Annotated in this window: 113 protein-coding genes, 1 tRNA gene, 1 pseudogene and 1 riboswitch (2 of these 116 running past the window's edge); of the genes and pseudogenes, 64 read left to right on the forward strand and 51 right to left on the reverse strand. The window is 57.7% G+C overall.

Annotated features, from left to right (window positions below):
- From PKC29_03405 to PKC29_03440, 8 genes are all read right to left on the reverse strand, one after another.
- Positions 1–242, reverse strand: partial view of a cation diffusion facilitator family transporter gene (locus tag PKC29_03405; GenBank protein HML94459.1) — the start only. 682 nt of this gene lie to the left of the window's left edge; 242 of the gene's 924 nt are visible here — the first part of the coding sequence; its start codon is at positions 240–242; its stop codon lies off the left edge, out of view.
- A 44-nt stretch (positions 243–286) separates the two neighbouring features.
- Positions 287–592, reverse strand: coding sequence for a hypothetical protein (locus PKC29_03410; GenBank protein HML94460.1), 306 nt, complete (start codon positions 590–592; stop codon positions 287–289).
- Between the two features lie 77 nt (positions 593–669).
- Positions 670–1032: a hypothetical protein gene (locus PKC29_03415; GenBank protein ID HML94461.1), complete on the reverse strand. Its 363-nt coding sequence runs from the start codon at positions 1030–1032 to the stop codon at positions 670–672.
- 23 nt (positions 1033–1055) lie between these two features.
- Complete coding sequence (locus PKC29_03420; protein HML94462.1) at positions 1056–2978, reverse strand: response regulator; 1923 nt, start codon at positions 2976–2978, stop codon at positions 1056–1058.
- On the reverse strand, positions 2971–5499 hold the full coding sequence (locus tag PKC29_03425) for an ATP-binding protein (protein ID HML94463.1): 2529 nt from the start codon (positions 5497–5499) through the stop codon (positions 2971–2973). Before PKC29_03425 ends, PKC29_03420 begins: the two co-directional genes overlap by 8 nt.
- Entirely contained in the window at positions 5499–8288 is a 2790-nt protein-coding gene (locus tag PKC29_03430; protein HML94464.1) for an aminotransferase class I/II-fold pyridoxal phosphate-dependent enzyme, read from the reverse strand. The genes PKC29_03425 and PKC29_03430 overlap by 1 nt, the downstream gene beginning before the upstream one ends.
- Before the next feature lie 116 nt (positions 8289–8404).
- Positions 8405–8501, reverse strand: a riboswitch (cyclic di-GMP riboswitch).
- 266 nt (positions 8502–8767) lie between these two features.
- Positions 8768–9838 (reverse strand): chorismate synthase, encoded by a 1071-nt coding sequence (aroC, locus tag PKC29_03435; protein HML94465.1) that lies wholly within the window; start codon positions 9836–9838, stop codon positions 8768–8770.
- A 105-nt stretch (positions 9839–9943) separates the two neighbouring features.
- Entirely contained in the window at positions 9944–10927 is a 984-nt protein-coding gene (locus PKC29_03440; GenBank protein ID HML94466.1) for an SDR family NAD(P)-dependent oxidoreductase, read from the reverse strand.
- A gap of 165 nt (positions 10928–11092) precedes the next feature.
- Here PKC29_03440 and PKC29_03445 point away from each other — a divergent pair, with 165 nt between their 5' ends.
- The gene (locus tag PKC29_03445) at positions 11093–11731 is read left to right on the forward strand and encodes a hypothetical protein (GenBank protein ID HML94467.1); all 639 of its coding nucleotides are present in this window, start codon (positions 11093–11095) and stop codon (positions 11729–11731) included.
- Between the two features lie 89 nt (positions 11732–11820).
- Here the strand turns inward: PKC29_03445 and dnaB are convergent, their stop codons facing one another.
- Genes dnaB through nuoE form a run of 4 tightly spaced genes read right to left on the reverse strand, consistent with a single transcriptional unit; the run spans position 11821 to position 15798 of the window.
- Positions 11821–13179 carry a replicative DNA helicase gene (gene dnaB / locus PKC29_03450; protein ID HML94468.1) on the reverse strand — a complete coding sequence of 453 codons (1359 nt, stop codon included), beginning with the start codon at positions 13177–13179 and terminating at the stop codon, positions 11821–11823.
- Positions 13180–13235: 56 nt separating this feature from the next.
- Positions 13236–13913 (reverse strand): metallophosphoesterase family protein, encoded by a 678-nt coding sequence (locus tag PKC29_03455; GenBank protein HML94469.1) that lies wholly within the window; start codon positions 13911–13913, stop codon positions 13236–13238.
- 25 nt (positions 13914–13938) lie between these two features.
- Positions 13939–15273, reverse strand: a complete 1335-nt coding sequence (locus tag PKC29_03460) for a glycerate kinase (protein HML94470.1) — start codon at positions 15271–15273, stop codon at positions 13939–13941.
- A gap of 51 nt (positions 15274–15324) precedes the next feature.
- The gene (nuoE, locus tag PKC29_03465; protein HML94471.1) at positions 15325–15798 is read right to left on the reverse strand and encodes an NADH-quinone oxidoreductase subunit NuoE; all 474 of its coding nucleotides are present in this window, start codon (positions 15796–15798) and stop codon (positions 15325–15327) included.
- A gap of 169 nt (positions 15799–15967) precedes the next feature.
- Between nuoE and PKC29_03470 the strand changes: the two genes are divergently transcribed.
- The 6 genes from PKC29_03470 to PKC29_03495 all read left to right on the forward strand — a co-directional run bounded on the left by PKC29_03470 (position 15968) and on the right by PKC29_03495 (position 21925).
- The gene (locus PKC29_03470; GenBank protein HML94472.1) at positions 15968–16432 is read left to right on the forward strand and encodes a TerB family tellurite resistance protein; all 465 of its coding nucleotides are present in this window, start codon (positions 15968–15970) and stop codon (positions 16430–16432) included.
- Between the two features lie 125 nt (positions 16433–16557).
- The gene (locus PKC29_03475) at positions 16558–17856 is read left to right on the forward strand and encodes an acetyl-CoA C-acyltransferase (GenBank protein HML94473.1); all 1299 of its coding nucleotides are present in this window, start codon (positions 16558–16560) and stop codon (positions 17854–17856) included.
- Positions 17853–20036, forward strand: coding sequence for an enoyl-CoA hydratase-related protein (locus PKC29_03480; protein ID HML94474.1), 2184 nt, complete (start codon positions 17853–17855; stop codon positions 20034–20036). Before PKC29_03475 ends, PKC29_03480 begins: the two co-directional genes overlap by 4 nt.
- 100 nt (positions 20037–20136) lie before the next feature.
- Complete coding sequence (locus PKC29_03485) at positions 20137–20976, forward strand: vitamin K epoxide reductase family protein (GenBank protein HML94475.1); 840 nt, start codon at positions 20137–20139, stop codon at positions 20974–20976.
- Positions 20977–21115: 139 nt separating this feature from the next.
- Positions 21116–21409, forward strand: a complete 294-nt coding sequence (locus tag PKC29_03490; GenBank protein HML94476.1) for a hypothetical protein — start codon at positions 21116–21118, stop codon at positions 21407–21409.
- 24 nt (positions 21410–21433) lie between these two features.
- Positions 21434–21925: a hypothetical protein gene (locus PKC29_03495; GenBank protein ID HML94477.1), complete on the forward strand. Its 492-nt coding sequence runs from the start codon at positions 21434–21436 to the stop codon at positions 21923–21925.
- Positions 21926–21954: 29 nt separating this feature from the next.
- Here PKC29_03495 and PKC29_03500 read toward each other — a convergent pair whose 3' ends face one another.
- The gene (locus PKC29_03500) at positions 21955–22647 is read right to left on the reverse strand and encodes a gamma-glutamyl-gamma-aminobutyrate hydrolase family protein (protein ID HML94478.1); all 693 of its coding nucleotides are present in this window, start codon (positions 22645–22647) and stop codon (positions 21955–21957) included.
- A 175-nt stretch (positions 22648–22822) separates the two neighbouring features.
- Here PKC29_03500 and PKC29_03505 point away from each other — a divergent pair, with 175 nt between their 5' ends.
- Genes PKC29_03505 through PKC29_03515 form a run of 3 tightly spaced genes read left to right on the forward strand, consistent with a single transcriptional unit; the run spans position 22823 to position 25772 of the window.
- Positions 22823–23302 carry a hypothetical protein gene (locus tag PKC29_03505; GenBank protein HML94479.1) on the forward strand — a complete coding sequence of 160 codons (480 nt, stop codon included), beginning with the start codon at positions 22823–22825 and terminating at the stop codon, positions 23300–23302.
- 30 nt (positions 23303–23332) lie between these two features.
- Positions 23333–23683: a hypothetical protein gene (locus PKC29_03510; protein ID HML94480.1), complete on the forward strand. Its 351-nt coding sequence runs from the start codon at positions 23333–23335 to the stop codon at positions 23681–23683.
- A gap of 37 nt (positions 23684–23720) precedes the next feature.
- Complete coding sequence (locus tag PKC29_03515; GenBank protein ID HML94481.1) at positions 23721–25772, forward strand: ATP-binding cassette domain-containing protein; 2052 nt, start codon at positions 23721–23723, stop codon at positions 25770–25772.
- Between the two features lie 51 nt (positions 25773–25823).
- Here the strand turns inward: PKC29_03515 and htpX are convergent, their stop codons facing one another.
- Positions 25824–26693 (reverse strand): zinc metalloprotease HtpX, encoded by an 870-nt coding sequence (gene htpX, locus PKC29_03520; GenBank protein HML94482.1) that lies wholly within the window; start codon positions 26691–26693, stop codon positions 25824–25826.
- A gap of 181 nt (positions 26694–26874) precedes the next feature.
- On the opposite strand from htpX, the gene PKC29_03525 reads away from it, so the two are divergent.
- From PKC29_03525 to PKC29_03550, 6 genes are all read left to right on the forward strand, one after another.
- The gene (locus PKC29_03525) at positions 26875–27156 is read left to right on the forward strand and encodes a hypothetical protein (protein ID HML94483.1); all 282 of its coding nucleotides are present in this window, start codon (positions 26875–26877) and stop codon (positions 27154–27156) included.
- 5 nt (positions 27157–27161) lie between these two features.
- Positions 27162–27452: a hypothetical protein gene (locus PKC29_03530; GenBank protein HML94484.1), complete on the forward strand. Its 291-nt coding sequence runs from the start codon at positions 27162–27164 to the stop codon at positions 27450–27452.
- 118 nt (positions 27453–27570) lie between these two features.
- Positions 27571–28440: a phosphoribosylaminoimidazolesuccinocarboxamide synthase gene (locus PKC29_03535; protein HML94485.1), complete on the forward strand. Its 870-nt coding sequence runs from the start codon at positions 27571–27573 to the stop codon at positions 28438–28440.
- A 46-nt stretch (positions 28441–28486) separates the two neighbouring features.
- Positions 28487–29302, forward strand: coding sequence for an SDR family oxidoreductase (locus tag PKC29_03540; protein ID HML94486.1), 816 nt, complete (start codon positions 28487–28489; stop codon positions 29300–29302).
- A 287-nt stretch (positions 29303–29589) separates the two neighbouring features.
- A complete protein-coding gene (locus PKC29_03545; GenBank protein HML94487.1) occupies positions 29590–30561 on the forward strand; it encodes a PhoH family protein in 972 nt (323 codons plus the stop codon).
- 53 nt (positions 30562–30614) lie between these two features.
- A complete protein-coding gene (locus tag PKC29_03550; protein ID HML94488.1) occupies positions 30615–31067 on the forward strand; it encodes a hypothetical protein in 453 nt (150 codons plus the stop codon).
- Positions 31068–31099: 32 nt separating this feature from the next.
- Here the strand turns inward: PKC29_03550 and PKC29_03555 are convergent, their stop codons facing one another.
- From PKC29_03555 to serA, 3 genes are read right to left on the reverse strand one after another with little or no spacing between them, the layout of a single operon-like run.
- Positions 31100–32389, reverse strand: a complete 1290-nt coding sequence (locus tag PKC29_03555) for an adenylosuccinate synthase (GenBank protein ID HML94489.1) — start codon at positions 32387–32389, stop codon at positions 31100–31102.
- Between the two features lie 2 nt (positions 32390–32391).
- Positions 32392–33639, reverse strand: a complete 1248-nt coding sequence (gene hisZ / locus PKC29_03560) for an ATP phosphoribosyltransferase regulatory subunit (GenBank protein ID HML94490.1) — start codon at positions 33637–33639, stop codon at positions 32392–32394.
- Entirely contained in the window at positions 33640–35226 is a 1587-nt protein-coding gene (serA, locus tag PKC29_03565; protein ID HML94491.1) for a phosphoglycerate dehydrogenase, read from the reverse strand.
- Positions 35227–35434: 208 nt separating this feature from the next.
- Here serA and tatC point away from each other — a divergent pair, with 208 nt between their 5' ends.
- From tatC to PKC29_03635, 14 genes are all read left to right on the forward strand, one after another.
- On the forward strand, positions 35435–36235 hold the full coding sequence (gene tatC, locus PKC29_03570) for a twin-arginine translocase subunit TatC (protein HML94492.1): 801 nt from the start codon (positions 35435–35437) through the stop codon (positions 36233–36235).
- 150 nt (positions 36236–36385) lie between these two features.
- On the forward strand, positions 36386–38104 hold the full coding sequence (locus PKC29_03575; protein ID HML94493.1) for an AMP-binding protein: 1719 nt from the start codon (positions 36386–36388) through the stop codon (positions 38102–38104).
- Positions 38105–38288: 184 nt separating this feature from the next.
- Complete coding sequence (locus PKC29_03580; protein HML94494.1) at positions 38289–38564, forward strand: hypothetical protein; 276 nt, start codon at positions 38289–38291, stop codon at positions 38562–38564.
- 231 nt (positions 38565–38795) lie between these two features.
- Positions 38796–39764: a DUF1152 domain-containing protein gene (locus tag PKC29_03585; protein HML94495.1), complete on the forward strand. Its 969-nt coding sequence runs from the start codon at positions 38796–38798 to the stop codon at positions 39762–39764.
- Between the two features lie 171 nt (positions 39765–39935).
- Positions 39936–40343 carry a hypothetical protein gene (locus PKC29_03590; GenBank protein ID HML94496.1) on the forward strand — a complete coding sequence of 136 codons (408 nt, stop codon included), beginning with the start codon at positions 39936–39938 and terminating at the stop codon, positions 40341–40343.
- 48 nt (positions 40344–40391) lie between these two features.
- Positions 40392–40907: an ATP synthase F0 subunit B gene (locus PKC29_03595; protein HML94497.1), complete on the forward strand. Its 516-nt coding sequence runs from the start codon at positions 40392–40394 to the stop codon at positions 40905–40907.
- Positions 40904–41461, forward strand: a complete 558-nt coding sequence (locus PKC29_03600; protein HML94498.1) for an ATP synthase F0 subunit B — start codon at positions 40904–40906, stop codon at positions 41459–41461. The genes PKC29_03595 and PKC29_03600 overlap by 4 nt, the downstream gene beginning before the upstream one ends.
- On the forward strand, positions 41440–41982 hold the full coding sequence (atpH, locus tag PKC29_03605) for an ATP synthase F1 subunit delta (GenBank protein ID HML94499.1): 543 nt from the start codon (positions 41440–41442) through the stop codon (positions 41980–41982). The genes PKC29_03600 and atpH overlap by 22 nt, the downstream gene beginning before the upstream one ends.
- 32 nt (positions 41983–42014) lie before the next feature.
- Positions 42015–43529: a F0F1 ATP synthase subunit alpha gene (atpA, locus tag PKC29_03610; GenBank protein ID HML94500.1), complete on the forward strand. Its 1515-nt coding sequence runs from the start codon at positions 42015–42017 to the stop codon at positions 43527–43529.
- Between the two features lie 18 nt (positions 43530–43547).
- A complete protein-coding gene (gene atpG / locus PKC29_03615) occupies positions 43548–44432 on the forward strand; it encodes an ATP synthase F1 subunit gamma (protein ID HML94501.1) in 885 nt (294 codons plus the stop codon).
- A gap of 28 nt (positions 44433–44460) precedes the next feature.
- Positions 44461–45861 (forward strand): F0F1 ATP synthase subunit beta, encoded by a 1401-nt coding sequence (gene atpD / locus PKC29_03620; protein ID HML94502.1) that lies wholly within the window; start codon positions 44461–44463, stop codon positions 45859–45861.
- 102 nt (positions 45862–45963) lie between these two features.
- The gene (gene atpC, locus PKC29_03625) at positions 45964–46215 is read left to right on the forward strand and encodes an ATP synthase F1 subunit epsilon (GenBank protein ID HML94503.1); all 252 of its coding nucleotides are present in this window, start codon (positions 45964–45966) and stop codon (positions 46213–46215) included.
- A gap of 147 nt (positions 46216–46362) precedes the next feature.
- Positions 46363–47160, forward strand: a complete 798-nt coding sequence (locus PKC29_03630) for an enoyl-CoA hydratase (GenBank protein ID HML94504.1) — start codon at positions 46363–46365, stop codon at positions 47158–47160.
- Between the two features lie 157 nt (positions 47161–47317).
- Positions 47318–48400: a hypothetical protein gene (locus PKC29_03635; protein HML94505.1), complete on the forward strand. Its 1083-nt coding sequence runs from the start codon at positions 47318–47320 to the stop codon at positions 48398–48400.
- 184 nt (positions 48401–48584) lie between these two features.
- Here PKC29_03635 and rplS read toward each other — a convergent pair.
- The 8 genes and pseudogenes from rplS to PKC29_03675 all read right to left on the reverse strand — a co-directional run bounded on the left by rplS (position 48585) and on the right by PKC29_03675 (position 54911).
- Positions 48585–48917, reverse strand: a pseudogene (rplS, locus tag PKC29_03640) (50S ribosomal protein L19).
- Between the two features lie 15 nt (positions 48918–48932).
- Entirely contained in the window at positions 48933–50237 is a 1305-nt protein-coding gene (trmD, locus tag PKC29_03645) for a tRNA (guanosine(37)-N1)-methyltransferase TrmD (GenBank protein ID HML94506.1), read from the reverse strand.
- A 28-nt stretch (positions 50238–50265) separates the two neighbouring features.
- Positions 50266–50781 (reverse strand): ribosome maturation factor RimM, encoded by a 516-nt coding sequence (gene rimM / locus PKC29_03650; protein HML94507.1) that lies wholly within the window; start codon positions 50779–50781, stop codon positions 50266–50268.
- Between the two features lie 20 nt (positions 50782–50801).
- Positions 50802–51041 carry a KH domain-containing protein gene (locus PKC29_03655; GenBank protein ID HML94508.1) on the reverse strand — a complete coding sequence of 80 codons (240 nt, stop codon included), beginning with the start codon at positions 51039–51041 and terminating at the stop codon, positions 50802–50804.
- An 85-nt stretch (positions 51042–51126) separates the two neighbouring features.
- The gene (rpsP, locus tag PKC29_03660; GenBank protein HML94509.1) at positions 51127–51366 is read right to left on the reverse strand and encodes a 30S ribosomal protein S16; all 240 of its coding nucleotides are present in this window, start codon (positions 51364–51366) and stop codon (positions 51127–51129) included.
- Positions 51367–51411: 45 nt separating this feature from the next.
- The gene (ffh, locus tag PKC29_03665) at positions 51412–52746 is read right to left on the reverse strand and encodes a signal recognition particle protein (protein HML94510.1); all 1335 of its coding nucleotides are present in this window, start codon (positions 52744–52746) and stop codon (positions 51412–51414) included.
- A 223-nt stretch (positions 52747–52969) separates the two neighbouring features.
- On the reverse strand, positions 52970–54157 hold the full coding sequence (locus PKC29_03670) for a PQQ-dependent sugar dehydrogenase (protein HML94511.1): 1188 nt from the start codon (positions 54155–54157) through the stop codon (positions 52970–52972).
- Positions 54158–54191: 34 nt separating this feature from the next.
- The gene (locus PKC29_03675; protein ID HML94512.1) at positions 54192–54911 is read right to left on the reverse strand and encodes a metal-dependent hydrolase; all 720 of its coding nucleotides are present in this window, start codon (positions 54909–54911) and stop codon (positions 54192–54194) included.
- 87 nt (positions 54912–54998) lie between these two features.
- Between PKC29_03675 and PKC29_03680 the strand changes: the two genes are divergently transcribed.
- From PKC29_03680 to serS, 3 genes are read left to right on the forward strand one after another with little or no spacing between them, the layout of a single operon-like run.
- Positions 54999–55436: an archease gene (locus PKC29_03680; protein HML94513.1), complete on the forward strand. Its 438-nt coding sequence runs from the start codon at positions 54999–55001 to the stop codon at positions 55434–55436.
- Positions 55437–55473: 37 nt separating this feature from the next.
- The gene (locus tag PKC29_03685; protein ID HML94514.1) at positions 55474–56907 is read left to right on the forward strand and encodes an RtcB family protein; all 1434 of its coding nucleotides are present in this window, start codon (positions 55474–55476) and stop codon (positions 56905–56907) included.
- 6 nt (positions 56908–56913) lie between these two features.
- Complete coding sequence (serS, locus tag PKC29_03690; GenBank protein HML94515.1) at positions 56914–58194, forward strand: serine--tRNA ligase; 1281 nt, start codon at positions 56914–56916, stop codon at positions 58192–58194.
- A 70-nt stretch (positions 58195–58264) separates the two neighbouring features.
- On the opposite strand, the gene PKC29_03695 is transcribed toward serS, so the two are convergent.
- The 6 genes from PKC29_03695 to rpsB all read right to left on the reverse strand — a co-directional run bounded on the left by PKC29_03695 (position 58265) and on the right by rpsB (position 63686).
- Positions 58265–60148 carry a PAS domain S-box protein gene (locus PKC29_03695; protein ID HML94516.1) on the reverse strand — a complete coding sequence of 628 codons (1884 nt, stop codon included), beginning with the start codon at positions 60146–60148 and terminating at the stop codon, positions 58265–58267.
- Between the two features lie 181 nt (positions 60149–60329).
- Positions 60330–60575 carry a hypothetical protein gene (locus PKC29_03700; GenBank protein HML94517.1) on the reverse strand — a complete coding sequence of 82 codons (246 nt, stop codon included), beginning with the start codon at positions 60573–60575 and terminating at the stop codon, positions 60330–60332.
- A gap of 129 nt (positions 60576–60704) precedes the next feature.
- Positions 60705–61259: a ribosome recycling factor gene (frr, locus tag PKC29_03705; GenBank protein ID HML94518.1), complete on the reverse strand. Its 555-nt coding sequence runs from the start codon at positions 61257–61259 to the stop codon at positions 60705–60707.
- Between the two features lie 10 nt (positions 61260–61269).
- On the reverse strand, positions 61270–62016 hold the full coding sequence (pyrH, locus tag PKC29_03710) for a UMP kinase (GenBank protein ID HML94519.1): 747 nt from the start codon (positions 62014–62016) through the stop codon (positions 61270–61272).
- A 12-nt stretch (positions 62017–62028) separates the two neighbouring features.
- On the reverse strand, positions 62029–62634 hold the full coding sequence (gene tsf, locus PKC29_03715) for a translation elongation factor Ts (protein HML94520.1): 606 nt from the start codon (positions 62632–62634) through the stop codon (positions 62029–62031).
- 74 nt (positions 62635–62708) lie between these two features.
- The gene (gene rpsB / locus PKC29_03720) at positions 62709–63686 is read right to left on the reverse strand and encodes a 30S ribosomal protein S2 (GenBank protein HML94521.1); all 978 of its coding nucleotides are present in this window, start codon (positions 63684–63686) and stop codon (positions 62709–62711) included.
- A gap of 125 nt (positions 63687–63811) precedes the next feature.
- On the opposite strand from rpsB, the gene PKC29_03725 reads away from it, so the two are divergent.
- From PKC29_03725 to PKC29_03810, 18 genes are all read left to right on the forward strand, one after another.
- Positions 63812–64741, forward strand: coding sequence for a diacylglycerol kinase family lipid kinase (locus tag PKC29_03725; protein HML94522.1), 930 nt, complete (start codon positions 63812–63814; stop codon positions 64739–64741).
- Between the two features lie 69 nt (positions 64742–64810).
- Entirely contained in the window at positions 64811–65533 is a 723-nt protein-coding gene (locus PKC29_03730; protein HML94523.1) for a lysophospholipid acyltransferase family protein, read from the forward strand.
- A 241-nt stretch (positions 65534–65774) separates the two neighbouring features.
- Positions 65775–67463, forward strand: a complete 1689-nt coding sequence (locus PKC29_03735) for a non-ribosomal peptide synthase (protein HML94524.1) — start codon at positions 65775–65777, stop codon at positions 67461–67463.
- A gap of 111 nt (positions 67464–67574) precedes the next feature.
- A complete protein-coding gene (locus tag PKC29_03740; protein HML94525.1) occupies positions 67575–68162 on the forward strand; it encodes a histidine phosphatase family protein in 588 nt (195 codons plus the stop codon).
- A gap of 180 nt (positions 68163–68342) precedes the next feature.
- Complete coding sequence (locus PKC29_03745; protein HML94526.1) at positions 68343–69539, forward strand: carboxylate--amine ligase; 1197 nt, start codon at positions 68343–68345, stop codon at positions 69537–69539.
- A gap of 240 nt (positions 69540–69779) precedes the next feature.
- Positions 69780–70139, forward strand: coding sequence for a hypothetical protein (locus PKC29_03750; GenBank protein ID HML94527.1), 360 nt, complete (start codon positions 69780–69782; stop codon positions 70137–70139).
- Positions 70140–70209: 70 nt separating this feature from the next.
- Entirely contained in the window at positions 70210–70494 is a 285-nt protein-coding gene (locus PKC29_03755; GenBank protein HML94528.1) for a hypothetical protein, read from the forward strand.
- Between the two features lie 153 nt (positions 70495–70647).
- Complete coding sequence (locus tag PKC29_03760; GenBank protein HML94529.1) at positions 70648–71325, forward strand: IPTL-CTERM sorting domain-containing protein; 678 nt, start codon at positions 70648–70650, stop codon at positions 71323–71325.
- Positions 71326–71568: 243 nt separating this feature from the next.
- Positions 71569–72153: a sigma-70 family RNA polymerase sigma factor gene (locus tag PKC29_03765; GenBank protein HML94530.1), complete on the forward strand. Its 585-nt coding sequence runs from the start codon at positions 71569–71571 to the stop codon at positions 72151–72153.
- Entirely contained in the window at positions 72150–72863 is a 714-nt protein-coding gene (locus PKC29_03770; GenBank protein HML94531.1) for a zf-HC2 domain-containing protein, read from the forward strand. The genes PKC29_03765 and PKC29_03770 overlap by 4 nt, the downstream gene beginning before the upstream one ends.
- A 50-nt stretch (positions 72864–72913) precedes the next feature.
- Positions 72914–74524: a S8 family serine peptidase gene (locus PKC29_03775; protein HML94532.1), complete on the forward strand. Its 1611-nt coding sequence runs from the start codon at positions 72914–72916 to the stop codon at positions 74522–74524.
- A gap of 167 nt (positions 74525–74691) precedes the next feature.
- Entirely contained in the window at positions 74692–77709 is a 3018-nt protein-coding gene (locus PKC29_03780; GenBank protein HML94533.1) for a hypothetical protein, read from the forward strand.
- Positions 77710–77867: 158 nt separating this feature from the next.
- Complete coding sequence (locus PKC29_03785) at positions 77868–78419, forward strand: hypothetical protein (GenBank protein HML94534.1); 552 nt, start codon at positions 77868–77870, stop codon at positions 78417–78419.
- 169 nt (positions 78420–78588) lie between these two features.
- Complete coding sequence (locus tag PKC29_03790; GenBank protein ID HML94535.1) at positions 78589–78864, forward strand: hypothetical protein; 276 nt, start codon at positions 78589–78591, stop codon at positions 78862–78864.
- A 204-nt stretch (positions 78865–79068) separates the two neighbouring features.
- Positions 79069–79881, forward strand: coding sequence for a hypothetical protein (locus tag PKC29_03795; GenBank protein ID HML94536.1), 813 nt, complete (start codon positions 79069–79071; stop codon positions 79879–79881).
- Positions 79882–80095: 214 nt separating this feature from the next.
- Positions 80096–81346, forward strand: coding sequence for a right-handed parallel beta-helix repeat-containing protein (locus PKC29_03800; GenBank protein ID HML94537.1), 1251 nt, complete (start codon positions 80096–80098; stop codon positions 81344–81346).
- 226 nt (positions 81347–81572) lie between these two features.
- Positions 81573–82886, forward strand: a complete 1314-nt coding sequence (locus PKC29_03805) for a tetratricopeptide repeat protein (protein ID HML94538.1) — start codon at positions 81573–81575, stop codon at positions 82884–82886.
- Positions 82887–82895: 9 nt separating this feature from the next.
- A complete protein-coding gene (locus PKC29_03810; protein ID HML94539.1) occupies positions 82896–83468 on the forward strand; it encodes a hypothetical protein in 573 nt (190 codons plus the stop codon).
- A gap of 57 nt (positions 83469–83525) precedes the next feature.
- Here PKC29_03810 and PKC29_03815 read toward each other — a convergent pair whose 3' ends face one another.
- From PKC29_03815 to PKC29_03845, 7 genes are all read right to left on the reverse strand, one after another.
- Positions 83526–83987 (reverse strand): hypothetical protein, encoded by a 462-nt coding sequence (locus PKC29_03815; protein ID HML94540.1) that lies wholly within the window; start codon positions 83985–83987, stop codon positions 83526–83528.
- 117 nt (positions 83988–84104) lie between these two features.
- Entirely contained in the window at positions 84105–84875 is a 771-nt protein-coding gene (locus PKC29_03820; protein ID HML94541.1) for an SDR family oxidoreductase, read from the reverse strand.
- A 174-nt stretch (positions 84876–85049) separates the two neighbouring features.
- Complete coding sequence (locus PKC29_03825; GenBank protein HML94542.1) at positions 85050–85907, reverse strand: alpha/beta hydrolase; 858 nt, start codon at positions 85905–85907, stop codon at positions 85050–85052.
- Positions 85908–85956: 49 nt separating this feature from the next.
- Entirely contained in the window at positions 85957–86685 is a 729-nt protein-coding gene (locus PKC29_03830) for an RNA polymerase sigma factor (protein ID HML94543.1), read from the reverse strand.
- 160 nt (positions 86686–86845) lie between these two features.
- Positions 86846–87193, reverse strand: coding sequence for a hypothetical protein (locus PKC29_03835; protein HML94544.1), 348 nt, complete (start codon positions 87191–87193; stop codon positions 86846–86848).
- Positions 87194–87346: 153 nt separating this feature from the next.
- Entirely contained in the window at positions 87347–88087 is a 741-nt protein-coding gene (locus PKC29_03840; protein ID HML94545.1) for an SDR family oxidoreductase, read from the reverse strand.
- 97 nt (positions 88088–88184) lie between these two features.
- Positions 88185–88883 (reverse strand): sigma-70 family RNA polymerase sigma factor, encoded by a 699-nt coding sequence (locus PKC29_03845; GenBank protein HML94546.1) that lies wholly within the window; start codon positions 88881–88883, stop codon positions 88185–88187.
- Positions 88884–89147: 264 nt separating this feature from the next.
- On the opposite strand from PKC29_03845, the gene PKC29_03850 reads away from it, so the two are divergent.
- The gene (locus PKC29_03850; protein HML94547.1) at positions 89148–91106 is read left to right on the forward strand and encodes a sigma 54-interacting transcriptional regulator; all 1959 of its coding nucleotides are present in this window, start codon (positions 89148–89150) and stop codon (positions 91104–91106) included.
- Here the strand turns inward: PKC29_03850 and PKC29_03855 are convergent.
- Positions 91032–91958: a tetratricopeptide repeat protein gene (locus PKC29_03855; GenBank protein HML94548.1), complete on the reverse strand. Its 927-nt coding sequence runs from the start codon at positions 91956–91958 to the stop codon at positions 91032–91034. The two genes, PKC29_03850 and PKC29_03855, sit on opposite strands and share 75 nt — an antisense overlap.
- A gap of 406 nt (positions 91959–92364) precedes the next feature.
- Here PKC29_03855 and PKC29_03860 point away from each other — a divergent pair.
- From PKC29_03860 to PKC29_03875, 4 genes are all read left to right on the forward strand, one after another.
- Positions 92365–92450: transfer RNA gene (locus PKC29_03860), tRNA-Ser, on the forward strand.
- A 595-nt stretch (positions 92451–93045) separates the two neighbouring features.
- On the forward strand, positions 93046–93645 hold the full coding sequence (locus PKC29_03865; protein ID HML94549.1) for a DNA starvation/stationary phase protection protein: 600 nt from the start codon (positions 93046–93048) through the stop codon (positions 93643–93645).
- A gap of 23 nt (positions 93646–93668) precedes the next feature.
- On the forward strand, positions 93669–94562 hold the full coding sequence (locus tag PKC29_03870) for an oxidoreductase (protein HML94550.1): 894 nt from the start codon (positions 93669–93671) through the stop codon (positions 94560–94562).
- On the forward strand, positions 94552–95346 hold the full coding sequence (locus PKC29_03875; GenBank protein HML94551.1) for an SDR family oxidoreductase: 795 nt from the start codon (positions 94552–94554) through the stop codon (positions 95344–95346). The genes PKC29_03870 and PKC29_03875 overlap by 11 nt, the downstream gene beginning before the upstream one ends.
- Positions 95347–95594: 248 nt before the next feature.
- On the opposite strand, the gene PKC29_03880 is transcribed toward PKC29_03875, so the two are convergent.
- Together PKC29_03880 and PKC29_03885 are read right to left on the reverse strand one after the other, a co-directional pair.
- Positions 95595–96656: an NAD(P)-dependent alcohol dehydrogenase gene (locus tag PKC29_03880; protein HML94552.1), complete on the reverse strand. Its 1062-nt coding sequence runs from the start codon at positions 96654–96656 to the stop codon at positions 95595–95597.
- 388 nt (positions 96657–97044) lie between these two features.
- A complete protein-coding gene (locus PKC29_03885; GenBank protein HML94553.1) occupies positions 97045–97554 on the reverse strand; it encodes a carbonic anhydrase in 510 nt (169 codons plus the stop codon).
- Between the two features lie 280 nt (positions 97555–97834).
- Between PKC29_03885 and rsmI the strand changes: the two genes are divergently transcribed.
- Entirely contained in the window at positions 97835–98674 is an 840-nt protein-coding gene (gene rsmI, locus PKC29_03890; protein ID HML94554.1) for a 16S rRNA (cytidine(1402)-2'-O)-methyltransferase, read from the forward strand.
- Between the two features lie 54 nt (positions 98675–98728).
- On the opposite strand, the gene PKC29_03895 is transcribed toward rsmI, so the two are convergent.
- From PKC29_03895 to gshB, 4 genes are read right to left on the reverse strand one after another with little or no spacing between them, the layout of a single operon-like run.
- Positions 98729–98911 (reverse strand): hypothetical protein, encoded by a 183-nt coding sequence (locus PKC29_03895; GenBank protein HML94555.1) that lies wholly within the window; start codon positions 98909–98911, stop codon positions 98729–98731.
- 53 nt (positions 98912–98964) lie between these two features.
- Positions 98965–100425 (reverse strand): Asp-tRNA(Asn)/Glu-tRNA(Gln) amidotransferase subunit GatA, encoded by a 1461-nt coding sequence (gatA, locus tag PKC29_03900; protein HML94556.1) that lies wholly within the window; start codon positions 100423–100425, stop codon positions 98965–98967.
- A gap of 13 nt (positions 100426–100438) precedes the next feature.
- Positions 100439–100729: an Asp-tRNA(Asn)/Glu-tRNA(Gln) amidotransferase subunit GatC gene (gene gatC, locus PKC29_03905; protein HML94557.1), complete on the reverse strand. Its 291-nt coding sequence runs from the start codon at positions 100727–100729 to the stop codon at positions 100439–100441.
- A gap of 20 nt (positions 100730–100749) precedes the next feature.
- Positions 100750–101709 (reverse strand): glutathione synthase, encoded by a 960-nt coding sequence (gene gshB, locus PKC29_03910; protein HML94558.1) that lies wholly within the window; start codon positions 101707–101709, stop codon positions 100750–100752.
- Positions 101710–101860: 151 nt separating this feature from the next.
- Between gshB and PKC29_03915 the strand changes: the two genes are divergently transcribed.
- The 5 genes from PKC29_03915 to PKC29_03935 all read left to right on the forward strand — a co-directional run bounded on the left by PKC29_03915 (position 101861) and on the right by PKC29_03935 (position 107293).
- Positions 101861–102112, forward strand: a complete 252-nt coding sequence (locus tag PKC29_03915; protein HML94559.1) for a hypothetical protein — start codon at positions 101861–101863, stop codon at positions 102110–102112.
- Positions 102099–102800 carry a deoxyribonuclease V gene (gene nfi, locus PKC29_03920; protein HML94560.1) on the forward strand — a complete coding sequence of 234 codons (702 nt, stop codon included), beginning with the start codon at positions 102099–102101 and terminating at the stop codon, positions 102798–102800. Before PKC29_03915 ends, nfi begins: the two co-directional genes overlap by 14 nt.
- 3 nt (positions 102801–102803) lie before the next feature.
- Positions 102804–103280 (forward strand): dual specificity protein phosphatase family protein, encoded by a 477-nt coding sequence (locus tag PKC29_03925; GenBank protein HML94561.1) that lies wholly within the window; start codon positions 102804–102806, stop codon positions 103278–103280.
- A gap of 109 nt (positions 103281–103389) precedes the next feature.
- Positions 103390–105519, forward strand: a complete 2130-nt coding sequence (locus PKC29_03930) for an indolepyruvate ferredoxin oxidoreductase subunit alpha (protein HML94562.1) — start codon at positions 103390–103392, stop codon at positions 105517–105519.
- A 145-nt stretch (positions 105520–105664) separates the two neighbouring features.
- Positions 105665–107293, forward strand: coding sequence for an indolepyruvate oxidoreductase subunit beta family protein (locus tag PKC29_03935; GenBank protein HML94563.1), 1629 nt, complete (start codon positions 105665–105667; stop codon positions 107291–107293).
- 78 nt (positions 107294–107371) lie between these two features.
- Here PKC29_03935 and carA read toward each other — a convergent pair whose 3' ends face one another.
- Both carA and PKC29_03945 read right to left on the reverse strand, forming a co-directional pair.
- The gene (carA, locus tag PKC29_03940) at positions 107372–108496 is read right to left on the reverse strand and encodes a glutamine-hydrolyzing carbamoyl-phosphate synthase small subunit (GenBank protein ID HML94564.1); all 1125 of its coding nucleotides are present in this window, start codon (positions 108494–108496) and stop codon (positions 107372–107374) included.
- A gap of 168 nt (positions 108497–108664) precedes the next feature.
- The gene (locus tag PKC29_03945) at positions 108665–109669 is read right to left on the reverse strand and encodes a hypothetical protein (GenBank protein HML94565.1); all 1005 of its coding nucleotides are present in this window, start codon (positions 109667–109669) and stop codon (positions 108665–108667) included.
- A 364-nt stretch (positions 109670–110033) separates the two neighbouring features.
- Between PKC29_03945 and PKC29_03950 the strand changes: the two genes are divergently transcribed.
- Positions 110034–111158: a response regulator gene (locus PKC29_03950; protein HML94566.1), complete on the forward strand. Its 1125-nt coding sequence runs from the start codon at positions 110034–110036 to the stop codon at positions 111156–111158.
- Positions 111159–111178: 20 nt separating this feature from the next.
- Here PKC29_03950 and gatB read toward each other — a convergent pair whose 3' ends face one another.
- Positions 111179–112606 carry an Asp-tRNA(Asn)/Glu-tRNA(Gln) amidotransferase subunit GatB gene (gatB, locus tag PKC29_03955; protein HML94567.1) on the reverse strand — a complete coding sequence of 476 codons (1428 nt, stop codon included), beginning with the start codon at positions 112604–112606 and terminating at the stop codon, positions 111179–111181.
- A 69-nt stretch (positions 112607–112675) separates the two neighbouring features.
- Here gatB and PKC29_03960 point away from each other — a divergent pair, with 69 nt between their 5' ends.
- Positions 112676–113341: a PIG-L family deacetylase gene (locus tag PKC29_03960; GenBank protein ID HML94568.1), complete on the forward strand. Its 666-nt coding sequence runs from the start codon at positions 112676–112678 to the stop codon at positions 113339–113341.
- A gap of 9 nt (positions 113342–113350) precedes the next feature.
- Here the strand turns inward: PKC29_03960 and PKC29_03965 are convergent, their stop codons facing one another.
- The 3 genes in view from PKC29_03965 to PKC29_03975 are tightly spaced (at most 29 nt apart) and all read right to left on the reverse strand, a layout consistent with a single transcriptional unit that may run on beyond the window.
- Positions 113351–114427 carry a calcium/sodium antiporter gene (locus PKC29_03965; GenBank protein HML94569.1) on the reverse strand — a complete coding sequence of 359 codons (1077 nt, stop codon included), beginning with the start codon at positions 114425–114427 and terminating at the stop codon, positions 113351–113353.
- Positions 114424–115074 (reverse strand): hypothetical protein, encoded by a 651-nt coding sequence (locus PKC29_03970; GenBank protein ID HML94570.1) that lies wholly within the window; start codon positions 115072–115074, stop codon positions 114424–114426. The genes PKC29_03965 and PKC29_03970 overlap by 4 nt, the downstream gene beginning before the upstream one ends.
- Before the next feature lie 29 nt (positions 115075–115103).
- A protein-coding gene (locus tag PKC29_03975; GenBank protein HML94571.1) for a DUF4396 domain-containing protein crosses the window boundary here: on the reverse strand, positions 115104–115343 show its 3' portion. The gene runs 612 nt beyond the window's last position; the window shows 240 of its 852 coding nt (coding positions 613–852); the start codon falls outside the window, past its right edge; its stop codon occupies positions 115104–115106.

Below are 115343 nucleotides of genomic sequence, written 5' to 3' on the forward strand. Positions count from 1 at the left end.
AATCCGAACGTCTTCCGGGCGGTCGGGGGGCGCGACGTGAACCATACGGCCAGAAAGGCTATTACGAGCGCGACTACGTCCGTCAGCATGTGCCCGGCGTCTGACAGCAGGGCAAGGCTCCCCGTATAGTAGCCGGCCGCGGCCTCTATGAACATGAACACCCCGGTGAAGAGGAGCACGATTAAAAGCGCTTTTTTCTGCGAGCCGCCGCCTATGTCGTGTGAATGGCCGTGATCGTCCATCTGAATTAATGGTACATAAACCCGTTAAACGGTCAAAACGGCCGTCAGCCGGCGGCGGACGCCGCCTCGCCGGGGAAGTGCCTTGCCGCCATCGGGTCCGAGTCGAGCTCGGAGGCGAGGTAGCCTATCTGGTACTGGTCGCCGGGATAGAAGTAAAGGCGCGTCCCTTCGGGGGTTATGAAGTAGAGGCCGTCCTTGTATGTCCCGTCCGGAAGCTCGACTTCGTAGACAGGCACTGTTACGGCCCCGGAGCCGATGTTTACGAGCCGCCTTTCGTCCCTCAGCTTCCTTAATCCGCCGGCCAGGTTCCATATGCTGGGGAAGAGTTGTCCCTTGACGATAAGCTTCATTTCGAATTTCTCCGGGTTCCTCTGATGATGGGGGTAAAGAGATTATACCCCGGGCTCGGGGTTTGAAAAGCGCCCCGCTACGACTCGGTTATCTTTACTTCCGTTATCATCCCGACGCAGGTCATTATCATGTCGAGCCGCTTGCTTCTTTCGTGGACGTATCTCGTTACCAGTGCGCCCCCGCAGCGGGCGCACTTCGCGCCCTCGCCGCTGCCGTTCTCGTCCCTTGCGCCGCATTCCGAGCAGAAAAGGTCCTTCTCATCGTACCAGGCCAGGTGGGAATAGATAAGCTCGTTGAGGCCCCTCTTGCCGAGCGACCCCGACCATTCGGCGAGGTCGTCCGTTATGGACGCCCTTTTTTTCTCGGGGACCTCTCCGAAGTCGCCCGAGTATATCTCGTCGTCGTTTACGAATATGGTGAATCTGTAATTTCGGGTCATGGAGCTATTATACCGCACGCAGCTTACCTGCTCGCGGCTTCGGCCCCGAGTACCCTGCTAACGGCGTTTTGTATCTGATCGACGGAGAAGGGCTTTTTGATAATGTTGTAAGAGCCCTCGTCCGAGAGCTCGTCAGGGAGCTGCTCCTCGGGCCTCGCGCTTATTATCACGACGTTCGCGTTCCGGTCTATGGCCTTTATTTCCCTGAGGAGCTCGAGCCCGTCCTTGCTCGGCATGGAGAAATCCAGGAACATTATGTCGAAGTGGTTCTCTTTCAGGAGGTCGAGGGCTTCCTCGCCGCTCCCCGCCGTGATGACGTTGTGCCCGGTGCTGGTGAGGCATTCCTTCACTATGTCCCTTATGAATTCCTCGTCGTCGACTATGAGGACGTTCCCCTTCCGCCTGAGCTCTATCACCCTCCCGCCCGGGTTTTTTCCCGGCGCGGCCTCGGACTGCTCGGATGCCTTCGGCGCGGACTGCACGTTGGGGAGGTATATGGTAAACGTCGTGCCCTTGTTTACCTCGCTCGACACCTCTATCCGTCCGCCGTGTCTTTCGATGATGGCATATATGACGGAGAGGCCGAGCCCGGTCCCGTCCCTGGGGCCTTCGCCCGTCTTGGTCGTGAAGAAGGGCTCGAATATCCTCGAAAGATTCTCCGGGGATATGCCGACGCCCGTGTCCGAAAAATCGATTCTCACGAAGTCGTCTGCGAGCTTCGTGCTTATGGCTATGGCGCCGCCGTTGGGCATTGCGTGCTTGGAATTTATGGCGAGGTTTAAAAATACCTGCTGCAGCTCGCCCAGGTTGAGCCTTATCGGAGGGACGTTCTCGTAGCTCCGGAGTATTCGTATCCCCTCCGTGTCGAACGTATGCTCGACGAGTCCGAGGGCGTCGTCTATGACGTTCTCTATTTGCGATACCTGGAACTTCTCGCCTTTCTGCCTCGAGAATGAAAGCAGCTTGTTCACTATTTCGACGGCCCTGTCGGAGGCCTTTTCTATGATGTGGAGGTCTTTCTTTATGCTTTCGAGGTCGTTCCTCGTAAGGGCGAGGCTCGTGTAGCCGATTATCCCGGAGAGAATGTTGTTGAACTCGTGCGCGACGCCGGCCGCGAGCTGTCCCACGCCGGACATCTTCGCCGAATGTATGAGCTGGGCTTCGAGCTTCTTTTTCTCGGTAATGTCCTCCGTCGCGGCGATGACCCCGAATATCTCGCCCGATTCGAAGTCGCGGAGCGGCGAGAGGGAGACTTCGAGGAACTTGCCTTCGTACTTTATTTCGTGCTTCGTGGAGTAGGAGGTGTCGCTCAGTATCTTGGGGATTATCGTCTCGAAATTTATGCCCTGAAAGAGCCAGCTCAGCTTCTCGCCCCTGCATTCCTTTCCGAATATCTCGGCGGTCTTGGGATTGGAGCTCACGATGACGAGGTCACGGTCCGTCGTTATGATGCTCTCTATCGTGCTGTTGAGTGTGTTTTCGAGCTCCCTGTTCCTTTCCCTGACCTTCTTCTCGAGATTCGTGTTGAGTTCCTTCAGGTCTTTAAGGAGCCGCGTGTTTTCCTTGTAGAGCTCGTACCTGTCCGCGGCGTGCTCGATCACGCTCTTTAGCTTTCCGTAATCGAGTGGCTTGATCAGGTAGTCGAACGCCCCGTTCTGGACGGCCTCGACGGCCGTCTCGAGCGATGCGAACCCGGTCATCAGAATTACGGGTATGTTCGGGTCCTTGTTTTTTATCTCCTCCAGGAGATCTATACCGCTCTTGAGCGGCATTTTGATGTCGGAAAGCACGACGTCGAACCGGGTGGTTTTCAGAAGCTCCGCCGCTTTTTCGCAGTTGTTGGCGACAAGGACGTCGTACCCCTCCTTGGTCAAAATGTCGGAGATGATTTTCAAAATGAGCTGCTCGTCGTCTACGACAAGAACCCTTTTCAGATTCTCAGCCATTCGCCTCTCCTACCTTAATATTAAGATTATTTGCGGGAAGTTCAATCGTGAATACCGTGCCCTTGTCTTTCTCCGAGCTCACTATAATCCGGCCGGAATGCTTCTCGATTATCTTGTACGCTATCGAAAGGCCGAGCCCGGTTCCCATGTCTTTTTTCGTAAAAAATGGATCGAAAATGCGCAATATATCCTCATTGGCTATGCCGACGCCGGTGTCCTCGAAGCTTATGCATACGTTCCGGGACGGCGTCGGGCCCGAATCCGAGTACCCGAGCGACGTCTCGACTACGAGACTGCCGCCCTTCGGCATCGCCTGTATCGCATTCAATATGATGTTTATGAAAACCTGCCAGAGCTGGTTCGGGTCCGCCATTATAAGCGGGATTCCCGGATCGAGCTTCGTCGAGAGCTTTACGTCGTTGTCCGAGAGCTGCTTCCTTACGAGGATGACCACGTTTTCGAGAACTGCGTTTACGTCCACTTTCTCGAAATAGGGCGGCTCCGCCTTCGAGAACTTGAGAAGGCTGTCGATGAGCCTGTTCGTCCTGTCTATCTCCTGCTTGATGTAGTCGAGGTACTCCCCGACCGTCTCGGAGTTTTCCTCGTTGACCATGTAGGTCGAAAGGTAGTAGCGCGCGCCCTCTATTATGTTGAGCGGGTTTCTTATTTCGTGGGCCACGCCGGCCGCGAGCTGGCCAATCGCGGACATCTTCTCCGCGTGTACGAGCTGGGTCTGCATATCCTTGAGCTCGACGTTCGTCCTTTCGAGCTTCTTGGCGTAATCCTCGACGAGCTTGAACGCGAGCGCGTTTTCTATGGCTATGGCGCTCTGGTTCGCGAGTATTCTGAGCAGGTTCACGTCGCGGGACGTGTAGGAGAGCCTCGATTTCTTTTCGCCGAGGACTATAAAGCCTATGAGCTGCCTCTTGAAGAAAACGGGCACGAAGAGAGACGCCGTGAACCTGTCGAACTCGTCCAGGAGCTCCTCGGAATCCTGCCTGTACCTGTCGTCCGAGATGAGGTCTTCCCTGAAAAGCTCCTTTTTCTGCTGGTTGAGCTCGCGGACGAGGGCGCTGTCCTCTCCTATCGGCCCGGCCGCCCCGGCGGGGATGTCGCTCCCGTCCTTGACGTATGCTTCGTATGCGCCGGTGTCCTGGTTGTATATGTAGACGAGGACGGGCGAGGCGAACATCGTGCTCTCGATTATGGAGATTATCTTGTCTACGATCTTGTCCAGGCTGAGGAGCGAGGTCATCGCGTAGCTGACCTCTTCGACGGTGCGCTTGTAGTCGTATTTCTTTCTGAAGAACGTGAGGTCCACGAAGTCCTGTATGCGGTTCTTGAGCGGGTTCAGCGCTATTACCAGAAAGGCGCTCAGGACGACGAAGAAGGCGGGGTTGCGCCAGCCGCCGTACCGTGCGAAAACGACGTTGAACGCGAATATCGTAAGGGCCGACATCGCGACGACGGCCCCGGTGAGGAGGCCGTACGTGAGAGCCTTCTCCAGTATGACGTCTATGTCGAAGAGCTTGTGCTTAACTATGGCGTACGCTATCGACAGCGGGAATATAACGACCGGAAGCGCCATAAGGTTGTACGGCATGTCTACGTTAAAGACCGTAACGCCGGCCGCAGCCGCGGCGGGCACGAGGAGGCCGAATATACATCCGAGCAGGATTATCTGGGCCCTCTGTTTCGCGAGGGCCGAGGCCGGGTGGCGATAGGTCATAAGCGAAGAGGCCGGGAATATGAACGTGCTCAGGACGACGTACATCCACGTCGCCGTGTTTATGTATTTCCAGACGTCGTATGAATGGAAGAATATGAACTGCAGTATGAAGAGCATCGCCGAGATGAACAGGAACACCAGCGATACGATATTCTGAGCCGACGCCTTTATGCGGGTATCCGACGGGAATATGAACATGAGGTGTATGCCCGCCACGGGGCTGAAGACCCAGGCAAAGAAGATAAGCTGCTCCAGGATGTGAGACGCCTGCGCGTCGAAGGAGCCCGTGAACCAAACGCATATGGCGGCGCAAAAGAGGAAGAACGCCCTGCTCTCGCGGGCATTGGGCTTTGTCCTGAGAACGATGGCCCCTATTATGAAGAACACCGCTCCCATGAGGAATATAACGCCGAACATCTGTATGAAGTCGCGGGCGGTGAACGTCTGAACAGGTATGCCGACCCTAAAGCTCGAGCCGTTTCTTTCTATCGTGTATTCGACGTCGGTCCCTACGGGGAGCGCGTCGGTAATGCCAAGCAGCTCGTCCGGGCTGTTTATGCGGACGCCGTTTGCCTCGAGAACCCTGTCCTTGAACCTCATGAGCTGCTCGCCGTTCTCGACGCCGGGGGTTATGTCCGTTACGACCATGTTGCCGTAAAAGAAAAACCCGGGATAAGACCTGCCTATCCAGGTGATTCCCAGTACGAGATTTCCTATGCAGAATATCAGCAGAAGAAAGGCCAAAACGCTGAAAGCCGATTTCTTCAGCCTGTCCTTGTCGGTAGCCGGCATTACTCTATTTCTGTTAACCCCTTATAGTTATCTTTCGCCTCTATCTGCTTTCCATACACGTCCCAGTGGATGTCCACCCTGCCGCCCAGCTTTTCGACCATGCGCCGCGAGCCGGGGTTGTCTTCGAGGACCCACGTGCCGGCGGCTTTCTCGTAACCCTTTTCCATCATCGCCGCGCATACGCCGGCGAGGAGCGCCGTACCGAGCCCGGAGCCCGCGTATTCCGGCAGGAGCCCCTCTATCATGAGAACGCCTTCCTTTATGCCCCTCATATTGAGAGGCAGCTTAAGGAGCCTGTGTGCTTTCATCTCGCCGTCGAGTCCCCTGAAGACGGGGGCGTACTGCGGGAATCCGCCTATGAAGCCGACTGTCTTTCCGCCCGCCTCGGCCACGAGCCAGAACTCGGGCTTTATGAGCGCCTTGAACTCGTCCGCTATCTCTATGAATTCGTCGTATTCCAGGGGGACGTTGCCCCAGAGGTAGGCGAGCGAGCGGTTAAAGACGTCGACGACGCCCCTGACCTCGCTCTCCCACTCGGATTTTTTCATCTGCCTTATCTTGACGCGGTGGGCCTTGAATCCCTTTGCGTATTTTTGTATCCTCGCGGCGTTGTCTTCGGACATGAAGTCTATCGTGTAGTGAAGGAGCTTCTTTATGGGGGCCATCCCCGCGGCCCTGAAGTAGTCGTGGTAATAGGGCTGGGTGTAAACCTGGAGGAACGACGGCACCTTGCCGTAATTACTCGAAAGGAGCCCGCCGCCGAAAAGGCCGAATATGCCGTTTACGGGGCCTATTATCTGCCGCACCCCTTCTTTTGCGAGGAATTCCTCGGCCGCCGCGAAGAGCCCGCCGACGGCCTCTTCCTTGAACGGCAGCGCTTCGAAGAACCCGACGAAGCCCGCCTTCGTGTTGTGAAAATCGTTGTAGTAGTTGTCGATAAAGGCGCTCATCGTCGCGACCATGCGGCCGTTTTCCTCGGCGACGAAGCGTTTCCCGTATACCTTCCTGAAGTAATAATAATCGTACGAGACGAGCTTTACCTGGTCCTTTATAAGGAAATACGGCACCCAGGCCGGGTAGTCCCTGTAAACGTCCCAGGAAAGCCTGACAGACTTTTCCATGTCTTCCGGCGAAGATATCTCCCTTACGTTATACCTCGCGCCCTCGGGGATATTCCTCACGGGCGCGCTGCCTATGACGCCGAACTCCTTCCCGAGGCTGCCTATTATGTCGAGCGCCTCGTTCATGTCCTCCATCGTATGCGTGGCCATCATGCTGAATCTGAACCTCTCCTGCCCCTTGGGCACGGCAGGGTGGGGGATGGCATTTACGTAGAGGCCCGCTTCGTGGAGCCTCCTGCTCATCTTCTTTTGCTTGAGCTCCTCGCCTATGAGCACGGGTATGACGGCCGTTTCGCTGGGGCCCGTGACGAATCCGAGCGCCTTCAGGCCCTCCCTCATGTACTTGATGTTGCGCCAGAGGCTGCGGTGGAGCTCGACGTCCGTCTCCATCACCTCTATCGCCGCCAGCACCGACGCCGCCACCGAAGGCGGGAAATTCGACGAGAAGAAAAAGGACCTCGTGTAATAGCGGAGATAATTGACGACCTCCTTCGTCGAGGCCACGAAGCCCCCGATGCCGCCCAGGGACTTGCTCAAAGTGCCCATGACGATGTCCACGTCGCCGGGCTCCATCTTGAAGTAGTTCGGCGTGCCGCGTCCCCTGTCGCCTATTACGCCCGTGGCGTGGGCCTCGTCCACCATCACTTTCGCGCCGTAGTGGTGGGCCACCTCCGTTATCTGGCGGAGGGGGGCGATGTCGCCGTCCATGCTGTATACGCCGTCCACTACCACGAGTTTCCCGTTGAAGTTGTCCCGGTTTCGCTTGAGGACGCCCTCCATGCTATCGACGTCCGAGTGCTTGAACGTCCTGAACTTGCCCATGGACAGCATGCAGCCGTCTATGATGCTCGCGTGCGCGAGCCTGTCTATGACGGCAAGGTCGTCGTTCTTTACGAGGGCCTGTATGCATCCGAGGTTGGTGACGTATCCGCTGGGGAAGATTATCGCGTCCTCGCAGCCCTTGACCTCGGCGAGCTTCATTTCGAGCTGCCTGTGTATGTCGTATGTGCCCGCGAGGAGCGGCACCGAGCCCGCGCCCGCGCCGTATTTCTGAAGGTTTTCGAGCGCGATCTTGACGACTTTCGGATGAGAGGTGATGCCGAGGTAGTTGTTGCTGCCCATCATTATCATCTCTTTCTTCTTTCCGGTGAAGTCGTCGTCTATGATCACCCTGTTGGCCGACGGGGAGGCGAGGGGCCTTCTGTACCTGATGTACCCCTTGGATTCCATGTCGAGCTTGTACTGCCAGAATATTTCGGTTTTCTTGAAGAGGTCCCTGTCGGGAATGTCGGTGAAGTCCGAGAGGTAGTACTCGTCGGAATTGAGCTTGTTTTCGTTATTGGCGATGAAGTTTTCGAGCTTCATCCTGTCCGAATCGTATAGGTTTACGAACTTGAGGCCTATCCCCGCGGGCAGGTCGCCTTCGGGTTCGACTCGCTTGACCTCGCAGTAGACTTTTACCGGGAGCGACCATTCGGAAAGGTCGCATTCGACGAGGAGCTTCGTGCCCGGGGTATAGCTCTCGTCCGTTTCGACGAAGAGCCCATCGAGGGATAGATTCCTGGCTGTGCCTATAAGCTTTCCGGTATTTCGGGAATAAACCTTGAAGCTCGCCGGGACGCGGTCGTTTTTGCGACGATCCTTGTTCTCCCTGATTACAATACCCATGCTGTCGCCTCTTTGGGTAGCTAAATTTGCCAATATTCTTTAATATACTTAAGAATATTGTTTACAGCTTTTGTATAATTATCATCGATTATTGCAATTATTGCAAGTTGTCTACTGTCGGCAACCCAACCGCCATAGACGCCCGGTTACAGGACCGCCCTTAGGCTTGAGGCTTTGCGTCCCGCGCTTTCGCGCGGTTTGCCTTTTTCGAAAGGAGTATCCCCATCTATTTGGGAAGTCTAGTGCAGTTTGTAATTAGTTTCAATACATTAGGCGTAATAAATAAGCAGACCTCGTGAACGGGGAACGGACGGCGGGTGTAGAAACAATGTTAACGGCTTGTAGTCCAAACACTGACCGTGAAGTGTAATACGAGACGCACGTATAATGTCGCGGGACGTGCTCCATCACCACACGAACCAGGAGTGAATAATCCGGGGCAGATATAGATAGGGGCAGATATTGATAAAGGGGCTGCGTCAGATCCTGGCCGTTCTCGACATTAGAAGATGATCGGCGAGCACCAGGTTGACCATGGCCTCGGCTATGGGGACTGCCCTCGGGCAGAGACACGGGTCGTGCCTTCCCTTGACCACCAGCTCCTTCGGGTTCCCCCACTTGTCCACCGTCTTCTGTACCTTCGATATGGATGAGGTCGGCTTTATGGCTATGCGGACGATAAGGTCCGCCCCGTTGGTTATTCCCCCGAGGAGGCCCCCAGCGTTATTCGTCTTGAACGCGAGCTTCCCGTCCTTGTCCTTGTAGAGGAGGTCGTTTACCTGTGAGCCCTTCTTCTTCGACGCCTCGAAGCCGAGCCCGACTTCGAACCCCCTTATTCCCCCGAGGCTCATGAGCGCCGCGGCGAGGTCGGCGTCTATCTTGTTGAATACGGGGCTCCCGAGCCCGGGGGGAAGGCCCCTGGTTATTACCTCGACCGTCCCGCCTATGGAGTCCCCCTCGCGCCTCACCTTGTCGATGAGCTCTATCATCTCGTCCACTTTGGACGCGTCGGGGCACCTGACTATATTCCTTTCTATCTCGTCGAAGTCCGTTTTCTTCGCGACTATCTTCCCGACGCTCCTGACGAAGCCGCGGGTGGTTATGCCCTGGAGGCCGAGTATCTTCTTCGCTATGGCCCCGGCGGCGACCCTGCCGACCGTCTCCCTGGCCGAAGACCTGCCGCCGCCCCTGTAGTCCCTGAATCCGAAGCGGGCATCGTAGGTGAAGTCGGCGTGTCCCGGGCGGTAGGTGTCTTTTATGTCTTCGTATGACTTCGATATCGCGTCTGTGTTCCTTACGAGCATGGATATGGGCGTGCCGAGGGTCTTTCCCTCGAATACGCCGGAGAGTATCTCGACGGTGTCGGGCTCCTTACGCTGGGTCGTAATCTTGCTCTGTCCCGGGCGTCTGCGGTCCAGTTCAAACTGCACGTCGGCGGGCGAAAGCTCGAGCCCTGCCGGGCAGCCGTCTACGACGACGCCCACGGCGGCGCCGTGCGACTCGCCCCAGGTCGTTATGCGAAACAGTTGTCCGAAGGAATTTCCCGGCATAAACGAAGATTATATTAACGGGCAATCGGGCACAAATAAAGAGAGCCTCTAAAACGGTGCCGTAAGTGCTCACACCTGAAGCGCGCGCGTCGCCGCCGTCAGCGGCTAAAGATACCCGTGCTCCCTGAACCAATTGACCGTCCTCTCTATCGTCACTTCGAGCGGGACGGGCTCGAACCCGAGCTCCCTTACAGCCTTGGAATTATCGAAGTACCAGAAGTGCTTCGAGCCCTTTATGGAGTCGATGTCCATCGCGACGTAATTCGGCGCGGATATGCCGAATATCTTCTCGGCTATGTAGGCACCGGCGTAGGCGAGGGGGTAGGGAATCTTGAGCTTCGGCCTCGGGATTCCCGTCACCTTCTCCAGCACCTCGAAGAGCTCCTTGATGGTTATGTTGCGGTTACTCAGAATGTACTTCTCGCCGACGCGTCCCTTTTCCGCGGCGAGGAGATGTCCCTCGGCTACGTCCTCGGCGTCCACGAGATTAATCCCGCCGTCCGTGTATCCCGGGAGCCTCCGCTTGCAGTACCAGAGTATTATCCCCGTCGTCGATACGTAAACGTCGCCCGCCCCTATGACTATCGAGGGGTTGACGAGGACCACCGGGAGGCCTTTTTCGGCGAATCTGAGCGCCTCCTGCTCGGCGCGGTATTTTGACAGTATGTACTGGATGTCGGTGCTTTTCGGGTCGAAGGGTGTGTTCTCGTCGGCGAGCTCCTTTCCTGGCCTAAGCCCTATCGCCGCGACACTGCTAGTGTAGACGGCCCTTTTCACACCGGCTTCGAGGGCGGCCGTGAATACGTTGTTCGTCCCGCCTACGTTCACCTCTTCCATTTTCCTGTAATCGGCCTGCTTGAACGAGACGAGCCCGGCCGCGTGGTAGAGCGTGTCGCATCCCTCGATCGCCTTCCTCACGGATTCCATGTCCGTAACGTCGCCGTATACCCTCTCGGCGTCGATGTCGTCGATGTTGACGGTCTTGCTCGACTTTCGGACGAGTATCCTCACCTCCTCGCCCCTTCGGGCGAGCTTCCTTGCGATGTGCGAGCCTAAAAATCCCGTGGCCCCCGTGACGAGAACAGGCATGACGCGGCCTCCTTTAGGTGTGTGAAGACTCATATTACTACACCCGCCCCCGAAACACAACGCGGCCGTCCGCGCCTCCCCCGTGCGGGCGCGGATTTCGGGTGCGGTGGATTGAGAACGCCGTATATCAGGGTATATTACTTCTCACGACGGGAGAGAAACCGGATGGACCTCGAAGAATTTCTTAAAGACAGGGAATACGAGAAGGGAGAGGAGAGGCTCGAAAGGGCGCTCTTTATCGCGAAGAGGGAATGGGATGGCGTCAGGACATCGCTCCGCAGCGCCGGCGACATCGGGGGCTTCGACAAGTCCGACTTCATGATAGGCGTAATAGAGGAAGACGTCATAATAAGGCGGCCCCTCGAAAGCCCGACGAAATCCGTTTCCGGCTACTCGCCCACGTACTACCCGATGTACTTCGTCAAGAACCTCATCAGGATGGACGAAAAGCTCTCCGAAAAGGGATACAAGACCCCCGAGGCGCTCTACGTCTACATCGAGCTCGCCACGCGGGCGGCGGAGAAGCTCGGCCTCGAAGGGACCTTCTCCATGGCCTTCGGCGCCGGGTACGCGAGCGTCCGGACGGGCTGGATCGCCGAAAAGGGCTTCCCCGTCGAGAGGAAAATATTCGCCGACGCCTTCTTTTACGGCAGGAAGAAGGACTACGCCTGGGACCCGGGCTGGAGCTCGGTGAACGAAAAGCTCGCCGGGCTCTTCGGCAAGTTCATGTCCTGGCAGAAGGACGAGAAGCTCTTCAGGAAAGAAGTCAAGTCGCCGGCCGTAGTAGTGCCGATGCTGGTCTGAATCGCCGTTACCGGCGGAATAATAACTCTACATCGAATTACGGAGAATCTCGCGGGTTTTTCGGGACCGCTCACGTAGCGGACACTTTCCTACATCGCCTCGTCGTCGTATGTCTCGTCCCTGTCCTTGAATGTAGGGACGCCGCGCGAGCTGTCGAGGAACGTGAGCTTCACCGTGCCCACGGGGCCGTTACGCTGCTTGGCTATGATGAGCTCGGCAAGGCCGTCCCTCTCCTCGTCGCCCCTCTTGTACGCGTCCGCCCTGTGTATGAACATGACGAGGTCCGCGTCCTGCTCTATAGCGCCGCTTTCTCTGAGGTCCGCGAGCTGCGGCCGCCTGTCGGCGCGGGATTCCGTCTGCCTGCTGAGCTGGGATACGGCTATCACGGGGACGTTAAGCTCCTTGGCGAGGGCCTTAAGCGAGCCCGATATCTCGGCTATCTCGCGCTCCCTGCTCTCGGACCGCCTGCTCCCCCGCATGAGCTGGAGGTAATCGACGATTATGAGGTCGAGCCCCTTGTCGCGTTTCTGGCGCCTCGCCTTGGCCCTTATTTCGAGGACGGTTATGGCGGGCGTGTCGTCGATATAAATCTTCGCGCGGCTGAAGTCGTCCGCCGCCTTGACGAGGCTTTCGAGCTCCTCGTCCTTTATGTACCCGCTCCTTATGTGCGAGTAGCTGACGACGGCCTTCATCGAGAGCAGCCTCAGCATGAGCTGCTCCTTCGTCATTTCGAGAGAGAATATGCCGACGGACCTGTCCGCGTGAAGAGCGGCGTTCGAGGCGATGTCGAGACAGAAGGACGTCTTCCCGAGCCCGGGCCTCGCGGCCACGATGACGAGGTCGGACGGCTGAAGCCCCGTCGTCATGTAGTCGAGCCTCTCGAACCCCGTGGGCACCCCCGAGACGAGCTCCTTTCTCGCGTGGAGCGTCTCTATTATGTCGAGCGCCGCCGAGGCGAGGTGCCTCGAATCGTAAAAGCTCGGTTTTATCTTGTTCTGAGCAATGTCGAGTATCGTATGCTCGGCCCTGTCTATGAACTCGTCTATGTCTATGCCGCCGTCCTGGCCGCGGTGGGCTATGTCCGTCGCCGCAGTGACGAGATTTCGTATTATCGCCTTTTCCCTCACGAGCTGGGCGTAATAAGTGACGTTCTCCGTCGCGGGTACGAGCTCCGTAAGGTACGTCAGATAGCTGCTCGCGCCGACGTCTTCGAGCTGGTTGCCGTTGTTTTTAAGGTGGTCGAACAGGGTGAGGAGGTCTATGGGCTTGTTCTCCCTGTCGAGCTCTATCATGGCGCCGTAAATGATTTTGTGGGCGTCTTTATAGAAGTCGTCCGGGGTCAGCACCTCCATGACCTGGTTGATGGAAGTGCTCTCGATGAGTATCGCGCCGAGCACCGCCTGTTCGGCCTCTATATTCTGGGGAAGTGAGCGGCTGAGCATCTCCATAGCTTGTATATTAAAACACCAGTCCTCCTTTTTTCAAACAAAAATGTCCCGGGGCCTCAATAACCGTAAGACAGCCTCTCGGCGAGCCGCGGGTCGAGCCCGCTTCCGGTTATTTTCCTCTGGGCCGAGCGTATGTCGTATTCGGCGCGCCTGCGCTCGATACCGGATTCGGTATCGTAGACCAGAAACGCGGCGCGGGGGTCCCTGTCGCGCGGCTGTCCGACGCTCCCGGGGTTTACGAGCCGCCTCCCCGGCCCGGCGGGGGATTCGTGGTCCGCCGGGACGTGCGTGTGCCCGAAAAAGCAGAGCCTGTAATCGCCCATGAGGCCGAACTCGGGCTCGGCGTCCCGGTAGGAGAGTATGTATTTGTCCGGATCGGATATAGCGCCGTGCACGGCCAGAAAATCCTCCGTCTCTATCCTGTCCGGGAGCCCGGCGAGAAAATCCCTGTTCTCGTCCGTGAGCTCGTCCCTCGTCCAGAGGACGGCCTCTCTCGCCGCCTCGTTGAAATTCCAGGGCTCCGTCACGCCCGCCGCCGCGGCGTCGTGGTTCCCCATGACGGACGGGATTTTCCTCTCCTTTATTATATCGGCGCATGCGTTCGGGTCGGCCCCGTAACCGACTATGTCGCCCAGGCATATTACGGCGTCCGGGCGGAGAGAGTCTATCTCCGCCAAAACGGAGAGGAGCGCTTCCAAGTTCGCGTGTATGTCTGATATTACGGCGTATTTCATCCGGCCGCCTCCGTGGCCTGGGGGATTATCCTATAATGACAATCCCTATATCCATCACGTTGGTGCCCGTGGGGCCGGTGAAGATGAGGTCGCCGAGCTTGTCGAAGAAGTCGTAGGAGTCGTTCTGGGCGAGGTGCTCGCGCGCGCTCACGTTCATCGCCCTTGCCGTGAGCCTGCTTTGCCCGTCGCATACCGCGCCGGCGGCGTCTATCGGGCCGTCGATGCCGTCGGTGTCGCAGAATAGCCCCGTGATGTCGTGTCCGATTATCTCCATGGCGAACGAGAGCGCCGTCTCGGTGCTCCTGCCGCCCATTCCGACTGCAGTGGAGCTGTGGACCGTGACAGTCGTTTCGCCGCCGAATATGATGCAGGCGGGCCTTGCCGCAGGGATGTCGAACCTCTCGACGTCGAGCGCTATGGCCGCGACTACCTTGGCCACCTCCCTCGCTTCGCCTCTTATCTGCGAGGAGAGGAGGAGGGTATTGTATCCGAGCTCTTCGGCCTTTTTCTGGACTGCCTTTAAGGATTTGAAGTTGCTGCCGACGATGAGCGTCTGGACCTTTTCGGGGTCTATCTCGCCTTCCTTCAGCGTCTCGGGGACGTTCCCCTGGCGGCCTTCTTCGAGGTGGACGACGACGTGCGGCGGCAGCTTGTGCTCGATGCCGAGGGCCTCGATTACGCGCCAGGCGTCTTCGAACGTCGTCGGGTCGGGCACCGTCGGCCCCGATGCTATGGCGTCCAGCCTGTCGCTTACCGCGTTCGAAAGGAGGAGGGTTATCACCCTCGCCGGGAGCGCCTTTTTAAGGAGTCCCCCGCCTTTAATCTGGGAGATGTGCTTCCTTACGGCGTTTAAGCCGTACTTGTCGACGCCCGACCTGAGTAGCGTTACCGTCGCCTTTTCCTTGTCTTCGATGGATATCCCCGGGACGGGCAGGGCCAGGAGCGCGCTCCCTCCGCCGGATATGAGGAATATGACGAGGTCCTTCTCGCCCGCGGTTTCCAGGATCGCGACGACTTCCTTCGCGGCGTTCACGCTCCTTTCGTCCGGTATCGGATGGCTCGAAAGGTAGAATCCCAGCTTGTTGTAAGGGTTTTCGGGCTGCGTATTCGAAACGACGAGACCGCCCGTGAGCCTGTCGCCGAGGACTTCCTCGATCGCCTCGGCCATCGAGCTCGCGGCCTTGCCGAACGCGATGACGTATATGGATTCGTGCTCGTCGAGGTCGTACTTTGCCGAATCGACCATGAGCGTCGAGCCCATGAGCCTCACGTGGTCGAGTACACATTTCTTCGGGTTGGCCGCTTCGACGGCCTCTTTATACATTTCGAGAGCGTGCTCTCTTGTCTGTTTGAAATCCATGCCGAGTGTCCGGCCGCGCCGCCGTTATGTTAATCACCCATGGCGGGCAGGTCAGTCTTTTCCGAGCTCGTCCAGGAGTTTGTCCACCCTTTCCCGCGTGAGATTCTCTTCGAGCGTGTCGTCGACGAGCATCACGGGGGCGGTGCCGCACGACGCGAGGCATTCCGCTTCCATGAGCGTTATCTTGCCGTCCGCCGTGGTTTCGCCGAACTTCACCCCCAGCCGCTCGCACACGTGGTGCTCCATCTGCTCCGCCCCCCGGAGGGCACAGGCGAGGGTTCGGCACAGCCATATGACGTGCTTTCCTACGGGCTGCCTGAAGAACATGGTGTAGAAAGTCGCCACGTTCTGGACGCTCGAAGGGGGAAGGTCCAGCATCTCGGCCGTCTTCTCCATCGATTCGTTGGAGAGATGACCGTACTCGTTCTGAATCTCTCGCAGGACGGGTATGAGGGCCGATTGCTTGGTTTCGGAAGAAGATATTATGGCGTCGAGTCTCGCTCTCAGCTGCTCTGGGAAAGTCATGGCCGTTAGCTCCGGAATTTGCTCAGATAATGTTACATGGTTTGGACCTCTTCGCAAGATTCCGGCGGGCGGAGGGGGCGATTATTTGACTAGCCGCCTCATGTCCAAATAATATTGATAAATTCGGGCCGTCCCGTCATTTCCGTGGCCGGCCGGCGAGGGAGAAGAGATGCTGAGCGTATTCAGAAGACTATTCGAAGGCGGCGGAGGGGCGGACGGCCGGGCCGAATCCGGCCCCGGCGACAGGGTCAAGACAGCCACCTGCGTGATACTTTTGGAGGCCGCGACAGCGGACGAGACCCTTTCCGAAGAGGAGAGGGCGAAGATCGTGGACGTTCTTAAGGAGAGGTTCTCCATGACGGACCGGGAGGCCGGCGAGCTTATTGCGGGCTCGGTCGCCGAAAGGAAGGACGCGACGGACCTCTGGCACTTCACCAGCATCATAAACCGGAGCCTCGGGAACGACGAGAAGTACGAGATAATGGAGCTCGTCTGGGAGGTGATCTACTCCGACGGGACGCTCGACAGGTTCGAGAATTACGTCGCCCGTAAGCTCCTCAACATGCTCAACATCGACCATTCGAAGTTCATCGAATTAAAGCTCAGGGCCAAAAGCCGGGCGGGGGCGGAGTGACGGGACTCCTCCGGCCGTTACCGGGCGCCTCTCGCGCACGGTTTATTAACCGTCGTTAAATATTCGCTTTCTTATCCCGAGAGTCGCAGATAAAATAGATAGTTATTATTTCAGCGGAGCCTCCTGTGAGCCAACCCGATAACCGAAAGCGCGTCGCCATCATATCCGGCCTTAGGACGCCTTTTGCCAGATCGGGGACGATCTACAGGGACCTTACCCCTCTCGACCTCGGCAAGATAGCTGTGACCGAGCTCGTCAACCGGACGGAGATAGACCCGGCCGACGTGGGCGCGCTCGTCTTCGGCAACGTTATGCCGTCGGTCAGGACACCCAACATCGCGAGGGACGTCGCCCTCGGCTCCGGGATACCGGACCGCGTGCCGGCGTTTACGGTTTCGAGCTCCTGCGCGTCTTCGATGCAGGCGATCACGAACGCCGTGGACGGCATACTCTCCGGCGCGGCGGACGCCGTCATAGCGGGCGGGGCGGAATGCGCTTCCGAAGGCTCGTACCTCTTTTCGTCCGCGAGAAGGCCCGCCGGGCTCGAGCCGGCGAAGGGGAAGAACCTGATAGACAAGGTGAGTCCCCTCTTCAGGATGGGCGCTTCGGGGCACGGCCCCGTGCTCGCCGTCATGCCCGAGAGGTACGCCGGGCTGACGACGGGAGAGGCAGCCGAAAAGACGGCGAGCGACTACAAGATAAGCCGCGCCGAGCAGGACGGCTTTGCGCTCAGGAGCCACACGTTCGCCGCCCGCGCGGAAGACGAAGGCATTTTCGAGGACGAGATAATACACACCTTCATACCGCCGCATTTTAAAGAAGCGATAAGAAAAGACAATTCGATAGACGGGAACGCGAGCATGGACGCGCTCGGCGGTCTCCCGCCCCTTTTCGACAGGGAGTTCGGCACGGTCACGGCCGGTAACTCAGCCCCGATCGCCGACGGCGCGGCGGCCGTGCTGCTAATGAGCGAGGAAAGGGCCAGGGCACTCGGCTACAGGCCGCTCGCGTACATAAGGTCCTATGCGTACTCGGCCTCGAACCCCGACTCCGAGCTCCTGATGAGCTCCGTCTACGCCATCGTAAAGGCGCTCGACAGGGCCGGCATAACGCTCGGCGACGTGGATCTCGTCGAGATGCACGAGGCCTTTTCCGCCCAGGTGATATCGAGCGTAAAGGCGCTTTCGTCGAAGAGCTTCGCCAGGGAAAAGCTCGGCCGTTCGCAAGCCGTGGGCGAAATCGACATGGAGCGGTTCAACGTTTCGGGCGGCTCCATCGCCCTGGGACACGCGCTCGGGGCAACGGGGGCGAGGCTCGTCACGACCCTCGTCTACAGGATGACCAGGAGGAAGGGGCAGTTCGGGCTCGTCGCTCTCCCCGCCGCGGGCGGGCTCGGGGTTTCGATTGTCCTGGAGAAGGAATGACGACTAAAGAACGCGAGCAGAAAACGGGGAGCCTTTCCTCCACCGTCGACGGCGACGGGATAGCGACGCTCGTCGTCCACACCCCCGGAAGCGTCGTCAACAGGCTACGGCACGAGGACTATCTCGCCATGGAAGAGCTCCTGGACAAGATAGACAAAGACCTCGACATGATCGAAAGCGACGACGAGATAAGGGCCGTCGTGATAGCGAGCGACAAGGACTGGAGCTTCATCAGCGGGGCCGACGCGGGCGAGTATCTCGAATTCACACTCGCGGACGAAGGACGGTCGTACAGCCTTAAGGCGCAGGAGATATCCGAGAGGATAGAGGCTTCGAGGGCCCCGTTCGTGGCGGCCGTCAACGGGGCCTGCCTCGGCGTCGGGCTCGAGCTGATAATAGCCTGCAAGTACAGGATCGGTTCCAACGGTAGGGGAGTCGAGCTCGGGCTGAATCAAATTGAAAACGGTCTCATACCCTGCGCGGGCGGCATGCCGAGGCTGGCGAGGCTCGTCGGCACTAAGGAGACACTCGACATGATATTGACGGGCGAGCCGCTCGACGCCGAATACGCGCGGCAGGCCGGTCTCCTCGACGAAATCGTGCCTCCAGAGCTCCTCCGCGAAACCGCCCGGAAGCGGGCGCTCGAGCTCTCGGCAAAGGAGCTCAAGCCCCGGAGGTTCAGGTTCGGCGGGGTGGCGAATGCGCTCTTAAAGGAAAACCCCGTGTCGAGGAAGATGTCCTTCGACAAGGCTAAAAAAGATATAAGAGAGAACGGCGGCCTCCACCTGACGGCGTCGAGGATGGCCGTCGAGGCGCTCGAAATAGGGGTCGCGAGCTTTAACCGGGGGCTCCACGTCGAGTCAGTCTACTTCGGCGAGCTCGCGGTGACGAGCTACGCGAAGCAGCTCATAAGGACGGCCGTCGCGATAGACGAGGTGAGGAACGACGGCAGGTTCTCGAAGACGGCGGGCAAGGCCGCGAAGAAGCCCTCCAAGATAGCCGTCGCGGGCGGCGAGCCGTTCGGCCCCGGTATAGCGTGCCTCGCGGCCGAAAGCGGCATACGCGTCAGGCTGAAGGCCAGGGACGACGCCAGCGTCGGCAAGAGCCTCAGGGAATGTTACGACTACTTCATGGGCAAGGCGTCCGGCCGCGAAGAGGATTCCATACACGCCGAGAGAAAGCTCGACCTCATAAGCGCCGCCGCGGATTATTCAGGCTTCAGGCGGGCCGACATCGTCATCGAATCGGCGGGGGAAGATCCGGAGGTGAAGCGGCGGATATTGAAGGACGTGGAAGCCCTTTCTGGCGGCGATTTCGTCTACGTTTCGAATTCCTACGCCGTTCCTGTATCGAGTATATCGGGCGGCTCGAAGAACCCCGGGAAGGTGATAGGGATGCGCATGTCGGGGTCCGTCAGCGATTCCGACCTCATAGAGATTTCGATAGGGGAGGGCACGTCCCCCGAAACGGTCTCCGAGACGTTCGAGCTCGTAAAGCTCCTCGGGAGGACGCCACTCGTCGTAAGGGACAAGGCGGGCTCCTACCTCACCCGCGTCGAGCTCGCCTACTTCGCCGAGGCGCTTCAGCTCCTGGGCGAGGGCGTGGGCGCGCAGGACATCGAGGACGCGATGGTGCAGTTCGGGTTCCCCGAGGGGCCGCTTTCGGCCATGGACGACGTCGGGCTCGACGTCGTGAAGCAGGGGGCAGTCGCGATATACGGCCATTCGCCTGAATACGCGAAGCCCCGGGCCATGCTGGACCAGATGGTCTCCGAGGGGAAGACGGGGGTAAGGAGCAGCGCGGGATTTTACAGGTACCACCGCGACGAGAAGAGGCTCGACAGGTCGGTGAGCAGGCTGCTGTCGCTCCACGAGGACGACACGGACGGCATATCGCAGGAATACATACAGGACAGGCTCGTCCTTGCGCTCGTGAACGAGGCGATGAGCTGCCTCGAGGAAGAGGTGATCGAGAGCGCCAGGGACGGGGACGTCGGCGCCGTGCTCGGGCTCGGCTTTCCCGCGTACAGGGGCGGGCCTTTCAGGTACGTCGATACTGTCGGCACGGGAGACGTTTTAAAGAAGCTCCACAACCTGAGCGTAAGGTACGGAACGCGCTATACGCCGCCCGTCTCGCTCAAGAACACCGCCGTCGGCGGGGGAAGGTTCTACGAGGACTGAAAACCTTTTTGTTGCCTGTGACGGCGCGCCGGTTATCATATTCCGGTATTGATTTTCCGCACCGGGTTATAAATAATCGAGGAGCCCAGACATATCCAAGATGAGCCAAAAGAGAACCGAAAAGAAGAACTATAATCTGCTTGCCATCACGATACTCTCCGCCATCGGCATACTGCTGTCCCTGTATCTTACATACGTCGACGCGGGCGGCGGGCACGCCGCGTTCTGCACGGCGGGCACGGACTGCGACGTCGTAAGGCAGAGCGCCTTCGCCAAAATGCTCGGTATCCCCGTGGCGGCGTACGGTGTGGCCGCGTACGGCGCGATATTAGCGGTATCTCTCCTATCGATGGCCCGTAAAAAGAGATGGCTGATACTGTTCGTGCTCTCGCTCGCGGGATTCGTGTTCACGCTCTATCTCACGTACCTTGAGCTCTTCGTCATAAACGCTATATGCATGTACTGCGTCGTTTCGGCCTTTATAATCACCGCCATTTTTATTCTCACCCTCGTCCTGAAAAAGACCGAGCACCCCAAAATGAACGGGCTTCGCGCCCTCGGGCTCGGCCTCGTCGTTGCGGGCGTCGTGTTCTTCGGCGCGGCCGTGATGCAGGGTGAGCACCTCCGCGATTCGGCTGGCGCGGCCGCGTCGGACCCGTACCAGACGGGGCTCGCGAAGCATCTCGGCAAGACGGGCGCGGTGATGTACGGCTCGTTCAAATGCACCCACTGCATGGAGCAGAAAAAGCTCTTCGGCGACGCGTTCAAATACGTGACTTACGTCGAGTGCCACCCGCAGGGGCCGGACGCGAACCCTTCCCTCTGCTTCGCACGCGGCATCCAGAACTACCCGACCTGGGAGATAAACGGGGCCTACTACCAGGGCACGATGAGTCTCGAAAGGCTCGCCCAGATATCGGGCTACCAGCCCGAAAACTGATATCCAGCCGCACCCGGGTGCGGCGCTCTATAAGGCCCTCCGCCCTCCCCTGAACCGGGGCCGTTCCGAAAATTACGGTATGTATTCGCCGATAAGGTGTTAAAATTATATTAGTAATTTTAAAAACGGGGTGATAGTTATGGCTCAGGAAAAACTCGGGCAGGATATAGAAACATTGAGGGAAGACGTCGCCAGGCTCAGGACCGACCTGTCCCAGATAGCGAAGTCTCTGCTCGAAAAGGGGAAGAACGAGACGGACAGCGCGAAGGAGAAGGTTCTCGGGGACATTCGCAGCGAGCTTTTGGCCGCGAGGAAAAAGGGCCACGAAAAAATGGATGACGTCGAGCACACTATACAGGAAAAGCCGTTTATCAGTCTCCTGATAGCGTTCCTTGCGGGTCTCATTCTTGGCAAGCTTTTCGACCGCAGGTAAAAGGATCAGGCGGGAAGGAGCAGATTGAAGGAGATTCTCGGCAGTATCACAAGCGCGCTCAAGCCCGACGCGCGGGTTATAAGGGGGATGATACTCAGGACGGTTATATTGTTGTCCGTCCTGCTTCTGGCTTCCCTCACCGCGTCGCTCGGCTTTGCGTTCCTCGTGTGGTCGCTGTTCCTCTACCTGGGGACCATGTTCGAGCCGCACGTGGCCGCGCTCATAAGCGGCGGCATAGCCATATTCGCGGCCGTAGTGCTGATCGGTGCGGCGCTTCTCGTCATGGGATTTCTGAACGGGGGCAAAAAGAAGAGGAAAGCGGTCTCCGCCGCCCCCGCGGAGGGGGCTTCGGGTGCCTCCGAGGTCGATCTGGCGCTCGCGCTCGTAAGGCAGTATCCCCTCGAATCGGGCCTTACGGCTGCTGTCGTTGGCTTCATAGCGGGCTCTTCGCCCGACGCCAGGAAGACCATGGCCGAATTCCTCATGACGTATAAAGGAAGCGGTCCCAACAGATAGCCGGTGGGCGGTTTAAGGCCACGCCCGCTTCACTTCCTGCATTCCTCGATAAAGCTTTCGAATATTTTCCTCGATACCGGGTCGGCCACGTCCCTTTCGGGGTGCCACTGTATGCCGAGCACGAAGGAATCATTCCCGGATTCTATGCCCTCGACTATTCCGTCCGGCGCGGTTGCCGAAGCCATGAGACCCTTGCCGACTTTCTTTACTGCCTGGTGGTGGTAGCTTTTGACGGTAAACCCGCTCTTCCCTGTTATGCCCGCGAGCCTGCTCCCGCCGGCGGCTGCAATCCCGTGCTCCGCGCCTTTTTCGTGCCCTAGGGCGTCCGGCAGAAATGCCGCGATGTCCTGGTAAAGCGTCCCGCCGAAAAAGACGTTAAGGAGCTGCATCCCGCCGCATATTCCGAGGACGGGTATGCCCCTGTCCACCGCGCGCTCAAGTATGTAGAGCTCGGTCTCCGTCCTGTCGAGGCTCATGGGCCTAAGCTCCTCGTGAGGCTCCTCGCCGTAGTACTTCGGGTCCATATCGCGTGAGCCGGGCAGAAGAAGCCCGTCGAGGATGCTCATGGTCTCCGAGTGCAAATCTCCCGGCGAGGCCACGGTCGGGATGAGCACGGGCAGCCCGCCCGCCTTCGCGACGGCCCGGGCGTATTCCGCCTCTATCGAATTGTGGCCTTTTTCAAGATCGGTTGTGATCCCGATTACCGGGCGGTTTCTTTTCATTTCGCGCTCGTCCCCGCTTCGTCTGGGTCTTCGGTTAAAGATATTTGCGTCCCGTCAAATTGCAAGATTCCAGGCAGGCGAGGGGGAAATATTCCTATGCCTTCCGTTTTTAAAGGTTATCATTATCCAAATGCACAACGCCGCGCCGCGTATACACAAACCGCTATATTTTATTATGGTTTCCGTCCTGTCGGGGGGCGTCTACTATCTTGTCCTTGCGGCTGCATCGGGGTTCTCTCACCCCTTTTTGAATCTTTTCCTCTTTCCGTTCTTCATGGCGCTCCTGTTCATGGCGGCGGGTGTCGTCTACGCCCTCTCGTTCCGCGGCATTCCGGACGGAGACAGGTATGCGCACCGGGCGGGCGTCAGAAAGACGGCCGTGATAGTGATCGCTGCGCTCGTACTGTCAGCGATATTCCCGGCAGCCGCCCTCGTCCGCATCTATCCCGTGCCTATGGCAATGTTCCACCTTCTTCTTCTCTTTTACGCCGGCCTCGCGCTGGCGGCGATTTGCACGGCGTGGCTCGTTTTCTTCCGGAGGGAATGGCGGAGACCGCCCCTCCTGTCGGAGGCCGTCCTCGCCGCAGTAACGGTGCTGTCCCTCGTGCTCTCTTACGCGGCGATGTACATCTACGGGTTGCTCCCGCCCGGGTAAGCGGATAAATTTTATATCCGGGGAGACTCAATGAAGAGAATACACGTAACACTGGCGGCGGCGATGTTTATTGCGGCGGCGCTCGGCGGGTGCGGATTTATCGAGGGGCTTTTCAATCCCTTCGCGGGGAAGTGGAAATCCGGCATAACCGAGATCGAGTTCACGAGCGGCGGCAAGTTCGCGCTCAAGCTCGGGAGCGCTATTTCGCTTAACCTCGACGGCGACTATACATACGACGACGACAATCTCTTCCTTTCCTTCGGCGGAGGGGAGCCGGTAAAGCTCTCGTACGAATTCGGCGACGACAAGAAGACGCTCGTCCTCGACCCGCTGACGGACTCCGACTACATCAAGACGAGGCTCAGATTCACGAAACAGTAGTCGGCGGTTTCGGGACAGGCCCCGGATTCATCCTTAAATGATTCAACTCGATAATATATCCCTCGCGTACGGCTCGAGAGAGCTGTTCAAGAACTTAGGCTGGCACGTTAAGGACGGGAAGAGGATAGGGCTTTTCGGCCCGAACGGCGTAGGCAAGACGACGCTACTCAACGTCATGGCGGGGGTGCTCCGGCCCGATTCGGGCTCGGTCGTCGTGCCGCCGGGAAAGCGGGTCGGCTATCTGCCGCAGGAGGTCGAGGACGCGGGCTCCAGGCTCACGGTCCTCGAAGAGGCGCTCACTGCCTTCAGCGAGATAGGCGGGCTCGAACGCGAGATGGAGTCCGTCAAGGACGCTCTCGAACATATCGCGGACAAGGGCTCGGCCGAGTACGAAAGGGCGCTCCACAGGCTGGACGCCATACAGACCGAGCTCAACACGAGGGACTCGCACACCGTCCGCTACCGTACCGAGAAGCTCCTCATGGGGCTAGGCTTCGAGCCGGACGACCTCGCGCGGCCGCTCGACACGTTCTCGGGCGGGTGGAGGATGCGCGTCGCGCTGGCGAAGCTCCTCCTCGTAAACCCGGACCTCCTCCTTCTCGACGAGCCCACGAACCACCTCGACATCGAGAGCATCGACTGGCTCGAAGGGTATCTCAAGGACTTCCCCGGGACGGTTATACTCGTCTCCCACGACCAGTATTTCCTCGACAGGATGGTCGATACCATAGCCGAGCTTTCGATGGGGCATATAACGGAGTACGCCGGGAATTATTCTTCATACGTCGAGGAGCGTAAGGCGCGCATCGAGATTCACCGCTCGGCCTACGAGAACCAGCAGAGGAAGATAAAGGACACCGAGCGGTTCATAGAGAGGTTCAGGTACAAGAACACGAAGGCCAAGCAGGTCCAGAGCAGGATAAAGGCCCTCGAAAAGCTGGAGCGCATTCCGCCCCCGCCCGGCGACGCCGACGTTATACACTTCAAATTCCCCGACCCGGGGCGCTCGGGAAAGGTCGTGCTCGAGCTCTCTTCGTTCTCCAAGACCTACCCCGACGACGAGGGCGGCGGGATACCCGTTTTCGATAATGCGGGGCCGCTCACGATTTCGCGGGGCGACAAGATAGCGCTCATAGGCAAGAACGGCGCGGGGAAGAGCACGCTCGCGAGAATGCTTCTAGGCTCCGAGCCCTTCTCGGGCGAGAGGAAAGAGGGGTACAACGTGGAGGTCACCTTCTTCGCGCAGCACCAGGCCGAGTCACTCGACCCCCGGAACACCATACTCGAAGAGCTGAGCTCGGCGGCGGGCGGGAGGAGCGAGGTCGAGATAAGAACCCTCCTCGGGGCCTTTCTCTTCACAGACATCGACGTGTTCAAGAAGATATCCGTCCTGTCAGGCGGCGAGAAGAGCCGCGTCGCCCTCGCGAAGACGCTCCTTTCACCGAAGAATTTCATGATACTCGACGAGCCCACGAACCACCTCGACATACAGTCGCGCGGCGTCCTCGTGGACGCGCTCAACCACTATAACGGCACGTTCGTCGTCGTGAGCCACGACAGGCTCTTTTTAGACCGCGTGTCGAACAGGGTATGGTACGCGGAGAAGGGCAAGGTCGTTACGTATCCCGGGAATTACTCGGAGTTCAGGTACCACCAGGGCCTGCGTGAAAGCGGTTGGAACGGAGCGCCTGTCACGGATAACGGGAAGCCCGCGTCACAGGAAACGGATGCTACAGGCGGACCCGCCGACAAAAAGCCGGTGCTAAGTAAAAGGGAAGAGGCCGAAAGGCGTAACCGTCTCTACAGGGAGCTTGCGGAAAGGGGTATAGAGAACATGGAGAACTGGGAGGAGCTCTCCTCGGGCCAGCTCAGGACCGCCCTCAAGGACCTCGAAGAGAAGATACATTCCTCGGAGGAAAAGAAATCCGAGCTCGAAGACTTCCTCGCAGACCCCGATAACTTCAGGGACGCGAAGCGCTCCGAAGAGGTCACGCGCGAATACGGATCGCTGAACGATAACCTGAGGAAGCTTTATGAAAGGTGGGAATCCGTTTCGTCACACCTCGAAGGGCGCACTCCCGGCGAATGAAGCGGGGCCGCACGCCCTCCCGTCGATATTAATTCGATCAGTCCGGGTTTCTTATCTGCTTATGCCCGCGGCCATGTCTTCGAGCCTTCTCACCCTCTCTTCCATCGGCGGATGCGTGCTGAAAAGTGAAGCGAGGCTCCTGCCCGAGAGCGGGCTCGCGATGAACATGTGGGACGTGCTGTCGGCCACCTGGTCGCTTACCCTGAGCGGAATCCTCTCGGTCCCGGCGGCGAGCTTCCGGAGCGCATTCGCAAGGGACATCGGGTTGCCCGAGATTTCGGCCCCGCCCTTGTCGGCGCCGTACTCGCGCGTCCTCGATATGGCGAGCCTTATGATCGTGGCCGCCAGCGGCGCTACGATCGCCATGACCAGGAGCCCGAGCGGGTTTCCACCCCTCTCGTCCCTTCCGCCGCCCCCGCCGCCGAATATCGCTGCGAACTGCGCCATGTAGGCGAGGTACGTGATGGCCGTCGCTATGGTTGCGGCGATAGAGCTTATCAATATGTCGCGGTTCTTTATGTGGGCCAGCTCGTGTGCGAGCACTCCTCTCAGCTCTTCACGGCTCAGGAGTCTCATAATGCCAACGGTGACGGCCACGGCGCCGTGCTTCGGGTCCCTCCCGGTCGCAAAGGCGTTGGGCTGCTCCTGCGGGGTGATGTAGACCTTCGGCATCGGGAGCCCGGCCCTCTGGGCGAGGTCCCGAACGTCCGCGTAGAGCTCGGGCGCGTCCTGTGCGGTGACTTCCTTTGCCTGGTAGAGCTTGAGGACTATCTTGTCGCTCCACCAGTAGCTCACGAAGTTCATCACCATCGCTATACCGAACGCGATGAGAAGACCGTTCCGTCCCCCGACCGCGCCGCCTATGAACATGAGGATCGCGGAAAGGGCAACGAGCAGGATCAGACTTTTAAGTGTATTCATGTTTTTTTCTCCCTGTCTTGCACATTCTGAAGTGAAATCGCCGGCTTGTGCTTTCGTGCGGGTTTTACGCCCGGCGCCTGCCCGCAACTCTCCCCTCGAATAGTGCTATAATGAAAATAATGATTCGGGGCGTGATTTCAAGTATAGATTGCGTATGTGCACGTAAATCCGGGAGAGCCGTGTGGACGTACCGATGATGTGGCGCCTCGTCGGCGCGTTCATAAACGTCACGATCCTGACGCGCGCCGGGCACTTCTTCCTTAAAAGATGGATTCCTGATTCCTTCCGGAGGGCGCTCGTCGTCGCGGGGGCCGTCGCGCTCATAGATTTCATCGGCATGTGGGTCATGTTCAAAAGCGCGCTCCTCGGCCTCCACTATACGTTCTTCTATTACCTCCCGCTGCTTATAATGTGGCTCCTCAAGGACATGCTCGAAGCGTCGAGGGAGAGGAGGAGGGCGTAGCCCCGGTGACTCGCGCAATGGACGGGATTTCCGGCAAGAAGCGGCAGATAGAAACGGTGCTCGCCCTCTACGGCGATTTCCTTTACGGGCTCGCCCGCTCCCTCGGCGGGGCGGATTACGGCAGGGTGAGAGAGGAGGCGTTCGGCGTCCTCGACAGGACGCTTACTCCGAGGGAACTCTCCGCTATGCTCGCCATCGAAGGGAGCCTCAGGGACAGGTTCCCCGGCGTCAGGAACCGCATAAAGGAGCTCCTCGGGGCCGAGATAACACGGGCGCTCGCAGAAGATATTGAATGAGTGATCCGGCTCGGGCGTTTTGACATAGCCGCCGTTCTTTAATAAAATTTCACCTGCGAGAATCGAGACAGACAACAAATCCAAGGAGATGATTTCTTTGACGCAGAAAGGTGTTGTAATGCAGACGAGCTTCGAAGGGGTAAACCCGCCCAAAAGGGGAAAGGTGCGGGATATTTACGACCTCGGCGACAAGCTTCTTATAGTCGTTACGGACAGGATTTCGGCATTCGACGTGGTGCTTCCCGAGGGGATACCCGGAAAGGGAAGGGTGCTGAACCAGATCTCGAAGTACTGGTTCGGCGAGACCGAAGACATCATTCCGAACCACGTGATTTCGACCGACGTGAAGGACTATCCCGAAGAGTTTCAAAAGTACTCAGGCGTCCTCGAAGGGAGGAGCATGCTCGTCAGGAAGACGAAGCCCCTTCCGGTGGAGTGCATCGTGAGGGGATACATCACGGGCTCGGGCTGGAAGGAGTACCGGAAATCGCGCTCGGTCTGCGGCATACCCCTCCCCGAGGGGCTGGTCGAGTCCTCGCGTCTCGACGACCCTATCTTCACACCGTCGACAAAGGCCGAGGAAGGCGCCCACGACGAGAACATCACGTTCGAGCAGGCGGCGGGGCTCATAGGCGAGGAGATGGCGAACAAGGTGAGGGACGTCAGCATCGCCCTTTATTCCCGGGCGCGCGAGATGGCGGAGAAGAAGGGCATAATCATTGCCGATACGAAGTTCGAGTTCGGGCTCGGGGAGGGCGGCGAGCTGGTACTCATAGACGAGGCGCTGACGCCCGATTCGTCCCGGTTCTGGCCGATGGACCAGTATAAGCCCGGCGGCTCTCAGCCGAGCTTCGACAAGCAGTTCGTCAGGGACTATCTCGAATCGATAAAGTGGGACAAGAACCCGCCCGCGCCGTCTTTGCCCGACGAGATTATAGAAAAGTCGGCCGGGAAATATAACGAGGCGCTGGCGAGGCTCGCCGGTTGACGACCTACGTCGTCGGCTTCGGCATAACCGTTCACCACGGCATCCTATGAAAACCGTAAGCATACTCGGCTGCGGATGGCTCGGCCTTCCGCTTGGCGAATACCTTCTGGGAAAGGGCTACGGGGTTAAGGGCTCGACTCGGACGCCGGGGCTCCTTCCGGAGCTGAAAGCGGCCGGCATAGAGCCGTATTATATCTCGCTCGATCCCGGTCTCACGGGCGGGGACGGCTTCGAAAGATTCTTCGAGAGCGAGGTCCTCGTAATAAACTTCCCTCCGGAAAGGAGGGAGGATATTGTAGATTTCCACACCGCGCAGATAAAATCCCTCGCCTCACGGGTGGAGAAGTCTCCCGTAAAGAACGTCATATTCGTGAGCTCCACCTCCGTCTACCCCGAGCTCGGGAGGGAGGTGTTCGAGGACGAGGAAGCGCCGCCCGAAAAGGCCTCGGGTAAGGCCCTCGTCATCGCCGAGAGGCTCCTACTCGAAAACCCCGCGTTCCGGACGGCTGTGCTCCGCTTCGGGGGGCTCATCGGGTACGACCGGAAACCCGGGAGGTTCATCTCGGGGAAAAGGGGGCTTACGGGGGGAGATTCGCCCGTCAATCTCATACACAGGGACGACTGCATCCTCATAATAGAGAGGATTGTCGAAAGAGACACCTACGGCGAAATATTCAATGCCTGCGCCGACTTGCACCCGAAAAGAAAGGATTATTACACCGCACAGGCGCTCAAAATAGGCGTCCCTCCGCCCGCTTTCGAAGGCGGCGGCAAGCCGGGGTTCAAGATCGTGAAAAGCGATAAGCTCAAGACGCTCCTCGGTTACGAGTTTAAATATCCCGACCCGTCATCGATAGACTGACTGCCGCGGCCCGTGATGCAGTGCGCAGGCCTTTGGCATCGGCCTCCTTTCTGTTATAATTATTTACGATAGGGGTAACGAGATACGCCAATCCGCTGACAGAACGATTCGAAGTACGCAGTCAAAATCTCCAAGCACAGTCATTTCTGGGCAAAGCCTGCCTTACGGTTTTTCCGACTCAAAAAACCTGTATGAGATTTTATATAAAGCGTGAGATATTCGTTTCGGATTCGCAAATATCCGCGGCGGAAGCTGTCCGCCGCCCGACAGGAGGGGTATCCTCATAAATGCAGGAAACTATATCGACTGACAACGGCGTCGTAAGGGACATCGAGTTCGGGGACAATAACCTCGTAAAGGAGCTTTACGGGGAGCAGAGCGAAAACTTAAAAGAAGTCGAAAACAGGTACGGGATAAGGGTCCACGCGAGGGGAGGGAAGCTCAGCCTCGAGGGTGGCGCCCCCGGCGTCGATTCTGCCGCCAGGTTCTTCAAGGAGATCTACGGGCTCCTCGAAAAAGGCTACGTCCTCGACCCGGCCGACATAGAGCTCGCTGCGAGGGTGATTGACGAGGGCAAGATAAGGCTCGAAGACATATTCCTCGACACGGTCTGCGTTTCGACCCGGAAGAAGATAATCGCCCCCAAGAGCATAACGCAGAAGCTCTACATCGAATCCATACGCAAGCACGATATAGTGTTCGGCATAGGCCCGGCCGGTACGGGGAAAACCTATCTCGCGATGGCTATGGCCGTTTCGGCTTTCGTCAATAAAGAGGTAAACAGGATAGTACTTACGCGCCCGGCGGTCGAGGCCGGCGAGAAGCTCGGGTTCCTGCCCGGCGATCTCTCGCAAAAGGTGGACCCCTACCTCCGCCCGCTTTTGGACGCCCTCTACGATATGATGGATTACGACAAAGCCTCCCGTCTCGTCGAAAAGGGCGCCATAGAGATCGCCCCGCTCGCGTTCATGAGGGGGAGGACGCTCAACGACGCGTTCGTGATACTCGACGAGGCCCAGAACACGACCTCCATGCAGATGAAGATGTTCCTCACGAGGCTCGGATACAACTCCAAGGCCGTGATAACGGGCGACACGACCCAGGTGGACCTCGCGGCCAGCGAGAAATCCGGACTCCTCGAAGCCGAAACCCTCATAAAGAAAATAGACGGCATTTCCTTCGTCTATTTCTCGAAGAATGACGTGGTAAGGCATCCCCTCGTTAGAAAAATTATCGAGGCATACGAGAAAAATTCCTAGGTATTGTGTTATAATTCTCTATCGGTCGACATCCAGCGCCGGAGGAGTTATTAATGCAAGAAACCCTAAAAGCCCTTTTCGTTGCTACTGCGCTCATCTTCAGCGCCGGCTGCGCCAGGGAATGGCAAAACCCTGAATCCGCCCTCCCGGCCCAGAACGTCGCCATCGCCACCATTCTCGCGAGCCCCGACGCCTACGACATGTCCGGCGTCGAGGTAATAGGCAAGGTGTGGAACCTCCGTTACGAATCCCACGGCGTGAACGAGTACGGGGAGGAGATAATCTACACGACCTTCACGCTCGCCGACAGGAAGGGCATCGGTGTGGACGTCTTCGTAAAGGGGGACGCTCCCATAGTCGAGGGTGACTACCTGAAGGTCGTCGGCCTTTACAGAAAGCAGTTCCAGACTTCGGGGCCGTACTTTTACAGCAGGATAGACGCCGTACGCCTTGAAAGCTGGAGCCCGAACCTCGTTTACTGGGTCAGGGAATTCGAATTCGATTAAGGATTTATGCCAAGGCAAGCCCGGAAAAATTCTCAGGCCAGCTCGGAAAGGAAAAGTATTTTCTCTCTCGACGGGCCGAGCGAAACGGCATAGATGCCGACCCCTGTAAGCTCTTCTATCTTCCTGATATAGTTTCTGGCTCCTTCCGGGAGCTCTTCGAACTCGGTGACGCCGGATATGTCCTCGCTCCACCCGGGGACCTCCTCGTATACGGGCTCGCATTCGGCAAGGGCGCTGCAGCCCGAGGGGAAGGTCGTAAGAGTCTCGCCCTTGTACTTATATCCGACGCATATATTTACGCTCTCGAAGCCGGACAGCACGTCGAGCTTGGTTATCGCGAGGCTCGATATACCGTTCGTCGTGGCGGCGTACCTGAGCGCGACGGCGTCGAACCACCCGCATCTCCTGGGCCTCCCGGTGGTGGAGCCGTATTCCCCGCCGGCGTCCCTAAGCCGTTTGCCGGCGTCTCCGTGAATCTCCGAGGGGAACGGGCCTTCGCCCACCCTCGTCGCGTACGCCTTGGCGACGCCGAGCACGACGTCGATCTTCGTCGGGCTCACGCCGGTGCCTGTGCACGCGCCCCCGGAGCTCGCGCTCGACGACGTGACGTAGGGATAGGTCCCGAGGTCTATGTCGAGCAGCGCTCCCTGCGCGCCTTCGAAGAGTACGTTCTTTCCCTCTGACAGCGCCTTGTTGAGAAGGCCGGATACATCGCAGGAGAATTCCTTGAGTATCTTTCCGTACCCGGAATATTCGGCGTAGATCGCGTCGAACGAAAGGGGCTCTCCCCCGAGGACTTTTGTAATGTAAGCGTTTCTTTCTTCGAGCACGTCGGCCAGCCTTTCCCGGAAACACTCGGGGTCTATAAGGTCCGCGAGCTTAATACCCCTCCGGGCGGCCTTGTCCTCGTAAACGGGTCCTATGCCCCTGCCCGTGGTGCCGATCTTCCCCTTGCCCTTCAGCGCCTCGCGCGCGACGTCAATCTCCCTGTGATAGGGCATTATGATGTGGGTTCTGTCGCTTATCCTGAAGTTATTCGAATCGACTTTGTATCCCGCCGCCCTCAGGCCCGCGACCTCCTTGAGGAGAACGCCCGGGTCTACGACGACGCCGTTTCCGATTACGGAAAGCTTGTTTTCCCTGAGAATGCCCGAGGGGAGGTGATGGAGTATGACCTTCTCCTCGCCTATGACTATGGTGTGTCCGGCGTTGTTGCCGCCCTGGTAGCGGGCGACGATGTCGACGTCCTCCGAAAGGAGATCGACGATCCTTCCCTTGCCCTCGTCACCCCACTGGGCCCCTATTACCACGATGTTAGGCACGGTCAGATACCTCCTTTAAGGAGCTCTTCGAGATTCGAGAATTCCTTGCAGGCGCCTCTCCTGGATTCTATCAGCTTCAGCTTGCTCGGGGTTTCGAGGAGTATCACGCCGTAGAAGTTGGAGGCGCGGTTCTCCTTGATCCTGAGCTCCATCTGCGCCTTGTCGAGGTTGAGGTCGAGGACGACCTTGAACCCGCTCGACCTGAGCCATTCGGCGAGGCGTATGGCTTCGCGGCGGAGGCCCGGCTTTTTGGGGATGACGACGAAGTGTATCTGGTTGTTCTCGCCGTCGCGCCTGTGCGTGCTGAGGAGGGATTCGACGTCCACGGCAAAGCCAGTGGCGGGCGCGTCGTGGCCGTATTTCCCCATGAGCTCGTCGTATCTCCCGCCCCTTACGAGCGGCGACTGTATGTCGCGCGAGAGTATCTCGAACGTTACGCCGGTGTAGTAGTTAAATCCCCTGATTTCGCCGAGGTCTATGTTGATGTCGCAGTCCGACTGGTAGTCCCCGATGACTGAAATCACGTTTTCGAGCTCGACCACGTATTTACTTATCGAGCGTATCTTTTTCGCTTCATTTAAAACTTCCATCCCGCCGAAGAGGGAAGGGAGCATGCTTATCGCATCCTTTACGGGTTTCGTCGCTTTCGATTTCTTTATGGCGCTTGAAAGGGCTTCCTGGTCCTTTTTCTTAAGGGCGTCTTCGATGTCCTTTCTGTGCTCGCCCGTCTGCGCCAGGAGGTGCCTCAGTATTCCGGTGTGTCCTATGTCGAGGACGAGGTTCTTTATGCCGGATTTACCGAGGGACTTTATGCCGAGGGCGATGATCTCGGCGTCGGCCTCGGCCGAGCCGAGCCCGACGAGCTCGCAGCCGGCCTGGAATATCTCGCGCTCCTTGCCGCTGCTCTTTTCCTCGAACCTTACGACCCTGCCGTTGTAGCAGAGCCTGAGCGGGGCCGCGTGGTCCTTCAGCTGCGTTGCCACGATCCTCCCGACCTGGGGGGTGATGTCGGGCCGGAGCGCCACGACATCCCCAGACGAGGGGTCCACGAATTTCATTACCTTACTTTTAAGCTCGTCTCCGAGCCCGATGGACAGGGGATCGAGGTATTCGAAAAGGGGGGTTATGACCTTCCTGTAGCCCCACCTCGCGAATTCTTCGAGCAGTCCCTCTTCGGTTCGTCTGAGCTCCTCCGCCTTTTCGGGGGTGTAATCCTTGACGCCCTGCGGCAGACTGAGTCTGTTTATCATCTATAGATTGACCTGTGTAACGGATATGATGTCCGGAAGATTTTTTATCTTCTCTATTACTTCCTCCGGGACGGGGGAGTCGACGTTCGTGAACACTATGGCCCTTCCGCCGATGGATTCCCTTCCAAGGTGCAGGAGGCCGATGTTTACGCCGTTATCTCCGAGCGTCGTGCACATGGCGCCGATGAATCCCGGCCTGTCCTTGTTTTCGCTGACGAGCATGTATCCGCTCGGAACGACGTCTATCTTGAGGCCGTTTATCCCCACGACCCTCGGCTCTTCCGTGCCGAAGATCGTTCCCGCGACCTGGCTTTCGCCGTCATCCGTTTTTACCTTTATCGTTATCAGGCTCGTATAGTCCTTGGCCTGTGAGGATTTCGATTCTATTACCTTTATGCCCCTTTCCTCGGCTATGACGGGGGCGTTGACGTGGCTCACGACGACGTCCATCATCGGCGCGAGGAAGCCCTTCAGCGCCGAAACGGTCACGGGACGCGTGTCGAGCTCGGATATCTCGCCGTCGTACTGTAGCTGTATCTCCTTGACGCCGCCCTTGCAGAGCTGGCCCTGGAGGCTCCCGAGCTTCTCGGCGAGCGTAAGGTACGGGCCTATGGTCTTCAGCACGTCGAGGCTGACGGACGGCATGTTTACGGCGTTCTTGACGACGCCGTTAAGGAGGAAGTCGACTATCTGCTCGGATATCGCGAGTCCGACCTTCGTCTGGGCTTCTTCGGTGGATGCGCCCAGGTGGGGCGTGAATACGACGTTCTCGTCGAGCGCCAGGAGCGGGTTCCCCTCTTCGGGCGGCTCGTTCACGAATACGTCGAACGCGCACCCGCCGACGTGGCCCGATTTTATCGCCTCGGCGATGTCGTTTTCGTTTACGACTCCGCCGCGGGCGCAGTTGATTATCATTACGCCCTTTTTCGTTTTCTGTAGAGAGTCTTTGTTAAGGAGGTCCTTCGTTTCCGGGGTGAGGGGCGTGTGTATGGTTATTATGTCCGACCTCTTCAGAAGGTCGTCGAGCGACACGAGCTCGACCCCGAGCCTGTCGGCGGCTTCCTTCGAAAGGAACGGATCGTACGCTATAACGTTCAGCTTGAGCCCGAGCGCCCTTTCGGCCACTAGCTTGCCGATGTTGCCGAGCCCTATGAGGCCGAACGTCTTGCCGTAAATTTCCCTGCCCTTGAACTTGCTCCTTTCCCACTTGCCTTCCTTAAGCGACGCGTGCGCCTGCGGAATCTGCCTCGCGAGCGACAGCATGAGTGTTATCGTGTGCTCGGCCGTCGTTATCGCGTTGGCCTCGGGGGTGTTCATTACGACTATTCCCCTTTTGGTCGCGGCGGGGACGTCCACGTTGTCGACCCCGATGCCGGCCCTTCCTATGGCCTTAAGGTTCTTCCCCGCGTTTATGAGCTCTTCCGTGAGTTTTGTAGCGCTTCTGATGACTACAGCGTCGTAATTGCCTATGATTTCGAGGAGTTCTTCCTTGGCGGTGCTCTTCCTTACGTCGAGCTCGAGGCCCTCGGCGGCTTCGAGAATGCCGAGGCCTTCCTTGGACATGCCGTCTGTTATCAATACTTTCAATTTTTCCTCCGAGATTTATGAGGGGTTGGTTTTAACGGGATAACAATATATGCGAGCGATTAATCAATGTCAATTTGACCTCCGCGGCGTTACCGGCGCATAAAACCGGGCCCGGCGGGTGCATATCCCCTCTCTTCCGCCGTTTTTGCGAGCCGGGTATTGCTAAATTGAGAACCGCCACCGAGTAAGTTAAGCTTACGCCCTGATTATGGAAGAAGAAGGTATAAGCGAAGAAGGACGGATGTCGTTTCTCGACCACCTGACTGAGCTCAGGAAAAGGCTCCTCTGGTGCGTTCTGGCGATTTTCGTGCTGTTCATACCCGCCTATGCGTACTCGTCGGTCATATTCGACTACCTGATGAGGCCGATAATAGAGAACCTCCCCGAGGGGAGCTCGCTTATATTCACGATGCCCGCCGAGGGATTCATGACGTATTTAAAGGTGTCCTTCTTCGCGGCGCTCTTCGCATCGGTGCCCTTTATTCTCTACCAGGCGTGGAAGTTCGTCGCGCCGGGGCTCTACAAGCACGAAAAGCTGATAGTCATCCCGTTCATATCTTTCGGGACCATATTCTTCCTCTTCGGCGCGGCGTTCTGCTATTACGTCGCAGCGCCAAAGGCGTTCCAGTTCCTGCTCAATGAATATTCGTCCGAGTACGTAAAGGCCTTTCCGTCCATAAAAGAAGCGCTGTCGTTCTTCATGGCGCTCCTCCTCGGCTTCGGCCTCATATTCGAGTTCCCGCTCGTCGTTTTTGTCCTTGCGAGGCTCGGCCTGGTTACGAGCGGCTGGCTCAGGAAGCAGTGGAAGTACGCGATACTGATAAGCGCCGTTGCGGCCGCCTTCCTCACCCCTACGACGGACGCAGTGTCGATGATGTTCATGTTCGTCCCGATAGTGGTGTTCTACGGGCTCGGGATACTCGTGGCGTGGCTCTTCGGTAAAGAGCGTAAAAAGGCCTCCCCGGAGCCCGACGAGTACGAAGAACCCGGACCCAAAGACGGATTCTAGCCCCCGTGCATGCGGCCGGGCCCTTAAGGCCGCGGCGGGGCTTGACTTTTCCCCATAAAAAAATAAAGTAGAAATTCTAAAAACGACGAGGGGGCTTTATGCGCCCGTCCGGTCCTTATCGGGCATCCGGGCGCCGCTCATGAGGTAACGATGGCCGCAAAATCCGAGAAGAAGAAAATCAGAGACCTGCATCACCCCATAACCTATAAGCGTGAGAACGGGAAATTCGACGTCGAATGGTACGTCGGGCAGGACAAGAAGAACTGGGTCCTCCCCAAAATTCTAAGGGAGCAGGCCAAAAAGCTCGGTAAAAAGCCGTTCCTCCAGTTCGGTTATAGAAAACCGCTTAGCTTCTTCGCGGTAAACAGGCAGTCAAACAGGATAGCGAACGCCCTTATCGACCTCGGCATAAAGAAGGGTGACAAGGTTGCGGTCTACATGCCGAACTCCGACGACTACGTCGTAACGTGGTTCGGTATTCTGAAGGCCGGGATAGTGATGGTCCCGATAAACACCGCCTACAAGATGGACTTCCTCCAGTACATAATCGACAGCTCGGACTCGCGCGTCCTCTTCATCGCCGAGGAATACCTCGACAGGATGGTCCCCATCGCCGGGCAGATACCGCAGCTGGAGCACGTCATAGTCTGGACGAGGGACGGCGGGGAGAAATTCGACCGCCACGGATTCAGGTTCAGGAAGATGACGTCCTACGCTGCCTTCATAAACTCCGGCAAGCCCTCCGAGCCCGGCGTCGAGGTCACGTTCATGGACTTCGCACGCCTCATGTATACCTCGGGCACGACGGGGAGGTCCAAGGGGGTCATGAGGCCGTGCGCGGCGGATTACTCCAGCGCCCGCAATTATTCCGAGATAATGGACGTCGGCCCCGACGACGTATGCTTCACGTGCCTCCCGCTCTACCATTCGAACGCCATGGTGATGTCCGTATATCCCGCGTTAATAAAAGGGGCCAAGGTCGTCGTCGAGGAGAAGTACAGCGCGAGCCAGTTTTGGAAGTGGATCAAGGACCACGGCGTGACGAAGTTCAACATCGTCGGCACGATGGCCTATTTCATGTGGAATACTCCGCCCGTCCCCGAGGAAAAACAGCACAAAACGAAGCTCGTCCTCGGCTCCCCCGCCCCTCACGACATAATCGAGGAGTTCATGGAGAGGTTCAATATACAGTTCATGGAGGGGTACGGGCTGACAGAAATAGGGCAATGCACGTGGATGCGCCCCGGCGAGCCGTTCAGGGTGGGCTCCTGCGGCAAGGAAGCCCCGGGGTACGAGATAAAGGTCGTGGACCCCGAGACGGACGAGGAGGTGCCCCGCGGCTCCATAGGCGAGATAGTCGTAAGGCCGAGGACGCCCAACATAATGCTCCATTTCTACAACAAGATGCCGGAGAAGACGGTCCAGGACTTCAGGAATTTCTGGTTCCACACGGGCGACGCCGGCAGGATGGACGAGGATGGATACATATACTTCGTCGACAGGGTGAAGGATTACATCCGCCGCCGCGGCGAGAACATAAGCTCGTTCGAGGTCGAAAAGATCGTCGGCTCGCACCACGAGATAGACGAATGCGCGACGGTCGGCATAAAGGCCGAGGGCGGCGGGTACGCCGAGGACGAGGTCATGATAGTCGTCGTCCCGAAAAAGGGGAAGAAGGTGGACCCCTGGAAGCTCATAGAATATCTCGAGCCGCGCATGCCGACGTTCATGCTCCCCCGGTTCATAAGGTTCGAGGTGTCGCTCCCCAAGACCGGCACCGAGAGGGTCCAGAAGAACAAGCTAAGGGACAAGGGCATCACGAAAGACACCTGGGACAGGGAAAGGGCCGGGTATAAGGTAAAGCGCTGACGGCGCAGTCCGGCCCCGGAGACATGCCGGCCTCCGTCACCCGCAGCGTGCGATAATACGCATAGCGCTCCCGTAATTTCGGTCTCGCTGTTTATTTCACAGACGAAATCCTTTTGATGCTAGAATTATCGGCGGACGGGCGGGTTCTCCCCGCGCGTACTCTGAATAATCAGGGGGATTGAATATGTCTAAGGTTCTTAAAGTTTCGCTTCCTTTCGTTACAGGCGCATTGTTCGCTTTCGTTATAATGAGCTCGTTCAACCTGTTCCAGACGGCCGACGCGCAGCCGCCGGGGTACTACCAGCCGAATATGGAGCAGGCCCTCGGAAACCTCCACGCGGCCCGAATCAATCTCGAAGTGTCGTCTCCGGACAAGGGCGGCCACAGGGTAAAGGCGCTCGAGCTCGTAAACCAGGCCATATACCAGGTAAGGCAGGGTATAGCCTTCTCGGCGGAATAATCGGATTCCTCCCGCGCCCTGCCCCGCGGAGGGTGCGGGATTCCATTTCCCTCGCTTCCTTTCTTCTTCCGGCGTCTATTTTCCTTAAGGAGGCCATTCCCCTGGTTAATCAGGAGCGCCGGGTCCTGAACGCCGCGGTTTCCCCGTCTCCCCGGATTGAAACTTCCCCCGCGTCCAGTAAATTATTCCCGGGCCGAGAACGCGCCCATAACGCTCCCCGGGGGGATTATATTGACAGGTAGAAATACCATAAGGCAGATCGTAGGAAGTGCAAAAAAGGCCATACTGCTTGGCGTAGGCGGGGGAGGCGACATAGTCGGCACGATACCGACGGCCGACTTCCTCGGGATGTTCGGCGTCGAATGCGTGCTCGGCGGCCTCTCGTGGGAAAGGTCCGTCATAGACCCGATGCCCGGCCCGAGGACATTCGAGGAGACGGTAGGCGCGCGGAAGCTGAACGACGTCGTGTGGCGGGTGGATAAAGACACCGCCACGAGCACGGGAGTCAGGTTCGCGGAGGCCGGGGTCGCCGAAGTCACGGGCAGGGAGACGCTCCTCATAGACATACACGGCGGCCCGGAGACGGTGGCAAGGGGGATTTTGGGCGCCGCGCGCGAGCTCGGGGCCGATCTCGTCGTCGGCATCGACGTCGGGGGGGATATACTCTCCCGCGGGGGCGAGCCCGGGCTCATGAGCCCGCTCGCGGATTCCATAATGACGGCGGCGTTTTACATCATCGAAAGGGAGATGCCCGCGTTCCTCGGCCTTTTCGGGTACGGGAGTGACGGCGAGCTTACCGAGAGCGAGCTCGAAGACGCGATGAAGGTCCTCGCATCGAGCGGCGGCCTCCTCGGGGGCTGGGGGCTCACCCCTGAAGCGCTCGAAACCATGGAGAGGGTCATCTCCATCGTCCCTACCGAGGCGAGCAGGATGCCGGTTCTCCTGGCCAGGGGGCAGTTCGTCGAGACTAATATCAGGAGCGGCCGCCGTCACGTGGATCTCTCGATGTCCTCGACGGTCACATATTATTTTTCCCCGGCGGTGCTTTACGAGAAATTGTCGGTTCTTTCGAGAAAGGTGTCCGGTACACGGAGCCTTATAGAGGCGAACGAGGCCCTTCACTCCATGGGCGTAAGGACGGAGCTCGACATAGAGCTCGACAAATATGCGCTCGAACAGAAGGAGCGGCAGGGCGGATAAATGGTTGTGTGCATATGCAATCCGGCTGCCGGCAGGGCGGGTGTAACGCAGTGCGGAAGGGCGTTCTCCCCCGGGCGCGCGTATGAGTCTATAAATTGTTGACACGCCCCCCGTTTCATGTTAAATACTTACGATTTTTCAAATTTTTGCCCTTGAGGAAATAAGCCCCAGATGAGTCTGGAAGAGACGAGTCAGTACCCGGCAGAAAAGTTTCTTATCGCTTTTGCACTGATTCTGGTTTTTGCAACGACGCTCGCCGCGGCGAGCCGGCCCGTTTTTCCCGTTTTTATCGATGGGGAGGCCTGTCCCGGGACGGTCGTGATTCCCGGGGTACTTTTCATTGCCGCTGCAGTGGGTAAATTTGTTAGCGGCCGGGCCGCTTTCCTTGAGGGGATCGGGTTCGCCACGGGTTTCGGTACGAAATACACGGGGAAAGCGGGACTCGTTTTCTCGCAAGCCGCAAGCTGGGCTTGCGCATGGGGTTTTCTGCTCACAGCTTTTTTCGGCGATGACCGTAATGGTTATGCTTGCCATGCTCGTCGTTCCGCCGCATCGGATCGCTTTCCCCTGAAGGGGTGATTCAGTCATTGCAGGCGGACACATATAAGTTAAGAGGAGATTCGATTAATGAGGCTAACAAGCTTTAAGATTACTGCGCCCCTCGGGCTCCTGCTGCTCGCCGCGGCCGACGCGAGCGCGGCCTCCGGGGACCTTCTAAGCGTAGACTACACCGTATTCATCGAGGTCGTCATATTCGTGGCGGCGATAATAATATTGAACGCGCTCGTCTTTCAGCCGTTCCTGAAGCTCATGGACCGTAGGGACAGGCTCACCAGGGGGACGATGGAAGAGGCCAGGGAGCTCGAAGCCAAGGTCAAGTCGATTATCGAGGAATACGAGACGCGCCTTGCCGATGCGAGGTCCCATGCGCAGGAAGAGAGGATGAGCATAGTGAAGGAAGCGCAGGACGCGGCCACCGGCATTGTGTCGAAAGCGAGGGAGGAAACCACCTCGTTGATCGAAGACGCCAGGAAGAAGCTCGAAGCGGAATCGGAATCCATAAAGCAGAAGCTGAGCGGCGACGTAGAGCTTCTGGCGAAAGAGATATCTTCTAAAATTCTCGGCAGGGAGGCCGGAGCATGACCGAATTCGGAATAATAAATTTTCTACTCACGGCGGCCACCGAGCACCACAACACGTTTAACTGGAGGTTCGCTACCGAGCACGCGGTGAATCTCGTGATTCTCCTTCTCGTGCTCGTTTATTTCCTCAAGACCCCGATCCGGAACTTCCTCGTCGAGAGGCGGAGCAGCATCGGGCGCGAGATAGACGTCGCCGAGAAGACGATAACCGAGGCCAGGGCCAGGTACGAAGAATATTCGAAGAGGCTCGAGGGCATAGAGGCCGAGATAAGCTCCATAAAGGAAAGCCTCAGGACCCAGGGCGGGAAAGAAAGGGACGAGATACTCAGGGTCGCCGGGGCCGCCTCGGAAAACATGAAAAAGGAAGCGGCCGAGTCGATAGCCCTCCAGACCGAAAGGGCGAAAAGGGACATACAGTCCGAGGTGGCCGACCTCGCTCTCTCTCATGCGCGCGGCCTTATCGCGAAGAGCCTGGGCGATGCGGACAGGGAAAAGATGGTAGCCGACTTCACTAAAAACATAGAGGACGAAAAATGGCATCAATCGCAACACTGAGGGACCTCACTGAAGCGCTCACCGAAAGCGCGCGCGAGGAAGGAAAGCTCGATAAAGTTACCTCCGACCTCGAAGATTTCTTCCACCTTCTCGGTGGAGCGGCCGGGGTGAAGAACATTCTCTGGAGCTCGACTTTCGAGTTCGGGGAAAGAAAGGGGATAATCGACGACCTGAGCTCGAAAAGGGGTTACGACAAGCTGACCGTGAACTTCCTGGTCCTTGCGCTCGAGCTCGACAAGCTCAAATCCCTCATTCAATCCGAAGAAACGGTTTTAAGAAAATTACGCAAGGCGTCGGGCAGGATCCGCGCTGAGATCATAACGGCGTCCGAGCCTTCGGAGGCCGAGATCGGCAGGATAAAAGGGGCGCTGGAGAAAGTTGCCGGCGGCGGCATCGACATCACGACCAGGGTCGATCCGTCCATAGTCGGGGGGATCGTCGCGAAGGTTGAAGATAGGGTGTTCGATGGTAGTATAAAGACCCAGCTTGAGAGGATAAGGGGCGTTCTCACGCGGTCCTGAAAGCCTTCTACTCATACAAGGAGCGAAGAAATATGCAGGAAATCAAGATTGAAGAAATAGGTCAGATACTAAAGGACCGGATCAAGGGTTACGAAACCAAGATCGAGACCTCCGAAGTCGGGACGGTTATTTCCGTCGGCGACGGTATCGTCAGAGCCTACGGGCTCGACCGCGCGATGGCCGGCGAGCTCGTCGAGTTCGCAAGCGGCATCATGGGGCTCGTCCTTAACCTCGAAGAGGACAACGTCGGTATAGCCCTCTTCGGAGAGGACACCGAGGTCCAGGAAGGCGACATCGTAAAGAGGACCAGCAGGATCGCCGAGGTCCCCGTCGGTGACGACATGAAGGGCAGGGTGGTCAACTCCCTCGGTCAGCCGATAGACGGCAAGGGCGAGATAAAGGCGGCGGAAACGAGGCCGATCGAAATCAAGGCCCCCGGCGTCGTTTACAGGCAGTCCGTTCACGAGCCGCTCCAGACGGGTATCAAGGCTATCGACGCGATGATCCCGATAGGCAGGGGCCAGCGCGAGCTCATCCTCGGCGACCGCCAGATCGGTAAGACGGCAATCGCCGTAGACACGATAATCAACCAGAAAAGTGAAGACGTATACTGCATTTACGTCGCCATCGGGCAGAAGCAGTCGACGGTGGCGCAGGTAGTGGACAAGTTAAGAGAGCACGGCGCCATGGAATACACGACGGTAGTCGCGGCCAACGCCTCGGACCCGGCTCCTTTCCAGTTTATCGCGCCATACGCCGGATGCGCCCTCGGCGAGTACTTCAGGGACACCGGAAGGCACGCTCTTATCATCTACGACGATTTGACGAAGCACGCATGGGCGTACCGCCAGCTTTCGCTTCTCCTGAGGCGTCCCCCGGGCCGTGAGGCTTATCCCGGAGACGTTTTCTACCTCCACTCGAGGCTCCTCGAAAGGGCCGCGAAGATGAGGCAGGAGGACGGCGGCGGCTCGCTGACCGCGCTCCCGATAATCGAGACCCAGGCGGGCGACGTTTCGGCGTACATTCCGACGAACGTCATCTCCATCACCGACGGCCAGATATACCTCGAGAGCGACCTCTTCTACTCGGGCGTAAGGCCTGCTATTAACGTCGGTCTCTCGGTTTCCAGGGTCGGCGGCTCGGCCCAGATAAAGGCGATGAAAAAGGTCGCCGGTACACTCAGGCTCGAGCTCGCGCAGTACAGGGAGGTCGAGGCGTTCTCCCAGTTCGCATCCGACCTCGACAAGGCCACCCAGGCCCAGCTCGCAAGGGGCGGACGTCTCGTCGAGGCGCTCAAGCAGGGCCAGTACGAGCCGCTCCCCGTCGAGAAGCAGATTCTCATCATCTACGCTGTCTCGAACGGCTACGTAGACGACTACCCGATAGACAAGGTAAGGGCCTACGAGAAGGAGCTCTATTCCTTCTTCGATACGAAGTATCCCGAGCTTCTAAAGGATATAAAAACGAAGAAAGAAATCGGCGACGACCTCAGGGATTCGATCTTAAAGGCGCTCGACGAGCTCAAGGCCCAGATAGGGGAGCTCTAGTTCCGCCCGGGAGATTAAATGGCAAGCTTAAGACAGATACGTTCCAAGATTAAAAGCGTGAAGGGCACGCGCAGGATCATGAGCGCCATGAAGCTCATCTCGGCCGTAAAGCTGAGAAGGGCCCAGGAGCTCCTCATGTCCTACAGGCCCTATTCCGAGGCCTTCCTCGAAATAACGAAGAGCCTCGCACGGAAGTGCGACCGCGAAGCGCATCCGCTTCTCAGGAGACCCGAGGAGGCTAAAAATCTCCACCTCGTCTTCCTCACTTCGGACAGGGGGCTTTGCGGCAGCTTCAACTCGAACCTCATAAGGAAGCTCGAAACCTACATCGTCACGGAAGGGAAGAAGTACGAGCACATAAAATTCACCTTCCTCGGACGGAGGGGCCTCGACCACTTCTCGAAGGGGCGGTTCCCCATCGCGGCGAGCTTCACGGGAGTCACCGAAAGAAACTACGCCGAGATAGCGGAGAGTGTCGCCTCCGAGCTCGTCACGGAATATGTGAAGGGCAAGACCGACGAAATAATACTCGTTTACAACTTCTTCAGGTCGGCCCTTACGCAGGTGATGACATACGAGAAGATCCTTCCGATAGAATCGGACGAAGAGGCGGCCGAGGACGCCGTGGAAATAGATTATCTTTACGAGCCTTCGAAGAAGGCCATATTGAAAGAAGTTCTTTCGACCTACGTCAGGGTCCGCGTGGAGAGGGCGATAAAGGAATCGCTCACGAGCGAGCACGCTTCGAGAATGACCGCAATGGAAAACGCCACGAGCAACGCGGACGACGTCATAAAAAAACTTACCCTTTTGGCCAACAAGACCCGGCAGGCCATGATTACGACAGAGCTCATGGACATCGTGAACGGTACCGAGGCCTTAAGAAAAGGAGGAGCAGACTAGCATGGAAGCCACCACTAACGGAAACAAAATGGGGAAAGTCGTTCAGGTCATGGGGCCTGTCATCGACGTCGAATTCAAGGAAGGCGGGCTGCCTCCCATTTACACCGCACTCAAGCTGACGAACCCGCTTTTGAACGACGAACAATGGAACCTCATCGTCGAGGTCGCCCAGCAGCTCGGTGGAAACCGCGTGCGCTGCATAGCGATGGACTCGACCGAGGGCATAAGAAGGGGCGAGGACGCTCTCAACACCGGCGAGGGCATCACGGTGCCCGTCGGCAAGGAGTCCCTCGGAAGAATCCTTAACGTCGTGGGCGAGCCCATAGACGAGATGGGGCCCGTCAACACCGCGGCCCGCTGGCCGATTCACAGGGAAGCCCCCGAGTTCGTCGAGCAGAGCACGAAGCTCGAGCTGTTTGAAACGGGCATCAAGGTTATCGACCTCATCGCACCGTTCCTCCGCGGAGGTAAGATCGGTCTCTTCGGCGGCGCCGGTGTGGGCAAGACGGTTCTTCTCATGGAGCTCATTCACAACGTCGCCAAGGAATACGGCGGCGTGTCGGTGTTCGGCGGCGTCGGTGAGAGAACCCGTGAAGGAAACGACTTCTGGATCGAGATGAAAGAGTCCGGGGTTCTCGCGAACACGGGCCTCATATTCGGACAGATGAACGAGCCCCCGGGCGCGAGGGCGAGGGTCGCTCTTACGGCTCTTACGCTCGCCGAGTATTTCAGGGACGAGCAGGGTCAGGACGTTCTACTCTTTATCGACAACATATTCAGGTTCACCCAGGCGGGCTCCGAGGTGTCGGCGCTCCTCGGGCGTATCCCTTCCGCCGTTGGTTACCAGCCGACGCTGGCTACCGACCTTGGAGAGCTCCAGGAACGAATCACCTCGACGGTCAACGGCTCTATTACCTCCGTCCAGGCTATTTACGTTCCCGCTGACGACCTTACCGACCCGGCCCCGGCGACGACGTTCGCCCACCTGGACGGTACCATCGTTCTTTCGAGGCAGCTGACCGAGCTCGGCATCTATCCCGCGGTCGACCCGCTCGACTCCACGTCGCGAATCCTGGATCCGCTGATCGTCGGGCAGGAGCACTACGAAATCGCACGCCGCGTGCAGGAGGTCCTCCAGCGCTACAAGCAGCTCCAGGAAATCATCGCGATCCTCGGCATGGACGAGCTTTCCGAGGAGGACAAGCTCGTCGTCGCGAGGGCGAGGAAGGTGCAGAGGTTCCTCTCGCAGCCGTTCCACGTCGCGGAGCAGTTCACCGGCACGCCCGGAAAGTACGTTCCGATCAAGGAGACGATCGCCGCGTTCAAGGAAGTCATCGACGGCAACCTCGACGACGTGCCCGAGCAGGCCTTCTACATGGTGGGCAACCTCGACGAAGTGCACGAGAAGGCAAAGCAGCTCGTCGCCTGATAAATTGAAAACGAATGTTCGGCAGGGGGCGCGGCCGGTCCGCGTCCCCGGATTTAACGCGGCGTCGCATCGCCCGGGCATATAGATTCAAAGGAGAATAAATTGCCGGATTTACAGCTTCAGGTTATAACCCCATCGAGGGTCATAGTGGACGAAATAGTAGACGAAGTCGTCGCGCCGGGGGTTCTGGGAGAATTCGGAATCCTCCCCGGGCACGTCCCGTTCATCACCCTTCTCGCCGAGGGCGAGATAAAGTACAAGAGGGGTTCTTCCGAGCAGAAGCTCTCCGTCGAAGGCGGACTTGCCGAAGTAAGGGACGACAAGGTCACTATTCTCACGGACGGGGTCGGCTGACGCGTCCGGCCCGCCGCCGCGGCCACACCGCCCGCGGTTTCATCCACCTCCACCCTTGTAATGCCGTCCGTTTCCGGGCGGGTATTTGAACCTACCTCGCCATTCCATATATAATTTAAAGAAAATATTTCATCTGGAGATCCTTTCATGGCATTGGCTGAAAAAAATCCGGAAGCCCTCGTGGTCCGTAAGGACGACGGCGCGGTCCGGAATCTCGTGATCAACAGGCCTTCGTCCTATAACGCCCTATCCATAGCGTGCATGGAGGCGGTTATAGCGGAGTTCGAAGCGCTCCCGGATGACAGGTCCGTAAGCGTCGTCATACTCTCGGGGGCCGGGAAGGGCTTTTGCGCCGGGCATGATTTAAAGGAGATGCGCGGGAATCCCGAAAAGGAATTCTACGAGAAGACGTTCGACACGTGCACGAGAATGATGCTCTCCATCGTCGATTGCCCGAAGCCTGTGATCGCCAGGGTGCACGGCGTCGCGAGCGCGGCCGGGTGCCAGCTCGTGGCTACGTGCGACCTCGCCGTCGCCGACGAAGGCGCGAGGTTCTCGACGCCCGGTGTGAATATCGGTCTCTTCTGCTCGACGCCCATGGTCGCTCTCTCTCGCAACGTCTCGCGTAAGCACGCGATGGAGATGCTCCTCACCGGGGATTTCGTTACGGCGCAGCGTGCGTACGAGATGGGGCTCATAAACAGGGTCGCCCCCTCGGGAGAGCTCGACGCCGCGGCAATGGAGCTCGCTTCCCGGATAGCGTCCAAGTCGCCTCTTACCCTCAAGACCGGCAAGAAGGCGTTTTACGAGCAGATAGACAGGGACCTCCGGGGCGCTTACGAGTACGCTAGCCGCGTCATGGTGAAGAACATGATGGCCCGCGACGCCGAAGAGGGCATAGACGCCTTTATCGAAAAACGCGAGCCGCGCTGGTGCGGGGAATAGCGGGGCTTCACCGTTTCTTAACAATTGAGGGTTATCATTATAGGCCTTTCTCGAAGGCTCTGGTATAACTTGCCGGCAAGGCCGGGGGGTGCGCTGTGCGAAGCCGCTGTAAATAGAGCGGAGAGGGAGGGAAATATAAAAGGGTGGTGAATCGTATATGCGTCAGATGCTCTTTTCATCGTTCGCTGCGTTAACATTCCTGGTGGCCCTGTCAGGCGCCGCGGCTGCGGAAACGCCTTCCATACCTGCGCTCATAGGGAGCAAACAGGTGCTCGTCGTGGGCGAGTCCTATGGGCGGCCCGAGTCGGCCCGCTTCGTGTCGTCCTCCGTCTCGGCTTATTTACAGGGAGGGGGGTGCCTCAAGGTCGGCCTCGAAATCCCCTCCGACCAGCAGGACGTTCTCGACAGCGCCATGAAGGGCGAAGTCCCCGTTTCAGATATAAAAATAAACAGCATAATAGACAGCCCCGCGTACAGGGAAATGCTCGCGGGCTTCAGCGGACACGTGAAGGCGGGCAGGTGCCTCTCGGTGAAGGCCATAGACGTTCCGCCGTCGGTGCCGGTCTCGCGCGACGGATGGATGGAGAAGATGGCGACCGAAATGGCCGGCGACACGCCTGTCGTCCTTCTCGTCGGCAACGTGATGGCCGTAAAAGAATCCGGACACTCCGGCGAGGGCGCGCTCCTGGCCGAGCGCCTGTCCGACTCGTCCGTAACCGTCGCTTCCACGCTTCAGTACTGGGGCCCCGGGCAGTGTGCGGACAGGACGTCCGAGTACATCACCGTATCCGATGCCAGGGCAGGGGATTACCTGAAGGAAACGCTGTCCGCGTCGGACGAGGAAGGACAGGTAGACACGTCGCTCGCGGCCGACGGCATTATCGTCTGGAAGTGCGAGGGTGTGGAGGAGAGCGAAACCCTGGCCGTGGATGCGGGGAAGGGCGGCCTCATGGCCGAAGAGGAAGAGGCCACCGCGACTGAAGAGAAATCGGAGACCGTGGTCCGGGACGAGAAGGCTCTCAAGAGGATAAGGTGGGGCATCAAGAACATCTATCCGGCGGTCGGGATGACCAGGGACGAAGCCGTCGAAGCCATGCGAAAGGAGCCCGACAAGATCGCAAACATCACCGGCGGCGAAAGATGGACGTTCGAATGCACGGATTCGGACGGCTATACGCACGACTGCTTCGTGCTCGACTTCAGGGACGACATCGTCGTCAGATTCAGGGACCTGCAGTAAAATAAAAATAGAAAGCCTGAGCTCCGAAGCGTACGGTCCGGGGCTCAGGCGTGTTTTTCTGTTTGGTTGCAAACAGCCGGTAAACGGTTTCCGCTTACTGTGCGGGCTCTTCGGCGGCCGTCTGCTCGGGCGTGGGAGCGTTGTTGTTCCCTGACTTCCCGCCCGGAATGTCGTACCTCGAACGCTCCTTGATCCTGCTCGCCTTCTTCGAGCGGCCCCTCAGGTAGTAGAGCTTGGCCCTTCTTACCTTGCCCATTCTCTTGACTTCGATCTTGGCTATGAGCGGGGAGTGGAGCGGGAAAATCCTTTCCACACCTACGCCGTAGGATACCTTCCTGACGATGAATGTCTCGCGAACGCCGCCGCCCTTCTTGGCTATGACGACGCCTTCGAAGACCTGGATCCTCTCCCTGTCCCCTTCCTTGATTTTATAATGTACGGCTACGGTATCACCGGGGCGAAACTCCGGAAGATCCGACCGCATCATCGATTTTTCTATTTCCAGTATTACGTTCATATTACTTCTCCCTCGTCATATTGTACACGAAAACAACCTGTCGAGAATCACGGCGGCCGCGCTTCTGACCGACAGGTGGTTATACGCCGTAAAGCCGCTTACCGGCTTCAGCGTGTAATCGGCGCCGGCGAGTATCTCTTCCGCCAGCCCCCAGCCTGTCCCGAAAAGTATCAGATAAGGCCCGCCGTCCCTCTGGAACATCTTTTCCCTGAGCTCCCCGTACCCTATCATGTCATCCCTCGGGCGGGCGTCCGTGACGACCACGGCCGGCTTCCGTCCCTCTATCCTTTCGATGTCCTCCACGGCCTCGGAGAGCGTGTCCCTGACTTCGACAATCTCCAGAGCCTCCGACCTCGACCTGTTGGAAGACTCGCCGTCTCCCCCGTTCCAGTGCCTGAGCACACGGCCGATGAGCTGCTTCTGCTCCGCATTCGGCTGAACCAGGTAATACTTCCTGATGCCGTACGTCGTGGCGGCCCTCGCGATATCGTGCACGTCCAGGTTGGTGAACGCGGTGTTTATTATCGTGAACCGATTATTGTATACGGGATAGTGAATTAATGCAATATACGCCCTGAAAAAAGGGGGATTCTCTTCCTTGAGCGTGTTTATGTAGTCTACGTCCCCCCGGGAGAGCTTCGCCCTGTCTAAGAGGTCGGGCCGCGAGATATAGGTCCTTCTCAGGCTCTCCTTCCGCCTCCACTCGTCTATCTCCCCGTGGTTGCCGGACATAAGAACCTCGGGGATGTCTCTATCCCGGAAGCTCTCGGGCCTCGTGTACTGCGGATATTCGAGGAGGCCGCCGTTGAAGGAATCCGCCTCAGCCGACTGCTCGTTCCCGTGGAACCCGGGGAGGAACCTGGAAACGCTGTCTATGATAACCGCCGCCGCCGGCTCGCCGCCCGAAAGGACGTAATCGCCCACGGATATCTCCCTGTCTACGTAAATCTCCCTCACCCGGTCGTCTATGCCCTCGTACCTGCCGCAGATTATAATCAGCCGGTCGTATCCCGAGGCGAGCTCCCGGGCGTCCCTGTCCGTGAAGGGCTTTCCGGCCGGGGTGGTGAGTATGACGACGGACCTCCCGCCCCCCTTCTTCGCGTCCTCGACGGCGGCGCCTATGGGCCCGGGCTTCATCAGCATCCCGCCCCCGCCGCCGTAGGGGGAATCGTCCACAGTCCTGTGCCTGTCCTCGGTATAGTCCCTTATGTCGCGGGCAGTGATTTCCAGAATGCTCCTCTCCCGCGCCCTCTTAAAGAGCCCGATGGAAAAGGGAGAATCGAAATACTCCGGGAATATTGTCAGGATGTCGAATTTCATTTTCGGGGATTTTATCTAAAGATGCCGATTATGTTTGTCCGAGGAGGCCTTCCACAGGCGTTATCACGATTTTGGAGTTTTCGAGATCGATTTCCTTTATTATGGGCTCCGCAAGGGGTATCAGTGCCTCGGCCTCTCCGTCCCTTACGACGAGGACGCTCTGATGCGCCCTGTCGATGAGGTCCTCTACCTTGCCGATAAAGCCTCCGTCCTCGGTGTAAACGTCGAGTCCGATGAGCTCGAACCAGTAATACTCGTCCTCTTCGAGCCCTTCGAGCTCGTCCGTATCGACGAGGACTTCTGAGCCCCTGAGCCCCTCGGCGTCGTCTATCGAATCCACGCCCTCGAGCTTTACTATCGCGGCGCCCTTATGGAGCCTGCAGCCGCTTACCGTAAGCCTGTCCGGCTCCCCCGAATCTTCCCTGTCTATGTAAATATAATTGATTCCGGGAAGGTTGTCCGGCCGCCGGCTGAAAGGTATCAGCACCACCTCTCCCTTTAACCCGTGCGGCCTGGTTATTCTCCCGTAATTGATTAGCCCCATATCGACTGAAGGGTTTATGCTTATTCCAGTATTTCCAGGACCGCGCGGCGCTTCATCTTCGCGGCGGCGGCTCCGAGAATCGTCCTAATGGCCTTGGCTGTTTTCCCCTGTTTGCCAATTATCTTCCCCAAGTCCTCAGGCGCTACTTTCAATTCGAGTACGGCCGTCTGCTCACCTGCAACCTCTCTTACCTCGACTTTATCCGGGTTGTCAACAAGAGACTTAGCTATATACGAAACGAGCTCGTTGAGCTTTTCCATGACTGATACCTCCCCTGTATTATATCACCGCTGCCCACTCGTACTCTCAAATGTGGATTACCTTTAGCCTGGCTTCGTTTTATCATTAAGCGTTAAGCGTAGATATCAGCTTGCCGACCCTCTCGGAAGTCTGTGCGCCCTTGCTGACCCAGTCCTGCACCCTGTCGGTTTTCACGTCGAGAACGTGCGGCTTCTTCCTGGGATCGTAAGTCCCGAGTATTTCAAGAAATTTGCCGTTACGCGGGGAGCGGGAATCCGCAGCGACAATCCTGTAAAAAGGCTTCTTTTTCGAGCCGATTCTAACGAGTCTTATTTTAACCAAAATGCTTATACCTCCTTGGGATATTCAATATTATAAAATTAGCATAGATTACATATACTTCATCATTCTTTTTGCAACCTTTCCCATCTTCCCCATGTTCTTCATCATGTTCTTCATCTGCATGTAATTCTTGATCATCCTGTTTATGTCTTCGACCCTCGTGCCGCTGCCGCGGGCTATCCTTTTCCGGCGGCCGCCGTTGATTATCGTATGATTGAGCCTTTCGCCCGGGGTCATCGAATCGATTATCGCGATCGTCTTCTTAATTTCCTTTTCGGCCGTCTCTATGGCCTTCGGGTCCTTGGCTATCTGCTTCATACCGGGGATCATCTGGGTCATGCTGTCGAGCGAGCCGAGCTTACGCATTGCGAGCATCGCCTCTCTGAAATCGGCGAGCGAAAACTCCTTCTTGAGGAGCTTTTTCGCCATTTCCTCGGCCTGCTTGTCCTCGAACGCAGCCTGCGCCTTTTCGATGAACGTAAGCACGTCGCCCATCCCGAGTATGCGCGACGCTATCCTGTCGGGATGAAATACTTCGAGGGCTTCGAGCTTTTCGCCCGTTCCGAAGAACTTTATCGGCTTTCCGGTAACGGCTTTTATCGATAACGCCGCGCCGCCCCTGGCGTCGCCGTCCATCTTCGTGAGGACGATGCCATCGATGTCGAGCGCCTCGTTGAAGCTCGTCGAAACGTTGACGGCGTCCTGGCCGGTCATCGCGTCCGCGACGAGCAGGACCTCCTGGGGGTTGACCTCGGCTTTTATGTTCTTAAGCTCCTCCATCAGCTCTTCGTCGATGTGGAGCCGGCCGGCGGTGTCGATGATTACGGTATCGTACCCGCCGAGACGGGCCTCGTTCATTGCCTTCACGCTTATATCGACCGGGTCTTCGCCGGGCTGCGTGTCGTAAATCCCGACCCCGACCTGCTTCGCCAGCACTTTAAGCTGGTCGATAGCCGCCGGCCTGTAAACGTCGGCCGGGACGAGGTAGGGGTTTCTTTTCAGCGTATCCTTCAGATACCTCGCCAGCTTGGAGGAGGTCGTCGTCTTACCCGAGCCCTGGAGCCCGACGAGCATGATGGCGACGGGCGGGGCCGCCTTGAGGTCGAGCCCCTCGCTCTCCTTGCCGAGCACTTCCTTAAGCTCTTCGTGAACGATCTTGACGAACTGCTGCCCCGGGGACAGGCTCGACATGACTTCCTGCCCGAGCGCACGGGTCTTTACGGAATCGACGAACTCCCTTACCACCTTGAAGTTGACGTCGGCTTCGAGAAGGCTCAGGCGCACCTCGCGGAGAGCGTCCTGTATGTTGCTCTCACTGAGCTTGCCGTAGCCCCTTACGCGCTTTAAAGTATTGTTAAGTTTTTCCGATATTCCTTCGAACATGGCTTCCGGAAGACAAAGCTCTCCCCTTATTTATGGAAGGATAATTATTAGCATAGAGGGGGTATGTTGTCAATTTTAAACGCAGATACAATCGTTACGAAACGGGCGTCCGGAGGCCGTTTCGGGAAGTTAATTATTTAGTGTCCACCGGTCCGTCCGGGGCGGATCGTTTAGAATCGACACCAATTGCAGGAAATTTGTAAATCTCGCCGCAAGCTCGGTGTCAATCTTCTCCGGGCGCGAACCTGTACACGCTCCCGTCGATGAGGCAGACGTAGGCCTCTCCATCCTCGTCCGTCCCGAAAGTTGTCACGGAGGAGGGGCCGAAACGGGTTACCTCTTCGTTATCCGTCACAGCGGCCCCGTTCCATTCGAGCGCCCATACCCTGCCCGAGACATAATCGCCGTAGACGAACTTCCCGAAGAGCCCGGGCAAGTCTCCGCCCCTGTAGAAAAGCCCCGCGATGATCGCGCGCCCGGTTTCGGGCCCGTATTCGAATATCGGTAGCTCTTTGCCCCCGGTATCGCATCCAGTGGGAGGGTTGTGGCAGAGAGAGCCCTCCATGACGTCCCATCCGTAATCCCCGCCGGGCTCGACGAGGTCGATTTCCTCCCTCGACGAATCGCCGACGTCGCCCGCGAAAAGCGCCTCCGTAAGTGGGTCGAACGCGAATCTCCACGGGTTCCGGAAGCCATAGGCGTAGATCTCTTCTCTCCAGCCCTGCGTGTTGCCGGCAAAGGGGTTATCGTCCGGTATGCCGTAATCGAGGCCTTCGTCGGGGTTATCGACGTCGATTCTCAGTATGGAGCCGAGTAAGTTCGTGCGGTCGCGGCTCGTCGAGCCGGCCCCGCCGCCGTCGCCTGTTGCGATGTAAAGGTATCCGTCCGGGCCGAACGCAAGCTGGCCGGCCTTGTGGTTGGTCGCCTGCGGCTGGGGTATCTCCAGGATGACGACCTCGCTCCCCGGGTCGGCGTCGTCGGGGTCGCCGCTTACGCTGAAGCGTGAAACTACGCTCCTTCGCGGCCCGTCGGCGACATAATATACGTAGAAGTGTCCGTTGTTCCCGTAGCCGGGATGAAACGCTATCCCAAGAAGGCCGCTTTCGCCCGAATGAAAGACCTTGTCCCGTAAGTCAAGGAATGTCCCGCTTCCGCCGCCGGGCCGGATGACGCGGACCGTTCCCCTCTGCTCGACGACGAAAATCCGCCCCGTGCCGTCGCCCGCGTTCTCGAAATCGACGGGCAAGTCGAGCGGGACGTCCTCGAACACCCTTACGAGGCTTATCTCCGCGTTTCCGTCCCCACCCCCGCCGCCATCGTTGTCATCGCCGTCACCGCCGCTCTCTCCGCAGGAGGCGGCGATGAAAAGAAGCATCGCGAATAACAGGAATAAACCTTTCCGCGTTTCCATAATCCGCCCCCGTTACCCCTCTCTGCGTATAATCCTAGCTCAGCGTCTCGCCCGGCTTGATGTCTATTATCTCGAGGCCGGAGATGTCCTTCGTGAGCTCCCTTAATTTATCCGGCGTGCCCGTGAGAGACGGGAACGTCCCGTAATGCATCGGAACGACCTTTTTGACGTTGAGGAACCTGCAAGCATACGACGCTTCGAGCGGCGACATCGTGTACAGGTCTCCAATCGGGAGGAATGCAACCTCCGGCTTGTATATCTCGGATATGAGCTTCATGTCGCTGAATACAGCCGTATCGCCCGCGTGGTAAACCCTGAACCCGTTCTCGAACTCGATTATATAACCCACCGGCTCGCCGCCGTACGATATAGTGCCGTCCTCTTCGAGAATGCCGCAGCTATGGTCGGCGTGCACCATCGTGAACTTTATCCCGTCCATGTCCTGGGTGCCGCCCTTGTTCATTGCGAACGTGTTCGTAAGGCCCCTGTTCTCGAGCCAGACGCACGTCTCGAAGATGCCGACCACCCTGGGGTTGTGCTTTTGACCGAGCGGGACGGCGTCGCCTATATGATCGAAATGCGCGTGAGTCAAGACCATTATGTCGAGCTCGTCGACGTTCTTCAGGCTCTCCGGGCATGCCGGGTTGTTATGCACCCAGGGGTCGATGATTATCGTCTTGCCCCCCGGGCTCTTTATCCTGAACGTCGAATGGCCGAGATATGTGAATTCCGTATCTTTATTGAGATTCGTCATTTTCCCCTCCGTTACCGGACGACTGTTTATTGTTTCTAATATAACCGCTCGGCCTCCGTCAATGCAACCGGGCGGCGGCCTGCCCGTATGTTAGACTGTCTGGTGGTGAGCTACGAGATTCTGGAGCACACGGCCGACGTCAGGATAAGGGCTTCCGGGAACGGCCTGGCCGGGCTTTTAAGGGGCGCTGTCCTCGGCATGGCCGGCCTCATAACGGACACGGATAACGTGGAGGCCGGGGAGTCCGCGGCGGTCGAGGCCTCGGGAGAGACGCCCGAGGAGCTCCTCGTCCACCTGCTCGGCGAGGTCCTCTACATCCATTACACGCGGAAGCTGGTCTTCCGCGACGCTGAGGTCGAGGTCCCGGACGAAGGGACTCTCAGGGCGATATGCACGCTCACGGGCGAGGTTTACGATCCGGTTAGGCACGAGCTCGGATACGACATAAAGGCCGTGACGTATCACGGTTTGAAAATAGAAAGCGCGGGTGATAGATTAACGGCCGAAATCGTTTTAGACGTTTGAAAAACGGCCATTTCCGGCTACGCCCGCGGAAAATCATATGAGGATCGAAAAGATACACGACAACCTTTGGGAGATTCCCATGACGGGCGGCATGCTCGTTCCGGGCAGGGTGTATGCGAGCGAAAGCCTGCTCGAAAGGATCAAGGAAGACAAGGCCCTCGACCAGCTCGTAAACGTGGCGCATCTTCCCGGGATAAAAAAATACGCCGTCGCGATGCCGGACATACACTGGGGCTACGGCTTTCCGATAGGGGGCGTCGCGGCTATGGACGCCGGGGAAGGCGTCATATCCCCGGGCGGCGTCGGGTACGACATAAACTGCGGCGTCAGGTTGATGTCTACCGGGCTTTCCGAGCACGAGGTAAGACCTTCATTGAAGAAACTCGTAACCACGCTTTTCAGGAATATACCGTCCGGCCCCGGCGAGGGCGGCAGGATAAAGCTCTCCGAAAAAGATTACAGGGGCATTTTCAGGAAGGGTGCGGCGTGGGCTGTCGAGAACGGGTGGGGCGAGGAGAGGGACCTCGAAACCACCGAAGACAAGGGCCATTTCCCCGGTGCGGATCCCGGGGCCGTGAGCAAAAGGGCGTTCGAGAGGGGGAAGGACCAGGCGGGGACCCTGGGCTCCGGAAACCATTTCCTCGAAGTGAACGTCGTGGACGAAATATACGATCCCGTCGTGGCCGAGGCTTTCGGGCTCCGGCCGGGGCAGGTATGCGTTCTTATTCATTCCGGATCGAGGGGGTTCGGGCACCAGATTTGCACGGACTATATAGACACGATGCTCGGCTACATGAGGCGGGAGGGTCTCCATCTCCCCGACAGGCAGCTCGCGTGCGCCCGCATAGACTCGCCCGAGGGCAGGGGCTATCTCGCCGCCTTCGCCGCCGCCGTCAATTACGCCTGGGTGAACAGGCAGGTGCTGATGCATCTCGCCAGGGAATCCTTCTGCGAGGCCCTGGGAATAACCCACCGCGAGCTCAGGGGGAGGCTCGTCTACGACGTCAGTCACAACATCGCGAAATTCGAGGAGCACCGCGTAAACGGCGAAACCGCGAGGGTCTGCGTTCACAGGAAGGGCGCGACGAGGGCCTTCCCCAAGGGGCACAGGCTCATACCCGAGGCGTACAGGGGCGTCGGACAGCCGGTTTTCATCCCCGGCGACATGGGAAGGGGCTCGTACGTTCTCGTCGGGCTCCAGGGCGCGCTGGACGAGACGTTCGGCACGTGCTGCCACGGCGCGGGCAGGACGCTCTCCCGGACGAAGGCGCTTCGGGAAGGGAAAGGGAGGGACCTCTTTTCCGAGCTCGAAAATAAAGGAATAATAGTGATGGCCTGCGGCAAGAAAACAGTCGCCGAGGAGATGCCCGACGCGTACAAGGACGCGGGCGAGGTCTGCCGCGTGGTGCACGACGCGGGCATAGCCGGGATGGTCGCACGGCTCCGGCCGATTGGAGTGATAAAAGGATAAACGCGCATGCTGGATTCAAAATACGTCGAGGATAATCTGGAACAGGTAATTTCAGGGATGAAGAACAGGGGCGCGGCTTTCGACGCCGGCAGGTTCTCGGAGCTCGCCGCCGAGAGGCGGCGCATCATCAGGGAAGTCGAAGGCCTCGAATTCAAAAGGAATACGGGCTCGAAGCAGTTCGGCGAGCTCAAGCGGAAAGGTGAGCACGAAGCAGCCGAAAAGCTCCAGGCGGAGCTCAAGGCCCTTTCGGACAATATAAAGTCGCTCGACGTGGAGAGGACCCGCGTCGAGGGGGAATTCAGGGATTTTCTCCTCGGGGTGCCCAATATTCCGCACGACAGCGTGCCCGTAGGTAAAGACGCCTCCGGTAACGTCGAGGTGCGGAAGTGGGGCGAGCCGCGCGCGTTCGGCTTTTTGCCCAAGGACCACGTCGAGATAGGGAAGACGCTCGACATAATAGACCTCGACAGGGCCGCCAAGATCACCGGTGCGAGGTTCGCTCTCTACAAGGGTGCGGGCGCGAGGCTCGAAAGGGCGCTCATAAACTTCATGCTCGACCTCCACACGGGCGAGCACGGCTACAGGGAAGTGCTCCCGCCGTTCATGGCCAACAGCGCGAGCTTTATCGGCACCGGCAACCTGCCCAAGTTCGAAGAGGACCTCTTCAAGATAAACAACACGGACTACTACCTCGTCCCGACGGCCGAGGTGCCCGTGACGAACATACACCGTGACGAGATACTGGACGGCGGCGACCTCCCGGTAAAATACGCCGCCTACACACCCTGCTTCAGGAGCGAGGCGGGCTCCTACGGCAAGGACGTCCGCGGAATCATAAGGCAGCACCAGTTCAACAAGGTCGAGCTGGTTAAATTCGCCGAGCCCGAGAGCTCTTTTGGCGAGCTCGAATCCCTCACCGCCGACGCCGCCCGCGTGCTCGAGCTCCTGGGCCTCCCGTTCAGGATAATGCTTCTCTGCACCGGGGACATGGGATTCTCCTCGACGAAGACCTACGACATAGAGGTCTGGGTGCCGAGCGAAAATACGTACAGGGAAATCTCGTCCTGCAGCAACTTCGCGGATTTTCAGGCGAGGAGGGCTTCTATAAGGTACAGGCCCTCCGGCGGGGGCAAGCCGCGCCTCGTCCATACGCTTAACGGCTCGGGGCTCGCGGTCGGGAGGACGCTCCTCGCAATACTCGAAAACTTCCAGGAAGAGGACGGCTCCGTCGTCATTCCCGAAAAGCTGAGGCCCTACATGGGCGGGCAGGAAAAAATTACCGCGTAAGCCGGTTTCGGTCTTTCTTTTAAAGGGGAATGCCCTTAAGGCGCGAAGGACTCCGAGGCGCGTTCGGGCCTCAGGCCGGGATCTCTATGAAAAACGTGACGCCCCTTTCCTCGTTCGGCTTCACCTGTATCGTGCCGCCGTGATCCCTTATTATTCCGAACGATACGGAAAGCCCGAGCCCCGTCCCCTTTCCCTTTGGCTTCGTGGTATAGAAGGGGTCGAATATCTTCTTCAGTACCTTGTCGGGGATGCCGGGCCCGTTGTCCTCGAACGCGATTTCTATGACGGACGGAGTGCCTGCGCTGCTCACTCCGGGCTTGTCCTTCACCCTCGTCCTCACGGTTATGCGCCGCTCGTCCGGCATCTCCATCATCGCGTGCTGGGCGTTGATGATGATATTTAAGAACACCTGCTGGAGCTGGTTGGGGTCGCCGACCGTTTCGGGCAGGTCGGGATCGAGGTCGCGTATTATCTTGACGCCGTTCTTCCTCATTTCGTAATCGGTGAGCCCGAGCGTCTTTTCGAGTATGTCGTTTACCTGTATGACCTCTTTCTGAGGGCTGTGCTTCCGCGCGAAGGAAAGGAGGTTCTGAATGACCTTCTTCGCCCTCTCGGCCTCGCCGTGAATGGACTTTACCGCGTCCGTGGCCTCCTGGCTCATTCCGGACTCGGAGAGGAGCATCTCCGAGTAGCCGATCACGACGGCGAGGGGGTTATTGACCTCGTGCGTGACGCCCGATATGAGCTCTCCTATGGCGGCGAGCTTTGCCGACTGGAGGAGCTGCTCCTGGAGGCTCTTCCTCTCCGTTATGTCGAATATGATGGCGGTCGTAATCGGGCGCCCGTCCACGCGGCACGTGGAAAAGGAAACGTCCACGGGGAATTCCTCCCTCTGCTTATTAAGGGCGGTGAGCTCCGCCGTCGTGCCCCTGAGGGTGGAGACGCCGCTCCCCTTTCCGAGCTCGAGCCTGAGCGCGTCCTTCTGCTCCGGCGGGAAGAGGGAGCCGAACTCGGAATTTATCATCTCGTCGGCCGAGTAACCGAATATCTTCTCCGCAGCCGGGTTGAACAGAATTATCTTTCCGTCGCCGTCAACGGCTATTATAGCGCTCCTGGCCGTCTCGACGAACGACCTGTAACGTTCCTCGGATTCCTTTAGCGCTTGCTGGAGCCTCTTTCTGGAGGTGATGTCGTCGATGATGCTTACGATGCCGATCTGCTTCCCCGAGGCGTCTTTTATGACAGACGTCTTCTCGTACGCCTGAAACGCGCTCCCGTCCTTCCTGAGCGCGAGCCTTTCGCCTTCCCAGCCGACCATAAGGAGCGCCTCGTATATCTTCCCGCTGACTCCGGACGGGTCGTCGATGGGGTAGAGTATGGAATTCTTCTTCCCCATCAGCTCCTCGGGCGCGTAGCCGAACGTCCTTACGTGGGCCGGGTTCACGTACGTGATATTCAGGTTCATATCCGTAATCGTGACTGCCGAGTTAAGGCTGTTTACGGAAGCGGAAAGGAGGGGGCTGTCGCCCGTTATCTTCGCCGTGTCCTGTGCGTCTTTAGGGGCGGTTCCCGTTCTTGAAAGACCCTGTTTTTCGAGGGCTTTGGACGTAAGTGTATATAAGAATTTCTTGTTGAGCGGCTTTTCGATGGACGCGTAGGCCAGGCTCTCGGCTGCCTGTGGCACGGCGGCTTTCCCGCCCGGGACGAGGAGTATTATCTCGGTCTCGGGGGATATGGATTTTATGCCGGCAAGCGCTTCCGGGAGCTTCGACGGGCCGTTACATGCGTCGATTATGGCTACGTTCACGAACCCCTTCTTCAAACGCTCGCCTACAGCGGCGAATGTGGAGACGGGGGCCGTTTCCATTTTAAGCCTCTCCAGGGCTTCTTCAACCTCTCTCCGTGTGGTGTCGTCCGAATAAATGAGCACGGACGGCGCTTTCCTGCGGTTCATCTATAGAAGGCCTTTGCTTCTCTTATTTGCCGGATGCTTCCAACCCTTACGTCCTGATATTTTACACGCTTCCGGAGGGAATTTTATCACTTTTATGAGATTTCGGTCTCGTCGCCTGCTCGGTACATATAGCGGCTTTTTTATACTTCGAATGACGGGCGCCGGTCCTGTTTTCCAGGGGTTACAATCCGTCCATCGGGCGCTTGTACTTTTCGAGCCTGTTCGACAGATAGAGGAATATCGGTGAGAGTATGCAGCAGCCTATGAATACGTAAAGGAACATAAAACCGGCCTCCTCTTCGACCGCGCCCGTCTCCATGACGAGCGACCTGAAAAGTATCACCAGAGCCGCAAATATCGTAACCGCCGCAATCGAGACCGTTACCATGAACAGGTAAGAAAAAAAGTTCGATAATGAGTCTCTCATTCCCCTGACCCTCCGTTGCATTCAGGCCTAATTATATGGCTATTCGTGCCGGCTCACAACGGATTCCGCTGCGGGGCGGAAGTAGGGGGCGGGTGCGGTGGAGGATTAACCCGGCCCGGGCGGGCAACGTCAGATTTCGAGAATTTCCTTTTCCTTCCTCTCGAACCTTTCGTTTATACGGAGTATGTACTTGTCCGTAAGCTCCTGTATTCTATGGAGGAATTTCTTGGCTTCGTCTTCGGGGACGTGCTGGTCCTTTTCGACGTCCTTTACCTTGCCGTTCGTATCCTTTCTTATCTGCCGTATGGACACACGGTAGTCCTCGGCGAGCTTTCCGACCTGCTTGACCATGTCTTTCCTTCGCTCTTCGGTCAGCACGGGGAGAGTGAGCCTTATGACCTTCCCATCGTTTGTCGGGTTTATGCCCAGGTCGGATTTCATGATAGCCTTTTCGATCGCGGATATCGCGCTCGTATCCCAGGGCTGGATCAGCACGGTCCTCGCCTCGGGTGTGGATATGGTGGCGAGCTGGTTTACCGGCGTCTGGGTCCCGTAATAATCGACGGTTATATGCTCGACCAGGGAGGTCGAGGCCCTTCCGGTCCGCATCTTGGAAAGCTCGGAGTCAAAGGCGTGAACCGACTTCGACATCTTCTCTTCCGCTTCGTCCAGTATATGCTTCAAGCCGCTTTCGTCACTCATCTTTATCGCTCCTTACCTTTGTTCCTATCTCTTTGCCCATGATTACTTTCTTGATGTTGCCTCTTTCGAAGAGATTGAAAACAATTATCGGGATGTTCCCCTGCATGCAGAGGGAAATCGCCGTCGCATCCATGATCTTGAGCTCTTTTTGAAGGACTTCCATGTACGTGAGCTCCTTGAACCTGACGGCGTCCTCGTGCTTCATCGGGTCCTTGTTGTATACCCCGTCGACCTTTGTCGCCTTTAGTATAAGGTCGGCCCCGATTTCGAGCGCCCTCAGGGTAGCCGCGGTGTCCGTCGTGAAGAACGGGTTTCCCGTGCCGGCCGCGAAAATGACGACCCTTCCTTTTTCGAGATGCCGTATCGCCCTCCGCCTGATGTAAGGCTCGGCTACCTGTTTTATCTCGAGAGCTGTCTGCACCCTCGTCAATATGCCGTTCTTTTCGAGCGAGTCCTGGAGCGCGAGCGCGTTGATCACGGTCGCGAGCATCCCCATGTAATCGCCGGTCGACCTGTCGATGCCGGTCTCCGCTCCCTTTACGCCCCTGAATATATTGCCTCCGCCGATGACAACGGCTATCTCGGCTCCCAGCCCCGAGACCTCGGCGAGCTCTTCGGATATTGCTTCGAGGGCCTTCGAGCTGATGCCGTATCCGTCGGCGCCCTGGAGCGCCTCTCCGCTGAGCTTAAGGAGTATCTTCCTGTATTTTAAATTCGGTTTGGTTGTTTCGGAGCTCATTGTCCTCCCGGGTTAGTCCAGCGATTCGCCGAGCTGGTAACGGGTAAATCTTCTGACCTTTATGTTCTCGCCGACCTTGGCTATGAGGGCCTGAAGGAGGTCGTTTATCTTGACCTTGGAGTCCCTTATGTATACCTGATCGATAAGGCAGTTCTCTTCGAAGAATTTTTCTATCTTGCCCTCTGCGATCTTGTCCGCTATTTCTGCAGGCTTCCCGGACTCGATGACCTGGGCCTTCATGATCTCCTTTTCCTTTTCGAGCTCGGCCTCGGGAACGTCCTCCCTGCTTACGTACCTCGGGTTGCTTGCGGCTATCTGCATGGCGACTTCCTTCGCGAAGGTCTGGAAATCCTCGTTCCTCGCGACGAAGTCCGTCTCGCAGTTCACCTCGACCATGACGCCGATCTTGCCGCCCGCGTGGACGTAGGTAACTATCGTGCCTTCCGGCGTTTCGCGGCCGACTTTCTTCGAAGCCTTCGCGACGCCCTTTATTTTCAGTATCTCTATAGCTTTATCGAAATCACCCCCGACCTCTTCGAGCGCTTTTTTACAGTCTATGAACGGCGCCCCGGTCCTGTCCCTTATTTCCTTTACCATCTGTGCAGTAATATCGGCCATTTTAGAATGGTCCCTCCTTGAATTCTTGTATGAATCGGACGAATCAGGGAAAAGATACGCTTACTGAAACGGGCTTAATTCTCCGTTTCCGGCGAATCCTTGGTGCTGTTTCCCGCTTCGGTCGAGGGGGCGGCGAACTGCGTTTGCTGCTTTTCTTTCGCTGCGCCTGCCTGGGAAGGCTCCTGCCCGGTGGGGCTCTCAGAAACGGCTACCGACGTCGAATCTTCCTGTGTGGATTCGCCTCCGAATTCCTTGAATACGAAGACCTTCCTTTCGACGACCACCTGCTGCTGATCGGGCTTCTTCTCGACCTCTCCGGCCTGGAGCTTCTGGTCGTATATGTGCTTTCCCTCGACGCAGGCGTCGGCGATCCTCGACGTGAAAAGCTTTATAGCTCTTATAGCGTCGTCGTTGCTCGGGATTATGTAATCCGCGTCGGCCGGGTCGGAATTGGTGTCTATAACGGCAACGATCGGAATGCCCAGCCTTCTCGCTTCGTGCACCGCTATGTGCTCCTTACGGGTGTCCACTATATAAAGGGCCTGCGGGATCCTCTTCATGCCGGTTATTCCGCCGAGAAGGTGCTCGAGCTTCTGTATCTCTCTCTTGAGCCCCTTTGCTTCCTTCTTCGGGAGCATCTCCATCTGGCCTTCCTCTTCGAGTTTCTTGAGCTCGAGGAGATAGTCCACACGGCCCCTTATGGTGTTGAAATTGGTCAGCGTTCCGCCGAGCCACCTGGTGTTGATGTACGGCATTCCCGCCCTCGTCGTTTCCTCGGCTATTATGCCCTGGGCCTGCTTTTTGGTGCCCACGAAGAGGATCTCTCCGCCGTCCGCAACGGTGTCTCTCACGAAATTGTAAGCCTTTTTGAACAGACCCACCGTCTGCTGCAGGTCAATTATGTGTATACCGTTCCTGCTGCCGAAGATGAACTCCTTCATCTTCGGATTCCAGTGGCTTATCTGGTGGCCGAAATGGACCCCGGCTTCGAGGAGCTGCTTCATGCTTATAACTTCATTGACGTTCTCTGTCGGTTGCGTTTCTTCAACCATTAAAATGCCTCCTAATTTGTACCGATTTTAGATTGGGTAAACAGAGTTTGTTAACATAAAATATAACCTTTTTCAAGTTCCGGCTCAAACGCCTTTGATATCCGTCTCGAAAAATGCTATGTTTTATGGAGCTTAGATTTTACTCCATGCACGGGAATTTAAAAGAGCCCAGATACCTGTTTATTATCAACCCGGCGGCGGGACAGGGGAGGACTGCAGGCCTGTTCACCTCGCTCAAGTCACGGCTGGAAAAACAGGGCGCCAGCTTCGATTTCAGAATAACACGCGTTCCGGGGGACGCGATAGGGTTCGCCCGCGAAGGGGCGGAGAGGGGATTTACACACATTATCTCCGTCGGCGGCGACGGGACGTCTCACGAGGTCGTAAGGGGCCTTATGGGTACGCCGGCCGTTTTCGGGACGATCCCCTCGGGGAGCGGCAACGACTTCCCCAAGGCGGCGGGCGTGCCGCTCGACCCCATGCGAGCCCTCGATACTCTCTTTTCGGGCGGCGTAAAGTCCGTGGACGTAGGGAAGCTCGGTGACAGGTTCTTTATAAACGGGCTCGGCATAGGGCTCGACGGGGCGGTGTCTCACCGCTTCAAGAAGCTCAGGCTCCTCCGGGGCCAGCTCGGGTACATATTCGGGGCGGTGCAGGAGGCTATGACCTTCGAGGGATTCGTGACGGGCGTAAAGATAGGCGACTGGGAATACAGCGGCCGGCTCCTTCTCGCCGGGGCGTCGAACGGCATGTACCAGGGCGGGAAGTTCAAGCTCGCGCCCGAGGCCGACGTCGGCGACGGGCTCCTCGATTTTCACATCATAAAGGACATGAAGTCCCTTCAAAGGCTCGTCAAGATACCGAAGGTGCTTTCAGGCACCCACGCCGGCCTCGAGGAGGTCGAGCTCAGGCGCGGCCCCGAGATGGAGATCACCGTCGAGCGCGCCCTCCCGGCGCACATGGACGGCGAGCCGTTTTACCTCCGGCCGGGGACGCATAAAATCAGCATCCTCCCGGCGGCGCTCAAGGTAATGACAACGCCGGATTCGGACTAGCGGCCCGGCGCGCGCGTCCCGTGAACCGAACGGAATTCACACATAGCACTGAAAAGAATACGGACCGAAATGATTAAAATATTAAAAACTGTTTTCTACTGGCTGGCTTTTCTGACTTATACGCTGGTTTTCGGAATAATCGGCATCACCCTTGCCCTCATATCGCCGTCGTCCGCTATTAAATACGCCGTAAGGCCATGGGGGAAGATGATAATACTGACGACCGGCGTCACGCTCGACGTCAAGGGGCTCGAGAACATCCCCGGGGAGCCCTCAATAATAATGTATAACCACCAGAGCGTTTACGATATCTTCACATTCATGGCCATCCTTCCTATAGACTGGAAGGCAGTCATGAAGAAAGAGGTCCTCGACATGCCGTTCATCGGTTGGGTGTCGAAAGTGGCGGGGCATTATTTCGTCGCCAGGGACGGCTCGGAAAGGGACACGAAAGAGGTGAAGAAGATTGCGGAGCGCATACGCTCGGGCCCGTCCGTGCTCATAGCCCCCGAGGGTACGCGAAGCAAGGACGGCAAGCTGCTCCCGTTCCAGAAGGGCGGGTTCTTCATAGCGATGCTGGCCGGCGTGCCCATAGTGCCGATGGTCATGATGGGCGGGGCCAAGATATACGCCAAGACCTCCTGGGTGGTCAACCCCGGGACGATGAAGGTCAGGATTCTCCCGCCCGTATACCCGGGCGACCTCCCGCGCGGCAAGGCGGGGCGCGAGGAGCTTATGAGAATCGTCAGGCAAAGCATGGAGGAAGTCATCGAAAAAGAGGGCGATTTCTGACACGCCCCGGCGAATTGAGCCTGTACGTTGTTTTATTCGAAGTCTTGACTATAATATTCCATCATAAAAACGACATCCGCGTTTATTGAGTAACTCTTCCCGATAGTCTATAATGATGATAATCATCATCGGAAAACTAAATAAGAATTCTAATTAATTAATCTGCCGCCCTGCGGGCGTAAACAAAACACCATTCGGAGCATGACCTATCGGGGGCGGATGCAGAATATTCGGAGATAAAATGGATAATCAAACGTTTGCCGATCTCGAGCTTAAAACCATAATCGGCCTTGCCGGGATGCCGGTGCACAAAGACCTCGTAAATCCAAGGATGCCGCTCGAAATGGCCAAGAAGGTCAGGGTTACGTTCAGGCCTCTTCCGAGGGATTACGGGAATCAGATAGTAATAAGGTTCAGGGACAAGCTCGAGCAGAAGCTCCGCGAAAACGGCGTCCAGGTCATCCCGTGGGACGAGGCCGCCGAGGTCCCGTCCGGGCTCGCCTCGAAGCTCCTCCGCACGAGGAAGGTAAAGAGCAACATCCACGCGGTCGTGGACGTAAAGAGGGAATATTCCCTCACGCGGACACTCTTCAGCAGGCTCGCCGAGAGCATTTACGTACATACGAGAAAGCCCAACCGCTCCGTCATGGAGATACTCAAAATAAGCGGCTGGGCGGACGATTTCACGGCGAGATACGTCCAGGACCCGTTCAACACCCAGATTATCACGCTCATGCCGCTCGAGCCCGAGTTTGCCGACAGCGGCACGACATATGACCGCAAGATAGCGATAGGCCTCAAGAACCTCATAAGCACGATGTCCGAGATCGTCATGGGCATAGCGCCGGACAAGTTCTCGCTCGTCAACATGAACCTTTCGGATTCCATATACATGAACGATGAGCTCGACGGGTTCGTGGTGACGTCGCTCATACCAAAAATCTACGCGCCCATAAAGCCCCCCGTCCTCATGAGGTTCAAAAAGGGCGAATACGTGCCGTCGTCTTCCGTCTTCGCACAGCAGCTCGCCGAGCTCGGAAAGCGCGTCGAGCCGACCGCCCTTTTCCCCCAGGGCTCGAAGTTCAGCGAGAAGATATCCAGGCTCTCCCACAGGGACGTCGTCGAAACGATCCTCGAAGGCAGGACGGGCGTGTCTTACGGCTTCATAGCGATAGCCGAGTCGCCCGGGTACGAGGGGCCGGTCACGGTCACGAAGGAAGAGTGGGAAGCGTTCGGCGTGGTCGAGAGCCTTAACGACCCCAACGTCAGGGAAAACGGCTCGGGAAGGTGGTATGTCAAGACGACCATAAGGGGCGGGGAGATATATCAGCAGGTGCCCGACATCTGGATCGTAACCTCGCGCTCCGGGAGCGACAAGACCAACCTCGACTACAATACCGACATAGTAAGGATAGGCGTCATAAAAGGGAAGCTCTACCTCGAAACCCCGAAGGGCGTCGACCTCCACAGGAAGGACATACGCCCTTCGTTCGATACGTACGTCATTCTGGCGCAGGCTCTGGCGACGGCGCTCTACATGCCGGATCTTATAAAAGACGGCCTCCCGATACTCCATTTCCACGGCTATCCCGACCCGACGTGGTTCACCGAAAGCGAGTACTTCGCCGGGGCGCGCAATCCGTCTCTCCCGTGCGGTACGATAGAGGCGGCCCTTCTCAATTACTCAGCCATATACGAGGTCGCCAACAAGAACGGGAAAGACATCCGCATGCTCTGCCTCGTCGAATCCGACCACGGCGTCAACGTGCTCGGGCTCGACAAGGACTACCTCGTAAAGAGGCTGAGCGAGGGCGTTCTCAGCGGCCGCGTGATGCTGGGCGGAAGATACCTGCCCGATCTCAGGCGGCACGGGCTCGTGCCCGAGCCGGGCGACGGCGAGACCCAAAAGGTCGCGGGCTCGGCGAACTGAGCGGATGTTGCCAATCGCCCTGCCTTTGGTATATTGTAGCCTTGATCGAACGCCCGGTTTTTTTAGTGTCCGGGAATCGTAATACCCCTCGTAAAAAGGAAGAATGAGCCGGTGAACACAGCGAAACTATATCTTGGCCGTCACTGCAAGACGGAATGGAATCTCGAAAGGAAGCTTATCGGCTCGACCGACCTTCCGCTTTGCGAATTCGGGTGGAACGAGGCTAAGGAAACGCTGCCGCTGGTTAAGACATACGGCTTCGACAGGATAGTGACGAGCCCGCTCCAGCGCGCGCACCAGACCTCCAGGTACTACGCCGACAGCCTCGGCATCCCGCTCGACGTGCACGAAGGCCTCCGCGAGCTTGACCACGGCGACTGGAACGGGCAGAAGTACGACGACCTCCTCGCCGATCCGTCGTCGAGGTTCAAGGAATGGTTCATCGACGGCGACGTCAGCATACCCATACCGAACGCCCCCGAGACGCTCGAAGAGGTCCAGGAGCGCATCAAGAAGACCATAAAGGAAATCGCGCTCGCGTATCCAGGCGAGAAGGTCCTCGTCGTTACGCACAAGCATATAAGGTCGCTCCTCACGTGCTACCTCAAAGGCGAGAGCCTGTCCAACTTCAGGAAGAATATCGACGAAGCCGTCGAGCCGATAGAGTTCCCCGAAGAAGACCTGGTGAAGCTTCTTTAAGCAGCGCCTCGCGGCCTTCTATCATAGGGCGAAACGTAACGCCCCGGGTGGAAGCATCCCTGAAATAGCGCGTTCGTTCTTTCTTCAAATCAGGTTCCTCAAAGCTCCGCGTATCGGCCCGGACGAGACGCCTCCGATTCGCCAATCCTTCCGAACCGTATATAATGCTGCAAAATCCGCATGGCTAAAAACACCGGCATCGACAACACCCCCGCCATCGTCATCAAGCTCGATTCCATAACCGGGCTCGATACGGCGAGGATACTTTCGGGCTACGGCATACCCGTCTACGGCATAGCAGACGACCGGCGGCATTACTGCACGAAGACCGGCGCCTGCCGCGGGGTGTTTTTTACGGACACCTCCGGAGACGGGCTTGTCGGCATGCTTCTCGACCTCGCCGCGAAATTTAAATCGAAGCCTGTCCTCTTCCCGTGCAGCGACGAAAGCGTCCGCTTGATCTCCGCCCGTAGAGAAACTCTTCGCGAATTCTATAATTTCGTGATACCGGACGACGACGTTCTCCTTATGTACATGAATAAGGAGAGTTTTTACAGGCGCGCCTGTCAGAAGGGTTTCCCCGTACCCGATACTTTTTTACTCGAAACGGGTTCGGGGCTCGAAAGCCTTTCGGACGAAGCGGAATTCCCACTCATCGTAAAACCCGCGCTCAAATCCCCGGAGTGGATCGAATGCTTCAAGGATAAGGTGATAAAGGTAAATACACGCGCCGAGCTCGGGGGCGTTATAGAAAGGGCCTCGAAAATTACGAAAGGAATAATAGTCCAGAAGTGGATAAAGGGCGGTGACTCGAATCTCGTATCTTCCATTTTTTACTACGGCAGGAACGGGGCGCTACAGGCGTCGTTCGTCTCGCGTAAGCTCCGGCAATGGTACACGGAAAACGGCGACGCCTGCCTCGCGGAAGAATGCAGGAACGACGAAGTCGCCCGCATCGCGCGCGAGCTCCTCTCCGGCACCGGGTTCAGCGGTATAGGCTCGATCGAATTCAAGCTCGACGACGAGAGCGGCGAGTATTATATACTCGAGGCCAACGTCGGGCGTCCCGTTACGAGGATCGGGATGACCGAAGCCGCGGGCGTCCCGGTTCTCTATACGATGTACTGCGACGCCTCGGGGCTGCCGCTCCCCCGGGACAGGGAGCAGAAGTATAGAGGTACGAAGTGGATTTCGTTTCACCGCGACCTCCAGGCGTCGTGGAAATATTACAGGGACGGAAAGCTCACGATATGGGGCTGGCTGAAATCGCTTTACGGCGTGAGGTCATTCGCGGTTCTGTCCCTTAGGGACCCTATGCCTTTCATCTCGCTCGTCGGGGACGGGCTTTCGGGATTATTCAAAAATCCGGCGAAATGACGTCCGGCTTTCCCTCGTTCCGAATACCCGGGCGGTCGATTTGTTTCCATGTTTACAGTCGGGAATGTACGGGATTGTACGGAAGGCCGAGTGCCTGCACTGTAGAATAGTGGACAATATAGACGTAACGATCCTTCGGCATTCGCATATTTCCTCCAGCCCATCCCCGCTGGCACGCCCTTTGCACTAAATACGACCGTAACCAATAAAACTGGGATTCATCCCGGGAGGTGAATGAAAATGAAAAAATTCTTGATTACGGCCGCACTGGCCCTTGGAGTTTTCGCCTTCAGCCCGGCGCTTACAAGCTCGGCAGACGAATATTATTACGGCACGTCGCCCGACTACATAAGGCGTCCGTGGCAGGGGCAGTACGACGCACCTGGCACGACGATTATAAAGAGGCGCGAGACACGGCAGCACAGGGTTTATTATGTAGACCCCTATAACAACGTCGAGTACCGTGAGTATCGCTATGTAGAACCCGACAACGAGGTCGAGTATCGCGAGTACCACTATGTAGAGCCTGACAATGATGTGGAGTACCGTTATTACGTCGATCCTGACGGCGACGTCCAATACTACTATTACAGCGACTGACGCATAGCGAAGACACAGGTCTATGCGTAACGGCGCGGGTTAGAGAAGAATTTAACGGGAGGTGAACACAATGAAGAAGCTCATAATAGCAGGATTCATCGTCCTGACCGTGCTTATATTCGGTTCCGCGCTTTCGAGCTCTGCGGACGAATATTATTACTACGATTACCATGGTCATCCGGTAGAGCGCCATCAATACCGGGACAACGGATTCGATGTGAATTTCATAAGGCCTTCGGACCCGTTCAATGATGACGACGTCTATTACTATGACGACGGTCACGGCCATTACTATTATCACGAACGCGATTTCGACGATGACGATGCAGTGGAATTCAAGCTGGACATTTTGTGAATAATCATGGCGGTAGAATGCCCTATAAGCCCTGCCGGATTTCTGATTCGGCGGGGCTTTTTTGTGTCCCCGGATCGAAACGGCCTATGATTTGACAGATATGCTCCCGCTGTTTTATAATCTCGTTATCATTGTAATAATTAAGGAGGATAGATGAAACTCAAAATAACATTATCGGCTTTGATTTTCCTGTCACTGCTTGTGATACCGGGCTTAGAGGCGAATGCACAGACCTACCTTCCCGTAGGTCCCCAAACGAATGTGCCCGAAGACACGGTAACGGACGGCGGATGGGTGGAATGCTACAGGGATACGTACGAAGTCCATATGAATGCCGACACAGTTCTCGATGCATGTGAGGGCAATCTCCTTATGCTGACCTGCCGCGAGACCGGGAGCTCCACCATAGCGCTTCTGGCCCAGGGCGAGCGGGGCGACGTCACTTTCGACACCGGTGATAATGAAGATATCCTTCACGTGGCCAACGGAGTGGGCTGGTATTTTAATAACACCGACACAGACTCCTGGGGGTTTGTCAGGGCCGGGGATACCGTGAGTAAGAACAACTGCGATGTCGAGGACAGCGGAGCAAACGACCAGAGGCTTTGCTGGCACCTGAATGACGCTGGAGGATACCGCTGCGGATCTGAGGATGATCTGAACGAATCGAATTCCTATGAGCGCGTGGTATATGTGGCTTCGGATTTGCCGCCGCCTCCGCCGAGCGTTACGACCGTCCCCACCCTTTCCGAGTGGGGCCTGATAGCGATGGCGGGACTTATTGGAATCACCGGGCTTCTGGTTATGCGCAGAAGGAAATTAACGGCCTGATATGAGCTGAATACGATAGATACGAAAAGGGCGGCTTCGGCCGCCCTTTTTTGTTTGTGAACCTGATTGTATGTTTCAGCCGACTTGCTCCGCCTTTCTCCATTCGGAAGATTTCTTATAAAAACCCGCCTCAATATCGTATAATAGTTCGAAATACATATATTACGGACACTTAACGAATTTATACGTCTATCGAACCTTATTCGTGTTCCGGGTTACTAAATATACGAATTCGGCGGAGGCATGGACAAAACGGTAAACGCGGCGGATTTGCCGGATTCAAAGCTGCTCGAAAGAATAACGGGCGGCGACAGGGAAGCTTTCAAAACTCTCTACGGGAGATATGTGAGACAGGTGTTTTCGTTCACATTCAAGCTGACCGGGGATTCGAAAATGGCTGAAGAGATTACGAACGACGTTTTCTTCGACGTGTGGAAAGGCGCGGGCGGCTTTCAGGGGAGGTCCGCGGTTTCGACGTGGGTCTTCGGCATCGCGCACAATAAATCCATGAACGCGCTCAGGAAGAAAACGCCCGATCCGGTAGACCCCGAGGAATTCGTAAGGGTCGCGAACCCCGGCGCCGGGGCTGAAGAAATAGTCGAGAAAAAAGACAGGTCCGAGAGAATGAAGAAGGCGCTCGGCGAGCTCTCGCCGGACCACAGGACGGTTCTGGAGCTCACCTTTTTCGAGGGCATGTCGTATCAGGAGATAGCCGAGGTCATGGACTGTCCCGTGAACACCGTGAAAACGCGTATGTTCTACGCCAGGGAAAAGCTCAAGGAGACGCTGGCGAAGTACGGCATATCGCAGGAGGATTCCGTACAATGACGGCAGAAAAAAATTCGCACGAAGAGATAAAACTCCTCCTGCCCTGGTATCTCAGCGGTAAGCTCGGGGCAGACGAGCTAGAGACCGTTAAGCGTCACCTCGCTGAATGCGACGACTGCGCCGGCGAGATCGAGGAGCTCGGCTTTATGGGGGCGGCGATAACGGAGCCCGACGAGGCGCTCGACGCCGCAATCGAAATGCGGCTCCCCGACATGGAAGCGGATATCATGGACAGGATAAATACCTACGAAGACGCGCGCGCGCCGGGGAAGCGCCCGGCGGCCGCTCCGGTTCGAACGTCGGCGTGGGAAAAGGTTCTCGGGTTCTTCGAGGGGTTCGAATTCCCGCTCCGGATGCCGGCGGGCGTGGCGGCGCTGGTCCTGCTCCAGCTCGCTTTGATAATCGGCCTCGTCTACAAGGTCTACCTCGGGGAGCCCGGAAGCTACGTCGTCCTGAGCGGCCCCGAGGAAACGGCTGCATCGGGCCCCGTGATAATAGTGTCCTTCGTCGATACCGCCACCGAGGCGGAGATAAGGCAAACCCTTTCCGGGATAGGCGGGCGCATAATCGACGGCCCGAAAGCGGGCGGTCTTTACGTCGTCGAGCTTCCGGCGGAGAGCGGCTCCGGAAAATCCGTCGAGAAGGTGATCGAAGATTTAAGAGCCGACAAGGAAGTTATAAAAAGCGTGTTCATGGGGGAGGGGAAATGAGAGGGTGTAAACGGGAATTTATAGTTGTAAATTCAGCACCGATAATATTATTGATAGCTCTGTTCTGTATATTCTCGTTCGCTCCGGCGTCGAACGCGCAGACAAAGCCCGAAAGGGACCCGATCCCCGGCACGGTGCCGGGCGGCCCGGCAAACGTCCCGGGCCCGAACGACATTCCCGATACGGGCCCCGATAACGTTCCCGGAACGAATCCGAACGACCATGTCCCGGGGAGAGTCCCCGAGCCCGAAAGAAGGCCGTTCAGCGGCTTCGACAAACCCCGGATGCCTGGGCCGGAGCGCGGTTCCGCGCCCGCCGCGCCGCCCGATGACATAATATCCGAGCCGTCTCTTCCGGACGCGCCAAAGCCTGTGCCCGACGCGCCTTCCTCGGGGGGCGGCAGAGTTCCGGAGCCGGATATACCCGACTTGCCTCCACTTCCGGACGACCCGTCCGTCATACAGCCCGAGCTCGATACGGACTACCTTACGGCGCCAGTCTTTAAAGACGCCGTCCCCGAAGCAGCTGCAGATACGCAGTACGTTCCCGACGAGATGATAGTCCTCCTTCGCGGCGCTTCCGGGAAGGACGCCGAGATAGGCGGGCTCGGAAACAGGCACAATCTCGACAGGCTGGACACCGCGCCGCTCTCCTCGCTCGGCGTCACGATGGTCCTCTTCCACATACCCGACGGGAGGTCCGTCCCTGCCGTCGTCAACATACTCGCGGGCGAGTCGGGCGTGATCATGTCGCAGCCGAATTTCTATTACAATTCCCTCGCCGGTGAGAATCCCCAGTACGGGGCCGTCAAGATCGGGGCGGACGCCGTCAGCGGGACGACCACGGGCCGAGGCATTACAGTCGCGGTCGTTGACACCGGAATCGATTACAATCACCCGGCGCTTAAGGACAGGATAACGCAGAAGGCCGATTTCGTGAGCCCCGACATGAGCGGGTTTACAGGCGAAAGCCACGGCACTTCCGTCGCGGGGATCATCGCCGCCTCCCCAATCGAAGAGGGCGGCATGTCCGGCGTCGCGCCGGGCGTGCGTCTGATCGCGGCCCGGGCCTGCTGGTCCGATTCCGCGGACGGCGGCAAGGCCGTCTGCTCGTCCGAAAAGCTCGCGAAGGGTATAGACTTCGCCCTCTCGAACAACGCCCGGGTTATAAACCTCAGCGTCGGCGGCCCCAGGGACGCCCTCATAGCGGCGCTGATACAGCAGGCGTACGGCTCGGGCGTCACAGTCGTCGCGGCGGCCGGTAACGGCGGGGCGAAGGGAAAGCCCGTCTACCCCGCGGCCTTGCGGGAAGTCATAGCGGTTTCCGCGACCGGCCCCGACGACAGGCTCTACACCCTTTCGACGCGTGGGGATTATATAGACGTCGCCGCGCCGGGCGTGGACATCCTGAGCCCCGCGCCGGGCGGAGCCTGGCAGATGGAGTCCGGCACTTCGCAGGCCGCGGCCCACGTGTCCGGGGCGGTGGCGCTCATTCTGCAGGATTATCCCGAGCTCTCGCCGTTTCAGGTAAAGCACCTACTCGGGTCGAGCGCCGTCGATCTCGGAAAGCCGGGAAAGGACCCGGAATACGGCGAGGGCAGGATAGACGTCGGGAAGGCGCTTGGCAAGCTCGACTTCGCCGGCGAGGCCAGCACGAAATAACCCGGGGCACAAGCCGGGTTCACGATTCCAGCCTTGCTTCAACTCTCCTGATACGGGAATAGGCCTTGTCCCGCCCCCGGGCTTTTCTTCCGCTGATTCTTCCGATATTGAACCTTTTCTCCTCCGGCCGCGACTAACCGTTCAAACCGCATTAAGGGGGAGAAGAAATGTTAAGTAACGGACTCGTAAAAAGGCTTGGAATCAACGCGGCGTCGATTCTATTCGCGGCGATGCTCGCGTGTTTTGCAGTCATAAGCGCTGCGGAAACCTTGCATGCGCAAAAGCACGGACGGACGCCGGCGGCTCCCGGCCTCGGGCTCACTTCAAACAAGGCAGAGCGCGTCGGCCGGGCGGCGGACAATATGTACATAAGGTCCGAAACCTACATCGGCTGCAGGGTCGAGCGCCATTCCTACGAGTCGGGTAAAACCTACGAATGCATCGACGACGGTCCCGAGCCCGGATTCGACATCATGATTCCGCAGTTCGTCGAGCTGCCCGGGGAGAGCAAGGGATTCGTCGATGTGCCGCGCGCCGCGTCGAAATTCGTCGCCGACGAAGACGATACCGTTGTCGCGATAACCTTCTCGGCCATGGCGTTCGTTTCCTCCACGGAAGACGACAGGCTCCTGATAAGGGTTCTGGTGGACGGTCAGGAGGCCGCCCCCGGCCCGGTCACACTGACGGGCGGGCGGGACGTCGTCATAGTTTCGAGCAGTAACTCCTTCACTTTCCTCGCGGAGGTCGATGCCGGAATTCATACCGTGCAGGTTCAGTACTCGACGGAGCTCATTTCCGGGCACAGCTCCTACATACGCAATGCATCTCTCAGGATAAATACCGGGCTCCCGAGCAGGGAAGGCGAGGGACTCACCGGAAAATGGGGCGAGGGCGCCAAGAAGGGCGACGGGAAATGGTCGGCGATACCCGGAGCGAAGCATACGTTCTATTTACCGGCCGGCGGCGAGGCCGCGATCACCTTCTCGAACGTTCTGAAAATGACGGACGGCGACTTCATCCTCGTACGCGCGGTGGTAGACGGCGGCATCTACGAGCTCTACCCTGTCGAGGCCCTGATGGCCGGCAGGATGTATCACACCGAGGCCAGGAGCATCACTTTCAACGCCGAGGGACTCCCGTCCGGCGCGCACGTGGTCGAGTTCGAATGGCGGAGCAGCATAACGGACGTCGTCACCGTGGCAGAGATGTTCGAGTGGACGATCGTAGTAAGGACCGAAGTGAACGATTCCGGCGACAAATTTTTCGACGTCGTATCGCAGAATAACTTCGAAACCTCGGGCGAAGACTGGTACAAGCCGCTCGCCAACCTTTCGACGAAAGTCAGCGTGGACGAGGTCTCCGACATTGCCGTCACGTTCAGCGGCGAGCTCGCGGGCTACGGCCTTATATTCGTGGCCCCTACAATAAACGGCAATCCCGTGACGGACCAGGAAGTGATCCTCTACTATCCGACGCTCTCGTGCCCTGACCCCGCCTGCGGAAACCCGCAGGCGTCCGATTCGGGAGCGGCGAGCTACACGTTCGGGCTCAAGAACGTGCTGCCCGGAAAAGAGCCGTACGAAATCGGCGTCGCATACCGCGTTCTCCAGGCGGGCGTCAGCACCCCGGGCAGCGGCCTCATATCGGGCTCGAATCTGGTCGTGGAGCAAAAGCGGAGGGTCGGCCCCGACCTGGCGGTCGGTCCCAACATGGGGCGCGGCTCGAAGAAATCCGAGTGGATACTCGAGCCGGTCTACGGCGAAAGGGATCTCCTGACCGTGATAATCGACCCCGAAGGCGGAGTCAACTCCAAGTTCCGGGAGGAGGTGGACGACAGTATCAATGCCGACGCCGCCAGCGTGAAGGATTACTACCTAGTGGTGTCGGGAGGAAGGCTCGAAATACAGAAAGCCGCCACGCTCGGCACGTACGAGGCTGAGCACGCGGGCGAGGTCACGGACGATGAGAGCTATTACAAGAACAGCGATAATTTCAACTGCGACGCCGGCGCCGAGTTCAAGGGAGGCGCCGACGCGCTCCATGCCGAGGCCCTTTTAAACGCCGAAGCCGAGTTCGACTTCAAACAGTACGACAGAAACAACGACGGCAGGATAGAGCCGTCGGAGCTGGCGATTATCGTCGGGATAGCATGGGATTCCAGCGCGGGCTCGTCGGTGGATACTTCGTTCAAACCATACTGCGACGGCGCACCGCTCGTCGTTGACGGCGTCGAGATCACGGAGCTGGTCCACCTGAACCTCATCTATCAGGACGGCGGCCTTACTGACGAGCAGAAGACCGAGAACATGATGGTCGCCGCACACGAGCTCGGGCACCATTTCCTTGGACTCGACGACCTCTACGGCAGATACAAGGGGGTTTACGACGGCACGAGCTTTACGCAGCTTCTCGAATTCCAGAGCGACTGCCCCGACGACCTCGGGCCGGGCGAAGAGTGTCAGAACCGCTACATGAACACCGCCCCGCAGATGATCACTCTCATGACCTACAAAACCGGATACTATACGACGACCACTCACATCGACGGGTTCCACAAGCTCCACCTCGGTTGGGTTACTCCCTACATATTGGAGAAAAAGGACGAGTACGAGCTTGCGGACGTGAAGAAGAGCGAGGACGTTTACATCCTCCCGAGAAGGAACGACGACGGGCGCGAATATGTCCTTCTGGAGTCGAGGTTCGAAGAGTCGCAGATCGACGATCCTCTCTACGACTACAACATCAACGACGACGGCCTTGCAGTGTATCACGTGATCGAGCCGGGCCCGACTTGCCAGTCCGGCATCGGGGCGGGCGCACCGGACTGTAAGCCGTTGATACCGCCCGCGTGCGTTGCCGAGGGGATATGGTATCACAAGCACGGGAGCAACTTCGCCCGCCTCGGGCTCAGGCTCGTGCAGCCCGACGTGTCCCACGTCTACGACAAGGATGCCAACGATTCCGGCAACGACTATGCCGAATTCCAGGAGCTCCTCTTCGGGAAATGGGCCGGCGAGGATCTCCTCGACGAGGGCACGCTCGAATGCACGGACAATATCGGGGACCCTCTCCCTGCCGGGAGCCGGCCGCTCCTCAAATGGGTTGACGGCTCGAAGAGCGGATACAGCCTCCTCGGCATAACGACGAGCGGCGACGGCGCTAAATTCAATCTCGTGCTGGATTGATACAGAAGGCCGCTCAAGAAAAAGCCATTCTATTACCACCTCTCATTCTCTCCCTAACCCGGCGTCCCTCGACAGGGGCGCCGGGTTTCTTTCTCTGTCGGTTGAACCTTTTCCTGCCGGTGCGTGACTAACCTTGCAAATCGACGGGAGGCATAACGATGAAAAATTCGAATACGGTGAAACTCGGCATACTCACGGTTCTGCTTCTGGCCGGCTTTATGGTTGCCCGGGCGAGGCCGCTCCACGCAGCGGACGAAATACTATATGCAGGAGGCGTGCTGCCCGACATAACGAGCCCCCTCGGGATCGAGATAGCGGGTGAGAGGGGATACTGGGGAGGCGCTCTCAGTCTTAACGCCGCCGACGCGTCGTATACGGAGAACGGCAAGTGCGTTTTCAGATACGGCATCGAGCTCGTCAATTCGGGCCCCGCGCCGGCCGGTGAATTCTCCTACAGGCTCAACGCCGGCGGATGGTCGGCCATAGTGGAGGAGGACGGAATAGGGGAGGGCGGGAGCGTCACCTCCGTCGGAGAAATAACCCTCTCTCCGGGCAGACAGAAGATAGCCATAAAGCTCGACAATCGCGAAAGCGTCGCCGAGCTCGACGAGCTCAACAACGTCCCCTTCGCCTTAAGGATCGAGGTCAACGGCGACTGTAATAAGGCCCGCGAAAATCCCCGGTTTGTCGCGGATAGCGGGAATGAATAATCAGCCGGCATAAACCGGGCAGCTCTATTCAATCGAAGACCCCTTTGCGCAGCCGGCCCCCGCTCTTTCCTGCTTTTCCGGGACGAGCGGGGGCTTTTAATTTTCTTTGAACCTTTTCCGGCGACGCCGTTACTAACCTTTCAAACGCGGTTAAAGGGAGGGTTAGAAAATGAAGGATCTGGCGATAATGGCGATAGCGATTCTGGCGATTGTAGCGGTAGCGAACACGAAGCAGATGGACGTGCAGTCGGGGTTCGGAGGGGTTCAGGTCGTAAATCTCGCCGAAGCCGATTCCCTTCGCGAAGGCCTCCCGGCATATGCCGACGCCGAGTCCGGCGACGAGCCCGAAATCTCGCAGTACGACGATACGACTGCCTATACGGACGACGGGGATGCATACGAAGCGATAGACGAGGGCTCATTGAGAACGGCGGTGCTCAAATAGGCGATTAAAGATGGAGGAGGATGGCCGGCCTTAACCCGGGCTGGCTCGTTAACGGTCCCCGGCTCTCTTCGGGTAAAGAGGGCCGGGGATTTTTTATCGAGGAATATACATCCCTTTATTTTCTTACTCCCCGGGAAATCCCTCGAACCTTTTCTCCTCCCCCGGTTACCCACTTATCAACATCACGTAAGGAGGTAAGCAAAAATGCTTACACATCTTAATCTTAAAAAAGTTTTATCGGTTTTCGCATTAACTGTTTTTATCTTTTTCGGTTCTGGCGCGGCGAAGAGCTTCGCCGGATGTCCCTACGACATCCTCGCGCTCTGCCAGGTCGACGGCAAGTGGGTCAACTGCTGCGACCATTACGGCTACACAGTAAACGGCGTCGAGAAGCCCTCGTCGCCGAAGAGGAAACTGAACCTCAAATCGGTGAAGCCTGCCGCGAATAATGCCGCGGTCGCCAAGTCTCAGGCCGGGCAGAAGAGCTTCGGCTCCAAGGCCTCCGCGCCTAACGGCAGCGCGTCCATATACCAGATGAACGGTATGAGCGGCACAGTGCCGATGAAGATCACGACCAAGCTCGTTAACGGCAACGAAGTGCACGTGCTCAAGCTCGCGTCAAAGAACCTGAACCAGGAAATGACCTGGAACGCGAAGCTGAGCTGCGGCAGCGGCACCGTGATCAATCACTTCGAGATACAGACGGCGAACGGGCCGAAGGCAGTATTCCCCGCCGGCAACCATACGACTACGAGCGTCAACCGCAACGTCGAGATAAAGCCGTGGAGTCTAGGTACGGTCGAGTCTCAGTGCGCCGAAGCGCTCTCGAAGGGAAACGGTAAGTACAACAATCAGGCCGTCATATGGCTCGAGCCCTCGGTGGTCGACGTCGTAAGGTTCGGCGCGAGCTGCAGGTACTCGGGCACGAGCAACATCGTCCAGTACAGCGGCCAGGTAAAGCCCAAGACGAAGGTTACGTGCACGCTGACTAACCCGCCCTACGTCCCCGAAACATAAAAGGTCTATTCTCCATACCTTCCGGAAGCCTCCGAAGGCCGCACGCTCGAGGGGGCTTTTATGTATCTCACAAAAAGTTTGAACCTGACGCCGCGGCAAGGCCACTCACTTTCAAGACTATTTAAAGGAGGAAATAACCATGAGGAGGTTATTCGGATTTAAAGACAATTTTTACGCTCCCGCTTTAAAAGGGGGCTTGCTCGTTTTGGCTGTAATGATTTTCACCTTATTCATTCCCGATGGAGCCAGGGCCGCCGAGCTCGTTATCGACAGCACGATCGACGCCGTGGACGACAATCCCGGGGACGGGCTCTGCGACGACGGCTCCGGCAACTGCACCTTGCGCGCGGCCGTCATGGAATCGAACGCGCTCGCCGGGGACGATGAAATCTTTCTCTCGGACGAAGTATATATCCTGACCATACCCGGCACCGACAACCTCGCCGCTGACGGCGACCTCGACATAAGGGACAATCTTATAATCCACGGGGCCGGTGCGGGAGAAACGGTCATCGACGCCGGGAACATAACGCGCGCCTTTCACTTGATCGACGATGACGACCTCGCGCAGATCGAGGTCAGGCTGCTCGGCCTCACGATCCGGAGCTCGATCGCCGGAAACGCGGGCGGTGCGATAAGGAACGTCTCCGAAATTCTCTTTCTCGAAGGCGTGAGCGTTCAGGACAGCACCGCGCCAAGGGGCGGGGGCATATACGTCGGGCCGGACGGCAGGGCTTCGATATTCAGCTCCGCAATTATAAACAACAGCGCGACGGACGACCCGGGCCAGGAGCGGGGTGGGGGCATATACAACTCGGGTGAGACTGTAATCTTGAACACGACGATCAGCGGAAACACGGCCGGCGACCTCGGCGGAGGTATTTTCAACGACGGCGGATTCGACGCCGTTTTCTCGACCATAGCCGGTAACGTCACGGAGGCCGGGCTCCCGGGCGGAATACACCAGGCGGTCGGAAGCAATACCCAGTTCTTCGGAACCATAATAGCCGGAAACTCCACGGGCGACTGCGGCGGCGTATTCATCGAATCACTCGGGTACAACGTCTCGACCAGCGACTGTAACCTGACGGACCCGACGGATTTACCCGATACCGATCCACTGATCGGCCCGCTTCAGGATAACGGCGGGACCACTCTGACGCATGCCGTCCTCGAGGGCAGCCCCGCGATAGACCTTGCGGATAACGAATTCCTCTGCCTCGGCGCCGGTATAGACCAGACGGGCGCGATAAGACCGGTCGACGGCGACGGGAACGGCAGCGAAATATGCGACGCGGGCGCGTTCGAATTCGTCCCGGCGGCGGCGGTTCCTGAAAGCGGCGGCGACGGCGGATGCTCGCTCGCCAGGCCTGGCGCTTCGGGAACCGGATCACTGGCCGCTTATCTCCTCGTCCCGCTCTTCGTGTTAATCGCACGAATCCGAAGAAGGTTCGGTTCTTTGTAACGTATATTCGGTAAAGCCGCCCCCGGGAGGGGGCGGCAAATCCGGGCATAGGAGCGAGAGCGGAATGAACTTTTTAACCACGAGCTACTACTCACTACTGCGAATAAAAAGGCGCGGAGCGAAGCTCCCCGCAGGGCGAACGGCCCGTCCTGGAATCGAAAAAATGTTGAATCACCGGGATAAATATTCTAGTATATGTCTACTTCTTCCAGAGGAGGATGGAGCGGTGCGGCCCGTCCGGGTTCTCTTTTTTTTGACTATTCTCGTCTTTTCCCAATCCGCTTTCGCGGAGCTCAGGCTGACGGAAACGGAAGCGGGCAAGGCCTTTAAATCCGGCGATTACGACAAGGCCCTGACCGGGCTCAAGGCCCTCCTCGAAGAATATCCCGACGACGCGGTAACGATACTGCGCTACATAGGTATCTCGTATCACCGCCTGGGGCAATACGAAAAGGCAATCGCCGCCTTCGAGCAGGCGCTCGAAATCGACCCGCAGAACGTGCCGGCTCTCTTCTACATGGCCTCGACGTATTTCAAAATCAGCGATTCCGCCGCGGCGCGCGAGATATTCGAAAGGATTGTCATCCTCGCGCCGGAATCTCTTTACGCCGAATGGTCCGAGCGTTACGTCCAGGCAATAATCCAGCGTGAGACCGAGTACAAGCAGCCAGGCGGCCCGAGGCTCTACGACGTCTTCATCCAGGTAGCTCCGCAGCTCGACTTCAACGTCCCCGAAGACCCGAACGCAGGCAGCACGTTCAGCGACGACGAATCCTTCAGGTTCACCGAATACGCCTCGCTCGGCCTCAGGACGAAGCAGCTCGGCAAGTGGATGCTCGGCGCATATTTCTCCACCTACCAGAGCCAGCACACGAAAAAGAGCATGAGGGAATTCAATCTCTCGACGTTCAACATCTCGCCCTACATCAACTATACGACGACTATACTCGGGAAATCCTTCTCGCCGATGCTGAGCTACAATTTCAACTATTCGCTCCTCGATTACGACAGCTACAGCAACTCCCATACTATAACCGCAACTTTTAACACCGGCCTCACACCCAACACGCTCACGATGCCCTACTACAGGATTTCGTTCGACAGCTTCGACGACAAGGGCTTCGACCCTGCCGTATCTTCCCGCAGCGCGACGAACAACGCCTTCGGGATAGTGCAGTATTTCTTCTTTATGGAAAGGGCCGTCAACGTCTGGCTCGCGTACGAGTTTCAGCATAACGACGCCGACGGGCTCAACTTCAACTTCAACGGCAACAAATTCGGCGCGGGCTTTTCAGTGCCTATAGTTTGGGAAATAAGGGGAGACCTGAGCGGGGAATACCAGAGGGACGATTATCCCGACTTTCAGGGCCCGAGGGACAGGGAGACGAACAGGGTGAACTTATTCGTGCGGCTGGCGAGGAACATCGCAGGCCCGGTTTACGGGGCGTTTTCGTACAGCTATACGAACGAGAACTCGAATTACGAAGTGCTCGAGTTCGACAGGCACATCCTTACTTGGTCTCTCTTTCTCAGCTACTGAGGTAAAATTATGAGTGTCATAAGAGAAAAAATGAAAATCCTCTCGCGTAAAATCGGCAGACCGCTGCTTTTGCTCCTGCCTGCGTTTTTGGTCTCCGTTCAGGGCCTTGCGGCGGACTCCGCCACGAACGCGAGCCTGGGCGCCGCCGAGAAGACCGACCTCGAAACGGGGGCCATCGAGCCCGTCGATTCCGTGAAGAACAACCCCGATCTGCTCTACGTGCTCGAGGTGCTCCTCCGTGCGCCCGTCACCCAGCTCAAGGACGGCGAGCCGCCCTACAACCAGCAGCCTCCCGACGCACAGGACGATTTCAGGACCAGGGTGATCCCCACGCCTCCACCCACAGTGCCGACGGACCCGCCTACCGTTCCGACAAACCCGCCGCCGGTTATACCGACCATGCCCCCGCCGCCGATCCCGACGGACCCGCCAGTGCCGACGAGGCCGCCCGACAGGCCGAGGCCGCAGTTCCCGCAATTCCCCGGCAGACCGGTTATTCCCGATAACCCGGATAATCCCGATAATCCGGACAACCCCAACAATCCGCCGACCCTGCCGGATATTCCAAATCCGAACGATTGAGATTCCGGCAGACGGGAATTTCAATCGGACTGCCTCCACAAGTCCGGCAAGGATCGATCACAGGAACCTGTATCTCATTTCGGGCGCTACAGCTCTCCCGGCCCGCGAGCGGCTGATCGCCCGGAAGGTTAGCACGATCCCGATAATAGCCGGCAATGTGACTGCGGGAAAGTCACGGGGGATTACGGACGGAGAGCAAATGCCGACCGCGATCTCCCAGAAGTGAAAAACGGCGTGCGCAACGAGCCACAACGTCGCCGCGCCCCATAGCCCGACGCGTCGCCTCGGGCTGAACATGCCGATCACGAAGGCAAGGCCGAGGAAAAGTTGAATTATTCCTATGTCGCGGATGAAGTGCTGGTTAAAGAAGCCCGTGTCCACAACGCCCGGCACGAGATCGTACCAGGCCGATGGAGCGACGAGCATGAAAATCCCGTTTGCCGACAGGAATATCCCGTTGAACGCGACCATTATAAATACCAGCACCGAGACGGCGCTGACTCCGGTCGTCCTCTTCATGATCTAACCCCCCTCATGAAATTAAGTGTTTGTCCGTGCCTGAAGCAAACTTCCCCGCAGGCACGGACGGTTCTCTATTGTAAGCCCCGGCGAAGCGGGCCGCTCCGGTCGCAGGTCTTACTGCCCGTGCCCTGCCGCGGGAGAAGCGGAGTTAATAAGCCAGTCCCGGAAACGCGTCTGTGCTATGCGCGCTCCCTCGTCCGGGGTGAGAGACCGGTCGTCCACGTCTATGCCGAAGTATCGCGCGGCGCTGTCCGTGACCACCCGGCGCGTGTCCCCGGTTGCATTCAGGTACATGCGAACGAGCTCGTCGAGACGGAATTTCTCGGGGCCTGCGACCTCGACGATGCCGTTCACGGGCTCCCCGAGCGTTACGTCAGCAAGGGCCTCGGCCACGTCGTCCGAGACTATGGGCTGGATAAGGGCCGGCGGCAGGATCACTTTCTGTCCGTCTGTCGAGAATTGTGCAATGCCTCCCACGAACTCGAAGAACTGCGTCGCGCGCAAAATCGTGTAAGGAATCCCTGACGCCTTGATCAGGTCTTCCTGCGCCATCTTCGCCCGGAAGTAACCACTCTGGAGAAGGCGCTCGGTGCCGACGACCGACAATGCAACGTGGTACCTCACACCCGCGGCGTGCTCCGCCGCGAAGAGGTTGCGGCCGGACGTCTCGAAAAATTCTATGGCCGCCTTGTCTTCGAACGAAGGCGAGTTCGCCACGTCTACGACGGTCCCCGCGCCTGAAAGCGCTTCGGATAGTCCCTCGCCGGTGATCGTATTCACACCGGTGCCGGGCGACGCCGCCGTCACGTTATGGCCGAGCCCTCGAAGCCTGTCCACGAGCTTGCTCCCTATGAGCCCGGTGCCGCCGATAACGACGATTTTCATGGCGGACGGTCTGTTTTTATCGGTGTCGCTCTGATTGGCAAGGTTTTCCTTTTTCATGATGGACCTCCCTTTATTTAACAATAACCGGCTTTTTCACTGGCCGGGATTGCATTTGTTTTTGTGCCGATTTGTCGTTCGAATAAAGCCCCCGCAGCCTGCCGGTATATCCCCCGATCAAGCCGCTTTGGAGCTGTTCCGGGCTTTGCCCAAAAACTCCAGCAGGTCGGCGTTGATCCGTTCCTGGTGAGTGGACGTCATCCCGTGCGGAGCCCCCGGATAAACGAGCACCTTCGCCCCCTCGATGAGCCTGGCGGATTTCTCCGCATGGTTCTTGACCGGGACGATCTGGTCGTCATCTCCGTGCATCACCAGAGTCGGTATATCGAACTTCTTGAGGTCTTCGGTAAGGTCCGTCTCGGAGAACGCCTTTATGCTTTCGTATGCGTTTATCTGCCCGCACTGCATGCTCCAGAGCCAGAATTGATCGAGAGTCCCCTGGGGAACACTGGCTCCTTTCCTGTTGGCGCCGTAGAATGAAACGGCCAGGTCCTTATAGAACTGCGAGCGATTCCCGGCGAGGCCGGCCCTGAGCCCGTCGAACACCTCGATCGGCAAACCTTCGGGATTATCCGGTGTTTTGAGCATGAGCGGCGGAATTGCGGATACGAGCACCGCGCTGGCGACGCGCTTCGACCCGTGCCGGCCTATGTAGCGCGCCACCTCTCCGCCCCCGGTGGAATGGCCCACCAGCGTCGCATCCTTAAGGTCGAGCGCTTCGATGACGGCCGCAAGATCGTCGGCGTACCCGTTCATGTCGTTCCCCGACGAGGTCTGGCTCGACCGCCCGTGCCCGCGCCTGTCGAGCGCTATGGCCCGAAAGCCGTTCCGCACCAGAAAGTGCATCTGTCCGTCCCACGCGTCGGCGTTGAGCGGCCAGCCGTGGCTGAAGACCACGGGCCGCCCGCTGCCCCAGTCCTTGTAATAGATATTTATGTCCGCTCCGTTTTCTTTTCCTACAGTTACAAAAGCCATGGTCTAATACCTCCTGTTCTTATGGTTTTCTTTTTTTTGTGAAACCGCTTTATCCCGCTTTGGCCCGTTTGACTTCCTCGGGCCGGTAAAAATAACCGGAGAGTCTTCCCGTCAGGAAAAGCCTCGCCCGCCGGATTCTCGTCTTCGCTCCCTCGACCGAGATGCCGAGGATTTCCGCCGCCTCGCTATCGCCGAGCCCCTCGACGTCTGCGAGCTGGAAGACCGCCCTGTAGCCAGCCGGCAGCTCGCCCAGGGCGTGCCCGATTTTGCCGAGCCATTCCTGTGCGTCGGCCGCATCACTGAAACCACGCGGGCTCCCGAAAGCCCGTTCAAGCGCCCTATGCTCCCGGAAGGGCGGATACTCGTCCGGGCTTTCGCTCCTCTTATGCTCCTTTTCGACCCCTAGACGTGCGAAGCACAGGCGAAGAACTATCCCGTAAAACCAGGTCGTGAGCTTCGCGCCTTCATGAAAGGAATCCGGTGTCTCTATCGAAAGAAACGCTTCCTGGAGAACCTCCCCCGCGTCGTACGCGTCGAGCGTTACCCTGAGTGAAACCATGAAGACTGCGCCCGCGTAACGGTCTACCATCTCGTTAAACGCCTCCTCGTCCCGGCCTCGTTTCAGCCGGAGGACGAGCTCTTCATCGGACGCGCTCTTGACGTCTTTTGCAGCTGCCGGTCCGGCCGTTCGCCCTACGTGCGAATTCCCGCCGACGGTCTCCCGGTAACCGCTTTCCGCATCCAAAAACCCCGTGTCTGAAATTTGCGTTCCTTTCATAATCTGCCTCCGGTCGTATTGCCGCTCCCGTTGAGACGTGGGGTCTTTACTGCCCACTCCGTAAGCGCTATCCATGATGTTTCATAACTAGCCGAATCTATCCCCGGGTGGTGAGGGGGGCCGGCTTCGAACCCCCTCTCCCGAAACCGTGCTGCGGGAATTAATCCACGTAGAGGATCCATCCCCCCGGCGTCTGCTCGGCCCTGCCTGTAACCTGCACCCCTTTATGAACAGGGTTCAGCTGAACCTTCATCAGCCCTTCCTGGAGCCCCTGAAGGTAATAGACGGTCCCTTCGTTCGTCACCAAAATATGCTGATGCGGCGGCTGATTCTTGCACGGGCCGTCGGCTATCACCGGATTGACCGTCCCCTTCTCGTAATCGGGGAGCAGGCAGATGACGTTGCCGGTCACCGTTATCTGCTCGTCCTTCGCAAAGCCCGGGCCGGCCAGTGAAATCGAGAATGCGAAAGCTAACATCGTGGACAAAATGAGTATGTTTTTTCTCATTGTGTCACCTCCGTTTTATTAATGTTGATCTGCTTCATACAGAGTAAGATCGACGTTGACGGCAAAGGGATAGCGCCGTTTTCCCAAGCCGGGATAAAGTCTCCGATCCCGCGGGGCGGGTTTTCAGCGTTCGGCGCATTACCCGGAAATCGCTCAGGCAATGCCGGGTCCTCCGTCCACGGATATAACCTGTCCGGTCATCCAGCCCGCTTCGGGCTCCGCCAGCTTTACGATCCAGGAAGCTACTTCCTCCGGATCCCCCCGTCTTCCGAGCGGCACACTGCCGGCCTCTTCCTTCTTGATTTGCTCGACGGCATCCGGGGGCATTCCGGAGCGCGCAAGAATATCGGTTTCCGTCGGCCCGGGCGCGACCGCGTTGACCCGAACTCCGAAAGCAGCCAGCTCCAGGGCCCAGCAGCGCGTAAGATGTTCGAGCGCCGCTTTGGAGGCCGCGTAATGTGAAATCGCCGGCGAGGCCTTGTGCCCGAAGGTGCTGGATATGTTGACAATGGAGCCCTTGGCGGCCTTTAACGACGGCAGAGCCGCCCGGCTGAGCAGCGTCGGCGCCGTAATGTTCGTGGCGAAAAGCGAGGTCACCGTCTCCCGGTCGATCCGGTCGAGCGGGCTCTGAACGAATGCTCCCGCATTGTTGACCAGGACGTCTATACGTCCCCAGTGGTTAATAGCGGTCTGAACGACCCTTTCTATATCCGTCTCGTCCAGTACGTCCGCCGTTAAAGGTTCTATACGATCGGAGACGCCGGCCGTCTCTTCCAAAGGGCCGGCACGGCGTCCCGTGACGAGTACCCATGCCCCCGCTTCGGCGAACTGAAGCGCCGCCGCCCGCCCGATCCCCGTTCCTCCCCCGGTGATTATTACGACTCGATTTTCCATTTCCATTTATCCTTTACTGTGTATTTTCGGTTGTCCCGCTTCATATAAAATCGGATCGATGTTGACGGCAAAGGGATAGCAGCCATTTCCATAATCCTTATACGAAGTCCGAAAGACGTGTCCTTAAGAAAAGCCTTGCCCTCCGAATCCTGAATTTAACCGTGGCGATTGGCAGGTTCAGAACTTTCGCCGCCTCGGGATTTGTGAGACCTTCCACGTCTCTCAAATGGAAGACCGTCCTGTAAACAACGGGGAGCTCGTTTACCGCCCGCTCCAGCTTTTCCAGGAGCTCCCGGCTGGAAAACGGGTCACCGTGTCCGCGGCTAGGGTCCTCGATCTCGAATCCGTTCGATGCACGCTCTTCGAGGCTAAGGTCGTTCCTGTACTTTTTTTCGGCCCTTAGATAGGCGAAGCTTTCATTCGCCGTGACGCTGTAAAGCCATGACGAAAATTTGCCTCCTTCGCTGAGGGTTTCGAGCCTGGTCGCGAGCTTGATAAACACCTCCTGCAAAACCTCTTCTGCGCCCGTCGTGCTGCGCGTAATCCTGAGAGCGGTCCTGAATATCTTCTCCCCGTGCCTGTTTACCATTTCGTTAAAGGCTTCTTCGTCCTGCGTCTCGACGTAGAGGCGGACAACTTCCGCATCGCCGAGCCGCTCGAGGTCTTGCTTCGCTCTTCGTCCGTCCGGATGCTCATCCATAAAGTATCCGGCGCCCGGTTTATTCCCTGGCGTGTACAGGTTCTCGGACTTTTCATACAGGGCCTGTTCTGCTATTGCCGCGATCTTCTTTTCCATTCCTTTTCTCCTTGTCGATTTCGGTGGATATCGGTTGACTGTCCGGAATCTCGACAACGATAAGTGCAAGGGCCATGCCGCGGAGTGAAAGCTTGCGGATTCGCGGGCTAAGTGCCCGGTCTCACTTTCGTTTGAGTAAAATCACGTTTTGGTTTATTCTCTAGAATCTCCGGTGTGGGGTTAGGAAATATCGTCACCATTGGGAAATGTCACGATCGGAACGAAATATCCTTTCCGGTCTTTCCGCCGATTTCAGGAGATATGATGGATGATTCTGAAAAGTCCAGATACAACGAGCTTATACTGAACGCCGCGGGCGAGGGGCTGGCCAGCGCCGACATCAACGGGAACCTCACGTTCATTAATCCTGCCGGGGCAAAAATGCTCGGCTGGGAAGTCGAGGAGCTGATCTCCAGGCCCGGGCACGATATAATGCACCACACGAAACCCGACGGCAGTCCCTATCCGCTCGAAGAATGCCCGATATACGCGGCATTCCAGGACGGCGTCGTCCGCTTCGAGGATAACGAGATGTTCTGGAGGAAAGACGGCTCGTCTTTCCCGGTGGAATATACGAGCACCCCGATTCGGGAGGGCGGGAAGTTCGTGGGTACGGTGCTTGTCTTCAGGGATATCACCGCGCGAAAAGCGGCGGAGAAAACGCTCAGGGAAACCCTCGGCCGGTTGTCGAAGATGAACCGGTATGAATCGATTATCAGCGTCGTCACACGAACCGTGCACCGGACGATCAACCTCCAGGAAGTCCTGGATAACGCGGTCGAAGCCTTGAGCGAGAACATAGATAAGGCCCAGCACGTCTCGATTTACATGGTCGAAGGGGGGAATGCGATAATGCGGGCGTACAGGGGCTACCCTGACTGGTTTGTCGAGCGCGTCAAAAGTATCCCTTATCCGGCAGGCCTTACGTGGAAAATAATAACGGACGGCAAGCCCAGATACTGCGCGAACGTAGATCATGACAAAACCATAGGCCCGGCCGCGAGGGAAGCCGGGATAAAGAGCTATTTATGCATGCCCGTTTTCCTCGAGGGCAAAAGCGTGGGGACTATTAATGTATCTTCCCTTCACAAAAATGTTTTCGATAAGGAAGAGATCCAGCTTCTCAAGAACGTCGCGCAGCAGGTCGGGACGGCGATCAACAACGCCCATCAGGCCGAGGCGCTGAAAAAGGCGCTGTCCAAGGTGGAAGAGCTCAAGAACCGGCTTCAGGCCGAAAACATTTACCTCCGGGAAGAGATCAAGACCGAATATAACTTCGACGAAATCATCGGCCGGAGCGAAGCCCTGATGAACGTATTGCGCAAGGTGGAGCACGTGGCTCCCACGGAAGCCACGGTTCTGATCCAGGGCGAGACCGGCACCGGGAAGGAGCTCGTAGCCCGTGCGATTCACCATTTCAGCCTGCGCAAGGACAGGCCGCTCGTTAAAGTGAACTGCCCGGCCCTTCCGGCGGGGCTCATCGAAAGCGAGCTCTTCGGCCACGAGAAGGGGGCTTTCACGGGGGCGCTCTCGCCCAAAACAGGCCGCTTCGAGCTGGCCGACGGGGGGACGATATTCCTCGACGAGATCGGCGACCTGCCGCTGGAGCTGCAGGCAAAGCTCCTCCGGGTGCTCCAGGAAGGCGAGTTCGAGCGCCTGGGCGGCTCCCGTTCCATCAAGGTTTCCGTCAGGGTCATCGCCGCGACAAACCGCGACCTCAAGCAGGCCGTGGAAGAGGGCAAATTCCGGGCCGACCTTTTTTACCGGCTGAATGTCTTCCCGGTCTTCATCCCTCCGCTGAGGGAGCGCAGGGAAGACATCCCCGTACTGGTCGGGCATTTCATAACGAAATACAGCAAAAAGCTGGAGAAAAAAATCGATAATATTTCCCAGGAAATGATGAATGGGCTGCTTGCTCATCCGTGGCCGGGAAATGTGAGAGAGCTCGAGAACGTGATCGAAAGGGCGGTCATCGTCGCGCATAGCCCGGTCATTCAGATCGACGAATCTCTGGACATGCGGCTCGAGGATACCGGCCCCGATACCCGAAGCGCAGGCACGCTCGAGGACGTCGAGCGGAATTACATCCTCCGCGTGCTCGAAGATAAGGGCTGGGTCATCCACGGCGAGCGTGGGGCCGCCGTGGTGCTAGGTATGAATCCGCATACCCTCCGCTCCAGGATGAAGAAGCTCGGGATAAGAAAACCCGGCGGCAGCGGCTGACTCCCCGGCGGCATCGAGCTCGCTGGCCTTGTTAAAATCACGAACCGCGCTGACATAGTCTCCCGCTAAGCATTTAACGAGGCCTCTTCTGCGGTATATGACGGGGAGTTCAGGGCTTAGCAATATGGAATAGTTGTAATCCTCTATCGCACCCCTGTAGTCGTGAATGCTGCTCTTTGCAAGGCCCCTGCCGAAGTAAGCGAGAGAATAGCTCCGGGTATGCTCTCTATAATCCCGGTCGTAGTATGTAAAAAAATAACCGGGCTTAACTTCCATCACATCGTAAAAGCTTTGCAGTGCTATGTTGGTGATTCCCCTGATGAAATGTATATCGGCATAGTTCGGATACAGCTCTATCGCCCTGTTGAAGTCGTCTATGGCCCCCGCGTAGTCACCGATCCCGCTCTTTGCAAAACCGCTTTTACAGTGCTTCCGGCATAGAACACTGTTCGTTTCTATCGCCCTGTCGAGGTCCCGTATCGCGCCTTTATAATCCGCGAGGTTCCGCCTGGCCAGCCCGCGGGTCGCATAAGCCTCGGCATATTCCGGGTCGATCTCTATTGCATTGCCCGAATCCCGAACCGCACCGCTGTAATCACCGAGAACGATCCTGACCAGCCCCCGGGTTACATAAGCTTCTACGTACTCGGAGTCGAGCTCTATTGCCCTGCTGAAGTCCACGAGCGCGCCTTCAAAATCGCCGAACGAGGAATTTGCATACCCCCTGGCGCAATAGGCCTTCGCATCCCCGGTTGCCTGCCTTCTGTGCTCGTCCCGGTCAATCGATAAATCTCTCCAACCGTCCTTCTTGCATTTTACTTCGCCCAAAAAAGTCAGGATAGATTTTCGCATGTTTATCTCGCTATCGTATATTTTTTCACTTTCATAAATGCACGGCCCATAATCCAGCCGCGGGCACCCTTTTAATACTGAAGACGCTAAATCTTTTTATTGGGATAGATACGTGAAAAAACCGGGGCGATCTGTCTTAAGACTCTAGTTCGCGCCGGGGGATACGAAAGGGCGGAGAGGCCCGGCTCGACATGCTTCAACCCCGGATGCCGAGGCCAAGCGAGATTAAAGGACGAGCATCGGGCCACAGTGATATTAAAACCACAATGAGGTATACTCACCCTGAAGATTCATTAAAAGATGCCCTTGAATCTCTAGGCAATTTTGGACAAAATGCTACCAATATCACTACCAATGACAACTCAATCAAATCTGATGTATCATAACTCGTTGTAATTATTGACTTGGAGGGCTGGCAGAACGGCTAATGCACCGGTCTTGAAAACCGGCGTCCGAAAGGACTTGGGGGTTCGAATCCCTCGCCCTCCGCCAATTAAATATCGTTTTTATTCGTCTTCAAATCCAGGATTCTCTCAGTGCTCATTTCCTTACTCGTTTATGTCGAGTACGGTTCTATTCCCTGTTCCCACGCTGTCAGAGGAATTGCCTCGTCCCTGACCTTCATCAGATGTGCGTCGAGATTCTTCCTCTGGTCGTCTGAGAACTTTCGATTATTATGGGTAGCCGGTCCCGGCTCGTTACGTGCAGGAAAAACCCTTGAAGCTTCTTTAACGCGTCTTCTCCACACCCGCAAACGGGGATTCATTCTAATCTTATTCTTGCTGCCGACAGCATTTGTTGCCATGGTATTCGTCTGCGTCTATCTCTCGCCGGGTGTAAAAAGTTCGCGAAGGGAAAGTGCAAAAGGTCTTAATTGCAGGGAGTAATTCATCAGCCGCTCCATATCGACCTGGATATGCCCGGCTTCATCAAGTCGTAAATCGCTGTCCCAGCGTATAGATAGGAGGAGGGGGATTAAGAATAGATTGTGGACGACGGTGAGAGCATTTAAAATTGAAATAAACAAAACAGCCGGCCCGGCCTGGACGTACGCCACGATGCGGGCCGCAGGCAGGGGAGACGAATCATGAAGAAGCAAAGATCGGACAAGGATTATAAGAACATCGGCTCCAGGGCGAAGCCCTTCGTTCACGAGGAAGCCATAGAGATCCAGCCCTACGGGATGATAGTCAAGCTCCCGATAGCGCTGTCCGAGAAGGTCTGTGCGAAGAGCGTCGAGAACCTGAACCAGGTTCTGGCCGATACGATGACGCTCCGTGACCTCTACAAGAAGCACCACTGGCAAGTGGCAGGGCACACCTTCTACCAGCTCCACCTTCTCTACGACAAGCACTTCGGCGAGCAGAGCGAGCTCGTCGACACCATAGCCGAGCGGATTCAGCTCCTAGGCGGGATAAGCCTTGCCATGGCGGCCGACATCGCGGAGACGACGATGATCCCCCGCCCGCCCCGCGGCCGCGAGGAAGTGCCGGTGCAGATTTCCCGCCTGCTCCACGCGCACGAAGTCATACTCCTCGAGGCCAGATCCATGGCGAAGCAGGCATCGGAGGACGGCGACGACGGGACGAACGACCTTCTCGTCAGCAACGTCATACGCACGAACGAGCTCCAGGTGTGGTTCCTCGCGGAGCATTTGGTAGACGTTCCGCTCGTCAGGGCGGATTAATCGATAGTAAGCGGGAGAAAGCGATGAAGAGGACATGGCTGATTACGGGGGCTTCCCGGGGGTTCGGGGCCGAGATAACGAAGGCTGTCCTGGCCGGGGGCGACAGGGTTATAGCGACGGCGCGCAACAAGGCGTCTCTCGAGGATGTGGCGGGCGATGAAAATGCTTTGACTCTCGACCTGGACGTGACCGACCCTGTACAGATAAGGGCCGCCGTGGCGGCGGGGCTCGACCGTTTCGGGCGCATAGACGTTCTCGTGAACAACGCGGGGTACGGCATTATAGGCGCGATCGAAGAGTGCAGCGGGGCCGAGGTCGAGGACGTATACCGGACCAACGTATTCGGCCTCCTGAACGTCACGCGCGCCGTCTTGCCCGCCATGCGAAAGCTTCGCTCGGGGCACATAATCAACATGTCCTCCCTCGGGGGCTACGAGGCTTCGCCGGGATGGGGAATTTACTGCTCGACGAAATTCGCCGTCGAGGGGATAAGCGAGGCGCTATATAAAGAGCTCGCCCCGCTCGGAATCCGCGTTACGGTCGTAGAGCCCGGATTCTTCCGCACCGATTTTCTCGACCGGAGCTCGCTGCACGGGTCCGGGGAGCAGATTGCCGACTACGCCGACATCGTCGGCAAAACCCGGGAATTCGTCTCGGGGCACAACCACAACCAGCCGGGCGACCCCGCCAGGCTCGCACTGGCCATAGTCGAGGTCGCCGATGCCGTCGAGCCGCCGCTCAGGCTGCCTCTGGGGAAGGACGCCATAGCGCGTATCGTGGAGAAGAATTCGTTCGTCGAGCGCGAAACGTCCCGCTGGTATTCACTGGCGGTTTCGACAGGGTACGACGAAGACGCGCGGGAAGAAAAGGACCCTAACGGCAAAAGTTCTTTCAATGGAGTTGCTCATGAAAATTGATTTAACCGGAAAGACGGCTTTGGTGACCGGCTCCACGGCCGGGATAGGTTTCGCCATCGCGCGGAGCTTCGCCGAATCTGGGGCGAAGGTCATTGTAAACGGCAGGTCGAAGGACAGGGTGTCCGAGGCGGTCCGGAAGATAAAGAATGATTTTCCATCTGCCGGTGTAGCCGGAGCGGCGGCCGATCTCGGAACCGCCGAAGGGGCGGAATCTCTTTATAAAGAGGTCCCCTTTGTAGACATTCTGGTAAATAACCTCGGAATATTCGAGCCCAGGCCGTTCTTCGAAATAACGGACGACGACTGGCAGAAGTTTTTCGACGTAAACGTCATGAGCGGCGTCAGGATGTCCCGCCACTTTACGCCGGGCATGGTCGAAAGAAAATGGGGCCGCGTCATTTTTATAGCGAGCGAGTCGGCCATACAGATTCCCGTCGAGATGGTTCATTACGGCATGACCAAGACGGCGCAGCTGGCGGTTTCCCGCGGCCTCGCCGCGACAGTCGCAGGGACGGGCGTAACGGTCAACACGGTAATGCCCGGGCCGACGTGGTCCGAGGGCGTGGAGGTCTTCGTTCAGGGGATGGTCTCCGGCCCCGATAAGGATTTCAAAGCGATTGAAGAGGAATTTTTCGAGACCGCGCGCCCGGGCTCGCTGATCAAGCGTTTCGCGACTCCCGAGGAAATCGCGAACCTCGTCACGTACGTCGCCTCGCCGTTGTCGTCCGCCACGACCGGTGCGGCGCTCAGGGCCGACGGCGGCGTCGCCAATTTTATTCTGTGACCGGCGGCCGAAACAGGCCTCGGCGGAGAGAGGTCAACGCCGTGTATACGGCAACCGGAGCTGAGGGGCGGATCAGGGCCGTTGTAGCCGACACGCTTCCGGGGCGCATTTCCCGTACACACCGCCGGGGAAATACCCGACGGCCCGGGATGGACATCGCTCGATTCTTTCCGGCGTAACCCGGTTTCTGAATCCTGTAAAGCCTGTCGTATCGAAGAACGCCGCGACTCTCACGACGCGGACATATTCTAGAAAACTATGACGGCGCGGCCGATGATGTCGCCGTCCCGGAGAAGCTCCAGGTTTTCGTTGACTTCATCGAGTTTTATTTTCTTTACCGTGTGTTTGATCTTTCCCTCTTCGGCCAGTGTCACGACTTCCTTGAGATCGTTGTAATTCCCCCAGAAGGAGCCGTGGTACGTGAACTCACGGGCCACGAACGGAAAGAGGGGGATGTTTATGCGGTCGCCCACGAGACCGACGGACGAGTAATGGCCCTCCGTCGAGAGGAGGCCGAATCCCGTCTGTATCATCTCCTCCGCCCCGGCGCAGTCTATGACTGCGTCGATCTCCCGGTGTCCGGTTTTCTGGAGCAGCTCTTTACGGATATCGTCGAGAGATTTTCCCTTGATATTGATTGTCTCGTCTGCGCCGTAATCCTTTGCTATCGCCAGCTTCTCGTCGTTCCTGCCGAATGCCACGACGGTTGCGCCCGAGCCGAGAATCTTCGCGTACTGGACCGCGTACGTGCCGAGTCCCCCTACTCCGAAAACTGCGAGCACCCTGTCCGGTCCGAGAGCACCGGCGGCGCGGAGTTTTTTGATTCCCCTGTACGGGGTAAGGCCCGCATCGGTCAGCGGGGCGACTTCTTCGGCCGTAAGGTTATATTGTTTTCCGATCGGCACTAGGTAACTGTAGGGTACGGGGACGTATTCCGAATATCCGCCGTACGGGCCGAAGCCGGGCCAATTCCCGTGGCTGCATATGTGCGTGTTGCCCTCGTGGCATTGCCTGCAGGCGCCGTCTCCCCAGCCCCCGACCACCGCGACGAGGTCGCCCTCGGCAAGTCCCAAGCTCTTGGGTACGAGGCTCCCGATCTTGTCGACGGTTCCCGCGATCTCATGCCCGGGCGTGAGAGGGAAATCGGGCAGCTTGTAGGCTTTGAAATAGCCGTCCAGGAGCTGCCAGTCGGTTCTGCACATCCCGGTTGCCGCGACCTTTACCAGAACCTCGTCTGCCGCAATGTCGGGAACACCTACTTCTTCGATTACGAGAGGCTGTTTATAGCCGTACATGCGTGCTGCAATCATGTGTACTTCCTCCTGTTGTTTGATAGTCCAGGTTGTGGCCGGTCATCGGCCGCTCCTCCCCAATTATAATTAGCGGATTCCCAAAGAAAAAGATTCGGAATTTTTTTGTTCAAAGCAAAAATAATTGATGAGCCCTTCCCCCGGAACAGCCTCGTTTACATGTCTTGGAATGCACTGTTATCGGGGACGGAAAGCACATGATGAAAGTTGAAACTGAAAGTATCGCGAAAGGAATACTCGAGCGCCTCCGATTTGTATCGCAGCGTCCGGTATGGTGCGGCCCCCGCGTAAAGCATCCCGCACGACCGCCCGGGCCGTGCGGGATGAACGCAAGGTAGCATCCGGTTTACCGATATGCCTATGCCGGAAAGGAGGACCCGGCCGTCATCTAACCCTTTACGACTTCCGTCAATTTGCCGTTTTTAACGTCGAAGATGTAGCCTGAAATGCGTATGTCTCCGGAAACGAGCGGATGGCTCCGGAGCCTGCTCACGTCTTCCTTTACGCTCTCTTCGCGGTCCGGAATCGTGAGCCAGTTGATGAAATACCCCTCGTTCGTGTCGAACGTGTTTTTAAGGTCGCCCGATATCTTTTCGTTAGTGAAGGTCTCCATGCCGCAGTCCGAATGGTGTATGACGAACCATTCCCTGGTGCCGAGGACCTCGCTCGAAATCACGAGCGAGCGTATCGCGTCGTCGCTCGCCCTTCCGCCTGCGTTCCTGACTACGTGAGCGTCGCCTTCACTTAGGCCCGCGAACTTCGCCGGGTCGAGCCGGGCGTCCATGCACGTCAGTATCGCGAATTTCCTCGCGGGCGGCATGGCAAGATTCGCTTTTTCGCCGAAGCTGTCCGCGTATTCCGAGTTAGCGTCCAGAATGCTGCTCAGATTCTCACTCATATAAAACCCCCGTCAATTTTTCTTTCCCTGGGATGAGTGCAAATCTCGTGCCAGATTGGATAGTTGAGTTTTTGAGGGGCAGTACGCATGCGGCGGCGAAATACGGGTGGTTACATGTGATACAAAACGGCTAATACTTTGACAGGTGCTTGTTCCGTTCCGGACCGCTTCGAGGTCCCACGGTAATCGAAAGTGGATCGGAAATGCTTAAGGACTTGTCCGATGTTCATCCGGCATGTCCCCTCCTTTCTTTTTAGGTGTGATGTATTATCATCACTTGATGGCGGGAAAGCTCTACATAGTCGGAACCCCGATCGGGAACCTCGAAGACATCACACTCCGCGCCCTCAGGACGCTTAAAGAGGCGGACGTTATCGCGTGCGAGGATACGCGGACGACGCGGAAGCTCCTCTCCCGCTACGGGATAGAAAAGCCCCTCCTCAGCTACCACGAGCACAACGAGACGGTCCGTGCCGAGGAAATCGCCGCGCTGCTCGCCGAAGGCAAAAGCGTCGCACTCGTCACCGACGCAGGCACGCCCTGCATATCCGACCCGGGCTACAGGGCTGTAAGGCTCGCCTCGGAGCGCGGCTTCGAAGTGCTTCCCGTGCCGGGCCCCTCGGCCGCTATCGCGGCCCTCAGCGTATCGGGACTGCCGACATCGGGATTCGTATTTCTCGGCTTTCCTCCGAGGACACGGAAAGCCCTCGGCGAATTCCTCACGCGTGTAAAGGACTACCCCGAAACGCTCGTCTTCTACGAATCCCCGAACCGTGCGGAGAAAACGCTAAAAGTCATGCTCGATACCCTCGGCGACAGGAACGTCTCGCTCGGGAGGGAGATTACCAAACTCTACGAAGAGACGATTAGGGGCAGAATCTCCCAGGTCCTGGAGCGCGTAGAAGAGAAGGGAAGCGTGAAAGGCGAGGTGACACTCATCGTCGAGGGTGCGGACAGGAAGGCGGCAAAGCCCGACTCGGAAACTGTGGAAAGCCTGCTGGAAGGGTACAGGGCCGAAGGTCTCAGCCTGAAGGATGCCGTGAGAAAAACGACGGAGGAAACGGGCGCATCCAAGAGCAGCACATACAAACGTGCGCTCGAAATATGGGGAAAGGGATAGCTTTTAGAATGCCGGACGCTCGGCGGCCCAAATGAAAGCGGCGCTTGCCCGGGATTAATCTTCCTTGCGTTTCCGGGTGAGCCTGTCCTTGTCCACCTCGGAAACTACGCTCACCTGCTTCTCCACTTTCCTCTTTTCCCCGAGCGCCTCCCCCTGAACGTTCGCCTTGCAGGCGTCGCATATGGATGTGTCCGAAGGCTTCCCGCAAAGCATGCATACCTTTTTCTTTTCGGTCATATGTTGGTCCTCCCTTTACTAAATAAGTGTACAGTCCGGAGGGCCGGGATCGTTTATATCGAGGGCTTCCTCGTGTGCCATCCGGCTTCCCTCTCGTATGCGTGCGCGGCGCGTATGACGGACCCTTCGTCGAACGCCTTCCCGAGTACCTGGAGCCCTATGGGCAGCCCGCCCGACGAAAACCCGCACGGGAGCGACACCCCCGGGAGCCCGGCGATGTTGCATGGTATGGTCAGCACGTCGCAGAGGTACATCTTTATAGGGTCGCCCGATTTTTCGCCCGCCTTGAACGCCACCTCGGGCGTCGTCGGCGCGACTATGACGTCGACGTTTTTGAACGCCTCGTCGAAGTCCCGCCTTATGAGCGTCCTCACCTTCTGCGCCTTGAGGTAATACGCGTCGTAATAGCCCGACGAAAGCGCGTACGTCCCCAGCATGATGCGCCGCTTCACCTCGTTCCCGAACCCCTCGGCGCGGGTCTTGAGATACATCTCACCGAGCGAGTGCGCGCCCTTCGCGCGGTAGCCGTACTTCACCCCGTCGTATCGGGCGAGGTTCGAGCTCGCCTCCGAGGGGGCGATTATATAATATGTGAGGACGGCGTATTCCGTATGAGGGAGCGATATCTCCACAATCTCCCCGCCCAGGCTCTCCAGGACGGATATAGCCTTCCTGGCTGCGTCCTCCACTTCGCCGTCCATGCCTTCTATGAAGTATTCCTTCGGCACGCCTATCTTCATGCCCTTTACGTCGTCCCTGAGACTGAGCGTATAATCCGGGACCGGAATATTCGCGCACGTCGAATCGTTCGCGTCATGCCCTGAAATTGTATTCAGTATTATTGCCGTATCCTCGATGGTCTTCGTGAGCGGGCCCGCCTGGTCGAGCGACGAGGCGAACGCTATCATCCCGAACCGGCTCACCCGCCCGTATGTGGGCTTCATCCCGACCACGCCGCAAAAAGCCGCCGGCTGTCGTATCGATCCCCCCGTATCCGTGCCTACGGAGCCGAGGCATAGCGAGGCCGACGTCGCCGCCGCCGAGCCGCCGCTCGACCCGCCCGGGACCCTCTCCGTGTCCCACGGGTTTTTAGTCTGGCCGAAATAGGACGTCTCCGTAGAGGAGCCCATCGCGAACTCGTCCATGTTGTTCTTGCCCGTGATCACGGCGCCGGCTTCGAGGAGCCTTTTCGTCACCGTAGCGTCGTAGGGCGGCATGAAGCTCTCGAGCATACGCGAGCCGCACGTCGCCGGAGCGCCCTTCATGACGAATATGTCCTTGAGCGCGATCGGGATTCCATGGAGCGGTCCCCTGCGCTTGCCGGACGTTATCTCCTTTTCGGCGGTGCGCGCATCTTCCAATGCCCTGTCGGCGAGGACCGTTATATAAGCGTTCAGCTTTTCGTCCACTTCCCCTATGCGCTCGATAACCGCTTCCGTGAGCTCGACGGGGGATATTTCGCCTTTTTCGATCAGATCCGACGCTTCCCTTATGGTTAGAAAAGGAAGTTCCATGCGCTTAGTCTCCTTAATCCTCTATCACCTGCGGGACGACGAAGTACCCGTCTTCCTTCTCGGGGGCGTTAGCGAGCGCCTCTTCCTGGGTAACCCACTCAACGACCCTGTCGTCCCTTAGCGGCGTCGCAATGTCTAAGACGTGCGACGTGGGCTCGACGCCCGTAGTGTCGAGCTCACCCAGCTTTTCTATGTAGGCCAATATATTCCCGAGCTGCTCCGTGAATTCGTCCAGCTCCTCGTCCGTGAATTCGAGCCTCGCGAGCTCGGCGACCTTTACGACTTCCTCTTTTGAAATTTTCATATCCGTTTCCTCGGTGCGCTTCAACCCTTCCGTCCGCAGAGCTCTTCGGCGAAGTCTATGACGTCCTTTTCGAGCCTGACGCCGTCGAGCCTGTTTATCTCCTGGACCCCCGTCGGGCTCGTCGTGTTTATCTCCGTGACGTATCCTCCGATGACGTCGATGCCGACGAAGTATAGCCCGTCCTCACGGAGCCTAGGGCCGAGCGATTCGCAGATTGCGATTTCCCTCTCGGTGAGGCCCGATTTAGCCGGACTGCCGCCGGAATGGAAGTTGCACCTGAACTCTCCCCCCGGCTTCGGGACTCTCAAAACAGCGCCCAGCGGCTCGCCGTTTAGGAGAATGATCCTCTTGTCCCCCTCGCTCACGCGCTCGATAAACTTCTGCGCGAGGACGTATCTCCGCCCGAAATCAGTAATCGATTCGAGTATCACGTTGGCGTTCCTGTCGCCTTCTTTTACGAAGAAAACTCCTTCTCCGCCGTGGCCGTCGAGCGGCTTTACGACCATCTCGCCGCCGACGTCGGACAGGAAACGATTTAGCTGCGGGATGTCCTTCGACACTATCGATTCCGGGATCCATTCGGGGAAGTAGAGCGTGTAGAGCTTCTCGTTCGACTCGCGTATGCCCTTCGGGTCGTTAAGGACCTTCGTCCTGCCGCCGTCTATAAGGCTCAGGATGTAGGTCGAATATATGTAATCCATGTTGAAGGGCGGGTCCTTCCGCATCCAGACGGCGTCGAAGCCCCCGAGCTCCGCAGTCTCCGTCCCCCCGAGCGTGTAGTGATTGCCCTCCTCCCGCCGGAGCGAAACGCGGGTCGCGTTCCCGAAGGGCCTTCCGTGCCTTACGAAAAGGTTCTTAAGCTCCAGGTACCACACCTCGTGCCCGCGCGCCTCGGCTTCCAGCATGAGGACGAACGTGGTGTCTTTTTCGATGTTTATAGACCCTATCGGGTCCATGACGAACGCCATTTTAAGGTTCATGGTTGTGCCCTGCCGGTCGGTTGATTCTACCGAATTTTATCGAAGCGGACAAATCGCCGGGCCGCCGCCGGGGACGCCGTTACGCCCGCCTCGCCCTTGGTGTATACTTTACTTCAGGCCGGGGCTTACGGAGCACGGCGGGCTGAGGACGATGGAAAAGGAAAAACCCACTTCTGCGGAAATCGCCGAGGAAAACCGCAACCTTAGAAGGCTCCGGTTCATGGTCGATTTCACACTCTCGCTCATATATCAATCGGACATGTCCAGGGAAGAGGCTCTCCAGCACGTAGACAAGGTAAAGGGCTACGCTCTAAGACTGTTCCCCGGAAAGGAGCTTGCTTTCGAGCTTTTATACGCACCACGGTTCAAGCGCGCTATCAGGGAAATATATGGATTCCATTGATTACGAGTTACTCGCCGGGCTCTACCGCGGGAAGCCGCCCGAGGTAAGGAAGGCTTTCGATTTTCAGAGGCGCCTCAAAGGCCGCATAATCGGCGAAAGGTCGTTCGGCGAATTAAAGACAGTCGCCGGCGCCGACATATCCATACTTAAATCCGAAAAGAAGCTCATCTGCGGAATAATCGTTTTCTCGTATCCGGACATGACCGAGATCGAGCGCGCGTGGTCGGAAGTCGAGGAAAGCTTCCCCTACATCCCCGGGCTCCTCGCGTTCAGGGAGGGCCCCGCGATAATCGAGACCTACGGGAAGCTCTCCGTAAGGCCCGACGTTCTCATACTCGACGGGCAGGGGACGGCGCATCCCCGCGGCGTCGGCATAGCCTGCCACGTCGGGGTTCTTCTCGACGTGCCCGCAATGGGTATAGCCAAGTCGAGGCTCTACGGCTCGTTCGAAGAACCCGGCGAGGCGAAGGGCTCGTGGACGCCGCTCACCTCGCGCGAGGGCGAGCGCATAGGGGCGGTCCTTCGGACGAAGGACAGGACGAAGCCCGTATTCGTCTCGCCGGGGCACAGGATCGATCTCGAAACCGCGCTCGAAATAGCTCTTGCATGCTCGGGGGGGCTCAGGATTCCCGAGCCGACCAGACTTGCCGACAAATACGTCGCCGAGCTAAAGAAAGGGAGGAAATAGCCTATGCCCGAGAGATTCTCGTGGGTCATCGAAGACGCGCTGGCCGGTATGGAAAGGCCGGGTCTCTTCGAGCCGCTTGACGAAGACCTTCTCTTCCTTAGGGATAAGGGTATCGATGTCATCGTCAACCTCGAAGAAGAGAAATACGTACAGGATTATCCCGGATTCATAGTGAAGCGAATCCCAGTAAACGACTTCAAGCCCCCACGGCCCGAGGATTATGCATCGTTCATGGAATTCATGCTGGCCCAGGCCGCCGGAAAGAAGAAGGTCGTCGTTCACTGCTACGCCGGCATGGGAAGAACGAACCTCATGATAGCCGCCTATCTCATGAACCTGATGAAGATAGACCCCGTCACGGCGCTTAACGTCGTCAAGCTCAAGAGGCCCTTCCACGTGGTTACGTGGGAGCAGGAGGAATCGCTCAAGACATACTTCGACACCATTCGCGAATCCCTCGATATAAAAGAGCCGCTATAGATAATGCATGCGGGCGGGCGTGTAACGGTCCCGTTTTATGGAAATAACCATTCTTTTCTGGTAAATTATAACTTCCGGGATAAAGAGAGCGGCCCGGACAGGAGTCAAAATGGGTTACTCGAAAGAACTGCTCGACCAATTGAATTTCGGGGAAGGGGAGACGCTATTCGGGGATACCCCTCTCGCCATTTTAAAGGCGTTCATGCAGTCGGGGGTAAGCTACCTCGGCGGCTATCCCGGCTCTCCTACGGCCGGGCTTATCGACGCCATCTCCGACGCATACGAGCCGGTATTAAAGGAAAAGGGCGTCTACTTCGATTGCTCGGGCAACGAGGCCTCGGCGGCTTCGCTCCTTTCGGCGTCGATTTCCTACCCTATACGGGGCTCCGTCAACTGGAAGATAGTCGGCACGAACGTCGCCTCCGACGCGCTGTCCCATATATCGTCCTCGGGGGTCACCGGCGGCGCGATGATAATCGTAGGCGAGGACTACGGATGCGACAGCACGTGCGTCGCCGAAAGGGCGCTTCCGTTCGCTCTCAAGTCAACGATGGCAGTGATAGACCCGAGGGGCGACCTCGGGCACGTGGCGAAGATGGTCGAGGCGGGGTTCGAGCTCTCCGAGTACTCGAACATGCCGGTGATGTTCCTCCTTTCGACGAGGGTCGCGCACATACGCAACAAGATGACGTGCAGGGACAACGTGACTCCGGCCATAAGCATGAACCACCGGCTCGACGACCTCATCACCGACCTCGACAAGATACCCCTCCCGCCGTTCACGTTCGACCACGAAAAGAAGAAATACCACGAGCGCATCCCGTCTGCCCGGAGGTTCGTCCTCGAAAGGAAGCTCAACGAATTCTTCGACGGCTCCGAGAGCGACATGGGCATCATCACCCACGGCATGATATTCAACTCGGTGATGAGGTGCCTCTACAACCTCGGCGAGGCCAACCTCTACGGCGAATCGCGGGTGCCGATACTGAACCTCAACGTCACTAATCCGCTCGTCCCCGAGGAGATAATACTCTTCCTCCGTGACAAGAAGGCCGTTCTGATAATCGAGGAAGGGATGCCGAACCTCATCGAAGAGCAGATTCGCGCCATAGCCCAAAGGGCCAAGCTCGGGCTCGACATATTCGGGAAGGACATACTCCCCCAGGCGGGCGAGTACACCCCCGACCACATAGCCAAGGGCGTCGGGGCGTATCTACTCAAGCACACGCACTCTTCGTACGAGAAAGAGCGCATAAAGGAAAAAAGCGAATTTACCGAGAAACACAAGGATAGGGCGGCGAATTACCTTAAACAACCCGTCGCCAAGAGGAACCCGGTCTTCTGCACGGGTTGCCCCGAGAGGCCGATATTCACGGCTATAAAGATCCTCGAAGAGGACTACGGCAAGTCTTACTACGCTTCCGACATAGGCTGCTATTCCATGAGCGGCCTCCCGCCGTTCGACCTCAGTAACTCCATCACCGGAATGGGGATCGGTCTCGCGTCCGCCGGCGCGCTCTCGCGCATGGCGAACAAAAGGGTCATTTCGTTCATGGGGGACGGCACGTTCTGGCACAGCGGTCTCACGACCAGCATTGCCAACGCCGTCTATAACAATCAAAACGCGATACTCATCATACTGGAGAATTTCTGGACGTCGATGACGGGGCACCACGAAAATCCCGCCTCGGGCAAGAACATGAGGCAGGAAGGCGTCGGCATGGACATCGAAAAGGCGCTTCGCGGCGCGGGGGTGAGGTGGATCAAGACGGTGAATCCCTACGACCTCACGGAGTCCCTGGGCGTCCTCACGGAAGCCTACGAAGAGGACGAGGGGCTCAGGGTGATAATATCGAGGGGCGAATGCCAGCTCGAAAAAACGAGAAGAGAAAAAGTCGTTCTGAAAAAGAATATTAAGGAAGGGAAAAGGATGGTGCAGAAAAGGCTCGGCGTCGACGCCGATGTCTGCACCGGGGATCATTCCTGCATGAGGTACAACGGATGCCCGTCGCTTACGCTCAAGGAAAGTCCCACGATCCTGAGGGACGACCCGGTCGCGTTCATCGAGCACTCGTGCGTAGGATGCGGCCTTTGCGGCGAGATAGCGCACGCCGCGGTCCTGTGCCCCTCCTTCTACAGGGTGGAGGTCATCGACAATCCGTCGCTCATGGACAGGATCGGTGCGAAGATCAACCGCTCTTTACTTCATCTCGTCTCGCGAAACGGCTGGACAGGCTGACGGCTTCTTTCCCGCCGTCACCCCAGCCTCGTTACCCGGCAGGCTTTGAAAAATTGTAAATTGGCGTAATGTGCCGGAGCGGTCCTCGAGAGAGGCGGCTCCCCGGACAAACCACAGCTTTTGAAGGCGGGAAAATTATTGTAGTATGTCTCGAAAGAGGAAAGCAGCACCCGAGATGGAAGGCAAGAGCGATCTAATCAAAATCATGGTCCCGGCCGTCGGCGGCCAGGGCGGAGGCGTCCTTACGGAATGGCTCGTGCAGGCCTTTTTCCTCGAGGACTACGACGTCCAGGGCATAAGCCTTCCCGGCCTCTCTCAAAGGGGCGGCTCCACCGTCTACTATCTCGAAGCGCACCCTAAACCGGAAACGGACGACAGGCAGATAATTTTCGCCCAGTTCCCCGTGCCGGGCGAAGTGGACGTAATAATCTCCCAGGAATTCCTCGAGCTCGGAAGGGCCCTTCAGCTCGGCTACGGCTCCGACAGGACAACCATCGTCACCAGCACGCACAGGATATACTCGACCCTCGAAAAACTGCCCATCGGGAGCGGCATCTATTCGGACGAGAATCTCCGAAAGATCGCGACGGCCTTTTCATCGAAGCTGATAGAATTAAACGCCCTTCAGCTCGCGAAGGACAACGGCATGGACGACCTTGCCGTAAACGCCATACTCTTCGGCGCGCTCGCCGCATCCGGCAGCCTGCCGCTTTCGAGGGAGTCATTCGTCTCCTCGATAGAAAAAGTGGGGGTAGCGGCCAAGACGAACCTCCGCGGGTTCGAGGTCGGCTGGAATTTCGCCTCCTCCAGCAAGGCCGGGGATGCCGGTAAAAAACCGGTGGTGTGGGAAACGTTCGTCAGAACGAGGGCCGACCGGCTCGAAGAATACGAGAGAGAGGTCTACCTCGGAAAGGTATCCCGGATCGAAACCGAGTTTCCGAAACAGCTCCGCGAGATTCTTGCAGAATCCATCTACAGGCTCATCGATTACCAGGACGAGGAGTACGCCGACAGGTACATCGACGACGTAAGGGAAGTATTCACACTCGACGAATCCATGAAGGGCAACCTCAAGCTGACCGAGCATTTCGCCAGGAACCTCGCGCTTCTCATGAGCTACGAGGACGGCATAAGGGTGGCGGAGCTAAAGATAAAGTCCGACAGGTTCAAGCGCATAAAAGAGGAAATGAGGCTCCGTGACGACCAGGTATTCAAGGTCATAGATTATCTAAAGCCCGACGCCGAGGAGATATACGGCCTCCTGCCGAACATCGTCGTCGCTCCTTTTGTGCGCATAGTGGAAAGCTCGCTGTTTAAAAAGATATGGCGGCGGAAAAGGCCCGTCACTTTCGCCCAGACACCCACGACTACATCCTTCTCCGGGTTCCTCAGGCTCTGGCTCATGACCAAAATAAAATTCATGAGGCCCCGTTCCTACAGGTTCAAAAAGGAGAGGGCGCTCATGGACAAGTACAAGGAATCGACACTTTACTACGCCGGCCTCGATTACAAGCTCGGCTCGCTCGTCGCAAGGAGCGGCTCGATGGTCAAGGGCTACGGCAAGGTGAGGCGGAGGACTATAAAGGCGTTCTACAGGCTCATGGACAACATAATCTTCCCGCTCTCCGAGTTCGAAAGGGACAAGAGAAAGAACTACGACATAACCCTCGAGGTCGGCGAAGAGGCGCTCAAGCTCGTCTCCGGCGAATCGGTCGAGGGCATCGACAAGGCCGAAAAGCTCGCGCGCGAGATAATGGAGCAGCGCGCCGCCTGAGCCGAAGTACGCTGGAATCCCTTCTTCTGAAATCGATCCCGGTTTTTACAAGATTACAAGAAATATCGAATGCCCGGTTCAGGCGTTTTCCTTCATCATTTCGACGAATTCCTCGAAAAGATACGAAGAATCGTGCGGGCCCGGCGAGGCTTCGGGGTGGTACTGCACCGAAAATACTGGATGCGCCCTGTGCCTGAGCCCCTCTACGGTGTCGTCGTTCAGGTTTACGTGCGTAATCTCGACGTCGTCCCCCAGGCTCCCGGGGTCTACGGCGAAGCCGTGGTTCTGGGACGTTATCTCCACCTTCCCCGTCCTCAAGTCCTTAACCGGCTGGTTACCGCCCCTGTGCCCGAACTTGAGCTTGTAGGTCTTCCCGCCGAGCGCGAGCCCGAGTATCTGGTGCCCGAGGCATATGCCGAAAACCGGTTTCTTGCCTATGAGCGTTCTCACGCTCTCGACCGCATAAGCGACCGCCGCCGGGTCCCCGGGGCCGTTCGAAAGGAATATGCCGTCCGGGTCCATGGCCAGCACCTCGTGCGGAGGCGTCCGCGAGGGAACGACCGTCACGTCGCAGCCGAGATCGGCCAGCTTTCTCAGTATGTTCTGCTTGAGCCCGTAATCGTACGCGGCCACCTTGAACCGCCTTCCCCCGGCCGATGCGCCCTCGCCCTCGGGCCGCCAGGCGCCCGTCCCCTCGCTCCAGCCGTACGGGCTTTCGCAGCTGACTTCCGTAACGAGGTCCACGCCCACGATGCCGCGCGCAGCGCGCACTTTTTTAAGCAGGCTCCCGGGGTCTGTATCGATTGTCGAAACGGCCGCCTTCTGTGCCCCCTCGGAGCGTATGAGCTTCGTAAGGGCCCGCGTATCGACGCCTTCTATACCGACGACCCCGTATTTCGCCATGTACGAGCCGAGGTCGTCTTCTGATCGCCAGTTGCTCGGGTCTCTCCAGTACTCTCTTACGACCAGCGCCTTAAGGAAGGGCCTTCTCGATTCGGCGTCCTCGGGATTTACTCCGTAGTTCCCGATCTCGGGGTAGGTCATCGTGACTATCTGGCCGTTGTACGAAGGGTCGGTCAGTATCTCCTGGTACCCGGTCATCGAAGTATTGAAAACCACCTCGCCGTGGGCCTCCCCCTCCGCCCCGAATCCCCGCCCCTCGAATACCGTACCGTCCTCCAATACCAGAATGGCTTTCTTCATGTTCGGTGAAAATACATTTGAAAAACCCGCGTGTCAAACTTTGGCCTCGCGCTCTCCGAAAATCACCGTGCTCCGCCTGCTTTCCCGTTTACGGGCTCCCGCTATGCCCCTGCCGAATCGGTGTCGAGAGCCGGGTTTATCGTAACCTTGGACTTCCGGCTCCTCTGTTTAATAGAAGAATATCGCCATGAGTATCTCGGCGAATATGAGTATGATGATGACGAGCTCGAGCGTCTGGCTCTGGACCGTTCTCACCCTGTCGGTAAGCAGCTGATACAGGTTCGCTATAATGTCGAGCTTTCGGGATATGGAATTCTGCCAGGCGCGGAGATAGAGCCTCTCGGCCGCTGCGGCGTGAACGCGGGCCAGGTAGAGGTCGCCTATAAGCTTAAGGGCGTTATCCACCCTCTCCGTCAGGAGAAGCGATTCCAGCCTGAGCTCGGCGAGCGCCTGTATCGCCTTACGGTACGGCGAGCGAAGCGGGAGCAGCCAGTCACCCTGCTTTAACGAGATTCCCTGGTAATCCCCTATACGCCTGTCGAGCTGGTTGTCTATATAACGCGCCTCCAGGAGCTCGACGTTCAGGAATTCGAGCACGTAAGCCGTATCGTGGTAGTCACGGTCGTAAATGAGGGCCGCGTTCCAATCTATTACTACGAGATCGTTCTCGTAGTACGAGAGCCTGTGATTAAGCGCCTCGTCCTGCTGTTGCCGGCTTAGCGGGTCCGTTTCGAACCGAAGCACCTGCGCTATCGAAGCGCCCTCGTCCGACAGCAGCCCGGCGGCTGTGTGAGGCCGGTCGAAATTCTCTATGACGAACAGATAATAATCTTCGACCAGCGCCGAGAGCTCGGGGCGGGTAATGGCCGGGCGGATTTCTTCCATGAACTCCAGTATCCGCTTTCTCGCGCGGGGCTCCAGGTTGAGGTCGTAGAGAGTACGGCTGAGCTTCTTGAGGTTCTCCAGCGGAAGGCCCTCGGGAAGGGGCCACTGGTACGCCAGGCTCGCGGCGCCGAAGTCGAATACGGTAACCTGCACCTGTCCCGTGTCCGATAGCGTGGAAACGGGTTTTACCTCCCCCAGATGCACTACACGGGGCGGCTTCGCGAGCTGGAGAAAGGTCGGGGTCTGCTTCTTCGGCGAGAGCGGCTGCACGGGCGCGGACGAAGGCACCCCGCTCAGCTTTTCGAGAGCGACTTCAAACCCGATGTCGAATGCGAAGAGCGCTATAACCCTGCCTTTCAGAATTTCAGCCGCGTCCTTAAGTCTACACCGGCAAAGGGGTTTTCAATAAGACGCTTCGACTGCATCCTTTTTGTCCGGGGCGGCATATAACTTTCGCGGGGCAAAGACCAGGCTCAAAATCAAGTTTTATTGACAGGTTAGGAAGGACGTTTCCCGCTCATAGGACCGGTAGCCGCGGGGCCCGTGCTCCTGAGCGGCGGCGCACCGGGTTTCGCCCGGCCTCCGGGCCCCGAGTCCGGTGTTAATTTCGCTTGATATGAATCACAATTTGCTGTATCACTAGATATAAGATATGAACACCGTTGCAAATCTGCTTCAGGAAAAGGCCCGGGCCCCGCGTGAAAAGATACTGATCGTAGACGACGAAGACGCCATCAGGAACCTTTTCGTCGAGGCGCTGAACGAGCTCGGCTACGACTGCGACGTCGCCAGGAACGGGCTCGAATGCCTCGAAAAATTTTATAGAATCAAGGACTTCGACGTCGTCCTGCTCGATGTCCAGATGCCCGAGCTAAACGGCATCGAAACCCTGAAGAAGCTGAAGTCCTATTCCCCCGACCTCTCGGTCATTATGGTCTCGGCGTCACGGGACATCGAAAACGTCCGCGTCGCACTCAAGGAAGGGGCGTACGACTACGTGTTCAAGCCCTTTAACGTCATAGACGTGGATGCGGTCATAAGGCGCGCCCTTGAAAGAGCCGCGCTCATAAAGGCGAACAAGGACTACCAGAAGAACCTCGAAAGGAAGGTCGCCGACCAGACGAGAGAGCTTGTCAAGCTCTATTCTGGAACGCTCGAGGCGATGATTCTTGCGCTCGACCTTAGGGAGCACGAGACGGGCCACCATTCCTACAGGGTTACGGAATACGCCCTTAACCTCGCCAGGCACCTTAAGCTCGGCGAAGCGCAGCTTTCCATCCTGGCCAAAGGCGCTCTCCTTCACGACATCGGCAAGATCGGCGTTCCCGACGAAATACTGCTCAAGCCCGACAGTCTCACCGACGAAGAATGGGGGCTCATGAAGCAGCACGCGCAGCTCGGCTACGAGCTCCTTAACAAAATAGAATTTCTAGAAGAGTCGTCCCTCATAGTCTATACGCACCACGAGCGTTACGACGGGAAGGGGTATCCGCGCGGCCTCGCCGGCGACAAGATTCCGCTCGGCGCGAGGATATTCTCGGTAGTGGACGCGCTCGACGCCATGACATCCAAGAGGGTCTACAAGAAGGCCATGCCGTTCGAAGAGGCGATAGACAGGATAAAAGAGGCTTCCGGCACGCAGTTCGACCCGATGATCGTCGAGGCTTTCGTCGGGGTACCCGTCGAAGAGTGGAAGAACATCAGGAAGAAGGTCGCCAGCACCGGCTCCCAATACTTAAAGGGCCTCATGTTCGAGCTCAGTAAGCCAAGGTTCTAGGGCATCTCTTTCCAGGCCGGCTACTTCGCCAGCTCCGTCCTCAGTATGTCGTTCACAAGCTTCGGGTTCGCCTTACCCTGGGTCGCCTTCATGACCTGCCCGACGAAAAACCCTATCAGCTTTTCGTCCCCGCCCTTGTATCTCGATATCTCGTCCGGATGCTTTTCGAGTATCCCGGATATGAGGCTTTCGAGCTCGCCCTTGTCCGAGATCTGCCTTATCCCCTTCTTCTCGACGATCTCCCTTGCGGTCCCTCCGCCCGAGACCATCTCCGCGAATACGTCCTTGGCTATCTTGCCGCTTATGGTCCCGTCCTCGATAAGGTTTAAAAGCCCCGCCAGCTTCTCGGCCGTCACGGGGAATGCCGAGATGTCGTCTTCTTCCCTGAGCTCGCGGAGGACCTCGGTCATAATCCAGTTGCCGAGGGCCTTGGGATTCTTGTAATGTGACAGCGCCTCCTCGAAATAATCCGCTATTTCGCGCGAGGACGTCAGCACCCCGGCGTCATACTCCGGGAGCCCGTATTCCCTCGCGAACCTCTCGCGCCGCGCGTCGGGAAGCTCGGGGAGAGACGCCCTGATGGCCTCTATGTCTTCCGTGCTTATCTCGGCCGGAAGGAGATCGGGGTCGGGGAAATACCTGTAATCGTGGGCCTCTTCCTTCGTCCTCATGGAAAACGTGACGCCCTTGTCCGCGTCGTAAAGCCGCGTCTCCTGGACTATCACGCCGCCCGATTCGATGACGGCTTCCTGACGCTTGATCTCGTATTCGATGGCGCGCTGTATGAACTTAAATGAGTTTACGTTCTTTATCTCGACCTTCGTTCCGAGCTTGTCGGAGCCCTTCGGGCGGATCGAAACGTTGGCGTCGCACCGGAGGCTCCCCTCTTCCATGTTGCCGTCGCAAACGCCGATGTATCGCAGTATGGAGCGAAGCTTCTTAAGATACGCCACCGCCTCTTCGGCGTCCGATATGTCCGGCTCGCTAACGATCTCTATCAGCGGCACGCCCGCGCGGTTAAGGTCCACCAGGCTCGAGCTCCCGGTATTATCGTGTACCAGCTTCCCCGCATCCTCTTCCATGTGTATCCTCGTCAGCCTTATCCTCTTCACCGCCTCGCCCGACGGGATGTCGAGCCAGCCTCCGGAAGAGTAGGGCTCCTCGTACTGCGAAATCTGGTAGCCCTTCGGCAGGTCGGGGTAGAAATAATTCTTCCTCGCGAACCGCGAGCGCCCGTGTATCGTACAGTTGAGCGCCAGCGCCGCCTTTACGGCGAGCTCGAGCGCCTTTTTGTTAAGGACAGGCAGCACACCCGGCATGCCGAGGCACACCGGCGTCACCTGCGAATTGGGCTCCGCGCCGAAAGCGGTCGACGCCGTCGAGAAGATTTTGGATTCGGTCTCGAGCTGCGCGTGCACCTCGAGGCCTATAACCGGTTCGAATTCCATGTAATCGGGTCTCCTTTCAGTTAAATTAATGGTGATTGATAAGGGACAATTGTCAAGGACGGAGAAAGTATGAGCGATAACGTGCTGGTTATTTCACCCCACCCGGACGACCTCGAAATAGGCATGGGCGGGACTGTGGCAAAGTTTATAGAGTCCGGCGTGAACGTCGTGTCCATGGTGGTGACGGACGGGAGGCGGAGCACGAGCCTCTACGGGCTCAGCGAAGACGAAATGGCGGAGCTCAGGGCGTCCGAGGTAAGAAGCGCCACGGCCGTGCTCGGGATCGGCTACCTCATACTCCTCGGTCTCGGGGACCTCCGCTCGGCGGAAAACGGGGTCTCCTTCGTCACCGCGCTCAAGGACGCCGTCGAGCGCTTCTCCCCGCGCGAGATCTATATGCCGCACCCCGAAATCGACAAGCATCCCACCCACAGGGCGGTATCCTCCGCGGCTCTCGAAGCGCTCCGCGGGATTGAAAGAGGCCTCTTGCCGGAGGGCCTTCGAATCTGGTGCTACGAAGTATGGACGCCGCTGCCTTCCTACGACAGGCTCGAGGACATATCCTTTCAGATGCACCTAAAGCAGGCGGCCATCGATGCACACAAGAGCCAGATCGAGTACAAGAATTACACGGAAGGGATTACGGGCCTTAACCGCTACCGCGCCGTCTTTAACGAAACGGGCGGCCTCACCGTGGCGGAATACGCCGAGGTGTTCGCGGAAATCCCGCTCTAGGGCTTTTGCTCAGGCCCGGGCCTTCCGGTCCAGGTGAAACGCACGCGCGGCGAATATAAGGAGCGTAAGCGCTGTAATCGGCATGACGTACCACAGCATCGCCCGGCCGAAGCCGTCTCGAAGGTGATACCCGCTCGCGTCCAGAACGAGGTAAACCGTATAGGCGATGTAGTATAGGAAAAAGACGGCTCCCTCCCATCTCGCGATCAGGTTCCCGGTAAAGAAAATCGGCATACACGCTACGCATACCGCAAGCATGACGGGCATGTCGAATTTCAGTACCGATTCCGGTATGGGAACACCGCCGGGGGCCAGAATGCCCGAGACTCCGAGCATGAAGAGGATGTTGAAAATATTGCTGCCGACGACATTCCCGACGGCTATGTCGCGCTCTCCGCGTATACTCGCGATTATCGATGTCGCGACCTCCGGCAGCGACGTCCCCGCGGCGATGACCGTGAGCCCGATTACGAGCTCGCTCACCCCCAGATTGGTGGCGATGTAAATAGCGCCTTCCACGAGCCACTTCGAGCCGAGGATCAAAAGCCCGAGCCCGGCTGCGATGAATACAATATCTTCCACGACGGATTTCTTCTTCCCGTCGCCGTATTCTTTTTCGAATTCGTCTCCCGGCGGGATTTTTTCTTTCCGCGCCTGCCTGATCAGAAACACGACATAGGCCACTATGCAGGCGAACAGCGCTATCCCGTCCACAAGGCCGATCCTCCCGTCGAGCGACAATACGAATGCGAGGGCCGCCGATCCGATCATTATCGGGACGTCGAGCCTTATGAGCTGCCGCGACACGAAAAGGGGGACGATAATGGCGGAGATACCCAGTATGAAGAGGACGTTGAATATGTTGCTGCCCACGACGTTACCGAGGGCGATGTCACCCTGCCGGTTGAGGCTGGCCGAAAAGCTTACCGCGGCTTCGGGCGAGCTCGTTCCGAATGCGACAACTGTAAGGCCTATTATGAGCGGGGGCATTCCCGCGATCGCGGCCAGGCGCGAGGCGCCGCGCACGAGCGCTTCGGCCCCTCCGACCAGGAGCACGAATCCGAGAATGAATAAAATTATCGTCATACGGGTATGCGTCCTGTCTTAAAGCTCCACAGCAGCATGTCGAGCTCGACGAGGCTTATGCCCAGCTCGTCCGAAAGGGCCTTCATCTTTTCTTCGGTCTCGATGTATCTCTTCCCGGTGGACGGAGGCTTTCCGGATTCCGTAACACCGATTTCGTGGAGCATCCCGGCCACGTTCTTGTCGAGTATGGCGTAATCAGTGTATCCGATATTTCTGAGAAAGTGGCTTGCCTGCGTGTAGCCGAGCCCCTTTATGTCCTTGTTGAGCGCGAAAAAATCCCTGAGCGCCTTCCGGTCGTCAAAGGACCTCACGAGCTCGCCGAGCCTAAAGCCGTACTCCTTTTCGAGATAGTCCCTCGTGTGAACGATAAAGTAGGCCTTCTCGGGATACTTGTGTATACCCTCCAGCCTTTGCGCCATCTCCCCGGCGCTTCCGTTTTTCAGTATATCCTTTATTGCGGCGATGGACCTGAGGCCGACTTTCGGCCCCACCGCCGACGTCAAAATACAGAACGCGAGCTCCTCGAATATCTTCTCGTCGTCCGCATTCTCGCCCGTCTTCTTGAATTCATCCAGCCGGGCCGTGATCGGCTCCTTCACCCGCTCGTACTCGGCCCTTAGCTCTTTCAGCGTCTCTTCTGAGACCATGGCGTTAATTTTATCATACGTTAGGTTGATTATTTCAGCCTGAGCGTCACGAAATACGAAGTCACCCATACCGCAACAGCCAGGACACCCGCCGAAAGGAGAAACACGAGGAGCTTCGTCGTGGACGAAACGTTCGGCTCCTTGTGCTCGTGACGCATATCCATCCCGGCCATTTCCGCCATATCGGGCATGGAGCCTGCAGCCGGCTTATTTGTCGATGCGGACATCATGCCGTGCTTGAGCCCGCTCCCGACGAGCCAGGAGTTTAT

This window comes from Thermodesulfobacteriota bacterium (assembly GCA_035325995.1).
Classification (GTDB): Bacteria; Desulfobacterota_D; UBA1144; order Nemesobacterales; family UBA2774; genus JADLGH01.

Excerpts from the sequence above, each read along its gene's own strand:
- PKC29_03410 (HML94460.1), bottom strand. The coding sequence starts at position 592 with ATGAAGCTTATCGTCAAGGGACAACTCTTCCCCAGCATATGGAACCTG.
- PKC29_03415 (HML94461.1), bottom strand. The coding sequence starts at position 1,032 with ATGACCCGAAATTACAGATTCACCATATTCGTAAACGACGACGAGATA.
- PKC29_03420 (HML94462.1), bottom strand. The coding sequence starts at position 2,978 with ATGGCTGAGAATCTGAAAAGGGTTCTTGTCGTAGACGACGAGCAGCTC.
- PKC29_03425 (HML94463.1), bottom strand. The coding sequence starts at position 5,499 with ATGCCGGCTACCGACAAGGACAGGCTGAAGAAATCGGCTTTCAGCGTT.
- PKC29_03430 (HML94464.1), bottom strand. The coding sequence starts at position 8,288 with ATGGGTATTGTAATCAGGGAGAACAAGGATCGTCGCAAAAACGACCGC.
- aroC (HML94465.1), bottom strand. The coding sequence starts at position 9,838 with ATGCCGGGAAATTCCTTCGGACAACTGTTTCGCATAACGACCTGGGGC.
- PKC29_03440 (HML94466.1), bottom strand. The coding sequence starts at position 10,927 with ATGCCTGTTCTCGTCACGGGGGCCACGGGATTTTTAGGCTCGCACATC.
- PKC29_03445 (HML94467.1), top strand. The coding sequence starts at position 11,093 with ATGGACCTCGAAGAATTTCTTAAAGACAGGGAATACGAGAAGGGAGAG.
- dnaB (HML94468.1), bottom strand. The coding sequence starts at position 13,179 with ATGGAGATGCTCAGCCGCTCACTTCCCCAGAATATAGAGGCCGAACAG.
- PKC29_03455 (HML94469.1), bottom strand. The coding sequence starts at position 13,913 with ATGAAATACGCCGTAATATCAGACATACACGCGAACTTGGAAGCGCTC.
- PKC29_03460 (HML94470.1), bottom strand. The coding sequence starts at position 15,273 with ATGGATTTCAAACAGACAAGAGAGCACGCTCTCGAAATGTATAAAGAG.
- nuoE (HML94471.1), bottom strand. The coding sequence starts at position 15,798 with ATGACTTTCCCAGAGCAGCTGAGAGCGAGACTCGACGCCATAATATCT.
- PKC29_03470 (HML94472.1), top strand. The coding sequence starts at position 15,968 with ATGCTGAGCGTATTCAGAAGACTATTCGAAGGCGGCGGAGGGGCGGAC.
- PKC29_03480 (HML94474.1), top strand. The coding sequence starts at position 17,853 with ATGACGACTAAAGAACGCGAGCAGAAAACGGGGAGCCTTTCCTCCACC.
- PKC29_03485 (HML94475.1), top strand. The coding sequence starts at position 20,137 with ATGAGCCAAAAGAGAACCGAAAAGAAGAACTATAATCTGCTTGCCATC.
- PKC29_03490 (HML94476.1), top strand. The coding sequence starts at position 21,116 with ATGGCTCAGGAAAAACTCGGGCAGGATATAGAAACATTGAGGGAAGAC.
- PKC29_03500 (HML94478.1), bottom strand. The coding sequence starts at position 22,647 with ATGAAAAGAAACCGCCCGGTAATCGGGATCACAACCGATCTTGAAAAA.
- PKC29_03505 (HML94479.1), top strand. The coding sequence starts at position 22,823 with ATGGTTTCCGTCCTGTCGGGGGGCGTCTACTATCTTGTCCTTGCGGCT.
- PKC29_03510 (HML94480.1), top strand. The coding sequence starts at position 23,333 with ATGAAGAGAATACACGTAACACTGGCGGCGGCGATGTTTATTGCGGCG.
- PKC29_03515 (HML94481.1), top strand. The coding sequence starts at position 23,721 with ATGATTCAACTCGATAATATATCCCTCGCGTACGGCTCGAGAGAGCTG.
- htpX (HML94482.1), bottom strand. The coding sequence starts at position 26,693 with ATGAATACACTTAAAAGTCTGATCCTGCTCGTTGCCCTTTCCGCGATC.
- PKC29_03535 (HML94485.1), top strand. The coding sequence starts at position 27,571 with ATGCAGACGAGCTTCGAAGGGGTAAACCCGCCCAAAAGGGGAAAGGTG.
- PKC29_03540 (HML94486.1), top strand. The coding sequence starts at position 28,487 with ATGAAAACCGTAAGCATACTCGGCTGCGGATGGCTCGGCCTTCCGCTT.
- PKC29_03545 (HML94487.1), top strand. The coding sequence starts at position 29,590 with ATGCAGGAAACTATATCGACTGACAACGGCGTCGTAAGGGACATCGAG.
- PKC29_03550 (HML94488.1), top strand. The coding sequence starts at position 30,615 with ATGCAAGAAACCCTAAAAGCCCTTTTCGTTGCTACTGCGCTCATCTTC.
- hisZ (HML94490.1), bottom strand. The coding sequence starts at position 33,639 with ATGATAAACAGACTCAGTCTGCCGCAGGGCGTCAAGGATTACACCCCC.
- tatC (HML94492.1), top strand. The coding sequence starts at position 35,435 with ATGGAAGAAGAAGGTATAAGCGAAGAAGGACGGATGTCGTTTCTCGAC.
- PKC29_03575 (HML94493.1), top strand. The coding sequence starts at position 36,386 with ATGGCCGCAAAATCCGAGAAGAAGAAAATCAGAGACCTGCATCACCCC.
- PKC29_03580 (HML94494.1), top strand. The coding sequence starts at position 38,289 with ATGTCTAAGGTTCTTAAAGTTTCGCTTCCTTTCGTTACAGGCGCATTG.
- PKC29_03590 (HML94496.1), top strand. The coding sequence starts at position 39,936 with ATGAGTCTGGAAGAGACGAGTCAGTACCCGGCAGAAAAGTTTCTTATC.
- PKC29_03595 (HML94497.1), top strand. The coding sequence starts at position 40,392 with ATGAGGCTAACAAGCTTTAAGATTACTGCGCCCCTCGGGCTCCTGCTG.
- PKC29_03600 (HML94498.1), top strand. The coding sequence starts at position 40,904 with ATGACCGAATTCGGAATAATAAATTTTCTACTCACGGCGGCCACCGAG.
- atpH (HML94499.1), top strand. The coding sequence starts at position 41,440 with ATGGCATCAATCGCAACACTGAGGGACCTCACTGAAGCGCTCACCGAA.
- atpA (HML94500.1), top strand. The coding sequence starts at position 42,015 with ATGCAGGAAATCAAGATTGAAGAAATAGGTCAGATACTAAAGGACCGG.
- atpG (HML94501.1), top strand. The coding sequence starts at position 43,548 with ATGGCAAGCTTAAGACAGATACGTTCCAAGATTAAAAGCGTGAAGGGC.
- atpD (HML94502.1), top strand. The coding sequence starts at position 44,461 with ATGGGGAAAGTCGTTCAGGTCATGGGGCCTGTCATCGACGTCGAATTC.
- PKC29_03630 (HML94504.1), top strand. The coding sequence starts at position 46,363 with ATGGCATTGGCTGAAAAAAATCCGGAAGCCCTCGTGGTCCGTAAGGAC.
- PKC29_03635 (HML94505.1), top strand. The coding sequence starts at position 47,318 with ATGCGTCAGATGCTCTTTTCATCGTTCGCTGCGTTAACATTCCTGGTG.
- trmD (HML94506.1), bottom strand. The coding sequence starts at position 50,237 with ATGAAATTCGACATCCTGACAATATTCCCGGAGTATTTCGATTCTCCC.
- rimM (HML94507.1), bottom strand. The coding sequence starts at position 50,781 with ATGGGGCTAATCAATTACGGGAGAATAACCAGGCCGCACGGGTTAAAG.
- PKC29_03655 (HML94508.1), bottom strand. The coding sequence starts at position 51,041 with ATGGAAAAGCTCAACGAGCTCGTTTCGTATATAGCTAAGTCTCTTGTT.
- ffh (HML94510.1), bottom strand. The coding sequence starts at position 52,746 with ATGTTCGAAGGAATATCGGAAAAACTTAACAATACTTTAAAGCGCGTA.
- PKC29_03670 (HML94511.1), bottom strand. The coding sequence starts at position 54,157 with ATGGAAACGCGGAAAGGTTTATTCCTGTTATTCGCGATGCTTCTTTTC.
- PKC29_03675 (HML94512.1), bottom strand. The coding sequence starts at position 54,911 with ATGACGAATCTCAATAAAGATACGGAATTCACATATCTCGGCCATTCG.
- PKC29_03680 (HML94513.1), top strand. The coding sequence starts at position 54,999 with ATGTTAGACTGTCTGGTGGTGAGCTACGAGATTCTGGAGCACACGGCC.
- PKC29_03685 (HML94514.1), top strand. The coding sequence starts at position 55,474 with ATGAGGATCGAAAAGATACACGACAACCTTTGGGAGATTCCCATGACG.
- serS (HML94515.1), top strand. The coding sequence starts at position 56,914 with ATGCTGGATTCAAAATACGTCGAGGATAATCTGGAACAGGTAATTTCA.
- PKC29_03695 (HML94516.1), bottom strand. The coding sequence starts at position 60,148 with ATGAACCGCAGGAAAGCGCCGTCCGTGCTCATTTATTCGGACGACACC.
- PKC29_03700 (HML94517.1), bottom strand. The coding sequence starts at position 60,575 with ATGAGAGACTCATTATCGAACTTTTTTTCTTACCTGTTCATGGTAACG.
- pyrH (HML94519.1), bottom strand. The coding sequence starts at position 62,016 with ATGAGCTCCGAAACAACCAAACCGAATTTAAAATACAGGAAGATACTC.
- tsf (HML94520.1), bottom strand. The coding sequence starts at position 62,634 with ATGGCCGATATTACTGCACAGATGGTAAAGGAAATAAGGGACAGGACC.
- rpsB (HML94521.1), bottom strand. The coding sequence starts at position 63,686 with ATGGTTGAAGAAACGCAACCGACAGAGAACGTCAATGAAGTTATAAGC.
- PKC29_03725 (HML94522.1), top strand. The coding sequence starts at position 63,812 with ATGGAGCTTAGATTTTACTCCATGCACGGGAATTTAAAAGAGCCCAGA.
- PKC29_03730 (HML94523.1), top strand. The coding sequence starts at position 64,811 with ATGATTAAAATATTAAAAACTGTTTTCTACTGGCTGGCTTTTCTGACT.
- PKC29_03735 (HML94524.1), top strand. The coding sequence starts at position 65,775 with ATGGATAATCAAACGTTTGCCGATCTCGAGCTTAAAACCATAATCGGC.
- PKC29_03745 (HML94526.1), top strand. The coding sequence starts at position 68,343 with ATGGCTAAAAACACCGGCATCGACAACACCCCCGCCATCGTCATCAAG.
- PKC29_03750 (HML94527.1), top strand. The coding sequence starts at position 69,780 with ATGAAAAAATTCTTGATTACGGCCGCACTGGCCCTTGGAGTTTTCGCC.
- PKC29_03755 (HML94528.1), top strand. The coding sequence starts at position 70,210 with ATGAAGAAGCTCATAATAGCAGGATTCATCGTCCTGACCGTGCTTATA.
- PKC29_03760 (HML94529.1), top strand. The coding sequence starts at position 70,648 with ATGAAACTCAAAATAACATTATCGGCTTTGATTTTCCTGTCACTGCTT.
- PKC29_03765 (HML94530.1), top strand. The coding sequence starts at position 71,569 with ATGGACAAAACGGTAAACGCGGCGGATTTGCCGGATTCAAAGCTGCTC.
- PKC29_03770 (HML94531.1), top strand. The coding sequence starts at position 72,150 with ATGACGGCAGAAAAAAATTCGCACGAAGAGATAAAACTCCTCCTGCCC.
- PKC29_03780 (HML94533.1), top strand. The coding sequence starts at position 74,692 with ATGTTAAGTAACGGACTCGTAAAAAGGCTTGGAATCAACGCGGCGTCG.
- PKC29_03785 (HML94534.1), top strand. The coding sequence starts at position 77,868 with ATGAAAAATTCGAATACGGTGAAACTCGGCATACTCACGGTTCTGCTT.
- PKC29_03790 (HML94535.1), top strand. The coding sequence starts at position 78,589 with ATGAAGGATCTGGCGATAATGGCGATAGCGATTCTGGCGATTGTAGCG.
- PKC29_03795 (HML94536.1), top strand. The coding sequence starts at position 79,069 with ATGCTTACACATCTTAATCTTAAAAAAGTTTTATCGGTTTTCGCATTA.
- PKC29_03800 (HML94537.1), top strand. The coding sequence starts at position 80,096 with ATGATTTTCACCTTATTCATTCCCGATGGAGCCAGGGCCGCCGAGCTC.
- PKC29_03810 (HML94539.1), top strand. The coding sequence starts at position 82,896 with ATGAGTGTCATAAGAGAAAAAATGAAAATCCTCTCGCGTAAAATCGGC.
- PKC29_03815 (HML94540.1), bottom strand. The coding sequence starts at position 83,987 with ATGAAGAGGACGACCGGAGTCAGCGCCGTCTCGGTGCTGGTATTTATA.
- PKC29_03820 (HML94541.1), bottom strand. The coding sequence starts at position 84,875 with ATGAAAATCGTCGTTATCGGCGGCACCGGGCTCATAGGGAGCAAGCTC.
- PKC29_03825 (HML94542.1), bottom strand. The coding sequence starts at position 85,907 with ATGGCTTTTGTAACTGTAGGAAAAGAAAACGGAGCGGACATAAATATC.
- PKC29_03830 (HML94543.1), bottom strand. The coding sequence starts at position 86,685 with ATGAAAGGAACGCAAATTTCAGACACGGGGTTTTTGGATGCGGAAAGC.
- PKC29_03835 (HML94544.1), bottom strand. The coding sequence starts at position 87,193 with ATGAGAAAAAACATACTCATTTTGTCCACGATGTTAGCTTTCGCATTC.
- PKC29_03840 (HML94545.1), bottom strand. The coding sequence starts at position 88,087 with ATGGAAAATCGAGTCGTAATAATCACCGGGGGAGGAACGGGGATCGGG.
- PKC29_03845 (HML94546.1), bottom strand. The coding sequence starts at position 88,883 with ATGGAAAAGAAGATCGCGGCAATAGCAGAACAGGCCCTGTATGAAAAG.
- PKC29_03850 (HML94547.1), top strand. The coding sequence starts at position 89,148 with ATGGATGATTCTGAAAAGTCCAGATACAACGAGCTTATACTGAACGCC.
- PKC29_03855 (HML94548.1), bottom strand. The coding sequence starts at position 91,958 with ATGCGAAAATCTATCCTGACTTTTTTGGGCGAAGTAAAATGCAAGAAG.
- PKC29_03865 (HML94549.1), top strand. The coding sequence starts at position 93,046 with ATGAAGAAGCAAAGATCGGACAAGGATTATAAGAACATCGGCTCCAGG.
- PKC29_03870 (HML94550.1), top strand. The coding sequence starts at position 93,669 with ATGAAGAGGACATGGCTGATTACGGGGGCTTCCCGGGGGTTCGGGGCC.
- PKC29_03875 (HML94551.1), top strand. The coding sequence starts at position 94,552 with ATGAAAATTGATTTAACCGGAAAGACGGCTTTGGTGACCGGCTCCACG.
- PKC29_03880 (HML94552.1), bottom strand. The coding sequence starts at position 96,656 with ATGATTGCAGCACGCATGTACGGCTATAAACAGCCTCTCGTAATCGAA.
- PKC29_03885 (HML94553.1), bottom strand. The coding sequence starts at position 97,554 with ATGAGTGAGAATCTGAGCAGCATTCTGGACGCTAACTCGGAATACGCG.
- rsmI (HML94554.1), top strand. The coding sequence starts at position 97,835 with ATGGCGGGAAAGCTCTACATAGTCGGAACCCCGATCGGGAACCTCGAA.
- PKC29_03895 (HML94555.1), bottom strand. The coding sequence starts at position 98,911 with ATGACCGAAAAGAAAAAGGTATGCATGCTTTGCGGGAAGCCTTCGGAC.
- gatA (HML94556.1), bottom strand. The coding sequence starts at position 100,425 with ATGGAACTTCCTTTTCTAACCATAAGGGAAGCGTCGGATCTGATCGAA.
- gatC (HML94557.1), bottom strand. The coding sequence starts at position 100,729 with ATGAAAATTTCAAAAGAGGAAGTCGTAAAGGTCGCCGAGCTCGCGAGG.
- gshB (HML94558.1), bottom strand. The coding sequence starts at position 101,709 with ATGAACCTTAAAATGGCGTTCGTCATGGACCCGATAGGGTCTATAAAC.
- PKC29_03915 (HML94559.1), top strand. The coding sequence starts at position 101,861 with ATGGAAAAGGAAAAACCCACTTCTGCGGAAATCGCCGAGGAAAACCGC.
- nfi (HML94560.1), top strand. The coding sequence starts at position 102,099 with ATGGATTCCATTGATTACGAGTTACTCGCCGGGCTCTACCGCGGGAAG.
- PKC29_03925 (HML94561.1), top strand. The coding sequence starts at position 102,804 with ATGCCCGAGAGATTCTCGTGGGTCATCGAAGACGCGCTGGCCGGTATG.
- PKC29_03930 (HML94562.1), top strand. The coding sequence starts at position 103,390 with ATGGGTTACTCGAAAGAACTGCTCGACCAATTGAATTTCGGGGAAGGG.
- PKC29_03935 (HML94563.1), top strand. The coding sequence starts at position 105,665 with ATGTCTCGAAAGAGGAAAGCAGCACCCGAGATGGAAGGCAAGAGCGAT.
- carA (HML94564.1), bottom strand. The coding sequence starts at position 108,496 with ATGAAGAAAGCCATTCTGGTATTGGAGGACGGTACGGTATTCGAGGGG.
- PKC29_03950 (HML94566.1), top strand. The coding sequence starts at position 110,034 with ATGAACACCGTTGCAAATCTGCTTCAGGAAAAGGCCCGGGCCCCGCGT.
- gatB (HML94567.1), bottom strand. The coding sequence starts at position 112,606 with ATGGAATTCGAACCGGTTATAGGCCTCGAGGTGCACGCGCAGCTCGAG.
- PKC29_03960 (HML94568.1), top strand. The coding sequence starts at position 112,676 with ATGAGCGATAACGTGCTGGTTATTTCACCCCACCCGGACGACCTCGAA.
- PKC29_03965 (HML94569.1), bottom strand. The coding sequence starts at position 114,427 with ATGACGATAATTTTATTCATTCTCGGATTCGTGCTCCTGGTCGGAGGG.
- PKC29_03970 (HML94570.1), bottom strand. The coding sequence starts at position 115,074 with ATGGTCTCAGAAGAGACGCTGAAAGAGCTAAGGGCCGAGTACGAGCGG.